Annotated in this window: 105 protein-coding genes and 2 pseudogenes (1 of these 107 only partly in view); 42 read left to right on the top strand and 65 right to left on the bottom strand. The window is 68.1% G+C overall.

Going from position 1 to position 113,782, the window contains the following annotated elements; genetic code table 11:
• Nucleotides 1-709, top strand: the 3' portion of a protein-coding gene (locus tag OG884_RS10095) for a phenylalanine 4-monooxygenase (RefSeq protein WP_326644391.1). Its footprint begins 185 nt before the window's first position; the window shows 709 of its 894 coding nt (coding positions 186-894); its start codon lies off the left edge, out of view; it ends in the stop codon at nt 707-709.
• A 128-nt stretch (nt 710-837) separates the two neighbouring features.
• On the top strand, nt 838-1,851 hold the full coding sequence (locus OG884_RS10090; protein WP_326644389.1) for a serine hydrolase: 1,014 nt from the start codon (nt 838-840) through the stop codon (nt 1,849-1,851).
• A 32-nt stretch (nt 1,852-1,883) separates the two neighbouring features.
• Here OG884_RS10090 and OG884_RS10085 read toward each other — a convergent pair whose 3' ends face one another.
• The 6 genes from OG884_RS10085 to hisN all read right to left on the bottom strand — a co-directional run bounded on the left by OG884_RS10085 (nt 1,884) and on the right by hisN (nt 7,568).
• Complete coding sequence (locus OG884_RS10085) at nt 1,884-2,603, bottom strand: response regulator transcription factor (RefSeq protein WP_326644387.1); 720 nt, start codon at nt 2,601-2,603, stop codon at nt 1,884-1,886.
• 19 nt (nt 2,604-2,622) lie between these two features.
• Nucleotides 2,623-3,441 carry a phosphate ABC transporter ATP-binding protein PstB gene (pstB, locus tag OG884_RS10080; protein WP_326646890.1) on the bottom strand — a complete coding sequence of 273 codons (819 nt, stop codon included), beginning with the start codon at nt 3,439-3,441 and terminating at the stop codon, nt 2,623-2,625.
• Between the two features lie 37 nt (nt 3,442-3,478).
• Complete coding sequence (gene pstA / locus OG884_RS10075; protein WP_326644385.1) at nt 3,479-4,369, bottom strand: phosphate ABC transporter permease PstA; 891 nt, start codon at nt 4,367-4,369, stop codon at nt 3,479-3,481.
• Nucleotides 4,369-5,310 carry a phosphate ABC transporter permease subunit PstC gene (pstC, locus tag OG884_RS10070; protein ID WP_326644384.1) on the bottom strand — a complete coding sequence of 314 codons (942 nt, stop codon included), beginning with the start codon at nt 5,308-5,310 and terminating at the stop codon, nt 4,369-4,371. The genes pstA and pstC overlap by 1 nt, the downstream gene beginning before the upstream one ends.
• Nucleotides 5,310-6,308: a PstS family phosphate ABC transporter substrate-binding protein gene (locus tag OG884_RS10065; protein ID WP_326644383.1), complete on the bottom strand. Its 999-nt coding sequence runs from the start codon at nt 6,306-6,308 to the stop codon at nt 5,310-5,312. The genes pstC and OG884_RS10065 overlap by 1 nt, the downstream gene beginning before the upstream one ends.
• Nucleotides 6,309-6,764: 456 nt before the next feature.
• On the bottom strand, nt 6,765-7,568 hold the full coding sequence (hisN, locus tag OG884_RS10060; protein ID WP_326644382.1) for a histidinol-phosphatase: 804 nt from the start codon (nt 7,566-7,568) through the stop codon (nt 6,765-6,767).
• Between the two features lie 139 nt (nt 7,569-7,707).
• On the opposite strand from hisN, the gene OG884_RS10055 reads away from it, so the two are divergent.
• Nucleotides 7,708-8,166, top strand: a complete 459-nt coding sequence (locus OG884_RS10055; RefSeq protein WP_326644379.1) for a DUF4442 domain-containing protein — start codon at nt 7,708-7,710, stop codon at nt 8,164-8,166.
• A 195-nt stretch (nt 8,167-8,361) separates the two neighbouring features.
• Here the strand turns inward: OG884_RS10055 and rsgA are convergent, their stop codons facing one another.
• Together rsgA and aroA are read right to left on the bottom strand one after the other, a co-directional pair.
• Entirely contained in the window at nt 8,362-9,414 is a 1,053-nt protein-coding gene (gene rsgA / locus OG884_RS10050; RefSeq protein WP_326646889.1) for a ribosome small subunit-dependent GTPase A, read from the bottom strand.
• Nucleotides 9,415-9,487: 73 nt separating this feature from the next.
• Nucleotides 9,488-10,765: a 3-phosphoshikimate 1-carboxyvinyltransferase gene (gene aroA, locus OG884_RS10045; RefSeq protein WP_326644377.1), complete on the bottom strand. Its 1,278-nt coding sequence runs from the start codon at nt 10,763-10,765 to the stop codon at nt 9,488-9,490.
• A 175-nt stretch (nt 10,766-10,940) separates the two neighbouring features.
• Between aroA and OG884_RS10040 the strand changes: the two genes are divergently transcribed.
• Nucleotides 10,941-11,669 (top strand): SOS response-associated peptidase, encoded by a 729-nt coding sequence (locus OG884_RS10040; RefSeq protein WP_326644375.1) that lies wholly within the window; start codon nt 10,941-10,943, stop codon nt 11,667-11,669.
• Between the two features lie 351 nt (nt 11,670-12,020).
• Nucleotides 12,021-12,353 carry a TraR/DksA C4-type zinc finger protein gene (locus OG884_RS10035; protein WP_326644373.1) on the top strand — a complete coding sequence of 111 codons (333 nt, stop codon included), beginning with the start codon at nt 12,021-12,023 and terminating at the stop codon, nt 12,351-12,353.
• Between the two features lie 6 nt (nt 12,354-12,359).
• On the opposite strand, the gene OG884_RS10030 is transcribed toward OG884_RS10035, so the two are convergent.
• A complete protein-coding gene (locus OG884_RS10030) occupies nt 12,360-13,100 on the bottom strand; it encodes a class I SAM-dependent methyltransferase (RefSeq protein ID WP_326644371.1) in 741 nt (246 codons plus the stop codon).
• A 356-nt stretch (nt 13,101-13,456) separates the two neighbouring features.
• On the opposite strand from OG884_RS10030, the gene OG884_RS10025 reads away from it, so the two are divergent.
• The 6 genes from OG884_RS10025 to OG884_RS10000 all read left to right on the top strand — a co-directional run bounded on the left by OG884_RS10025 (nt 13,457) and on the right by OG884_RS10000 (nt 19,183).
• Nucleotides 13,457-13,993, top strand: a complete 537-nt coding sequence (locus tag OG884_RS10025) for a sigma-70 family RNA polymerase sigma factor (RefSeq protein ID WP_245651911.1) — start codon at nt 13,457-13,459, stop codon at nt 13,991-13,993.
• Nucleotides 13,994-14,057: 64 nt separating this feature from the next.
• Nucleotides 14,058-14,324, top strand: a complete 267-nt coding sequence (gene rsrA / locus OG884_RS10020) for a mycothiol system anti-sigma-R factor (protein ID WP_326644368.1) — start codon at nt 14,058-14,060, stop codon at nt 14,322-14,324.
• 253 nt (nt 14,325-14,577) lie between these two features.
• On the top strand, nt 14,578-15,522 hold the full coding sequence (locus OG884_RS10015) for an NAD-dependent epimerase/dehydratase family protein (RefSeq protein ID WP_326644366.1): 945 nt from the start codon (nt 14,578-14,580) through the stop codon (nt 15,520-15,522).
• A gap of 432 nt (nt 15,523-15,954) precedes the next feature.
• Nucleotides 15,955-17,301 (top strand): HD-GYP domain-containing protein, encoded by a 1,347-nt coding sequence (locus tag OG884_RS10010; protein WP_326644364.1) that lies wholly within the window; start codon nt 15,955-15,957, stop codon nt 17,299-17,301.
• Nucleotides 17,298-18,578 (top strand): HD-GYP domain-containing protein, encoded by a 1,281-nt coding sequence (locus OG884_RS10005; protein ID WP_326644362.1) that lies wholly within the window; start codon nt 17,298-17,300, stop codon nt 18,576-18,578. The genes OG884_RS10010 and OG884_RS10005 overlap by 4 nt, the downstream gene beginning before the upstream one ends.
• A gap of 392 nt (nt 18,579-18,970) precedes the next feature.
• Complete coding sequence (locus OG884_RS10000) at nt 18,971-19,183, top strand: biotin/lipoyl-binding carrier protein (RefSeq protein ID WP_326644361.1); 213 nt, start codon at nt 18,971-18,973, stop codon at nt 19,181-19,183.
• On the opposite strand, the gene OG884_RS09995 is transcribed toward OG884_RS10000, so the two are convergent.
• Entirely contained in the window at nt 19,173-19,571 is a 399-nt protein-coding gene (locus OG884_RS09995) for a thioesterase family protein (protein WP_326644359.1), read from the bottom strand. The genes OG884_RS10000 and OG884_RS09995 overlap by 11 nt on opposite strands.
• A gap of 24 nt (nt 19,572-19,595) precedes the next feature.
• Here OG884_RS09995 and bsaP point away from each other — a divergent pair, with 24 nt between their 5' ends.
• Nucleotides 19,596-19,778 (top strand): biotin synthase auxiliary protein BsaP, encoded by a 183-nt coding sequence (gene bsaP, locus OG884_RS09990; RefSeq protein ID WP_211264308.1) that lies wholly within the window; start codon nt 19,596-19,598, stop codon nt 19,776-19,778.
• 370 nt (nt 19,779-20,148) lie between these two features.
• Nucleotides 20,149-21,810, top strand: a complete 1,662-nt coding sequence (locus OG884_RS09985) for a serine/threonine-protein kinase (RefSeq protein WP_326644354.1) — start codon at nt 20,149-20,151, stop codon at nt 21,808-21,810.
• A gap of 54 nt (nt 21,811-21,864) precedes the next feature.
• Here OG884_RS09985 and OG884_RS09980 read toward each other — a convergent pair whose 3' ends face one another.
• From OG884_RS09980 to OG884_RS09960, 5 genes are all read right to left on the bottom strand, one after another.
• The gene (locus tag OG884_RS09980) at nt 21,865-23,517 is read right to left on the bottom strand and encodes an acetolactate synthase (protein ID WP_326644353.1); all 1,653 of its coding nucleotides are present in this window, start codon (nt 23,515-23,517) and stop codon (nt 21,865-21,867) included.
• A gap of 131 nt (nt 23,518-23,648) precedes the next feature.
• On the bottom strand, nt 23,649-24,644 hold the full coding sequence (bioB, locus tag OG884_RS09975; RefSeq protein WP_326644351.1) for a biotin synthase BioB: 996 nt from the start codon (nt 24,642-24,644) through the stop codon (nt 23,649-23,651).
• A gap of 106 nt (nt 24,645-24,750) precedes the next feature.
• Nucleotides 24,751-25,473 (bottom strand): dethiobiotin synthase, encoded by a 723-nt coding sequence (bioD, locus tag OG884_RS09970; RefSeq protein ID WP_326644349.1) that lies wholly within the window; start codon nt 25,471-25,473, stop codon nt 24,751-24,753.
• A gap of 19 nt (nt 25,474-25,492) precedes the next feature.
• On the bottom strand, nt 25,493-26,212 hold the full coding sequence (locus tag OG884_RS09965; RefSeq protein WP_326644347.1) for a GntR family transcriptional regulator: 720 nt from the start codon (nt 26,210-26,212) through the stop codon (nt 25,493-25,495).
• Nucleotides 26,209-27,369 (bottom strand): 8-amino-7-oxononanoate synthase, encoded by a 1,161-nt coding sequence (locus tag OG884_RS09960; protein ID WP_326644344.1) that lies wholly within the window; start codon nt 27,367-27,369, stop codon nt 26,209-26,211. Before OG884_RS09960 ends, OG884_RS09965 begins: the two co-directional genes overlap by 4 nt.
• A 68-nt stretch (nt 27,370-27,437) precedes the next feature.
• Between OG884_RS09960 and OG884_RS09955 the strand changes: the two genes are divergently transcribed.
• Nucleotides 27,438-28,901 carry a sensor histidine kinase gene (locus OG884_RS09955; protein WP_326644342.1) on the top strand — a complete coding sequence of 488 codons (1,464 nt, stop codon included), beginning with the start codon at nt 27,438-27,440 and terminating at the stop codon, nt 28,899-28,901.
• Nucleotides 28,902-29,118: 217 nt separating this feature from the next.
• On the opposite strand, the gene OG884_RS09950 is transcribed toward OG884_RS09955, so the two are convergent.
• On the bottom strand, nt 29,119-29,373 hold the full coding sequence (locus OG884_RS09950; protein ID WP_326644341.1) for a WhiB family transcriptional regulator: 255 nt from the start codon (nt 29,371-29,373) through the stop codon (nt 29,119-29,121).
• A gap of 279 nt (nt 29,374-29,652) precedes the next feature.
• Complete coding sequence (locus tag OG884_RS09945; protein WP_326644339.1) at nt 29,653-30,612, bottom strand: diacylglycerol/lipid kinase family protein; 960 nt, start codon at nt 30,610-30,612, stop codon at nt 29,653-29,655.
• Nucleotides 30,613-30,726: 114 nt separating this feature from the next.
• Here OG884_RS09945 and OG884_RS09940 point away from each other — a divergent pair, with 114 nt between their 5' ends.
• A complete protein-coding gene (locus OG884_RS09940; protein WP_326644338.1) occupies nt 30,727-31,110 on the top strand; it encodes a hypothetical protein in 384 nt (127 codons plus the stop codon).
• A 135-nt stretch (nt 31,111-31,245) separates the two neighbouring features.
• Here the strand turns inward: OG884_RS09940 and OG884_RS09935 are convergent, their stop codons facing one another.
• The 3 genes from OG884_RS09935 to sodN form a co-directional block, all read right to left on the bottom strand.
• Complete coding sequence (locus OG884_RS09935) at nt 31,246-32,025, bottom strand: RNA polymerase sigma factor SigF (RefSeq protein ID WP_326644336.1); 780 nt, start codon at nt 32,023-32,025, stop codon at nt 31,246-31,248.
• A gap of 17 nt (nt 32,026-32,042) precedes the next feature.
• Entirely contained in the window at nt 32,043-32,468 is a 426-nt protein-coding gene (locus tag OG884_RS09930; protein WP_030924831.1) for an anti-sigma factor, read from the bottom strand.
• A 256-nt stretch (nt 32,469-32,724) separates the two neighbouring features.
• Nucleotides 32,725-33,126 (bottom strand): superoxide dismutase, Ni, encoded by a 402-nt coding sequence (gene sodN, locus OG884_RS09925; RefSeq protein ID WP_326644334.1) that lies wholly within the window; start codon nt 33,124-33,126, stop codon nt 32,725-32,727.
• A gap of 90 nt (nt 33,127-33,216) precedes the next feature.
• On the opposite strand from sodN, the gene OG884_RS09920 reads away from it, so the two are divergent.
• Nucleotides 33,217-33,519: a S24 family peptidase gene (locus OG884_RS09920; RefSeq protein WP_030924827.1), complete on the top strand. Its 303-nt coding sequence runs from the start codon at nt 33,217-33,219 to the stop codon at nt 33,517-33,519.
• Here the strand turns inward: OG884_RS09920 and OG884_RS09915 are convergent.
• Complete coding sequence (locus tag OG884_RS09915; RefSeq protein ID WP_326644332.1) at nt 33,489-34,019, bottom strand: CGNR zinc finger domain-containing protein; 531 nt, start codon at nt 34,017-34,019, stop codon at nt 33,489-33,491. The two genes, OG884_RS09920 and OG884_RS09915, sit on opposite strands and share 31 nt — an antisense overlap.
• A gap of 274 nt (nt 34,020-34,293) precedes the next feature.
• Here OG884_RS09915 and OG884_RS09910 point away from each other — a divergent pair, with 274 nt between their 5' ends.
• Complete coding sequence (locus OG884_RS09910) at nt 34,294-35,487, top strand: NAD(P)-dependent malic enzyme (protein WP_326644330.1); 1,194 nt, start codon at nt 34,294-34,296, stop codon at nt 35,485-35,487.
• Nucleotides 35,488-35,879: 392 nt separating this feature from the next.
• On the opposite strand, the gene OG884_RS09905 is transcribed toward OG884_RS09910, so the two are convergent.
• From OG884_RS09905 to OG884_RS09880, 6 genes are all read right to left on the bottom strand, one after another.
• A complete protein-coding gene (locus OG884_RS09905) occupies nt 35,880-37,394 on the bottom strand; it encodes a hypothetical protein (RefSeq protein ID WP_326644328.1) in 1,515 nt (504 codons plus the stop codon).
• Between the two features lie 810 nt (nt 37,395-38,204).
• Complete coding sequence (locus tag OG884_RS09900; RefSeq protein ID WP_326644328.1) at nt 38,205-39,719, bottom strand: hypothetical protein; 1,515 nt, start codon at nt 39,717-39,719, stop codon at nt 38,205-38,207.
• Nucleotides 39,720-40,205: 486 nt separating this feature from the next.
• Nucleotides 40,206-41,375, bottom strand: coding sequence for a trypsin-like serine peptidase (locus tag OG884_RS09895; protein ID WP_326644326.1), 1,170 nt, complete (start codon nt 41,373-41,375; stop codon nt 40,206-40,208).
• A gap of 151 nt (nt 41,376-41,526) precedes the next feature.
• Nucleotides 41,527-42,747, bottom strand: coding sequence for a trypsin-like serine peptidase (locus OG884_RS09890; RefSeq protein WP_326644324.1), 1,221 nt, complete (start codon nt 42,745-42,747; stop codon nt 41,527-41,529).
• A gap of 206 nt (nt 42,748-42,953) precedes the next feature.
• Nucleotides 42,954-44,513, bottom strand: a complete 1,560-nt coding sequence (locus OG884_RS09885) for a hypothetical protein (RefSeq protein WP_326644322.1) — start codon at nt 44,511-44,513, stop codon at nt 42,954-42,956.
• Between the two features lie 476 nt (nt 44,514-44,989).
• Nucleotides 44,990-46,105: a trypsin-like serine peptidase gene (locus OG884_RS09880; RefSeq protein ID WP_326644320.1), complete on the bottom strand. Its 1,116-nt coding sequence runs from the start codon at nt 46,103-46,105 to the stop codon at nt 44,990-44,992.
• Nucleotides 46,106-46,422: 317 nt separating this feature from the next.
• Here OG884_RS09880 and OG884_RS09875 point away from each other — a divergent pair, with 317 nt between their 5' ends.
• The 3 genes from OG884_RS09875 to OG884_RS09865 are packed head-to-tail and all read left to right on the top strand — an operon-like array spanning nt 46,423 to nt 48,184.
• Nucleotides 46,423-46,842, top strand: a complete 420-nt coding sequence (locus OG884_RS09875; RefSeq protein WP_326644318.1) for a hypothetical protein — start codon at nt 46,423-46,425, stop codon at nt 46,840-46,842.
• Nucleotides 46,843-46,879: 37 nt separating this feature from the next.
• Complete coding sequence (locus OG884_RS09870; RefSeq protein ID WP_326644316.1) at nt 46,880-47,212, top strand: hypothetical protein; 333 nt, start codon at nt 46,880-46,882, stop codon at nt 47,210-47,212.
• Between the two features lie 9 nt (nt 47,213-47,221).
• Nucleotides 47,222-48,184, top strand: a complete 963-nt coding sequence (locus OG884_RS09865; RefSeq protein ID WP_326644313.1) for a zinc-binding dehydrogenase — start codon at nt 47,222-47,224, stop codon at nt 48,182-48,184.
• A 261-nt stretch (nt 48,185-48,445) separates the two neighbouring features.
• Here OG884_RS09865 and OG884_RS09860 read toward each other — a convergent pair whose 3' ends face one another.
• The 6 genes from OG884_RS09860 to OG884_RS09835 form a co-directional block, all read right to left on the bottom strand.
• Nucleotides 48,446-49,156 (bottom strand): PadR family transcriptional regulator, encoded by a 711-nt coding sequence (locus tag OG884_RS09860; protein WP_326644312.1) that lies wholly within the window; start codon nt 49,154-49,156, stop codon nt 48,446-48,448.
• Nucleotides 49,153-49,950: a DUF4097 family beta strand repeat-containing protein gene (locus OG884_RS09855; RefSeq protein WP_326644310.1), complete on the bottom strand. Its 798-nt coding sequence runs from the start codon at nt 49,948-49,950 to the stop codon at nt 49,153-49,155. Before OG884_RS09855 ends, OG884_RS09860 begins: the two co-directional genes overlap by 4 nt.
• A gap of 70 nt (nt 49,951-50,020) precedes the next feature.
• Entirely contained in the window at nt 50,021-50,197 is a 177-nt protein-coding gene (locus tag OG884_RS09850; RefSeq protein WP_326644308.1) for a DUF6104 family protein, read from the bottom strand.
• Nucleotides 50,198-50,313: 116 nt separating this feature from the next.
• Nucleotides 50,314-54,021 (bottom strand): multifunctional oxoglutarate decarboxylase/oxoglutarate dehydrogenase thiamine pyrophosphate-binding subunit/dihydrolipoyllysine-residue succinyltransferase subunit, encoded by a 3,708-nt coding sequence (locus OG884_RS09845; protein WP_326644306.1) that lies wholly within the window; start codon nt 54,019-54,021, stop codon nt 50,314-50,316.
• A 193-nt stretch (nt 54,022-54,214) separates the two neighbouring features.
• Nucleotides 54,215-54,880, bottom strand: a complete 666-nt coding sequence (locus tag OG884_RS09840; RefSeq protein WP_326644304.1) for a B3/B4 domain-containing protein — start codon at nt 54,878-54,880, stop codon at nt 54,215-54,217.
• Nucleotides 54,881-55,054: 174 nt separating this feature from the next.
• A complete protein-coding gene (locus OG884_RS09835; RefSeq protein WP_326644302.1) occupies nt 55,055-55,693 on the bottom strand; it encodes a glutathione S-transferase C-terminal domain-containing protein in 639 nt (212 codons plus the stop codon).
• A gap of 41 nt (nt 55,694-55,734) precedes the next feature.
• On the opposite strand from OG884_RS09835, the gene OG884_RS09830 reads away from it, so the two are divergent.
• Nucleotides 55,735-55,860, top strand: coding sequence for a hypothetical protein (locus OG884_RS09830; protein ID WP_326644300.1), 126 nt, complete (start codon nt 55,735-55,737; stop codon nt 55,858-55,860).
• 119 nt (nt 55,861-55,979) lie between these two features.
• Entirely contained in the window at nt 55,980-56,486 is a 507-nt protein-coding gene (locus OG884_RS09825; RefSeq protein ID WP_326644297.1) for a flavin reductase family protein, read from the top strand.
• A 368-nt stretch (nt 56,487-56,854) separates the two neighbouring features.
• Here OG884_RS09825 and OG884_RS09820 read toward each other — a convergent pair whose 3' ends face one another.
• Entirely contained in the window at nt 56,855-57,913 is a 1,059-nt protein-coding gene (locus OG884_RS09820) for an NAD(P)H-dependent amine dehydrogenase family protein (RefSeq protein ID WP_326644295.1), read from the bottom strand.
• Nucleotides 57,914-58,210: 297 nt separating this feature from the next.
• On the opposite strand from OG884_RS09820, the gene OG884_RS09815 reads away from it, so the two are divergent.
• The 4 genes from OG884_RS09815 (at nt 58,211) to OG884_RS09800 (ending at nt 61,545) form a co-directional block, all read left to right on the top strand.
• Nucleotides 58,211-58,402: a hypothetical protein gene (locus OG884_RS09815; protein ID WP_326644293.1), complete on the top strand. Its 192-nt coding sequence runs from the start codon at nt 58,211-58,213 to the stop codon at nt 58,400-58,402.
• Nucleotides 58,403-58,548: 146 nt separating this feature from the next.
• Nucleotides 58,549-59,151: a substrate-binding domain-containing protein gene (locus OG884_RS09810; RefSeq protein ID WP_326644291.1), complete on the top strand. Its 603-nt coding sequence runs from the start codon at nt 58,549-58,551 to the stop codon at nt 59,149-59,151.
• Nucleotides 59,151-60,434: a Gfo/Idh/MocA family protein gene (locus tag OG884_RS09805; protein ID WP_326644289.1), complete on the top strand. Its 1,284-nt coding sequence runs from the start codon at nt 59,151-59,153 to the stop codon at nt 60,432-60,434. Before OG884_RS09810 ends, OG884_RS09805 begins: the two co-directional genes overlap by 1 nt.
• A gap of 103 nt (nt 60,435-60,537) precedes the next feature.
• Nucleotides 60,538-61,545, top strand: a complete 1,008-nt coding sequence (locus tag OG884_RS09800; protein ID WP_326644287.1) for a sugar phosphate isomerase/epimerase family protein — start codon at nt 60,538-60,540, stop codon at nt 61,543-61,545.
• A gap of 133 nt (nt 61,546-61,678) precedes the next feature.
• Here the strand turns inward: OG884_RS09800 and OG884_RS09795 are convergent, their stop codons facing one another.
• The 4 genes from OG884_RS09795 to OG884_RS09780 are packed head-to-tail and all read right to left on the bottom strand — an operon-like array spanning nt 61,679 to nt 63,440.
• On the bottom strand, nt 61,679-62,761 hold the full coding sequence (locus OG884_RS09795; RefSeq protein ID WP_326644285.1) for a Zn-dependent alcohol dehydrogenase: 1,083 nt from the start codon (nt 62,759-62,761) through the stop codon (nt 61,679-61,681).
• Between the two features lie 11 nt (nt 62,762-62,772).
• Complete coding sequence (locus OG884_RS09790) at nt 62,773-62,967, bottom strand: ferredoxin (RefSeq protein WP_326644283.1); 195 nt, start codon at nt 62,965-62,967, stop codon at nt 62,773-62,775.
• 9 nt (nt 62,968-62,976) lie between these two features.
• Nucleotides 62,977-63,129, bottom strand: coding sequence for a hypothetical protein (locus tag OG884_RS09785; RefSeq protein WP_326644281.1), 153 nt, complete (start codon nt 63,127-63,129; stop codon nt 62,977-62,979).
• The gene (locus OG884_RS09780; protein WP_326644280.1) at nt 63,126-63,440 is read right to left on the bottom strand and encodes a pyridoxamine 5'-phosphate oxidase family protein; all 315 of its coding nucleotides are present in this window, start codon (nt 63,438-63,440) and stop codon (nt 63,126-63,128) included. The genes OG884_RS09785 and OG884_RS09780 overlap by 4 nt, the downstream gene beginning before the upstream one ends.
• A 76-nt stretch (nt 63,441-63,516) precedes the next feature.
• Between OG884_RS09780 and OG884_RS09775 the strand changes: the two genes are divergently transcribed.
• On the top strand, nt 63,517-64,164 hold the full coding sequence (locus tag OG884_RS09775; protein WP_326644278.1) for a class I SAM-dependent methyltransferase: 648 nt from the start codon (nt 63,517-63,519) through the stop codon (nt 64,162-64,164).
• Here OG884_RS09775 and OG884_RS09770 read toward each other — a convergent pair.
• The 6 genes from OG884_RS09770 to OG884_RS09745 all read right to left on the bottom strand — a co-directional run bounded on the left by OG884_RS09770 (nt 64,100) and on the right by OG884_RS09745 (nt 71,980).
• Nucleotides 64,100-65,026, bottom strand: coding sequence for an enediyne biosynthesis protein UnbU (locus OG884_RS09770; RefSeq protein WP_326644276.1), 927 nt, complete (start codon nt 65,024-65,026; stop codon nt 64,100-64,102). The two genes, OG884_RS09775 and OG884_RS09770, sit on opposite strands and share 65 nt — an antisense overlap.
• 167 nt (nt 65,027-65,193) lie before the next feature.
• Nucleotides 65,194-67,242 (bottom strand): CRTAC1 family protein, encoded by a 2,049-nt coding sequence (locus OG884_RS09765; RefSeq protein WP_326644274.1) that lies wholly within the window; start codon nt 67,240-67,242, stop codon nt 65,194-65,196.
• A gap of 100 nt (nt 67,243-67,342) precedes the next feature.
• A complete protein-coding gene (locus OG884_RS09760) occupies nt 67,343-68,263 on the bottom strand; it encodes a DUF1702 family protein (RefSeq protein ID WP_326644272.1) in 921 nt (306 codons plus the stop codon).
• Nucleotides 68,264-68,941: 678 nt separating this feature from the next.
• Entirely contained in the window at nt 68,942-69,985 is a 1,044-nt protein-coding gene (locus tag OG884_RS09755; protein ID WP_326644270.1) for a prenyltransferase, read from the bottom strand.
• Nucleotides 69,982-70,695 carry a class I SAM-dependent methyltransferase gene (locus tag OG884_RS09750; protein WP_326644268.1) on the bottom strand — a complete coding sequence of 238 codons (714 nt, stop codon included), beginning with the start codon at nt 70,693-70,695 and terminating at the stop codon, nt 69,982-69,984. The genes OG884_RS09755 and OG884_RS09750 overlap by 4 nt, the downstream gene beginning before the upstream one ends.
• Nucleotides 70,696-70,735: 40 nt before the next feature.
• Nucleotides 70,736-71,980, bottom strand: a complete 1,245-nt coding sequence (locus tag OG884_RS09745; protein ID WP_326644265.1) for a glycosyltransferase family 4 protein — start codon at nt 71,978-71,980, stop codon at nt 70,736-70,738.
• 291 nt (nt 71,981-72,271) lie between these two features.
• On the opposite strand from OG884_RS09745, the gene OG884_RS09740 reads away from it, so the two are divergent.
• Entirely contained in the window at nt 72,272-73,300 is a 1,029-nt protein-coding gene (locus OG884_RS09740) for a GDP-mannose 4,6-dehydratase (RefSeq protein WP_326644264.1), read from the top strand.
• Nucleotides 73,301-73,443: 143 nt separating this feature from the next.
• Here the strand turns inward: OG884_RS09740 and OG884_RS09735 are convergent.
• The 7 genes and pseudogenes from OG884_RS09735 to OG884_RS09705 form a co-directional block, all read right to left on the bottom strand.
• Nucleotides 73,444-73,638 (bottom strand): annotated as a pseudogene (locus tag OG884_RS09735) (DNA-binding protein); the annotation flags it as partial.
• A 46-nt stretch (nt 73,639-73,684) separates the two neighbouring features.
• Nucleotides 73,685-74,890 (bottom strand): cytochrome P450, encoded by a 1,206-nt coding sequence (locus tag OG884_RS09730; protein WP_326644262.1) that lies wholly within the window; start codon nt 74,888-74,890, stop codon nt 73,685-73,687.
• A 421-nt stretch (nt 74,891-75,311) separates the two neighbouring features.
• Nucleotides 75,312-76,421 carry a sensor histidine kinase gene (locus OG884_RS09725; protein ID WP_326644260.1) on the bottom strand — a complete coding sequence of 370 codons (1,110 nt, stop codon included), beginning with the start codon at nt 76,419-76,421 and terminating at the stop codon, nt 75,312-75,314.
• 437 nt (nt 76,422-76,858) lie between these two features.
• The gene (locus OG884_RS09720) at nt 76,859-77,029 is read right to left on the bottom strand and encodes a FadR/GntR family transcriptional regulator (RefSeq protein WP_326644258.1); all 171 of its coding nucleotides are present in this window, start codon (nt 77,027-77,029) and stop codon (nt 76,859-76,861) included.
• A gap of 37 nt (nt 77,030-77,066) precedes the next feature.
• The gene (locus OG884_RS09715; RefSeq protein ID WP_326644256.1) at nt 77,067-78,086 is read right to left on the bottom strand and encodes an MBL fold metallo-hydrolase; all 1,020 of its coding nucleotides are present in this window, start codon (nt 78,084-78,086) and stop codon (nt 77,067-77,069) included.
• 25 nt (nt 78,087-78,111) lie between these two features.
• On the bottom strand, nt 78,112-78,666 hold the full coding sequence (locus OG884_RS09710; protein WP_326644254.1) for a hypothetical protein: 555 nt from the start codon (nt 78,664-78,666) through the stop codon (nt 78,112-78,114).
• A gap of 177 nt (nt 78,667-78,843) precedes the next feature.
• On the bottom strand, nt 78,844-79,452 hold the full coding sequence (locus tag OG884_RS09705) for a TetR family transcriptional regulator (protein ID WP_326646888.1): 609 nt from the start codon (nt 79,450-79,452) through the stop codon (nt 78,844-78,846).
• Between the two features lie 499 nt (nt 79,453-79,951).
• Between OG884_RS09705 and OG884_RS09700 the strand changes: the two genes are divergently transcribed.
• The 3 genes and pseudogenes from OG884_RS09700 to OG884_RS09690 form a co-directional block, all read left to right on the top strand.
• On the top strand, nt 79,952-80,098 hold the full coding sequence (locus OG884_RS09700) for an OB-fold domain-containing protein (RefSeq protein WP_326644253.1): 147 nt from the start codon (nt 79,952-79,954) through the stop codon (nt 80,096-80,098).
• Nucleotides 80,098-80,502: a MaoC/PaaZ C-terminal domain-containing protein gene (locus OG884_RS09695; protein WP_326644251.1), complete on the top strand. Its 405-nt coding sequence runs from the start codon at nt 80,098-80,100 to the stop codon at nt 80,500-80,502. The genes OG884_RS09700 and OG884_RS09695 overlap by 1 nt, the downstream gene beginning before the upstream one ends.
• A gap of 15 nt (nt 80,503-80,517) precedes the next feature.
• Nucleotides 80,518-80,973, top strand: a pseudogene (locus tag OG884_RS09690) (lipid-transfer protein); the annotation flags it as partial.
• Nucleotides 80,974-81,152: 179 nt separating this feature from the next.
• On the opposite strand, the gene OG884_RS09685 reads toward OG884_RS09690, so the two are convergent.
• The 3 genes from OG884_RS09685 to OG884_RS09675 are packed head-to-tail and all read right to left on the bottom strand — an operon-like array spanning nt 81,153 to nt 83,673.
• Nucleotides 81,153-82,568 (bottom strand): EF-hand domain-containing protein, encoded by a 1,416-nt coding sequence (locus OG884_RS09685; RefSeq protein WP_326644249.1) that lies wholly within the window; start codon nt 82,566-82,568, stop codon nt 81,153-81,155.
• The gene (gene uppS / locus OG884_RS09680; RefSeq protein WP_326644247.1) at nt 82,565-83,302 is read right to left on the bottom strand and encodes a polyprenyl diphosphate synthase; all 738 of its coding nucleotides are present in this window, start codon (nt 83,300-83,302) and stop codon (nt 82,565-82,567) included. Before uppS ends, OG884_RS09685 begins: the two co-directional genes overlap by 4 nt.
• A gap of 20 nt (nt 83,303-83,322) precedes the next feature.
• Entirely contained in the window at nt 83,323-83,673 is a 351-nt protein-coding gene (locus tag OG884_RS09675) for a carbohydrate-binding protein (protein WP_326644245.1), read from the bottom strand.
• Between the two features lie 375 nt (nt 83,674-84,048).
• Here OG884_RS09675 and OG884_RS09670 point away from each other — a divergent pair, with 375 nt between their 5' ends.
• Complete coding sequence (locus OG884_RS09670; protein WP_326644243.1) at nt 84,049-84,870, top strand: helix-turn-helix transcriptional regulator; 822 nt, start codon at nt 84,049-84,051, stop codon at nt 84,868-84,870.
• A 367-nt stretch (nt 84,871-85,237) separates the two neighbouring features.
• Here OG884_RS09670 and OG884_RS09665 read toward each other — a convergent pair whose 3' ends face one another.
• A complete protein-coding gene (locus OG884_RS09665; protein WP_326644241.1) occupies nt 85,238-87,346 on the bottom strand; it encodes an RNA polymerase sigma factor in 2,109 nt (702 codons plus the stop codon).
• A gap of 351 nt (nt 87,347-87,697) precedes the next feature.
• Here OG884_RS09665 and OG884_RS09660 point away from each other — a divergent pair, with 351 nt between their 5' ends.
• From OG884_RS09660 to lgt, 5 genes are all read left to right on the top strand, one after another.
• Complete coding sequence (locus tag OG884_RS09660; protein WP_326644240.1) at nt 87,698-88,900, top strand: ABC transporter ATP-binding protein; 1,203 nt, start codon at nt 87,698-87,700, stop codon at nt 88,898-88,900.
• On the top strand, nt 88,893-89,555 hold the full coding sequence (locus OG884_RS09655; RefSeq protein ID WP_326644238.1) for an ABC transporter permease: 663 nt from the start codon (nt 88,893-88,895) through the stop codon (nt 89,553-89,555). The genes OG884_RS09660 and OG884_RS09655 overlap by 8 nt, the downstream gene beginning before the upstream one ends.
• A 115-nt stretch (nt 89,556-89,670) precedes the next feature.
• Nucleotides 89,671-90,360 carry an ABC transporter permease gene (locus OG884_RS09650; protein WP_326644236.1) on the top strand — a complete coding sequence of 230 codons (690 nt, stop codon included), beginning with the start codon at nt 89,671-89,673 and terminating at the stop codon, nt 90,358-90,360.
• A gap of 36 nt (nt 90,361-90,396) precedes the next feature.
• Entirely contained in the window at nt 90,397-91,320 is a 924-nt protein-coding gene (locus OG884_RS09645) for an ABC transporter substrate-binding protein (RefSeq protein WP_326644234.1), read from the top strand.
• 367 nt (nt 91,321-91,687) lie between these two features.
• The gene (lgt, locus tag OG884_RS09640) at nt 91,688-92,584 is read left to right on the top strand and encodes a prolipoprotein diacylglyceryl transferase (protein ID WP_326644233.1); all 897 of its coding nucleotides are present in this window, start codon (nt 91,688-91,690) and stop codon (nt 92,582-92,584) included.
• Nucleotides 92,585-92,768: 184 nt separating this feature from the next.
• Here lgt and OG884_RS09635 read toward each other — a convergent pair whose 3' ends face one another.
• The 3 genes from OG884_RS09635 to OG884_RS09625 all read right to left on the bottom strand — a co-directional run bounded on the left by OG884_RS09635 (nt 92,769) and on the right by OG884_RS09625 (nt 94,422).
• The gene (locus tag OG884_RS09635; RefSeq protein ID WP_326644231.1) at nt 92,769-93,389 is read right to left on the bottom strand and encodes a hypothetical protein; all 621 of its coding nucleotides are present in this window, start codon (nt 93,387-93,389) and stop codon (nt 92,769-92,771) included.
• A gap of 66 nt (nt 93,390-93,455) precedes the next feature.
• A complete protein-coding gene (locus OG884_RS09630; protein WP_326644229.1) occupies nt 93,456-94,025 on the bottom strand; it encodes an ATP-binding protein in 570 nt (189 codons plus the stop codon).
• Nucleotides 93,982-94,422, bottom strand: a complete 441-nt coding sequence (locus OG884_RS09625; protein WP_326644227.1) for a hypothetical protein — start codon at nt 94,420-94,422, stop codon at nt 93,982-93,984. Before OG884_RS09625 ends, OG884_RS09630 begins: the two co-directional genes overlap by 44 nt.
• A 176-nt stretch (nt 94,423-94,598) precedes the next feature.
• Between OG884_RS09625 and OG884_RS09620 the strand changes: the two genes are divergently transcribed.
• From OG884_RS09620 to tnpC, 4 genes are all read left to right on the top strand, one after another.
• Nucleotides 94,599-95,948 carry a helix-turn-helix domain-containing protein gene (locus OG884_RS09620; protein WP_326644225.1) on the top strand — a complete coding sequence of 450 codons (1,350 nt, stop codon included), beginning with the start codon at nt 94,599-94,601 and terminating at the stop codon, nt 95,946-95,948.
• Nucleotides 95,949-95,984: 36 nt separating this feature from the next.
• Nucleotides 95,985-96,197, top strand: a complete 213-nt coding sequence (locus OG884_RS09615) for a DUF397 domain-containing protein (RefSeq protein WP_326644224.1) — start codon at nt 95,985-95,987, stop codon at nt 96,195-96,197.
• Nucleotides 96,198-96,239: 42 nt separating this feature from the next.
• Nucleotides 96,240-96,431 (top strand): hypothetical protein, encoded by a 192-nt coding sequence (locus OG884_RS09610; RefSeq protein ID WP_326644222.1) that lies wholly within the window; start codon nt 96,240-96,242, stop codon nt 96,429-96,431.
• A 725-nt stretch (nt 96,432-97,156) separates the two neighbouring features.
• Nucleotides 97,157-98,506, top strand: a complete 1,350-nt coding sequence (gene tnpC, locus OG884_RS09605) for an IS66 family transposase (protein WP_326646887.1) — start codon at nt 97,157-97,159, stop codon at nt 98,504-98,506.
• 334 nt (nt 98,507-98,840) lie between these two features.
• Here tnpC and OG884_RS37450 read toward each other — a convergent pair whose 3' ends face one another.
• From OG884_RS37450 to OG884_RS09595, 3 genes are read right to left on the bottom strand one after another with little or no spacing between them, the layout of a single operon-like run.
• Nucleotides 98,841-99,416: a DUF4240 domain-containing protein gene (locus tag OG884_RS37450; RefSeq protein ID WP_442811659.1), complete on the bottom strand. Its 576-nt coding sequence runs from the start codon at nt 99,414-99,416 to the stop codon at nt 98,841-98,843.
• Between the two features lie 23 nt (nt 99,417-99,439).
• Nucleotides 99,440-106,525: a polymorphic toxin-type HINT domain-containing protein gene (locus OG884_RS09600; protein WP_326644220.1), complete on the bottom strand. Its 7,086-nt coding sequence runs from the start codon at nt 106,523-106,525 to the stop codon at nt 99,440-99,442.
• Nucleotides 106,495-107,532 (bottom strand): hypothetical protein, encoded by a 1,038-nt coding sequence (locus tag OG884_RS09595; RefSeq protein WP_326644218.1) that lies wholly within the window; start codon nt 107,530-107,532, stop codon nt 106,495-106,497. The genes OG884_RS09600 and OG884_RS09595 overlap by 31 nt, the downstream gene beginning before the upstream one ends.
• Nucleotides 107,533-108,116: 584 nt before the next feature.
• Between OG884_RS09595 and OG884_RS09590 the strand changes: the two genes are divergently transcribed.
• Nucleotides 108,117-108,587 carry a flavin reductase family protein gene (locus OG884_RS09590; RefSeq protein ID WP_326644216.1) on the top strand — a complete coding sequence of 157 codons (471 nt, stop codon included), beginning with the start codon at nt 108,117-108,119 and terminating at the stop codon, nt 108,585-108,587.
• An 82-nt stretch (nt 108,588-108,669) separates the two neighbouring features.
• Here the strand turns inward: OG884_RS09590 and sppA are convergent, their stop codons facing one another.
• From sppA to OG884_RS09570, 4 genes are all read right to left on the bottom strand, one after another.
• Nucleotides 108,670-110,370 (bottom strand): signal peptide peptidase SppA, encoded by a 1,701-nt coding sequence (sppA, locus tag OG884_RS09585; protein ID WP_326644214.1) that lies wholly within the window; start codon nt 110,368-110,370, stop codon nt 108,670-108,672.
• Nucleotides 110,371-110,491: 121 nt separating this feature from the next.
• Nucleotides 110,492-112,285 carry a S8 family peptidase gene (locus OG884_RS09580; protein WP_326644212.1) on the bottom strand — a complete coding sequence of 598 codons (1,794 nt, stop codon included), beginning with the start codon at nt 112,283-112,285 and terminating at the stop codon, nt 110,492-110,494.
• A gap of 557 nt (nt 112,286-112,842) precedes the next feature.
• On the bottom strand, nt 112,843-113,121 hold the full coding sequence (locus OG884_RS09575) for a glycosyl hydrolase family 18 protein (RefSeq protein ID WP_326644210.1): 279 nt from the start codon (nt 113,119-113,121) through the stop codon (nt 112,843-112,845).
• Nucleotides 113,069-113,683 (bottom strand): cellulose binding domain-containing protein, encoded by a 615-nt coding sequence (locus tag OG884_RS09570; RefSeq protein WP_326644208.1) that lies wholly within the window; start codon nt 113,681-113,683, stop codon nt 113,069-113,071. Before OG884_RS09570 ends, OG884_RS09575 begins: the two co-directional genes overlap by 53 nt.
• Between the last annotated feature and the right edge of the window lie 99 nt (nt 113,684-113,782).

The raw sequence follows: 113,782 nt of genomic DNA, 5'->3' as shown, positions 1-113,782 counted from the left end.
ACAGGAGCACGAGGTGTGGGCGCTGGTCAGCCGGGAACTCAGCCTGAAGCACCACAAATACGCCACCGTCGAGTATCTGGCCGCGACCGAGCGGCTTGGACTGCCCGCCGAGCGCATCCCGCAGCTCCAGGAGGTCAGCGATCTGCTGGAGCCACTGACCGGATTCCGCTATGTGCCGGCCGCCGGGCTGGTGCCGCTCAGAGATTTCTACGGTGTTCTGGCGGATGGGCTATTCCACTCCACGCAGTACATCCGGCACCACTCCACGCCGCTGTACACGCCGGAGCCCGACGTGATCCACGAGGTGATCGGGCACGCCAACGCGCTGGCCTCCGACCGCTACTCGCGGCTCTACCGGCTGGCCGGGCAGGCGGCGCGGAGGGTCGAGGGCTCCGAGGCGCTGGAGTTCATCTCAAAGGTCTTCTGGTTCACGATGGAGTTCGGCGTCATGACGGACCAGGGTGAGCTGCGGGCGTACGGTGCGGGCATCCTGTCCTCCTACGGGGAGATCGAGGAGTTCCGGGGCATGGACATCCGGCCGCTGGACGTCGCCGCTATGGGCACCACGCACTACGACATCACGAAATATCAGGATGTTCTCTTCCGAGCGGAGTCGCTGAAGCACCTCGAAGACGTCGTCGGCGAGTTCTGGGCGACCTGCGACGACGAGAGCATCGCCCGGCTAATCACCAAGGTTTCCCAAGGGTAGGTGCGGGTTCAGCGCGACATTTCAAGGCGCACGTCCTGTTTCTGGCTAGATTCGGCTTCATCGTCTTCTTAGTACCTGTTGTGGGATATATCCCGATCGTCACGTAATGGGGGAGACGGTTGGGGTGGATGATGAGAGCCAGGCATCGGGTGGTCGCGGCCGCCGTCCTGCTGGTCACCGCGCAGGCCACCGCCTGCAGCACGTGCCAGGGCCTGACGCCGGTGAGCATCTCCTCCCCGACACCGTCCCCCTGGCGGCAGGCGGCACCGGCGTCGGTGCCCCCTCCTGTGGGGCCGTTCCTGGCAGCGGCTCCTGCGCCCACCTTCCCCGGCACCACGGCGCTCAGGGCTCCGGGGCGGACGGGGTCCACCGGCTCGCCGAGGATCGTCTCCGGGAAGCTCACGCACACCCTCGACGGGTTTCTCGGCAGGTACGGCGGCGGCCGGACCACCGCCTCGGTGCGCGATCTGACCACGGGCAGGAACTACCACTACCACCGCGCCCTGCGACTACCGACGGCCAGCGCCTCCAAGGTGAGCATCCTGACGGCGCTGCTGCTCGAGACGAGGTGGCGTGAGCTCGGTGATCGGGCCAGGTCCGACGCGAGGCATATGATCCGCTTCGGCGACGACGGAGCCGCCGACCGGCTGTATGAGCGGATCGGTCTGGAGCCGGGCATGACCAGTGCGAACCGCAAGCTCGGCCTCAGGCGTACCCACACCCCCGGCGGGCGGTGCGCGGACCCGAGCTGCTGGGGCGCCACGCAGAGCACAGCCGAGGACCAGGTCCGGTTGGTCAAGGCGTTGGCCACGGGCAAGAGCCCGCTGGCCCCCGCGGAACGCCGGCGGGTGCTCGGGCTGATGGAGAGGGTGACTCCCGACCAGAAGTGGGGGATCAGCGCGGGGGCGTGCGAGAGCGACCAGGTGGCGCTGAAGAACGGCTGGCTGCGGCACGCGTCGAACGGGCACTGGGCGGTCGTCAGCGCAGGACTGATCCGCGGGCACGGGCATGACTACGCGGTGGCGGTCCTCACCGAGGACAGCCCGAGCATGAGTGCGGGCATCACCAAGGTCGAGGGCGTGGCCGCGCGAGTCATGGACGCCTTCAGGGGCGAACACGGCTGCGAGACGGGCGCGAGCTGAGTGGCGGGCGCGCGTTTCGCGGTGGGTACGCGTTACGGGGTCCTGTCGACCAGCCGGTAGCCCACCCCTCGCACGGTCTGGATCAGTTGGTCGTCGGTGTCGCCCAGACGCGCGCGGAGGCGCTTGACGTGCACCGCGATGGTGTTGGTCGAGGCGGTGTCCGTGGAGTTCCAGACATGCCGCATGATCTGTTCCCGCGTCACGGTGCGGTGTGCGTTACGCATCAGATAGTGCAGCAGCTCGAACTCGCGCAGCGGCAGGTGGATGATCCGGCCGCCGACCGTGACCTGGTAGGCGTTGATGTCGAGCTCCACCTTGCCGACCACGAGTACCCTGCGGGCCCCGGGCTCGCCGGTGAACGCGGCGTGAACCAGGGGCAGTAGCTCGGGCACCCGGTAGGGCCGGGCCACGCACGCGGTGGCCCCGGCCGCCAGCGCCTGAACGGCCTGCTGGGCGTGTCCCTCGCCCACGCCCAGCAGGACGGGTATCGCCCGCGTCAGCCGTACCGCGCGGACGAACTCCACAGCCCCCAGGACCGGTAGTGAGGCGCTGACGAGAACGACGTCGGGCCGTAGCGCCCCGGCCTGCAGGAGGGCCTGGGCGCCGTCGGTGACGCCCGTGACCCGCACCCCTTCGCGTTCCAGGGCCGCGGACAGGTCATGGACCATGGCCGCCTCCGGATCGGCCACCAACAGGATGGGCGCCGTCCGTCTGTCCCCTTCCACCTCTGGTGCCGTCTGCGGCTGGAGCACCCGGATCCTCCAATGTGGGTCAGCCGAAGCGACCTGTGATGTAGTCCTCGGTCCGCTTGTCACTGGGGTTGGTGAAAATGCGGCTGGTCTCGTCGAACTCCACCAGGCGGCCGTGCCGCACGCCGGCTTCGTCCACCTCGGCGGTGAAGAAGGCAGTACGGTCGGAGACGCGGGCGGCCTGCTGCATGTTGTGGGTGACGATGACGATCGTGTAGTCGCGCGTCAGCTCCTGCATCAGGTCTTCGATCTTGGTGGTCGCGATCGGGTCCAGGGCCGAGCAGGGCTCGTCCATCAGGATGACGTCGGGCTTCACCGCGATCGCCCTGGCGATGCACAGACGCTGCTGCTGTCCGCCGGACAGGGAGAGCGCGTTCTGCTTGATCTTGTCCTTGACCTCGTCCCAGAGTGCCGCCTTGGTCAGCGCCTCCTCGACGATCTCGTCCATGTTGCCCTTGATCCCGTTGACCCGGGGACCGTAGGCGATGTTGTCGTAGATCGACTTGGGGAAGGGGTTCGGCTTCTGGAAGACCATGCCGATCCGGCGGCGGACCTCGATCGGGTCCACGTGGTCGCCGTACAGGTTCTCGTCGTGGTAGAGGATCTCGCCGACCGCGCGGGCGCCGGGGATCAGGTCGTTCATCCGGTTGAAGCAGCGGAGCACCGTGCTCTTGCCGCAGCCGGACGGGCCGATCATGGCCGTGATCTCACGGTTGCCGATGGTCAGGTCGACCCCTCGTACCGCCTCGTAGTCACCGTAGAAAACGCTGAGGTTGGAGACGGTGAAGACCGGGTCGAGGGCCTCGATGGTGCGGGGGACTTCGGGGCCGCGCACGTTCACGTTCGGCACGGAAATTCCAATCTCAGACATTCTTACCTCACCAGCGCTTCTGGTAGCGGTTACGGAGCCAGATGGCGACGGAGTTCATCAGGAGCAGGATCGCCAGCAGGATCACGATCGCCGCGGAGGCGAGGATACTGAATTCCTCCTGGGGGCGGCTGATGAAGCTGTAGATCTGTAGCGGCAGGACGGTGAAACTACTCCAGATGCCCTCGGGGTTGAACCGGACCAGCGTCGCGGCGCCGAGCATCAGGAACGGGGCGGCCTCGCCGATCGCACGGGAGAGGGCCAGGATCGAGCCCGTCGCGATGCCCGGGATCGACGCCGGGAGCACCTGGCGGTAGATGGTCTGCCACTGGGTCGCGCCCAGCGCCAGCGAGCCCTCGCGGATCGACGGGGGCACCGCACGGATGGCCTCACGGGCGGAGATGATGACGATGGGCAGTACGAGCAGCGAGATGGTGACCGCGCCGGTCATGACCGTGAAGCCGAACTGCAGCCAGCGGGCGATGATGCCCAGGCCGAGGATGCCGTAGACGATCGAGGGAACGGCCGCCAGGTTGGAGATGTTCAGCTCGATCAGCTTGTTGTACCACTTGGTCCTGTCGGCGTACTCCTCAAGATAGATCGCCGCGAGGATCCCGGTGGGCAGGGCCATGACCGCGGTCAGCGCGATGATCCACAGGGTGCCGAGAATGCCCGACTGGATGCCGGAGGTCTCCGGGCGGCGGATCGAGGGCTGGTTCTCCCAGAGCATCGAGTTGAGCCGAGGCCAGCCCTTCTCGACGACGTAGAACAGCAGCATGGCCAGGAACGCGAGAGCGATCGCGAGACTGGCCAGCAGCGCTATACGGAAGAGGTGCTCCTTGAGCGGGCGTCCCTTGCTCGCCAGTTGCACGGCCGAGCGCGGGGTGGAGAGGATGGCCATCAGTCGTAGACCTCGCGATACTTCTGGACCATGCGGGCGCTGAGGTAGTTCATCGCGAAGGTGATCACGAAGAGCAGGGAACCCACCGCGAAGATGGTCTTGTAGGCGATCGAGCCGACCGAGGCGTCGCCGGAGCCGGCCTGGGCGATGAAGGCCGCCATCGTGGACATCTCGTTGCCCGGGTAGAGCGTGAAGACGGACTTGAACCCGCCCGCGATCGCAACGATCATCGTCTCGCCCGCGGCCCGGGAGATCGCCAGGATGACGGCGGCGACGATGCCGGAGAACGCGGCGGGGACGACGACGCGCACCGAGGTGAGCATCTTGGAGGCACCGAGGGCGTACGAGCCCTCGCGCAGGCCGTTCGGCACCGCGGCCATCGAGTCCTCCGACAGCGACGCGACGATCGGGATGATCATCACGCCGACCAGGAGACCGGCGGCGAGCGCGTTCTTGGCCTCCAGGTCAAGGAAGGGGAAGAGGTCCTTGAGCAGCGGTGTGACGAAGGTGAGGGCGAAGAATCCGAAGACCACCGTCGGAACGCCCGCGAGGACCTCCAGCACCGGCTTGAAGATCTTGCGGGTCCTGCGGGAGGCGTACTCCGACAGGTAGATCGCCGCGGCCAGGCCGAGCGGCACGGCGACCACGATGGCGATGAAGGTGATCTCCACGGTCGCGACGATGAGCGGCCAGACGCCGAACGCGGGCGGGTTGAACAGCGGTCCCCAGTCGGTGGACCCGAAGAACTCGCCGATGCTCACCGAGGCGAAGAACTCGACGGTCGGTTCGAGGAGCGCGATGACGATGCCGATCGTGGTCGCCACCGACACCATCGCCGCGGTCAGCAGAACGGCCTTGACCACGAACTCGCCGTAACGCGGGCGCGACCGCGCCAGGGACCCCTGGGCCCCTGGAACGGTCGCGCGATGCTGTGCCGACATCAGCCGGCGCTCTTCAGCGACGTGATGTCAGCCTTGAGCTTGGCCTCCTGCTCGGCGTTCAGCGGGATGAACTTGGCGTCCTTGGCGATCGCGTTGATGTTGGACGCGTAGTAGTCGAGGAAGGCCGCGACCTCGGGCCGCTTCACCGCGACGGCGGAGGGGTAGATGAACAGCGGGCGGGCGAGCGGGGTGTACTTGCCGCCCTGGGCCGCCTCGACGCTCGGGGCCACGCAGCCGCTGCCCGAGTCGATCTCCACGGCCTTCAGCTTGTCGACGTTCTCCTCGAAGTAGGTGAAGCCGAAGTAGCCCAGGCCACCCTTGGCGCCCGAGACACCGGTGACGATGTCGTTGTCGTTCTCGCTCGGGCTGTAGTCCTTGCGGCTGGCACCCTCCTCACCGTTGATCTCGTCGGTGAAGTAGTCGAAGGTGCCGGAGTCGGTGCCGGGACCGTAGAGCTTGAGCTCCTCGGCCGGGAACTTGGCGTCGACGTCCTTCCAGGTCTTGACCTTGCCCTCGGACGCCGGCTCCCACATCTTCTTGAGCTGGTCGGTGGTCAGGCAGGTGACCCAGTCGTTCTCCTTGGAAACCACGACGGTCAGTGCGTCGGTCGCCACCGTGAGCTCGGTGAACGTGATGCCCTTCGCCTCGCAGGCCGCCTTCTCCTCGTCCTTGATCGCGCGGGAGGCGTTCGAGATGTCGGTCTCGCCTGCGCAGAACTTCTCAAAGCCGCCGCCGGTGCCCGAGGTGCCGACCGGCACCTTCACCTGCGGCTGCTCCTCGCCGAAGAGCTCGGAGGCGGCCTGGGTGAGGGGAGCCACGGTGCTGGAACCGTCGATCTTGACCTCGCCGCTCAGAGCCGCGCCCGCCTCGGTGGCGGGGGCGGCGGACGAGGTGCTGCCGTCGCTGCTGGGCTTGGCGTCGCCACCGCATGCGGCCGCGAGCGAAACGACGAGCGCGGCCGTCGCCACCGCGCTGAGGCGGCGCTGTCCACTGGTCACGGTTATGTTCCTTCTCCGTAGTGAGATCCGTTCTCGATGTCTTCGATGAAACTGTGGCAAGGTGAACGGAAGTGAAACGAGCAGTGACCGGCACCGGAAGAGGTAAGCCCACAGATGTGAATACCTGGGCTTTGCCGGGAGTTTCGTCTTGGCTTGCACTCCCGCGCAGCCGATAGGCCGCCCTTTGGGGCGTTTTAGCCGGAATGTGACCTGGTAGGCAGGGAGGCGTCAGCACATCATCGCTTCCGGCCGAGGCCCTCGCGGGCGTGTCGCTCCGTTCACCTTCCCGACATCCCTCCGGAAGGCGAGCGGAGCTGACCTTGGGCCGAGCACACGGGGCTGACCTCAGGCTGACCTTGGGCCGGGCGCATGGGTACGGCGAGTATCCAGGTGTCTTGGTGACGGCGACGGACGTGTGTGGAAGGCCGGACGGCCGTGCGGGGTCGTGAAGGGGGACTACACGGGGAGGGTGACCGGTCCGCTGCCGAGGCGCTCGAGGACCTTGGCGTGCAGGGGGCCGTTGCTGCACAGCAGGCTGCCACCGTCGATGTCGGGGACGCCCGACAGATCGGTCCAGATGCCGCCGGCCTCCTCGATGATCACGGTCAGCGCCGCGATGTCCCAGGGGGAGAGTTCGGGCTCCGCCGACACGTCGACCGCGCCCTCGGCGACCATCATGTGTGACCAGAAGTCACCGTAGGCACGGCTGCGCCAGACGGAACGGTTCAGGCCGAGGAACGCGTCGAGCTTCCCGGCCTCCTCCCAGCCGCCCAGGCTGGAGTAGGAGAACGACGCGTCCTCCAGGTAGGCGACGGAGGAGACCTGGCAGCGCGTGGCCTTGGTGAGGCTCTTGCCGGTCCAGGCGCCGCTGTCACGAGCGGCCCACCAGCGGCGGCCGAGCGCGGGGGCCGAGACCAGGCCCACGACGACGCGGCCCTGGTCCACCAGGGCGATGAGCGTGGCCCAGACGGGCACTCCGCGCACGTAGTTCTTGGTGCCGTCGATCGGGTCGATGATCCACGAGCGCTCGCCGTAGCCGCTCTTGCCGAACTCCTCGCCGATGATGGTGTCGCGAGGCCGGGCCCGGCCGAGGGTCGCGCGGATCGCCTGCTCGGTCGCCTGGTCGGCGTCGCTCACCGGCGTGAGATCAGGCTTGTTCTCCACCCGCAGGTCCAGAGCCTTGAACCGACGCATGGTCAGATCGTCGGCCGTGTCGGCCATGACGTGCGCGAGGCGAAGATCGTCGTTGTAACCCGTCACGGATGCCAACGTTATCGCGTCGGTGACCGAATTGAGGAGAGTAGGGGGCAAGGGGAACAATCGTGTCGCGTTCCATCGGTCGATGGAGGAACACGGGTCATCCGTTGGCACCGTGGTTACCAGTGAGTAGCATTCTGGCATGACCTTTGATGTGGGCGATTTCATGCTGCAGAGCGTGCCGTTCGCCAGGACGCTGGACATCTCCTTCGACAAGGTGGAGCCGGGTTTCGCCATCGCCCGCCTGGCGGACCGGGCCGAACTGCACAACCACATGGGCGGCCCGCACGCCGGCGTCCTGTTCAGCGTCGCCGAGACCGCCTCCGGGGCCGCCATGCTCGCGGCCTTCGGTGACCGGTTGTCGCGGGCGACCCCGCTGGCGGTGAACGCGACGATCCGCTACGTCAAGCTCGCGAGGGGCGAGGTCGTCGCGGAGGCCCGCCTCCAGGCGTCCCGAGAGGAGGTCGTGGCCAAGCTGGACGCGGGAGAACGTCCTGAGTTCGACATCACCGTCGAGATCAGGACCGCGGACGGCACTCTCGTATCCGAGATGACCGTCGCCTGGACGTTGCGTATCAATGGCGACGCCGGCGCGCGTTGATGGCGACGCCGGCGTGTGTTGTTGGCGACGCCGGCGCGTCGCGGTTCGGCCGCTGGGATCCGGCTCCTTCCCTCGTCGAGGGAGGCCGCTCGTTCCTCGCAACCTCCCTCTCCTCAGTCCAGTCCCCGGCGCGGCCTCACGGGTAGTCCTTCGGGGGGCGTCTTAGGCACGTCCTCCATGACGCTTCTGGGGGGCCTAGTCGTCGTCGGGGGCACCTTCGCGGCTGGCGAGGAGGCGGCGTAGGGAGGTCAGGCGGGCCTGGTCGGCGTGGCCGGCGGCTACCCAGGCATCCAGGGCGCACTCCTCGGAGAGGTGGTTGCAGCCCTTCGGGCACTGGACGGTGCCCTCGACCAGGTCGGGGAAGCCCGCCAGGACCGTTTCCACCGAGACATGGGCCAGACCAAAGCTGCGGACCCCGGGGGTGTCGATGATCCAGCCACTCTCCGGCAGTTCAATGGCGACGGCGGAGGTGGAGGTGTGACGGCCCCGGCCGGTCACCGCGTTCACGTGCGAGACGGCCCGGTTGGCATCCGGCACCAGGGCGTTGACCAGGGTGGACTTACCCACCCCCGAATGGCCGACGAGCACGCTGATCCGGCCCCTGAGGCGCTCCCGCACCTCTGCCAGGCCGCCGCCCTTGGAGACCACCAGGTACGGCACGCCGAGGGGGTCGTACAGCGAGACCAGCTCGTCGGGCGAGGCGAGGTCTGACTTGGTGAGGCAGAGCAGCGGCTCGATATCGGCGTCGAAGGCCGCCACCAGCATCCGATCGATCATGCGGGGCCGGGGCGGCGGATCGGCCAGGGCCGTCACGATGACGAGTTGGTCGGCGTTGGCGACCACGGGCCGCTCGATGCCGTCTGTGTTGTCGGTGTCGTCCGCGGAGCGGCGGAGCATGGAGACGCGGGGCTCCACCCGCACGACGCGAGCCAGCGTGTCGGCCATGCCGGAGACGTCGCCCACCAGGGCCACCCGGTCGCCGACCACGATTCCCTTGCGGCCCAGCTCGCGGGCCTTCATCGCGACCACGACCCGGCCGCTCATCGAGGCGCCCGCAGCCTGGTCCTTCTTGCGGCGGCGCCCCCGCTCGCCCGCCGACTCGACCAGGCACGTGTAGCGCCCGCGGTCGACGGCGACCACGAACGCCGGGATCGCGTCCTCATGGGCAGGACGGATCCGGGTCCTGGGCCGGGACCCCTTCCCCGGCCTGACCCTGACGTCGTCCTCGTCGTACTCGCGCTTTCTCAGTTTCTCCGCCTTGTCCGGCCCGGTGCGCCCCCGAGAAGGGCCGCGACTACCGGGCCTGCCGGCCGGTCGCCCCTCACCGCGCGCCGCGCAGCATGTCCGCCCACATGGAGGCGAACTCGGGGAGGGTTTTACCCGTGGTGGCGATGTCCTCCACCTCGACGCCGGGCACGGCCAGTCCGATGACCGCTCCGGCGGTGGCCATCCGGTGGTCGGCGTAGGAGTGGAACACGCCGCCGGTGAGCGGTCGGGGCCGGATCTCCAGGCCGTCCTCGGTCTCGTTCGCGTCGCCGCCGAGACCGTTGATCTCCGCGACCAGAGCGGCCAGCCGGTCGGTCTCGTGCCCGCGGATGTGGGCGACACCGCTGATCCTGCTGGGGGAGTCGGCGAGAGCGGCCAGCGCGGCGATCGTCGGGGTCAGCTCGGCCACGTCGCGCAGGTCCGCCTCGATTCCGGTGATCCGTCCGGTACCGGTGACCGCCAGCCCCTCAGCCGTGTGCTCCACCGAGGCGCCCATGTCGGCCAGCAGCGTGCGCAGCTGGTCACCCGGCTGAGTCGTCCGCGCGGGCCAGTCGGGAATGGTGACCGTGCCGCCTGTCACCATGGCGGCGGACAGGAACGGTGCCGCATTGGACAGGTCGGGCTCCACCGTGAAGTCCCTCGCCCCGATGGGGCCGGGCTCGACCCGCCAGACGTCCGGCTCGGAGTCGTCCACCACGACGCCGAACTCGCGCAGCATCTGAACGGTCATCTGGATGTGCGGCTGCGAGGGGATCGGCGGGCCGTCGTGGCGTACCGTCACGCCCTTCTCGAAGCGTGCGGCGGTCAGCAGCAGGCCGGAGAGGAACTGCGAGGAGCCCGACGCGTCGAGCCTGACCTCGCCGCCGGTCAGCGGGCCCCTGATGGTGAAAGGCAGTGCGTCACCTGTCACCTCGGCGCCAAGGGCGCGCAGCGCGCGGAGGATCGGGCCCATCGGGCGCTTGCGCGCGTGCGGGTCGCCGTCGAAGAACACTTCACCCCTGGCCAGTGCCGCCATGGGCGGCACGAAGCGCATGACCGTGCCCGCCAGTCCCACGTCGATGTGGGCGCCGCCGGTGACGGGGCCGGGCGTGATCGCCCAGTCGACGCCGGAGGCGCTCTCGTTGGAGGGGGTCATCGTCGCGCCCAGTGCCCGCAGCGCGTCCGCCATCAGGTCGGCGTCACGGCTGCGCAGCGCCAGCCGTACCGTGCCGGGTCCCTCGGCCAGTGCGGCGAGCAGTAGCGCGCGGTTGGTCACGGACTTCGACCCGGGCAGGGGAACGGTCGCGCGGACGGGTTCGGTCGCGGTCGGTGCGGGCCACAGCGGAGCGGACATGTCCAAAAGCCTAGCTGTGTTGTCGGCGACGCTGCGCGTCGCGGTTCGGCCGCTTAGACCCGGCTCTCCTCAGTCCAGTCCACGGCGCGGCCTCACAGGGCGTCCCTGAGGGGAGAGATCTTGGGTACTTCCCGGTGGGGGCTTCCGGTGTGCTGTGGCGTGGCAAAGTGGAGGTATGTGCGGGAGATACGCGTCTGCGCGGGACAAGCACGAGTTGCTGGAGGAGTTCCAGGTCGAGCTCGATGGGGCTGCCGACGAAGAACTCAGGCCCGACTACAACGTCGCGCCCACGAAACCGGTGTACGCGGTGATGAGCCGGGTGCCGAAGGCCGATCCGGACGGCCGCCCGGTCCGGCAGCTCCGCGTGGTCCGCTGGGGGCTGGTCCCCGCCTGGGCGAAGGACCCGTCCGTCGGCTCGAAGATGATCAACGCACGGGTGGAGACGGTGGCGGAGAAACCCGCCTACCGCAAGGCGTTCGCGGAGCGCAGATGCCTGCTGCCCGCCGACGGGTATTTCGAGTGGGTCGTGCTCGACGAGAAGGACGCCAAGGGCAAACCGAAGAAGCAGCCCTACTTCGTCCGCCCCGCCGACGGCGGTGTGCTGGCCATGGCGGGGCTGTACGAGTTCTGGCGGGACCGTGGCCGGGCCGAGGACGACCCGCTCTCCTGGCTGGTGACCTGTACGATCATCACGACCGATGCCGTGGACGAGGCCGGTGCGGTACACGACCGGATGCCGATGCTGATCGAGCGCGACCGGTGGAGTGAGTGGCTCGACCCGGGAGTGCCCGACGCGCGGGAGTTCCTGATCCCTGCGGGCTCCACGGGGCTGGAGGTCTATCCGGTCTCCACCGCGGTCAACTCGGTACGCAACAACAGCCCCGAGCTCATCGAGCCGATGTAGGAAGCCGATGTAGGAAGGGGAGGGCGGCGGCCGGCCGCCTCTCTGATCTCCACTGCGGTCGGCTCGGCGGGCGACAACAACAGCTCCGAGCTCGTCGAACCGGCGAGGCAGGGGGAGGGCCGCCGCCGGGCGCTCTTCTGAAAACGTTAGTTAATCCGGCGTGACGGGCGCTCTTCTGAAAACGCCGGTTAATCCGGTGTGAAACTTCTGACAAATGGGCATCCGCTGAGGAAAGCGGTGCCTCGTGACGAGTGTGCGAGATCACCGTCGCCAGAGCTCACCCCCTTGCGCCTGACGGGAGAGTCGGGGATCCCTTCACAGGCCGCCCTCGTTTCCCGGAGGTGCGGATTCGTGGATGTCGCGACCGCGCGCGAGCGTCTGAAGAGCATGCTCGCCGAACTCGACCGTTCCATCGGAGTCCTTCGCGGGGATTCACTCGCCGCGCGGGACAGATCCCCTGCGGACGCCGGTTCCGAGTTGACCGACTCCGATCGCGACAGGGCACTGCTGGAGGTGGCCACCCGGCACCGAGGCTCGGTGATCGAGGCGCTCAGGCGGATGGACGAGGGGTGCTACGGACTCTGCGCGGACTGCGCCATGCCCGTCCCGGAGAGCAGGCTGGAGGCGCGCCCCGAGGCCACCCGCTGCGTCCAGTGCCAGTCCAAACGCGACCGCAGACGCTGACCACCGCTAATAGGGCCGGCGGGCGCTGGCGACCAGGTGGATGCCCACCGTGTCGTCGTCTTCGGGGTGGGTGTCCAGTTCGGTGTTGACCAGCCAGGTGAGCGCGCGGGAGTCGGAGGCGAGCACATGGTCGACGGTCGAGGGAGACAGCACCGTGCGTGGCCGTACCCATTCGACCTCCAGGCCCGCCTCGGTGAGCAGCTCGCGGAGCTGGGCGCTGCTGAAGCAGCGGGTGATGCTGCCGTCGGGCCAGGGAACGAGCATGACCTCGCCGGTCTGGCGCAGGTGGGCCCAGTAGTTCTGCTCGGCGAGGATCGCCATCCCCAGCACCAGGGAGTCGACGCAGACCAGCGCCCGGCCGCCGGGACGCAGAACCCTGGCGACATCGTCGATCGCGGACTCGGCCATGAGCTCCACGGACATCGCCCGATCCTCGGCGAGCACGGCGTCCACGCTGCAGTCGGGCAGGAAGCGCAGGTCGTCGGCGCGTACCTGGCTGACCCTGGAGATGTCGTGCAGCGGCTGGTCGTCCGCGGGCCGACGGAAGTCGACCACCTCGATCACCCGGTGTCCCGCCTTCGCCGCCTGGACGGCCCAGCGGCCGTTGCCGCAGGACATGTCGAGGACGGTGGAGGGGGTTTCCGGCAGCCATCGGCCCAGTTGCTCGGCCGCGACCGCGTGATAGAAGGTCCAGTACGGCCCGAGCGCACCTGAGCCGTTCAGCTCTTCGGCCGGGATGGGCAGCACAAGCAGCTCCTGGCGTCGGGAGGATCCGGTGGTCTTTTGATTACCTGCCGGTACGTAACTTCTTTTCCCCGTACCGGGTTGTTCGTCACCTTCTATCTTGCGGGAACAGATGGCCGGACGAGCGTGTTGCAAGCGGACAACGCACGATCCTTTCGGAGGTTGGCAAACAGATGCTCGCCTTGATCGAACCCGTCACCCGCCCCGGTGATCGGGCCATCCCCGTTGAGCGGGTATCCTCCGCTCAGTACGGTGTCCCGCGTCAACAGGACTCCGGCGATCTTAAGGGGGTGGGTCCGGTCCCTGCGACAGACGAGGAGACTCTGGAGCAGCGGAGCACACGGTTCGAGCGGGATGTCATGCCCTATCTCGACCAGCTCTACTCTGCCGCACTTCGGATGACCCGGAACCCCGCGGACGCCGAGGACCTTCTTCAGGAGACCTTCGCCAAGGCCTTCGCGTCCTTCCACCAGTTCCAGCAAGGCACGAACCTCAAGGCGTGGCTTTACCGAATCCTGACCAACACCTTCATCAACAGTTACCGCAAGAAGCAGCGGGAGCCCAAGCAGTCAGGCGCGGAGGAGATCGAGGACTGGCAGCTGGCCAGGGCCGAGTCGCACACCTCGGCCGGGCTGAAGTCCGCGGAGGTCGAGGCGCTGGAGCACCTTCCGGACACCGACGTGAAGCGCGCGCTGGCAGCGCTTCCCGAGGAGTTCCGCATCGCGGTCTATCTCGCCGACGTCGAGGGCTTCCCGTACAAGGAGATCGCGGACATCATGGGGACCCCCATCGGGACCGTGATGTCGCGGCTGCACCGTGGCCGTCGCCAGCTGCGGACCCAACTTGAGGACTACGCCCGTGAGCGTGGCCTGGTTCCCGCGGAAGGTGCGAAGTGAGCGAGCGAGACAGGAACGGCGATCCCGCCCCGGCGGCCTCCTCACCCCTGGGCGGGGTGATCGCATGAGCTGTGGCGAGCACCACGACACCGACTGTCGTGAGGTCCTGGACAAGGTCTACACCTACCTGGACGGCGAGCTCGACGAGAGTAACTGCGCGGACATCCGCCAGCACCTGGACGAGTGCCACCCCTGCCTGGAGGAGTACGGCCTGGAGCAGGTCGTCAAGCAACTCGTCGCCAAGCACTGCGGCTGCGAGCACGTCTCGGAAGACCTGCGGGCCAAGGTGCTCAGCCGGATCGACCAGGTACGCTCCGAACTCGCCCACTGACAGTGATGGTGTAGGTGAGTGCCTCCTGGTGGGGGCCGACCCGACTACTGATCGACCTCCCGGGATTTCGGTACGGTCGTGGCCGTCGAGTCCGGCGAGGGCCGCCGGGTTCACCCGGCGGGTGAATCGCTTCCCTGTTATGGTTCCTGGGTTCGAAACGGTCATGGCTTGGCCGTCGGTTCCCTCGGCCGAGGAAACCGGGAAGCCACTCCCCTCGTGGAGCGGAGGAGTCACACGACGATGGGGGTTGCTCATGCGCATACTCGTGACCGGTGGGGCGGGGTTCATCGGATCCACCCTCGTTGACCGGCTGCTGGCCGACGGGCACGAGGTCGCGGTGGTGGACGACCTGTCCGGCGGCGACCGCGGCAACCTGGTCCGCGCCGCGGAGAGCCCCCTGTTCGCCCTGCATGTGATGGACATCCGGGACCCGGCCCTGATCGGCCTGGCTGCCGAGTGGAGACCCGAGGTCGTCTGCCACCTCGCCGCGCAGATCAGCGTGCGCAAGAGCGTGGCCGACCCGGTACACGACGCCAGGCTCAACGTCGAGGGCACCGCGTCGGTCCTGACGGCCGCCCACCACGGTGGCACCCGCAAGGTCGTCTTCGCCTCCTCGGTCGCGGTCTACGGCAGGCCGGCGGTCATTCCGGTCCCCGGCGCCGCGGCGACCGACCCGCGCTCTCCGTACGCGGCCTCCAAGCTCAGCGCGGAGACCTACCTGGCCACGTTCAAGGCGCTGCACGGCATCGACTACACCACGCTGGTGCTCTCCAACGTCTACGGTCCGCGCCAGTCGCCCGACGGCGAGGCGGGGGTGGTCGCCATCTTCACGGACGCGCTGCTCAACGGCACCCCCACGGTGGTGTACGGCGACGGTACCCAGACTCGCGACTACATCTTCGTCGACGACGTGGTCGACGGCTTCGCCCGCGCCTGTGGCACCAAGGGGGGCGGCGGCCGCTTCAACCTGGGCACCGGAGTCGAGACCACCGACCGGAGGCTGCACTCCCTGGTCGCCGCGGCGGCGGGGGCCGTCGACGAGCCGGGTGAGGCGCCGGCCCGTCTGGGAGATCTACCGGCCATGGCCGTCGATCCGGCCCCCGCCCTCGATGGGCTCGGCTGGCGCCCCCAGACAGACCTGGCCGCGGGCCTGAAGGCCACGGTCGACTGGGCGAGGACCAGGAACGCGAGCCTGTAGTACCCGGCGCCCGTTTCGTGGGCTGTCGGCGGGCTCCGCCGTGGCACACTCAGGGCTTGGGGCCGGGGTGCGAGTGGCCGACGGCCTCTCGGGTCTGTGGATTTTCCGGCGCCGGTGACTCCTTCGCTGCACGGAGACGCCGGGCCGACTCAGTAGACCTGGCGGCCTCGAACGTGGGAACCACAGCCGGGAGGCGACCCGTCTGCCGGGTGAAGTCGGCGGTCCCGGCGCCAAACGCGATGTCAATCGGTGATTGGCCGGTTACGCTTTGCTTGTGATTGGCTGTCTTGCCCTCCTGATCTGGTTCGCTTCTGTAGCCTGAGTGCGAAATCGACGTGGAGGCAGCGCATGTTGAAGGAAATGGTCGACCCGGCCCATCCTGGGATCTCCTGGACCTGAACGCGCGCCTTTCGGAACCCTAGGGTGGCCGCTTTGCGTGGACTGCCATGGTTTGCCAAGGTTTATCTGATCCTTGTCATCGGAGCCGCCTTCGTGCTGCTCGGATACAGCGTGGCGGCGGACGGTCGTCTGGATCGGCTCGACTGGTCCAACCTCATGGTGCTGGCCCTGCTGTTCCTGGTGTGCGAGTCGGTGCCCACCCTGCTGAACGTCAAGCAGGCGGCGGTGTCGGTCAGCTTCTCCGCAGTGCTCGCCGCGGTGGTGCTGCTCGGCCCCGAGGGGGCGGCGCTGGTCGGCATGACGGCCATGTTCAGCGTGCGGCCAGGCCTGCCGCTGGTGAAGCGGCTGTTCAACAGCGCCCAGTTCGCCATCTGTGGCTACGTCGCGGGCCGGGTCTACGTGGCGCTCGGCGGCAGGGCCGAGGTGCCCACCGTCGCCGGATTCGACGAGATCATCGTGCCGTTCGCGGGCGCGGCGGCCGTCTTCGTGCCCCTCAACTTCGTCCTGATCGCGTTCGTGCTGACGTTCACGGGCCAGGCCGATCAGGTGCCGCTGCGGGGCCTGGCCCAGTTCATGGTCTCCTACTTCGGTTACGCCACCTTCGGCCTGCTGATCGCGGGGCTGTGGGCCACGGTCAGCTCGATCTCCGCGGTGCTCGTGCTGCTCCCGCTCTTCGTGGCTCGCTGGGCCTTCGGTCAATACTTCGCGCAGCAGCGCTCCTACGACGCCACGATCGCCGCGCTCTGCCAGGCGGTGGAGACCAAGGACTACTACACGCGCGGCCACTGCACCCGCGTCTCCCTGGCCGCAGGAATGATCGCCGAGGAGATCGGCATGGGGTCCGAGCGGTTGCGCGCGATCCGCTACGCCGGAATGCTCCACGACGTGGGCAAGCTGGGCGTGCCGACCAAGGTGCTGCAGAAGGACGGCCCGCTCAGCGAGGAGGAGTTCGCGGCCATCCAGCTCCACCCGATGCGCGGGCTGGAGATCGTGCGCGGCATCGACTTTCTGGACGAGGCGTTCGCCGGGATCATGCACCACCACGAGCGGCAGGACGGCAAGGGCTACCCGATGGGGCTGGCGGGGGACGAGATCCCCGAGTTCGCCAGGATCATCGCGGTGGCCGACGCCTTCGACTCGATGACCTCGGACCGTTCCTACCGCAACGCCCGCCCGCGCGAGGTGGCCATGACCGAGTTGCGCAAGGGGGCCGGCACCCAGTTCGACCCGGTGATGGTCGTCGCGTTCATCAGGGCGGTCGACCGTGACGGCTGGGAGCCGCCGCGCACCGTCGTCACACCCCCGGCCGACGTGGCGGAGACCACCACGAAGGACCACGACGACCCGACCATGCCCATTCAGGTGGTGTCCGAGCGATGAACGGCTCCGGGGTCAACCGGGCTTTCCAGACGCTCGACTCGGGCCAGCTTCTGCTGATCTGCGCGGCGGGCCTCCTGGCGGTGGCCGGGGTGGCCCACACGGCCGCGACAGGGTTGCTCGATCCCCAGATCGCCGTCGCCTTCGGCGCGTTGATCGCGGCAGGGGAACTGGCCAGGCTGACCATGCCCGGCAACAGGGAGGTGGCGCCGATCGGCGCGGCGGCCGCGCTCGGTTACACGCTCCTGCTGGACATGGGCGGCGTTCCCACCCGGCACTCGGCGCTTCAGGTCGTCGCGGTGCTCTCGGTCGGCATGGTCGCCGGGGCACTGCCGCATCTCGCGGTGGGCCGCCCGCCCCGCCTGGACGCGATGGCGCGCAGGCTGCTCACCGGTGCCCTGCTCGCGCTGGCCTACCGGCCGCTGGCCGGGCCACTGTTCGACCTGGCCAGAGACGATGAGAGTGGCTGGTGGCCCGCACTCGGCGTGATGGCCCTGTTCATCCTGCTCATGGTGGTGGCCGACGTGCTGCTGGCCGCCATGCTCCGGGCCGAGCAGGTGCGTGCCGCCTTCAAGGTGGCCGTTCACGACGAGCTGTGGATGGCCGCGCCGCTGGGGGCCGCCGTCGCGGCCTCGGGCATCCTGCTCGCGCTCGCCTCACACAGCATGGACATGGCCGCGCTGCTGGTCTTCGCGGCACCGCTACTGGTCACCCAGGTCGCCTTCCGCAAGTATGCCGGGATCAGGGCCACCTACCTGCAGACCGTACGCGCGCTGTCGCGGGTCACCGAGGTCGGTGGCTACGTCGAGCCGGGGCACTCCCGCCGGGTGAGCCGCCTGGCGGTGGCGGTCGGGCGGGAGCTCGGCACGGCCGAGCCCGAGCTGCTGGAACTCGAATACGCCGCGCTCATGCACGACATCGGTCAGCTGTCGCTGCGCGACCCGATTCCCGGTGGTGCCACGGTCCTCACCGATCCCGAGCAGGCACGGCGCATCGCAGAGCTGGGTGCGGAGGTGATCAGGCAGACCGGGGTGCTGGACCGGGTGGCCGAGATCGTCCGTCGTCAGTGTGACACCTGCGCCGAGATGCCGCCCACGGCCAGCCACATCATCAAGGCGGCCAACGCCTACGACGATCTGGTAGGTGGTTCCAGCGACCGTGACCGGGCCGGTGCCGCGCTGGAGCGGCTCCGTCTCGGCGCGGGCAGGGAGTACGATCCGACGGTCGTCGAGGCGATGGCCAGAGTGATCGACAGGCTGGCCCCGATCCATCGGCTTTAGGCTTCCCCTACAGGTACACGCCGATTCCCGGAGGTTTCCGTCCGCTCACCCTTACGGGGTTCCTGCAGATCGCGTGCCGCGATCGGTGGTTTCGGGCGAACGGTTCCGCGCTCTGGAGCGCGCCCGGGAGGCTCTTGAGCTCTTGAGCGTACAGGAGGGTCTTGGAGTGTGCAGGAGGGTCTGGAGTGTGGCAGGAGGGTCTGGAGCGCGCCCGGGAGGCCGTGGCAAGCTTCTGGGGGAGGTCCGAAGAACAAACCTGTCGTTCTGCCTGGAGCCGCTGGAACGGCCGGAGTTCCTCGATGGAAAGTACGGCACAGGGCTGGTATCTCGTATGCGAGCATGATCAGCTCTGTCTGGCACAGTTGGAGAACGTTGAATGATGGGAGTTTCCGGTGGCTGAGATCCGCGCTGAGATGGTGGCGAATGTCTGGAAGATCCTCGTGGCCGAGGGTGACACCGTCGAGGACGGCGACACCCTGCTCATTCTTGAGTCGATGAAGATGGAGATCCCCGTCCTCACTGAGGACAGCGGCGTGATCGCCAAGTTGCAGGTCGCCGAGGGTGACGTCATCCAGGAGGGCGACCTGATCGCCGTCATCGAGTAGTTCCCCCTCCGGGGGTGAGGCGCGCGAGGAAGCGCTCGCGGTCGACGACGACGCGCTCGATCGTTCCGCTCGCGACGAGGGCCTCCCGGTCGCGGGCGGTGAAGCCGAAGACCAGGCGGCGGCCGTCGACCTCGGTGAGTTCGACGGCGACCTCGACGTGTGCGCCTACCGGGCTGGCCGCCAGGTGCTCCAGGGAGACCCGTGTGCCCACGGAGGTCTGGCCGGGGGCCAGAGCTCCCGCGACCGCCTGGCGGGTCGCCTGTTCCGCGAGGGCCAGCACGCGAGGGGTGGCCAGCACGGGGACGTCCCCGCTGCCGACCTTCGCCGCGGTGTCCTCTCTCTCCACCATGATGAGAAGCCGTGCCTGCAGACCGGGAGCGAGCGTCATGCGCGCCAGCATAGGGTCTGTCTTGTGACCCCGTACTGCGACCACTGTGGCCGCCCGGAGGGCGAGGCCGACCACGCCGGGTGCCGGGCCGCTCGCGTGATGGAGCCGCCCCGTTACTGTGCCCGCTGCCGCCGCCGGATGGTGGTGCAGGTGACCCCCGGTGGCTGGTCCGCGCGCTGTGCCGAGCACGGTGTGACGAGCGGCTGACGGTGAGTACGGTGCGCCGGGCTTTTCCCTCGAACGTGGTTCGGTGGATATGAGCTGCTTTCGCCCCGGCTTACGCCTTATCTGCGTAGTCTTGTAGGGTTTACACGCTTTGCTGATGTGTCGCGGGTTGCCGTCGTGACATCCGGGTTGGCTGTTTCGAGCCTGCCTCCCGGGTCGCCCCGGACGCAGAGGCCTGCAAGGTGTATAAGTACGCCAAAAGTGCCGGATTTTGTGCGATGCTACGGCACGCGTCTTTTTTGCGAGCTATACGGCATGCAGGGTTTCGTTACAGCGCCGTGATGGTGCCGCGATGCGAATCCGCTTTGTTGGAGAGCTCTGGGGTAGGAGTGGAGAGGGTTACGGGGGAGTCATGGTGGCCCAAGGCACGACGCTGGCGGGGCGGTATCGCCTAAACACCCGCATCGGCGCCGGTGGTATGGGCGAGGTGTGGAAGGGCGAGGACATGGTCCTGGCCCGCACCGTCGCCGTCAAGGTGCTGCTCCCGGGCCGTACCGACGATCCGGGCTTCCTGGTTCGCTTCCAGGGCGAGGCCAGGGCGATGGCGACGATCAACCATCCCGGGGTCGTCGACGTGTACGACTACGGGGTTCACGAGGTACCCGGCGCGGGGGCTACGGCGTACCTGGTGATGAAGTTCGTCGACGGCGAGCCGCTCGACCGCCTGCTCGGGCGGCTGCGACGCATCGCCCCCGGGGCCGCGATGGACCTCATCTCCCAGGCGGCCTCGGCGCTGCAGGCGGTCCACGACCAGGGCATCGTCCATCGGGACATCAAGCCGGGCAACCTGCTGGTGCGGTCGGACGGCACCCTGGTGCTCACCGACTTCGGCATCGCCAGATCCGACACCGCCAGCCGGCTGACGGACGCGGGCATGGTGCTCGGCACCGCCGCCTACTGCGCGCCGGAGCAGGCGGAGGGCGCACCCGTCACGCCCGCCGTGGACATCTACGCGCTGGGCGTGGTGGCGTACGAGTGCCTGGCCGGGCAGCGCCCGTTCGACGGTGACACGCCGGTCACCATCGCGCTCAAGCACATCCGAGAGGCGCCGCCGCCGCTGCCGCCGGACGTCCCGCCCGCGGTCCGGGCGCTTGTGGAGCGCTCCCTCGCCAAGGATCCGGCCCGGCGCTTCCCCAGTGCCGCCGCCATGAGCGCCGCCGCCAGGCAGGCGGCCTTCGGCTCGGAGGATGCCACCGCGCTGTCGCCGCAGGCAGGGAACGTCCCGGAGACCGGATGGCAGGTGCAGGCACCCCAGCAGGGGCCGCAGGGACAGACCGGTTGGCAGGGCCAGGGGCCGGCCATGCCGCAGACGGGCGGCTGGCAGGACGCGGTGCAGCACCCCACCACGTCGGCGCACGGGGTGGGGCCGGTCACCGAGACGGTCTCGCAGCACCGCGGTCGCCGCGCCGCGCCGAAGCAGAGGCGCAAGGGAGGGGTGATCGCGGCGTCGGTGGCGGCGGGCGCGATATGCGTCGGCCTCGTCACGGTGGCGATCAACGGGCTGGCGGCCTCAGGCTCGGTCCCTGACCCCGACCTCATGGGGGGGCAAACGGTGCCCACCGTCAGCACGTCGCCGACGCCGCAGAAGCAGGGGAACCGCAAGTCGCGGACCCCCACTCCTACGGTGACCCGCCTGACCCCGGACGAGCGGCCCACGCCGACGGAAACCCAGGGCGACAGGCCGTCGTCCCCCACCCCGACGGCCACGAAGTCGCGGACCCCCACCCCGACTCCCACCCCGACTCCCACTCCCACCCCCACTTCGCTGCCGAAGAAGAGCGTTCCGGCCACCGTCGGGATGACGCCGGGGGCCGCGAGCGCGACGCTCAAGCAGGCGGGCTTCAAGGTGAAGCTCTCCTACAGTGCCGACGTCGACCACTCCCGGTGCGTCGGGGTGGTCGAGTCACGCCCCGGCGCGGGCACGATGTGGGATCCGGCCAAGCCGGTGGAGATCATCGCCGTCAACGTCGACTGCCCGCCCACGCCGACCCCCACGCCGACCCCCAAACCCTAGGCTCGCGAGGTAGCCGCCCCGGTCCCGCACGCGGGACCGGGGCGCGGGGCGTCTCTAGATGCCCGTGGTCTGGCGGGGGTAGGCCACCGAGGGGTCGGTGGCGATGTTGACCATGTAGGGCACACCGGAGTCGAACGCGCGGCGCAGGGCCGGGCCGATCTGCGAGGGGTCGGTGACGAGCTCGCCGCCGCCGCCGAGGGCGGTCACCACCTGGTCGTAGCGGCACTGCGGCTGGAGGTCCGCGGCCACGTCATAGCCGTAGAGCATCTGCATGGGGTGCTTCTCCAGACCCCACATGCCGTTGTTGCCGCAGATCATCACGACCGGCAGGCGGTGCCGCACGAGCGTGTCGACGTCCATCAGCGAGAAGCCGGCCGCGCCGTCGCCGAGCAGCAGCACCACCTGCGAGGAGGGGCGGGCCACCCGGGCGGCGATGGCGTAACCCAGGCCCGTGCCCAGGCAGCCGTACGGACCCGGGTCGAGCCAGTTTCCCGGCTGCCTCGGCTCGACGTACTTGCCCGCGTACGAGACGAAGTCGCCGCCGTCACCGATCACCACGGCGTCGTCGGCGAGGACCTTGCCCAGCTCGCCGTAGATCCGCATCGGGTGGATCGGGTCGGCCGCGGACTCCAGCAGGGCGGTGTCGGCGGCGACGGCGGCCGAGGCCGCCTCGGAGAGCCGGGTCACCCAGGGCGCGTAGGCCTTGGGAGACACGCCCGCTTCGGCACAGGCCATGCCGAGCCCCCAGAAGAGCAGCGAGAGGTCACCGGCGGCGGCGCCGACGGGGTCCATGTGCGTGGTCAGCTGCGACGGCGTGTCGGCCAGGTGCACGACCTTGGCGAGCGGGGTGCCGTCCTTGCCACCGAACCAGCCGTAGCCGAGGCGGAAGTCGATCGGGGTGCCGGCCACGATCACCAGGTCGGCCTGGGAGAACGCCATTCCCCTGGCCCGGGTGACCAGCAGTTCGTGGCCGGCGGGCAGGACGCCGCGGCCCTGGCCGTTGGGGATGACCGGCAGGCGGTACTCCTCGGCGAAGCTCCTGGCGACCTCCTCGGCGCGGTCCATCCACACGTCGGAGCCGAGCACCAGCACCGGGCGCCGGGCCTCGGCGATCAGACGGGCGATCGCGGCCAGCGCGTCGGGGTCGGGCTCCAGCGGCGACGGGGTCAGCGTCTCGGGGGCACCTTCGAGCGGGGGTGCGGCCGAGAAGAGGTGGTCCATGTGGAAGTCGAGGAACACGGGGCCGCGGTGCGGGGCGAGGGCGGTACGGAAGGCCATCTCCACGTCCTGCGCGACGGAGTCGGGGCCCGAGCCGGTGAAGGCCAGCTTGGTGATCGGCGCGAACAGCGGTGGGTGGTCGATCTCCTGCAGCGCGCCCGACCCCCACCGAGACTGCGGGGCCCGGCCTCCCATGACCACGACGGGGGACCCGTTGAAGTGCGCGGTGGCCACCCCGCTGACGCCGTTGGTGATGCCGGGCCCCGCGGTGAGCACGGCCAGTCCGGGTTTGCGGGTAAGCCGCGCGGTCGCCTCGGCGGCGAAGACGGCACTTTGCTCGTGGCGGACGTCGAGGATGGACATCCCCTCGTGGACAGCCCCGTCGTAGAGCGGGAAGACATGCCCACCCGACAGGGTGAACATGGTCTCGATGCCGTATGCCTTGGAGACGGCGACCGCGATGTCACCTGCGTGCTTCGGAGACTCCATATCGCGCAACCTACCAGTCAGTCACTTAGCCGAACATGGATTGTTCTCCCTGCCCGGATCCCCTCGCCTGATGCGGGTGGCACATACGGCATCTGGCGGGAAACAGGCGACCGGCTTCGTCGGCGGGAGGCTCAGAGAGTGTCGGAGAGCGCCTTGATGGGCATCTTCAGGTCCGCCAGCAGGCCGAGGTCGGCCTCGGCCGTGCGGCCCAGGGTGGTCAGGTAGTTCCCCACGATGATCGCGTTGATGCCGCCGAGCATGCCGTCGCGGGTGCCCAGGTCGCCCAGAGTCAGCTCGCGGCCGCCCGCGTAACGCAGGATCGTGCGGGGTAGCGCGAGCCTGAAGGTGGCGATCGTCCGGAGTGCCTCGGCCCCCTCCAGCAGCGGGAAGGACTCGAAGGGCGTGCCGGGGCGCGGGTTGAGGAAGTTCAGCGGAACCTCGTCGGGTGCCAGCTCGCCGAGTTGCCCGGCGAACTCGGCCCGCTGCTCTCGCGTCTCGCCCATGCCCACGATGCCGCCGCAGCACAGTTCCATACCGGCCTCGCGCACCATCAGGCAGGTGTCCCAGCGCTCCTCCCAGGTGTGGGTGGTGACGACCTTCCCGAAGTGCGACCTCGCGGTCTCCAGGTTGTGGTTGTAGCGGTGCACGCCCATCTCGGCCAGCTCGTCGACCTGCGCCTGGGTGAGCATGCCCAGCGAGCACGCGACGTTGATGTCGACCGCCTCACGGATCGCCTTCACGCCCTGGCGGACCTGGTCCATCAGGCGCTGGTCGGGTCCTCTCACGGCGGCCACGATGCAGAACTCGGTGGCCCCGGTCGCGGCGGTCTCCCTGGCGGCCTCGACCAGTGAGGGGATGTCCAGCCAGACGGCGCGGACCGGTGAGGAGAACTGCCCCGATTGTGAGCAGAAGTGGCAGTCCTCGGGGCAGCCGCCGGTCTTGAGGGAGACGATCCCCTCGACCTCCACCTCGGGACCGCACCACTTCATCCGCACCTCGTGGGCCAGGGCCAGCAGCTCGGCCAGGCGGTCATCCGGCAGCTCCAGGCAGCGCAGGGCCTGTGCGGCGTCGAGACCGCGGCCCTCCTGCAGGACCTGCGTCCGGGCGATCTCAAGGATGTCGCTCATCAAATACCTCCGGTGTTGGAGATCCCGGGTGCCGACTCCGGGAAGATGGGGGATTCCCGGCTTCCACCGGGGGAGGGCGTCGAACGGTTCTGATCCGCGGCCGTGGCTACGGGGAAAGCCTAAGGGTGGTGCGGAAGGCGGCGGGGTCGAAGCCACCGCCCAGAGGCGGCCCCAGCCCCAGGTGGGCGGCGCTGGCGAAGGAGCCCCGCTCCAGCCGCCCGGCTCCCTCGGGCATGGCGCCCGCCAGCGGCCGGGCGGCCAGCATCTCCAGGTCCGCGACGTTGCTCCGCTCGGCGGGGCCGGGCTCGGCCGGCCAGGAGCCGATCACCACCCCGGCCGGCTCCAGCCCTCGGTGGGCCATCGCCTCCAGCGTCAGCGCGGTGTGGTTGAGCGTACCCAGCCCGGCTCTGGTCACCAGGAGCACCGGCGCCGAGAGCGTCCTGGCCAGATCGGCCAGGGTCGCCCCCTCCTCGTCGAAGCGGACGAGCAGCCCGCCCGCCCCCTCGACGATCACCAGCCGGTGCGAGCCGGCCAGCTCCCTGATCCGGTCCGCCACCAGCGAGAGGGAGACCGGCGGCAGGCCGGCCAGGCGCGCCGCCGCAGCGGGGGACAGCGCGGCGGGATACCTGGCCACCTCGAAGGTCGTCCGCACCCCGGACAGCCGGATGACGTCTTCCATGTCACCGGGCTCGGCACCGGAGACCCCGGTCTGCGCGGGCTTCACCACGGCCACGGAGGAGCCCCGCTCCCTGGCGAGCGAGGCCACCGCCGCGGTGACGACGGTCTTTCCCACCCCGGTGTCGGTCCCGGTGACCACGAGAATGCTCACCCGTCCCACCTTAGGTGGGTCAGGGGCGGCGCAGGCGGGTGACGAACTTGTAGCGGTCGCCCCGGTACAGGGACTGGGCCCACTCGACCGGGTTACCGTCCGCGTCGAAGGCGTGCCTGGTGAGCAGGAGCAGCGGCAGGCCCGCGTCGACGCCGAGCACCTGCGCGTCGTACGGGGTGGCCAGCACGGTCTCGATGATCTCCTCGGCGTCGGTCAGCCGCACGTTGTACGCGTTGTACAGCGTCTCGTACAGCGAGGAGTGCACCTCCAGCTCCCGCCGCAGGCGGGGGAAGCGCCGGGCCGACAGGTGGGTGGTGTCGATCGACATCGGCTCTCCGCTGGCCAGGCGCAGCCGGTGGATGCGCAGCACGCGGCCGCCGGCGTTGATGGCCAGGCGGCGGGCCAGCGGCTCATCGGCGGTGACGTAGCTGATGTCAAGGATCTTGGTGTCGGGTTCGAGGCCGACGGTCCGCAGGTCCCCGGTGTAGGAGGTCAGCTGGAGGACCTGGGCGACCTTGGGCTGTGCGACGAACGTCCCCTTGCCCTGGATGCGCACCAGGCGGCCCTCGACCACGAGCTCGGACAGGGCCTGGCGCACCGTGGTGCGCGACGTCTCGAAACGGACCGCGAGGGCTCGCTCGGGGGGCAGAGCGCTGCCCGCGGGCAGGCTCTTGGTGAGGGTGAGCAGGCTGCGCTTGACGTCGTAATATTTCGGGATTCTTGGGGAGTCGTCGCTCACATGGTCACCTTCATCTCGGCCACGGCGGTGAGTGCACCCCTGATCACCGCTAGATCGTCGGAACTCAGATTGGCCCGTGCCGTCAACCGCAGGCAAGAGCGGCCGACCGGTACCGAGGGCGGCCGGAAGCATCCGACGCGCACCCCGTGTTCCACACAGATGAGGGCGGCCCGAAGTGCGATCTCGGGTGGGCCGAGCACGACGGGGACGACCGCACCCGCTGGATCGCCGCTCTCCAGGCCGAGATCGCGGGCCACAGCGGCCAGCTCCCTCGCCATGGTTCGCACGCGTCCGGGCAGTTCGGGCTGATGGTGAAGGATATCGACAGCGGCGAGTGCCGCGGCCACGCTGCCGGGCGCCAGTCCGGTGTCGAAGATGAACGACCGGCCCGTGTCCACAAGGGTTTGGATCACCTCGGGCGCGCCCAGTACGGCTCCCCCCTGGGACCCCAGGGACTTGGACAATGTGATCGTTCTCACAATGTTCGGCTCGGCCGCCAGCCCCGCGGCGTGCACGGCGCCCTGTCCGCGGGGCCCGACGACCCCGATCGAGTGGGCCTCGTCGACGACCAGCAGCGCACCCTGCCGTACCGTCGCCGCGTGCAGCTCCGCGAGCGGGGCCAGATCGCCGTCCACGGAGAAGACCGCGTCCGTGACCACGATCGCGTGCGCCTCGTCCCGGTCGGCCAGTGCCTTCTCCACGGCCGTGACGTCCTTGTGCGGGGTGACCACGACCCGCGAGCGCGACAGCCGGCAGGCGTCCACTATCGACGCGTGGTTGCCCGTCTCGGAGACCACCAGGGCATCCCTGCCCAGGGCCGCGACGGCGGCCAGGTTGGCCAGGTAGCCGGAGGAGAACACCAGGGCGCCCTCCGCGCCGGTGAAGGCGCACAGGCGCGCCTCCAGGCGCGCGTGCAGGGCAGTGGAGCCGGTGACCAGGCGGGAACCCGTGGAGCCCGTGCCCCAGATGCGTGTCGCCGCCACGGCCGCCTCGGCCAGCCGCTCGTCCCTGGCCAGGCCGAGGTAGTCGTTGGAGGCCAGATCGATGAGGCCGTCGTCGTCCGGCGTGCGGGCGCGCAGGGTCCGCCGCAGCCCCGCGGCCTCCCTCGTGGCCGCTGCCGCACGGAACCGGATCAGCGGATCAGGAATCTGCTCCATAAGCGGCATCTTTTCAGCAGGACTCACCCGATTCGCGTTCGGGCCTGGAAAGAACGCATGATGCACGGGTGCCGACTCTAAGCGACCTGGCGGTCCGTCACACCGCGCTAGACGATGCGGACCTTGAGTGGATGCACTCGCTGGTCTCCGACTGGCAGCTCATCGCGGACCTGTCCTTTGCCGACCTGATCCTGTGGATCCCGCTGAAGGACGGCTCCGGCTGGATCGCGATCGCGCAGATGCGGCCCACCACGGGGCCGACCGTCTATCACGACGACATCGTGGGCATGACGGCGGCGAGGGGGGAACGGCCGCTTCTGGAGATCGCCTGGAACGAGCGACGTATCTGCCGTGAGGGCGATCCGGACTGGTCGAGCGGGGTGCCGGTCCGTGAGGAGACCATTCCCGTACGGCGGGCCGACCACTTCCTGGGCATCATTCAGCGCTCGACGAACCTGTCCTCCGCGCGGACTCCCTCCAGGCTGGAGCTGACGTACCTGCAGAGCGCCTCGGACCTGGCCCAGATGGTGGCCGAGGGCCGCTTCCCGTTCTCCGGCGCCGAGCCGATCCTGGTCCGCTCGCCGCGGGTGGGCGACGGGCTGCTCCGGCTTGACCGGGCGGGCCGGGTCACGTACGCCTCACCGAACGCGCTGTCCGCCTACCGGCGGCTGGGTCTCACCGCCGACCTGGTCGGCGCGGAGCTGGGCCGTACGACCGCCACGCTCTGTTACTCCGACGAGCCCATCAACGAGAACCTGATGATCGTCGCGAGCGGGCGAGAGCCCAGGGAGACGGAGGTGGAGTCGGGCGGCACCGTCGTGCAACTGCGGGCGATCCCGCTGATCGTCGGTGGCGGGAGGATCGGCGCGCTGGTGCTCATCAGGGATGTGACCGAGCTGCGCCGCCGCGAGCGAGAGCTGATGACCAAGGACGCCACCATCCGGGAGATCCACCATCGGGTGAAGAACAACCTGCAGACGGTGGCCGCGCTGCTTCGGCTCCAGGCCAGACGGCTGCAACTGCCGGAGGGCAGGGAGGCGCTGGAGGAGGCGGTGCGCAGGGTCGGGTCGATCGCGATCGTGCACGAGACGCTCTCTCATACGCCCGAGGAACAGGTCGACTTCGACGACATCGCCGATAGGGTGATCGCGATGACGGGAGAGGTCGCTGCCCCGGAGACGCAGGTCGTGCCGCGCCGAATCGGGACCTTCGGGGTGCTACGCTCGGAGATCGCGACGCCGCTGGCAATGGTCCTCACGGAGTTGCTGCAGAACGCGGTCCAGCACGGGCTGGCGCAGCGTCAGGGTAAGCTCCAGGTGATCGTGTCACGGGGGGCCGAGCGGCTGGACGTGATCGTGTCCGACAACGGCAGCGGGCTGCCAGAGGACTTCGACCTCGACCAGACCACCAGTCTGGGCCTGCAGATCGTGCGGACACTGGTGGTGAGCGAGCTGTCCGGGCGGCTGGCCATCGAACCGCGCCAGGGTGGTGGCACCGAGGTAAGCCTGAGCATTCCTCTCCCCGCGGCCTAAGCGACGGGGCAGAGGAAACGCATCACATCAAGACCTTCACTCAGGCCGCGCTGGGGACTGGACTGAGGAGAGCGGGGCGGGAGGAACGAGCGACCCCGCTCGGCGAGCGGAAGGGATTGGGGCTGAGCGGCCTCACCGCGACGCGCAGCGTCGCCGGCGGTGCGGAGTCGGGGCTGAGCGGTCTCACCGCGACGCGTGGCGTCGCAGTCGACGCAGCTCAGGCGTTCGTGCGGGCGCGAGCTCGGGCCGTACGGCGCTTGAAGGCGCGTCGCTCGTCCTCGCTCAGGCCGCCCCAGACACCGGCGTCCTGCCCGGACTCCAGCGCCCACTTCAGGCATGCTTCACTGATGGTGCACGTACGACAGACCTGCTTCGCTTCTTCGATCTGCATCAGGGCGGGGCCGGTGTTGCCGATCGGGAAGAACAGCTCGGGGTCCACGTCACGGCAGGCAGCTCGGTGGCGCCAGTCCATGCGTCCACTCCTTAGTAAAGAGGAGCCCTTACGTGCTCCAGCGGTTCACTTTGTGAAGAGTTTCACTAATCAGCGCGAACGATTCCCCGATCCGTGGTTCGGGTCGGGGCATGTCCGCTTGATCGCCGATGGCCTGGGAGCGGGGTGCCGCTCAAAGGTCCTACGTTCCGACGTCAATCTCGAGATTGTCAGCCACGCTCAGTACACGCAAGAGGTTTGGGAGAACGTTTTGCCTGAAATGGATGTCGGATGCGTCACATGATGACGGCACGTAACGGGCTAGACCACTACTCGTAACGCATTGGGGATAGAACGGAATGTTATTCGCTCAACCTCCCCCAGGTAGTCCCCGTCCAGCTGAAACGCCACGGGCCGCCTGGCACTCAGCGTGAACTCTTTCTCGTCGTGGAGCTGCACCAGGTGACGACCGGTGGGAAGAGTGTCGCGGGCACCGATGATCTGGGGTATCAGCTGGAGCATGGCCGGCAGGCCCAGGCGCTGTAGACCCAGCAGGTCAAGGCCGGTCTCGAAGCTCGCCCACGGGGTCGGTGAGACCGGCCGCGGGCCGATGTACGTCCAGGGTGAGGTGTTGGAGACGACGGCCATGTAGATGCCGCCGGTCGGCGGCACCTCCGGGCCCTCGACGGTCATCGAGGGGTGACGCTTGTCCGTCGACAGGTAGTGGTGTAACGCGGTGTTCACGTAGCGCGCGGGCGTGGCCTTGCGACCGGTGCCCCGTATCCCCTCGACCGCCCTGATCACCTCGGCGTCGTACCCCAGGCCACTACAGAACGTGAAATATCTACTCTGGTCATCCCAGATCGCCTGGCCGAGGCCAACGATCCGCTGCCGGCCGTCACGGATCGCCTCCAGGATCGCCCCCACCGACTCGACCGGGCTGCTCGGCAGGCCAAGAGCCCTGACGAAGACGTTGGCACTGCCACCGGGGATGGCCAGCAGCGCCGGCCGATCGACCGCGCTGCCCTCGTCGCCGCCCTTTCCGTCCACCGGATCGAGCAGCCCGTTCACCGCCTCGTTGATGGTGCCGTCACCGCCGAGCACGGCCAGCACGTCGTAACCGGAGGCGTGGGCCTTGCGGGAGAGCTGCGTCGCGTGCCCCCGGTAGCGGGTCTCCTCGACGGTCAGGTTCATCGTCGCGCTCAGCGCCCTGATGAGCACGTCCCTGGTCCGCTGGTTGGTCGTCGTCGCCTTCGGATTCACCAGGAGCATCGCGCGCATAATCTCAGCGTATCCGCCGGAATCCAGGATTCCGCCGAAACCTGACCTTCCGCCGAAACCTGAGCCGAGGTGGCGAAGAACGGTGCGGCACCACCCGGCGATAGGGTTGGCCCCGTGTCGAACCGTCCGATGACTCTCACCGTCGCCGCCGCCGTCATGGCGGTGGAAGGCGCCACCGCTCTGCTCCTCGGCGGTTACGTCGGCGTGGAGACGGTGATCGGCCGGCCGTCCGACCTGATGACCTCGATCGCCGTCGCGGTGTTCGGGATCATCATCGGCGCGGCTCTGCTCTGGGTCGGCTGGGGCATGATCCAGGCCGAGCGATGGGCCCGGAGCCCGGGCGTGCTGACGCAGATCTTCGCCATCCCGGTCTCGGTCACGCTGATCCAGTCCGACCAGCTGGTGATCGGCATATCGCTGATCACCCTGGTAGTGATCGGACTGGTCACGCTCCTGTCTCCGCCGACGACGCACGCCCTCTACGGGGACCAGGAATAGCCCCTTGTCGCCTACCGCGGTCGGTCAGACGGTGCCTCGTCCGCGTTGCCGCCGGTCACCGCAGTACACCGGCTCCCTCCTCAGCCTCGCGAGGCACCGTCTGACCGATCCTCGCCAGGATCCGTCGGCTGGGGCCTAGTCGTCCACGGTCAGGCCCTCGCGGAGCTGGGCCAGGGTCCTGGCGAGCAGCCGGGACACGTGCATCTGCGAGATGCCGAGCTCGGTGGCGATCTGAGACTGTGTCATGTTGCCGAAGAAACGCAGCAGCAGGATCCGCTTCTCACGCGGCGGCAGTCGCTCCAGCAGGGGCTTGAGCGACTCGCGGTATTCGACACCCTCCAGGGAGTCGTCCACGATGCCGAGGGAGTCGGCCACCGCCGGCGCGTCGTCGTCGCCGGAGTCGGGCGCGTCGAGGGAGACCGTGGAGTAGGCGTTGGCCGACTCCAGCCCTTCGAGCACCTCCTCCTCGGTCATCTTCAGGAACGTGGCCAGCTCGGCCACGGTCGGCGCGCGCCCCTCCCGCTGGGAGAGCTCGCTGATCGCCTTGGTGAGCGAGAGCTTCAGCTCCTGAAGCCGGCGCGGCACGCGGACCGCCCAGCCCTTGTCGCGGAAGTGGCGTTTGATCTCACCGACGATCGTCGGAGTGGCGTAGGTGGAGAACTCCACACCTCGGCCGAGATCGAATCGGTCGATTGACTTGATCAGCCCGATGGTCGCGACCTGTGTGAGGTCGTCCAGCCACTCGCCCCGGTTACGGAACCGTCGGGCGAGATATTCGACGAGGGGCAGGTGGAGCTCGACGAGCTCGTCACGGATGCGCTGGCGCCGGGGGTCGTCGGAGTTCAACTCCACCAGCTCCGCGAAGAGCAGGCGCGCACGCACCCGGTCGGGCACCGCGTGGTCGCTGGCGGCCATGGCACGAGTCCTTTCCGTCACGCCGGCCTCGCCGCGCCTCGGCGCTTGCGGAGGACGATCGCCATACGGTCGGGGGAGTCGGTTACGGCATCCACATCATCAGCCAGGGCGGTGAGCACCATCCACGCGAAATCGTCGCGCTTCGGGGGGGTGCTTCCCACCGTGCTGACCTCGACCCGCACCTTCATCAACTGCCCGGTGAGCTCGAACTCGGCGGTCAGATCGGTGCCGGGGACGGCCTGGGTCAGCAGCATCGCACACGCCTCGTCGACCGCGATCCGTAGATCCTCGATCTCGTCCAGCGTGAAGTCCAGCCGTACGGCAAGTGCGGCTGTCGCCGTACGCAGCACGGACAGATAAGCACTCGTTGCCGGCAGCCGGACGCTCACCACGTCACGGATCCCGCCCATGCCGACCGCGGGCGCCTCGGTGTGTTCGGTCACGTTCCTCCTCGCAGAGTCGCTGACTGCAACCTACAGCCCTGAGACGGTGGTTGGCCCATTTGGACTCGCGATCGGGGCGATTTGACTGTATTGATTGCGAAGCTAGCGCGTGTCGTTCCTATGGCGACGCTGCGCGTCGCGGTTCGGCCGCTCAGACCCGGCTCCCTCCCTCGTCGAGGGAGGTCGCTCGTTCCTCGCGACCTCCCTCTCCTCAGTCCAGTCGCCGACGCGTCCTCACGGGTTGATTGTGAGGATTTTAGGCGGCCTTGGTCTCCCAGAAAATCTTGGAGATCTCGTCGATCTTGCCGAGGAGCTCGTCGGCCTTGGCGACGTCGACGGTGCCCTTACCGCCGGCCGCGCCCGCGAGCTTGGTGGCCTCCCAGAACAGCTGGTGCAGCTGCGGGTAGGTCTCCAGGTGCGGGGGCTTGAAGTAGTCGGTCCACAGCACCCACAGGTGGTGCTTGACCAGTTCGGCCCGCTCCTCCTTGATGGTGAGCGCACGGGAGCGGAACACCGGGTCCTCGTTTCCGGCGTACTTCTCCATGATGGCCTTGACGGACTCGGCCTCGATGCGGGCCTGTGCCGGGTCGTACACGCCGCAGGGCAGGTCGCAGTGCGCCGACGCGATGTGCTTGGGGCGCATAAGTCGTGCGAGCATCGGAAATCCTTCCTTGATGCCATGTTCAGAATGGTCCGGTTAACGACCTTACTCGTCTCAGAATGTCCGTGCGGTAGGGGGTTGCGCTCGATGAGAGTACGTGTCGCGGGGGACTCGATGCTGCCCGCGCTGCGGTCCGGCGACTGGCTCTGGGTACGGCGCGGAGCGGTGGTGAGGCCCGGCGACCTGGTCGTCGCCCGGCTGCCGTCCGACCCCGCCGTGCTCATCGTCAAACGCGCGGTCTGGGAGGCGGACGGCGGCTGGTGGCTGGAGAGCGACAACCAGCGCGCTCCCGGCAGGCGCGACAGCTGGGACTTCGGCGCGCTGCCTCCGTCGTCGATCGTCGGCCGGGTGGTGCTGCGTTACTGGCCGACCTTCTGGCGGGCCCGGTAGGCGGCGACGTTGGCACGGCTGGCGCACCGCTCCGAGCAGTACCGGCGCGACCGGTTGGAGGAGGTGTCGAGGTAGGCCCTGCGGCAGGGCGGCGCCTGGCAGAGGCCGAGCCGGTCGACGCCGAGATCGGTGATCATGGTGGCGAGTCCCATCACCGCTCCCACGGCGTACTGGTCGGCCATCCGGCCGCCCTCGGTGAGGTGCAGATGCCAGCGCTCGCCGTCGTGCCCGGAGATCTGTGGCTGGACCGGGTGGTGGATCAGCAGCGAGTTGAGCCGGTCGACCACCGCCTCCTCGTCGCCCGCCTCGGCGGTCTCGAACACGACCATCAGCTCTTCGCGCAGGTCGCGCAGGGCTTCCAGGTCGCTCCTGGTGATGCGGCAGCCGGGCCGGTAGCGACCGCCCTCTTCCAGGAGCGTGCGCAGCCCTTCGAGACCGGTCAGCCGGTCGGGGCTGTTGATCAGTAGCACGGCCAGCTCAGCGTAGGAGGTCAGGTCCATCTGGGGATCCGTCAATGTAAGAGGTGGCATGGACTTCGAGTATTACACGGCGTGGCGAGGTTAACACCGGGACGACAAAAGTATGGGTACCTACCCGTGGCGCCAGTCTCAACATGTGGCACAATCGAGCAACGGGTGACCCCCGTACCCTCCAGACGACCGTACTCAGTGAGCAGGCCCCGAGCGGCTACAGAAGCCGGGGACAGGCTATCTACGGTTGTCTCAAGGAACTATCCGTCTGACTGACTGAAATACAGGGGTCGCTGTGGCCACCATGCCATCTTCCATCTCTCTCGAAGCACTCGAAGCCCTGGATCTGGATCCGGCCTTCGCCCTGCACCGTGGGGGCAAGCTGGAGGTTCGCTCCACAGTTCCGGTCCGCAACGCCGACGACCTGGCGCTCGCCTACACACCGGGTGTGGCCAGGATCTGCAGTGCGATCGCCGAGGAGCCCGAACTCGCCAAGGACTACACCTGGATCTCCAACGTGGTCGCCGTCGTCTCCGACGGCACCGCGGTGCTCGGTCTCGGAGATATCGGGCCTGCCGCCGCCATGCCGGTCATGGAGGGCAAGGCCCTGCTGTTCAAGCAGTTCGCGAATGTCGACGCGGTGCCCATCTGCCTCGACTGCACCGACGTGGACGAACTGGTCGAGACGGTCGTCCGGCTCGCCCCCTCCTTCGGGGGGATCAACCTCGAGGACATCAGTGCTCCCCGCTGTTTCGAGGTCGAGGCGCGTCTCCGTGAGATCCTCGACATCCCCGTCTTCCACGACGACCAGCACGGCACCGCGATCGTCGTGCTGGCCGCGCTGAAGAACGCTGCGCGGCTGACCGGCCGCTCGCTGGGCGATCTGCGGGCCGTGGTCGCCGGTGCCGGTGCCTCCGGGATCGCCGTCAGCCGGATCCTGCTCAACGCGGGCATCGGTGACATCGCGGTGGCCGACTCCAAGGGCATCATCCACGAGGGCCGCGACGGGCTCAACCCGGTGAAGGAGGCCCTGGCGCGCGACAGCAACAAGGCCGGCCTGCACGGTTCCACCGAGCAGGCGCTGGCCGGGGCCGACGTGTTCATCGGGCTGTCGGGCTCGACGGTCTCGGAGGGGGCCATCGCGTCGATGGCCTCAGGCTCGATCGTCTTCGCGCTGTCCAACCCGACGCCCGAGGTGCGGCCGGAGGTCGCGCGCAAGTACGCGCAGGTGGTCGCGACCGGTCGTTCCGACTTCCCCAACCAGATCAACAACGTGCTGGCCTTCCCCGGTGTCTTCCGAGGGGCGCTCGACGTCCGCGCCACCACGATCACCGAGAACATGAAGGTCGCCGCCGCCGAGGCGCTGGCCGGGGTGGTCGGGGACGACGATCTGTCGGCCGACTACGTGATCCCCAGCCCGTTCGACGAGCGTGTCGCCCCGGCGGTCATCGCCGCCGTCTCCGAGCAGGCTCGTGCCGACGGGGTCGCCCGCCTCTAGGCCGCACCCGCCACGATCATTCAGGTGCGGCGGCAGGCGAACTTTGCCACCCGGAAACCTGAGCACGACCACAACATGAGCACGACCACGCTCACCAGGCATCCAACCGTGAACGCCCCTCGCCCGACCGGCGGGGGGCGTTCACGGTTTCCGGGAACCCTGACATCCGTCGCGCGTCGTGTCGTGGGAAGAGCCCTTCGAAGGCCAGGGCGGCGTTGGACGAACGGGGTGGGTAGCCCTCCTGCCCTCGGCGCGGAAAGCCTTCACCGGTGAGAATCCGGTGGGAATGGCCGAAGGGGCCCGGCTGGTGCCGGACCCCTTCGGGTGAAGCTGGTGGAGCAGGTGAGCCTGGAGGTTTGGACGCTCAGGCTCGGGTGATCGTCGGTGAGCTACTACTTCTTGACGATCGAGCCGGACCACACGTTCGCGGCCTTGGTGTAGATGGCAGCGGTCTCACCGTCGAAGTACGGCGAGGTGATGAGGTCGTAGCGGCCGTTCTCGTCCTGGTCACCGAAGAGGCTGGTGACGCCGTTGACGTAGCCCAGACGCTTGGCGTTGCTGTACTTGGCGAGCCAGGGGCCACCGTCGGCGCCGGGGGTGAAGGAGCTCTTCAGACCGACGTGCTCTTCGGTCTTGGTCGCGGCCTGCACGTACTTCTGGGCGTTGGTCTTGCCGTAGGTCCACTTCGGCGTGACACCGGTGTAGGCCTTGTTGCCGTCGGGGTGCGCGTCGGCCGGGTAGCCGAACACGAACACCGTCTGCTGCGGCTTCTGGTTCCAGGTGAAGCCCTGGCCGCCGACGTTGTCACCCAGGCGACCGACGTCCTTGATGAAGCCGTCCACCACGTAGAAGACCGTCTTGAAGTACCCCTTGACGGAGGTCTCCTTGACGAAGTACTTCACGAAGTAGTGGGTGATGGTGTAGTTGCCCTTGTCGAGCTTGCGGTAGCCCGGGCCGGTGTAGGCGTCGTACTGCGCCTTGGTGACGTGCTCGACGGTGGTCTTCCAGGGAGCCTTGGCGCCGTTGAGCTTGCCGGTGGGGGCCTTGTCGTAGGCCTCCTTGGAAACCTCCTGGAACACCTTCACCGCGCCGGGGTAGTCCGGGCCGACCTGCTCGCTCAGCTTGTCGGTCTTGGCCCAGGCAGCAGCCGTCTCGCCACCGTGCAGGTCCACGGTCTTGTTGTACTCGGGCTCGGAGATCGGGACGTCCTTGGCGAACTTGGCGCCGTCGAAGGCCTTGTAGTCGCCCTCGCTGACTTCCTTGGCGGTGCCGCCGCCGATCTGGATGCCGCTGTACACGGTCACGAACGCGTAGTCGCGGTCGTAGTCCTCGTAGTTGGCGAAGTCGTAGTGCGTGTAGGCGGTCTTACCGACGTAGATGCCCCACGGGGTCTTGCCCTGGTAGTAGCCGGGGACGAAGACCCAGTTGTCCATGACGCTGGAGTCCTTGGCGTCGTCGTAGACGCAGTGACCGGCGGTGGAGACCAGGTTGCGGTACTTGCCCTGGATCGAGGTGGCGGAGCACCACTTCAGCTTGCTGTCCTCGTCGACGAAGAACACCTTGCCGATGGACTTCGGCAGGTTGATGTTCTTGACCTTCGCGACGGTCTTCTTCTCTTCGCCGATCGGGGCGACGATGCCGGGCTTGCCGTCGGCGACGTAGCCGCCACCGGCGTTCAGCTTCGGCGTGGCCTTGGTCTCCCAGGTGTAGGGAGTGGCCTTGGCCAGGTTGTTCGTGGTGCCGTTGACCTCGAGCCAGAACTTGGCGACGGCGACCGCGGACGGGGCGTCCTTGGCCATGGTGTCGTAGGCCCAGTCCGGGACGGCGTTGGCGGTGCCGGCCAGACCGGCGGCCAGCAGACCGGTGGCCAGAACGGCGCCACCGGCGGGGAGGAGGATGCGCTTCAAGGGAACTCCTTGGTCTGATGTGGAACGCTTCTTGCGTCCCATGCGTCAGTAAAGGGAATGCCAGAAACATACAGCGCCGATCTTGAACACCGGAAGCCGCTTTGGGATCAAAGGCAGCCTTGATCGCGTCGAGACCATTTCGTGATGTTTGAGCACCCTTGAGGTTGTTGCTGAGATCGAGGGGTGGGCGACGTGTTTGCGCAGATGGGCCTGGGTTTGGGGTGAAAGTGGCCGATGTGGCGTGAGAGGGTCGGCGCTTTCGGCAACCACCCTCATGTGATGTAGATCACATCGACTTGATGGCACCGATTTCGCCGTGGGCACGTCTAACGCCCTGTCGATTCGGGATCCGGGGCGAGGAGAGGCCGAACAGGACGCGGAGCGGGTGCCGGGAAACGGGGTGAAAGCCCTTCGGCGGCCTCTCGCGGAGGCATGATCCTTTCGCTGCCGGGCGCCGGCTGCGGGGGAGGGGACCCGGGGCGGAGATGTTCGACCTCGCCGGAGAACGCGTTGTGGCGTCGCGGAAGTGGGACGGTCACGCTCGCGGGTACGCGAGACGTCCGGTGGGGAAAGTGCACGAGATCCCCCGCGGTCGACGTCGTCGAGCTCCAGCCGGCTATGTCTCCAACACAAAGGGCCCGGCATCTGCCGGGCCCTTTGACATCTATGTGGAGCCGGTGGCCGCTTCCACGACCCCGGTGGGAATGGCCGAAGGGGCCCGGCTGGTGCCGGACCCCTTCGGGTGAAGCTGGTGGAGCAGGTGAGCCTGGAGGTTTGGACGCTCAGGCTCGGGTGATCGTCGGTGAGCTACTACTTCTTGACGATCGAGCCGGACCACACGTTCGCGGCCTTGGTGTAGATGGCAGCGGTCTCACCGTCGAAGTACGGCGAGGTGATGAGGTCGTAGCGGCCGTTCTCGTCCTGGTCACCGAAGAGGCTGGTGACGCCGTTGACGTAGCCCAGACGCTTGGCGTTGCTGTACTTGGCGAGCCAGGGGCCACCGTCGGCGCCGGGGGTGAAGGAGCTCTTCAGACCGACGTGCTCTTCGGTCTTGGTCGCGGCCTGCACGTACTTCTGGGCGTTGGTCTTGCCGTAGGTCCACTTCGGCGTGACACCGGTGTAGGCCTTGTTGCCGTCGGGGTGCGCGTCGGCCGGGTAGCCGAACACGAACACCGTCTGCTGCGGCTTCTGGTTCCAGGTGAAGCCCTGGCCGCCGACGTTGTCACCCAGGCGACCGACGTCCTTGATGAAGCCGTCCACCACGTAGAAGACCGTCTTGAAGTACCCCTTGACGGAGGTCTCCTTGACGAAGTACTTCACGAAGTAGTGGGTGATGGTGTAGTTGCCCTTGTCGAGCTTGCGGTAGCCCGGGCCGGTGTAGGCGTCGTACTGCGCCTTGGTGACGTGCTCGACGGTGGTCTTCCAGGGAGCCTTGGCGCCGTTGAGCTTGCCGGTGGGGGCCTTGTCGTAGGCCTCCTTGGAAACCTCCTGGAACACCTTCACCGCGCCGGGGTAGTCCGGGCCGACCTGCTCGCTCAGCTTGTCGGTCTTGGCCCAGGCAGCAGCCGTCTCGCCACCGTGCAGGTCCACGGTCTTGTTGTACTCGGGCTCGGAGATCGGGACGTCCTTGGCGAACTTGGCGCCGTCGAAGGCCTTGTAGTCGCCCTCGCTGACTTCCTTGGCGGTGCCGCCGCCGATCTGGATGCCGCTGTACACGGTCACGAACGCGTAGTCGCGGTCGTAGTCCTCGTAGTTGGCGAAGTCGTAGTGCGTGTAGGCGGTCTTACCGACGTAGATGCCCCACGGGGTCTTGCCCTGGTAGTAGCCGGGGACGAAGACCCAGTTGTCCATGACGCTGGAGTCCTTGGCGTCGTCGTAGACGCAGTGACCGGCGGTGGAGACCAGGTTGCGGTACTTGCCCTGGATCGAGGTGGCGGAGCACCACTTCAGCTTGCTGTCCTCGTCGACGAAGAACACCTTGCCGATGGACTTCGGCAGGTTGATGTTCTTGACCTTCGCGACGGTCTTCTTCTCTTCGCCGATCGGGGCGACGATGCCGGGCTTGCCGTCGGCGACGTAGCCGCCACCGGCGTTCAGCTTCGGCGTGGCCTTGGTCTCCCAGGTGTAGGGAGTGGCCTTGGCCAGGTTGTTCGTGGTGCCGTTGACCTCGAGCCAGAACTTGGCGACGGCGACCGCGGACGGGGCGTCCTTGGCCATGGTGTCGTAGGCCCAGTCCGGGACGGCGTTGGCGGTGCCGGCCAGACCGGCGGCCAGCAGACCGGTGGCCAGAACGGCGCCACCGGCGGGGAGGAGGATGCGCTTCAAGGGGAGCTCCTTGGTCTGATGTGGAACGCTTCTTGCGTCCCATGCGTCAGTAAAGGGAATGCCAGAAACATACAGCGCCGATCTTGAACACCGGAAGCCGCTTTGAGGGGGAAGTAGCGGGCCTGGAGTGTCGAGACCGCTTTGTGATGTTTGAGTGGCTCCAATGTCGACGCTGTAACCAAAACTTGCTCAAGGTGTTTGCGCAGCTAGACATGATGTTGGGATGAAAGTGGCAGATGTGGCGTGAGTGCCCGCTTACTGTGAGCCACCATGTCTATGTGATGTAGATCACATCAAGTTGATGGCACCGATTCCGCCGCGGGCACGTCTAACGCCCCCCTCAAGGTCCGATCCGGCTTTCGCGCCACCTCGCAGCCCGGCTTCCGCCCCCCCGAATCGGGCCATTCCCGCCCCGGAAACGGGTGCGGGACCCGGCGCGTGGCGCCGGGTCCCGCTGGTGGGTCAGGAACTTCGAAGGTGCGCGAGCTACTTGTAGAGCTCGCCGTTCGGACCGACGATCCTGCCGGACCACACGTTGGCGGCCTTGCGGTAGATATCGGCGGTCTCACCGTCGAAGTACGGCGAGGTGATCAGGTCGTAGCGGTCGTTCTGGTCCTGGTCGCCGAAGAGGCTGGTGACACCGTTGACGTAGCCCAGGCGCCTGGCGCTGCTGTACCGCGTCAACCACGGCCCGCCGTCGGCGCCGGGAGTGAAGGCGCCCTTGAGGCCGACGTGCTCCTCGACCTTCTCCGCCGCGGAGACGTACTCCTTGCCCGACGTCTTGCCGTACAGGTACTTGGGGGTCACCCCGCTGTAGGGCCTGTCGCCGTCGGGGTGCGGGGCGGCGGGGTAGCCGAAGACGTAGACGGGCTTGCCGGTCCTCTGGTTCCAGGTGAAGCCCTGGCCGCCGACGTTGTCACCGAGGCGGCCGACATCCTTGGAGAGCAGGATGTAGTAGTGCGAGCCGCGCGACCACTTGGGGCCGCTGAATCCGCTGTACTCGGCCTTGGTGACCTGCTTGACGCCGTTGAAGGCGACTCCGTTGTAGACCGTGACGAAGGCGTAGTCCTTGTCGTAGTCCTCGTAGTTGGCGAAGTCGTAGTGCGTCCACGCCGACTTGCCGACGTAGATGCCCCACGGGGTCTTGCCCTGGTAGTAGCCGGGGACGAAGACCCACTTGTCGAGGGTGTCGCTGTTGCTGCCGGGGTCGTAGACGCAGTGGCCGGCCGTGGCGACCAGGTTGCGGTACTTGCCCTGGATCGAGGTGGCCGAGCACCACCGGTACTGCCCGTTGACGACGAAGAACACCTTGCCGATGGTCTTGGGCAGGTTGACGTTCTTGGCGAGCGACGGGGTGGGCTTCTGCGAACCGGTCGGGCCGACGCTGCCGGGACTGCCGTCGGAGGAGAAACCACCACCGACCTTCATCTTCGGGGCACCGGGATCCGCGTTGTAGACGGTCGCCCTCTTGAGGGCGGCGAAGTTCGAGGCGGCCCAGAAGTTGATGACCGAGACCGCCGAGGAGTTGTTCCCGGCCATCGGATCGGTCGCCCAGTCAGGGGCCGCCTGGGCAGTGCCGACCAGGGGGCCGACCAGGGTGGTGGCCAGCAGGGCGGCGGCGGCTGCGGCGCCACCGAGGGGAAGAGAGTGCTTCAAAAGACGAGCTCCTTGCGCTGCAACGTTCCCGGACGTCCGGGAACTGCGGGACGACAAGCTACGAACCTATGCGGGGATCGCCGGACCAGACGCCGCCTAAACCTCTCTTAAACCTCTCTTAAGCCTCTCTTAAGCCTCTCTTAAGGTGGCTTTATGGTCGGGGCGCCTGCTGAGTGGCCGCCCAGTGGTAGGCGACGTAGGTCGACGCGATGAAGTACGGGGAGGAGATCCTGTCGTACCTGCGGTCGGTGTCTGTGTCCCAGGCGAAGCTGTTGACGCCGTTGAGGTAGCCGAGCGCGGTCCTGTTGTCGTAGGAGATCAGCCAGGGGCCGCCGCTCGCACCGGTGGTGAACTCGCAGGTCAGAGCGATGCCCTGCTCGACCAGGCGTGCGGGGGCCTTCACCCTGATGGTGCGCCCGTCGCACGACTTGAGCCTCTGACCGTCGTAGGGCCTGCTGCCGTCGGGGTGTGGGGCGGAGGGGTAGCCGAAGGCGAGGGTGAACAGGCCGGTGCCTCGGTTGGTCGCCAGGCCCTGCCCGCCGACGTTGTCCTCCAGGCTTCCGACACCCTCCATCTCGTAGGTGCCGGCGGTCTTGCCCGCCTTCCACCTGAAGCCGTCGTGCACGGTGACGAACGCGTAGTCGTAGTCGTAGTCACCCCTGCCGACGAAGTCCTCGTGCAGGTTGAGCGAGTGACCGACGTAGATCCCGTACGGGGTGTTGCCCTTGTCGTAGCCGGGGATGAAGATCCAGTACTCGGCCTGACTGCCCGTCTTGGCGTCGTAGGCGCAGTGCCCGGCCGTCGCGACCAGGTTGCGGTTGGCCGCCGCCACCGAGGAGGCGGAGCACCAGTAGTCCTTGTCGCCGATGCGGAAGAACACCTTGCCGACGGTCAGCGGGGAGCCGCCGGAGCCCGGAGCCCGCTTCTTCGGGAGGGTGGGCCTGACGAGCGGTGCGGTCCCCCCGGGCTTGGCGGCGCTCTTCCCGCTACTGGTCGCGGCGGTGGCCTTCTCGGTCCTGGTCGTCGCGCCGCCTGCCTCCCCGGCGGCGGCGGCCGTGGCACTTCCGGTGGTGGCGCTTCCGGCGCTGGGGGACGGCGAGGTGGTGGTGCCGGATTTTCCCCCGGGGGTCGCGGGCACCCCGGGTGTCGCCGGCCCGTTGTCCATGGCCTGCTTGAGCCTGGCCGGGCTCCAGTACTCCGCGATCCGCCGCATGTCGGCGACGCTCTTGGTCAGGGGGATCGAGGTGATGCCGCTGGGCACCCCGTTCAGTGGACCCGCCGCGGCGCTCCCGGCGAATGCCGACGTCATGGTCACGCAGGCGGCGACCAGCGCCCCAAGTGTGGCCGTGAGCCGCCGTACGCGGGAGGACATGCGGGGATTCCTTTCGGGGGTCAGGGGGCTACTACAGGCGCAAGGGGTGATTTTTCCAGATCAACTTGGTTTTGGGCAGTTCGTTGGACCGATCCGCTCCTACTCCGTTATCAGATCAGTGTGCCCAAGGGTGTATAAGCACCCTGTGAAGGTACGGGAAGGGCCCGGTGTGCACCGGGCCCTTCCTGTCTCACGGAGACCGCGTTCTAGGCCGGGAGCTTTCCGGTCCAGAGGTTGGCCGCGTGCTTGTAGATGCCGTACGTCTCACCGTTGAAGTACGGGGTGGTGACGCGGTCGTAGCGGTTGTTCTTGTCGCTGTCGACGGTCAGGCTCACGACGCCGTTGAGGTAGCCGGTCCGCTTGCTGTTCTTGTACTGCAGCAGGAAGGGGCCGCCGCTGGCGCCGGGGGTGAAGGCGCACTTGATCGCCTGGTGCTCCTCGGCCTTGTAGGCCGGGACGACGGGCGCGGCGACGGTCGTGCCGTAGCACCACTTCTGGGTGTGACCGGAGTACGGCTTGTCGCCGTCCAGGTGGGCCGAGGTCGGGTAGCCGAACGTGAAGACCTTCTTGCCCAGCTTCTGGTTCCAGCTGAAGCCCTGGCCGCCGACGTTGTCACCGAGGCGACCGGCGTCGGCCACCGCCGAGATGTAGTGGCGGAAGATCACGTACTTCACCGACGCGGTCTTCTTGATGTACTTCACCAGGTAGTAGTACGTGATGGTGTAGTTGCCCCTGTTGTCGATCTTCCGGTAGCCCGGACCCTTGTAGGCGTCGTACTCGGTCTTGGTGACGTTCTCGACACGGATCTCGAGCTTGGAGCCGGCCTTGGGCCAGTCGCCCTGCGGCAGCTCCTTGTTCTTGAGCGTGACCTTGTCGTTCTTCAGGCCGTAGACCTCGCCGGTGACCTTCTCCCAGGCCCACTTGTCCGTCTCCGCTGCGACGGCGAGGGCCCCCTTGTACTGGGGGCCGACCTCGTCCTCGGAGGAGATGTTCTCGACCTTGCCCAAGCCGCCCTTCTGGGTCCACCTGTCGTAGGTCTCGAAGTCGACGGTGCCGGCGGCCTCGCGGCCCACCCCGCCCTTGTCGACGTGCGCCTTGAAGGTCTTGTAGTCGACCTCCTTCTCCGGCTGCTGCTTGATGCCGTTGTAGACGTTGACGAAGGCGTAGTCGTAGTCGTAGTCCTCGTAGACCGTGAAGTCGTCGTGGGTGTTGACCTTGGCGCCGACGTAAATGCCCCAGGGAGCCTTGCCCTGGTAGTAGCCGGGGATGAACACGAAGTTGTCGAACGGCTTGTTCGTGTCGGTGTCGTAGACGCAGTGGCCGGCGGTGGCGACCAGGTTGCGGTACTTCGACTGCACGGAGCTGCCGGAGCACCAGCGCTCCTGCCCCTTGTTGTCGACGAAGAAGACCTTGCCGACGGTGATCGGAAGGTTCACGTTCCGCGACCGGCCGGCGGACTTGCCGCCCTCGCCGGTGGGGGCGACGACGCCGGGCTTGCCGTCGGCGGCGGCCCTGGCGGCGCCGGTCTTGGTCAGCTTCGCCGAGACGGTGGAGTCGGAGAGGTAGGTCTTCGCCGACTTCAGCTTCGAGGCGGTCCAGTAGCCCGCGATGGCCTTCGCGTTACCGGAGGGGGTGAGCGCCGCCGACTTGATGTCGGGGGCGGCGGTGCTCGCCTGGGCGGTGGCGGGGAGGGAGGCGCCGATCATCGCGGCTGCCGCAAGGGCGCCGCCGAGGGGAAGGACGAGGCGCTTGGCTCGGGGGTTCAATGAAGCTCCTTCTTTGTCATGGATCGCTCGGGACGCAATCCACGCATGCGTAAAGAGACAAGAGGTGACCGTACTCGGCAAAGATGGGGTAAAGGGCTACAAAACAGGCAAGGGCTCGGACCGATATGATTTCGTTACCAAATTCGGGGAACCAGAAATCCGTTCTGCCCGTCTGATCTCCTCTTGCTTGATCGAGAGGTCTCATGCGGGTCGTGTGAGCCTGTGAACTGCGGAAATACCGAGGTCGGTGGTTGTCCTGACGGAGGGGCCCTGCCGGTCCCGGAACGTTCCGGGACCGGGCCCGTGACCGGCGATGCGAGAAGGGGCCCGATCTCACGACCGGGCCCCTCGTCGAGCGGGGCCGCTCGTTCCTCGCGACCCCGCTCCCCTCAGTCCAGCCACCGGCGCGCCCTCACGGGCCGTCGGCGACGCTGGCGCGCCCTCACGGGTCGGTCACCGGTCACCGGTCACGTGGGTCAGTCGGTCCAGCGGTTGGCCGCGGCCTTGTAGACCTTGTAGGTGTCGCTGTTGAAGTACGGCGAGGAGATCTTGTCGTACCGGTCGTTCTTGTCGGTGTCCCAGGCGATGCTGTTGACGCCGATCAGGTAGCCGGTCCGGCTGGAGTTCTTGTACTTGTAGAGCCACGGGCCGCCGCTCGCGCCCGCGGTGAAGGCGCACTTGAAGCCGACGTGCTCCTGGACGTTGTACTTCGGCGCGGCCGGCATGGCGCCGGTCTTGCCGTAGCACCACTTCATCGTGCGGCCGGAGAAGGGCTTGTCACCGTCGGGGTGCAGGCCGGCCGGGTAGCCGAAGGCGAAGACCGCGTTCTTGATCTTCTGGTTCCAGGCGAAGCCCTGGCCGCCGACGTTGTCGCCGAGCCGCCCGACCTTCTTGATGATCGGGTGCCACTTGCCGTCCTTGTCCTTCTCCCAGTTCACCTTGAACCCGGAGTGGACGTTGACGAAGGCGTAGTCGTAGTCGTAGTCCTCCTTCACCACGAAGTCGTCGTGCGCGTTGAACCACTTGGCCGCGTAGATGCCGTAGGGGTTCTTGCCGTCCCACGCCTGGTCGCCGTCCCAGTAGGACGGGATGAAGATCCAGTTGTCGTAGAACTGGTTGGTCTTCACGTCGTAGACACAGTGCGCGGAGGTGGCGACCACGTTGCGGTACTTGCCCTGGACGGAGCTGCCGGAGCAGTACTTCCAGCTCTTCGGGTCCGCAGGGTTGGCGCCGGGCAGGGTGAAGAAGACGCGGCCGACGGTGTTGGGCAGGTTGACGTGCTTGCTCTTGGAGGACTTGGCGCCCTCCTCGCCGATCGGCGGGACCGACCCGCCGGGGCCGTCGGGGCCCGCGGCGCCGGAGGCCTTGCCGCCCTTGATGCTCAGGTCGAGGTCGCCGGTGGCGTCCGTGGCCTTGCGCATGCGCTCGGGCGACCAGAAGGAGGTGGCCTCCGTGGCCGTCTCCGAGGCCGGGGAACCGACCACGTCGTTGGGGGCTTGAGCGGCGTTGGCACCTGTGGTGGCGCCGATCACTCCGGCGATCATGAGAACGCCGGTGAGGGGGATCATGAGGCGCCGTGCTCGGGAATTCATGGAGCTCCTTTCGCGCTCGGCGTGGAGACGGGACCTCTCCTCGCCGGGAAAACGATCGGAACGTTACTGACTGAATCGAGCACTCGGCCAGGAATTGACGGGAAAAAGCATCAGATGGTTCCAGGCGATGCGATCTCGTTATTTAAATAGCAATTTGTTATAATTTAACGAATGGGCATTCTCGCAGGTCATGGCATATATTTGGGTCCCTGTGGGCACCTTTGGCATCACCGGTAACAGTGATTATCGAAGGTTTCTTGAGTAACTCCGACACCCCTAAGCCATTAACTAGAATTATGTTCTTGTTGGATGTCGGCATGAGTGCAGATCCCCGCGTTCCGCCCCCGCGTTCCGCCCCCGCGTTCCGCCCCCGCGTTCCGCCCCCGCGTTCCGCCCCCGCGTTCCGCCCCCGCGTTCCGCCCCCGCGTTCCGCCCCCGCGTTCCGCCCCCGCGTTCCGCCCCCGCGTTCCGCCCCCGCGTTCCGCCCCCGCGTTCCGCCCCCGCGTTCCGCCCCCGCGTTCCGCCCCCGCACCCCATGCCTCGTCGGCGTCGCCCGGCACACGGTCCGCGACCGGCCGGGGCCCGAGCCGTTGGATCTGTGGGAGCTCGCCGGCCGGCCCTGCACCAGGCGCACCGTCGCGGTCATGAAGGTGGGCCTGGCCGGCGAGGCGCGGGAACCTGTCGGCACCGAGGTGCGCCTGGTCACCGAGGGGCCGGTGAACGTCGCGACCTGGTGACCTCCTCCCGCCGGGCATCGAGCCCTTCGAGCAGCGCATGCTCTGGGCGCGCGGTCTGCGCGGCAGGGTGACCAAGGGCGGCTATCTCGTGCTCGACGCCAGGCCCCCGGTACGGCTGGCGGGGCCGGGGGAGACCTTCCGCGGCGAGCAGGCGGGGCCGCAACTCTGGTTCGGCGGGGCCGGGGAGACGCTGCTCGTGCTGGCGCCGGTGCCGGGCTGCGACGTCGCGTCGATCGAGCTCCCCGTCATCGAGCAGCGGCGTCGCTTCTCCGCCGAGACCTGCCAGGACGATGTGTACGTGGCGGCCTCGGGGGAGCGGGGACACGTTGAGAGGACCGTCGCCGAAATGATCGTCAGGCGGACAGCGTAAGGTGCGGCCATGTTCGCTGTAACCGCCACGCAGTTTGATCCCGACAACCCTCTCGCCGGCCTCACGCTCGGCGAGCGCCCAGAACCCGAGGTTCCCCAGGGGTGGACGACGGTCACGGTGAGAGCGGCCTCGCTCAACCACCATGACCTCTTCAGCCTGAAGGGCGTGGGCATCCGCGCCGAGCAGCTCCCGATGGTGCTCGGCACCGACGCCGCGGGGTACGACGAGGACGGCAACGAGGTCATCGTGCACTCGGTGATCGGCAGCGGTGCCGACGAGACGCTCGACCCGAAGCGCTCCCTGTTGTCGGAGAAGTATGACGGCACCTTCGCCGAGCGGGTCGTCGTGCCCAGGCGCAACCTCGTGCCCAAGCCCGCCGGACTCAGCTTCGAGGAGGCCGCCTGCCTGCCGACGGCCTGGTTGACCGCCTACCGCATGCTGTTCGACAAGGCCGGGCTGGAGCCGGGCTCGACGGTGCTGGTCCAGGGCGCGGGCGGTGGCGTGTCCACCGCGCTGATCCTGCTGGGCCGGGCCGGGGGATACCGGGTCTGGGTGACCGGCCGCTCGGAGAAGAAGCGGGCGCGAGCCCTGGAGCTGGGTGCCGACCAGGTCTTCGAGGACGGTGCCCGGCTGCCCGAGCGGGTCGACGCGGTGATGGAGACCGTCGGCCAGGCCACCTGGGGGCATTCGCTGAAGGCGCTGCGCCCCGGTGGCCGGATCGTGATCTCCGGCGCCACCAGCGGCGCGGTCCCGCCGGCCGAGCTGAACCGTATCTTCTTCCTCCAGCTCTCGGTGGTCGGCTCCACCATGGGCAGCCGTGACCAGCTGGGCAGGCTCGCCCGCTTCATGGAGCAGACGGGCACCCGCCCACTGATCGACCGGGTCCTCCCGATGGCCGAGGCTCGCGAGGGCTTCGCGGCCATGCACGAGGGCGAGCTCTTCGGGAAGGTCGTCTTCACACTGCCGGGCTGAACGCGATCCGTGGAGACGATGATCACGGCCGGGCAGCCGGTGTGTTCCGGGTCACCTGCATAAGTAATGGATTACTTTTTGGCTTCCCGGGTGATAGAACACGGATGAGCGATGTATCACCCGGGAGGCCCGGAATAGCCGACTCAACCGTGCACCATGACCCCGACGCGCCGTGCGCTCCCCTCGCCGCACCCGCCGGCCCGGGTGCGCGAGGTGCGGGTCTCGTCGGCGGCAGGGGCGGGCGCCGGCCGTACCGGAGGGTCATCGGAGCGCTTCGCGGATGCGGCGGGCCGCGTCGTACAGGGCGTCCTGCGCGGTGGCCAGGGTCTCCTCGCTGACCTGCGCGTTCGACGCGTCCCCGCGGACCTCCTCGACGAACTCGGCCAGCATCTGCCCGAGCCGGGCGTCACCGGCGCGCGAACCCTCACCGGTGAAGCCACCGGCCCAGATCCTCTTCCAGTCTTCCTTCCACTCGCCGGTCTGGCGCTGCCACTCGTGCTTCTGGCGCTGCCACTCCGTCTTCTGCTCGCGCCAGGCCCCGCGCTGGTCGTGCTTGGCCTGCTTCTCCTCGTGTCTGGCGCCCTGGCGCACGTCACGTGCCATCTGGGTGAGCTCCTCACGCAGCGACTTCACGGTGTCGCGCACGTCCTCCTTGACCTCGCGGGCGATGTCGCGGACCGAGTCGGAGATCTCCTGTTCCAGATCGGCGAGCTCGTCGAGGCGGTCGTTGAGTTCGGCGCGACCCCGGTCGCTGATCGTGAAGACCTTCTTGCCGTTCACGACCTCGTGGGTGACCAGCCCCTCCTCCTCCAGACGGGCCAGGCGTGGGTAGATCGTGCCGGGTGAGGGGGAGTAGACGCCGAGGAAGCGATCCTGGAGCAGCCGGATCACCTCGTAACCGTGGCGGGGGCTCTCCTCCAGCAGCTTCAGGAGATAGAGCCGGAGCCTTCCGTGACCGAAGACCGGGCTCATGCTTGGGCTCCCTTCAGCAGGGTGACGTCGGCGGAGACGGTGTGCGCCGTCAGGGACGCCATGCCGCCGCCGAGCCGGCCGGTCAGCGATCTCGCGCCGGCCTGGGTGGAGTTGTGGAGTTCGGGGAAGGCGGTGTCGAGCCTGCCCGAGGTGGAGCGGATCTTGACATCGGCATCCACGGCGTGCGGGAGCCTGAGCACGATGTCGCCGGTGACGCTGTTCAGCGTCACATGACCGGTCGGCGGGAGCTCCAGGTCGGCGGTGATCCGGCCGGAGACGGTGGTGACGCTGAGCCGCCGAGGGGTGCCCTGGGCCACGGTCAGCTCGCCGGAGACGCTCTTGAACGACAGGTCGCCGACCAGGTCGCGGCTCTCCACGTCGCCGGAGACGGTGTCGGCGTTGATCTCGCCGCTCACCCCGTCGAGCACGATGTCACCCGAGACGCTCCTGACCGAGGTGCGATCCTCGAATCCGGAGACGACCGCGGAGGCGGAGACCACCCCCACGTTGAGCGGGCAGTCCTTGGGAACGGTCAGCGTCAGCGTCGTCCGGCGGCGCCCCGGGCGCAGCCAGCCCAGCAGGCCGTCCCAGGTCAGGTCCTTGTAGGTGACGGTAAGCGTGCCGTCGTCGTCGTGGGTGACGAGCAGCGGCGTGGTGTCCACCTCGGTGATCTCAAGTGTGGCGGGGCCGTCGCCGGCCAGCACCGCCAGCTTGCCCGCCACGATGCGCACGTTCAGCTTTTTCACCGAGTCGAAGGTGCGCTGCTCTGGTTTCTCGATCGTCCACTGCCGCATGGTCGTGACCTCCTTGTACAAGACACGATATGTCGCGTCAGATGGGAGGTCAAGATATATCGCGTTTTTCTCAGTCGTCCTCGTCGTCCAGCCGGGCCAGCCAGGTGGCCAGTCGTTCCACCGGGGTCTCGAAGTCGGGGTTCAGGTCGACGAACTCGCGCAGCCGCTCGGCCAGCCACACGATGGTGACCTCTTCCTGGCCACGGCGCTCGACGAGCTCCTCGATGCCCCGATCGGTGAAGTACATCGTTCTCCTCGTGGTGACACTTGCGATAATGGGGAAGTCCCCCGCAGAGGTTCCTGCGGGGGACTTCCGTGGTGACGCCTGCACTGTGGACCGCCGGTGGCCGGCGGCCCGCCCTCCTAGATGAAGATCTCCCCCAGCATCTGCTGCAACTCGGCCTCGTGGGTGGAGTGCGAGCCGGTCGCCGGGGAGGAGTTGGCCTTGCGGGAGACCCGCTTGATCGAACGTCCGCCGAAGACGTCCGGGTTCTCGGCCATCTTGAGTGCCAGGAACGACCACGGACCCATGTTGAGCGGCTCGTCCTGCGCCCACACCAGCTCGATGTCGGCGGAGTAACGGCTCAGCTCGATCTCCAACGGGTTGCCGGGGAACGGGTAGAGCCGCTCAAGACGGACGATCGCCACGTCGTTGCGCCCCTGCTTGTCGCGGGCCGCCGCCAGGTCGTAGTAGAGCTTGCCGGAGACCAGCACGACCTTGCGGACGTTGCCGGGGGCGACCGTGGTGTCGCCCAGCACCGGCTGGAACGACCCCGAGGTGAAGTCGCTGACCGACGAGATCGCCGCCTTGTGCCGCAGCAGCGACTTGGGGGTGAACACCACCAGCGGGCGGTGCCGGTTCGACAGCGTCTGCCAGCGCAACAGGTGGAAGTAGTTGGCCGGCACCGTGGGCTGCGCGACGGTCATGTTGTCCTGGGCGCACATCTGCAGGAAGCGCTCGATGCGAGCCGAGGAGTGGTCGGGGCCCTGTCCCTCGTAGCCGTGCGGCAGCAGCAGGGTGACACCGGAGCGCTGGCCCCACTTCTGCTCGCCCGAGGTGAGGTACTCGTCGATGATCGACTGAGCGCCGTTGACGAAGTCGCCGAACTGCGCCTCCCAGGCGACCAGCGCCTCGGGCCGCTCCACGCTGTAGCCGTACTCGAAACCGAGCGCGGCGTACTCGCTCAGCAGGGAGTCGTAGATGTAGAACTTCGTGGTGCCCTGGTTGAACGCCTTGAGCGGGGTGTGCTCCTCGCCCGTGACACGGTCGACCAGCACGGCGTGCCGCTGGGTGAACGTGCCGCGCCGGGAGTCCTGGCCGACGAGGCGGACCGGGTGGCCGTCGATCAGCAGTGATCCGAACGCCAGGGTCTCGCCCATGCCCCAGTCGATACGCTCCTCGGTGACCATCTGCCCGCGACGCTGCAGCACCGGCAGCAGGCGCGGGTGGACGGTGAAGCCCTCGGGCATGTTGAGCTGGGTCTCCACGATCCGCTTGACGGTCTCCTCGGAGACGGCCGTCTTGACGTCCTCGTGGGACCAGGGGATGGTCTCCATGTCGACCGGCGGGCGGGGGAACTCGTCCGCCGACGCGTTGGCCGCCGCGCGGGTCTCGGTGAAGGCGTTCTCCAGCTTGGCCTGGTAGTCGCGGAGCGCGCCCTCGGCCTCCTCGACCGTGATGTCGCCCCGGCCGATCAGCGCCTCGGTGTAGAGCTTGCGGGTGGAGCGCTTGGCGTCGATCAGGTCGTACATCAGCGGCTGGGTGAAGCCCGGGTTGTCCATCTCGTTGTGGCCGCGGCGCCGGTAGCAGATCAGGTCGATCACGACGTCCTTGCGGAACGCCTGGCGGTACTCGAAGGCCAGGCGGCCGACCCGGACCACGGCCTCGGGGTCGTCGCCGTTGACGTGGAAGATCGGGGCCTGGATCATCCGGGCCACGTCGGTGGCGTACACGCTGGAACGCGAGCTGGCCGGGCTGGTGGTGAAGCCGACCTGGTTGTTGACCACGATGTGCACGGTGCCGCCGGTGCGGTAGCCGCGCAGCTGCGACAGGTTGAGGGTCTCGGCCACCACGCCCTGGCCTGCGAAGGCCGCGTCGCCGTGGACGAGCACGGGCAGGACCGTGAAGCCCTCCTCGCCGCGCTCCAGGAGGTCCTGCTTGGCGCGGACCACGCCCTCCAGGACCGGGTCGACCGTCTCCAGGTGGGAGGGGTTGGCCACGACCGAGGTCCTGATCTTGGAACCGTCGGGCGAGACGAAGTCGCCGCCGGCACCCAGGTGGTACTTCACGTCACCGGAGCCGTGGGCGCTGCGCGGGTCGATGTTGCCCTCGAACTCGCCGAAGATCTGCCCGTACGACTTGCCGACGATGTTGGCCAGCACGTTGAGGCGACCGCGGTGGGCCATACCGACCACGGCCTCGTCGAGCCGCTCCTCGGCCGCGGCGCTCAGCACCGAGTCGAGCAGCGGTATCAGTGACTCGCCGCCCTCCAGCGAGAAGCGCTTCTGCCCCACGAACTTCGTCTGCAGGAACGTCTCGAACGCCTCGGCGGTGTTCAGCCGCTCCAGGACGCGCAGTTGCTCGGTGCGGTCGGGCTTGGCGTGCGGCCGCTCGACGCGGGCCTGGATCCAGGCCCGCTCCTCGGGGTTCTGCATGTGCATGTACTCCACGCCGATGGTCCGGCAGTAGGAGTCACGCAGCACGCCGAGAATGTCGCGCAGCTTCATCAGGGGCCGGCCGCCGAAGCCGCCGGTGGCGAACTCGCGCTCCAGGTCCCAGAGGGTCAGACCGTGCGACTTGATGTCGAGGTCGGGGTGCTTGCGCTGCTTGTACTCCAGCGGGTCGGTGTCGGCCATCAGGTGGCCGCGGACCCGGAAGGCGTGGATCAGCTCTATGACCCGCGCGGACTTCGCCACGTCGTCGTCGTGCGTGGTGGAGATGTCATGGACCCAGCGGATCGGCTCGTACGGGATCCGGAGGGCCTCGAAGATCTCGTCGTAGAAGCCGTCCTCGCCCAGCAGCAGCCGGTGGACCTGCCGCAGGAAGTCGCCCGACTGGGCGCCCTGGATGATCCGGTGGTCGTAGGTGCTGGTGAGCGTCATGACCTTGCTCACCGCGAGGCGGGTGAGCGTGTCGGGGGAGGCCCCCTGGTACTCCGCGGGGTACTCCATCGCGCCGACGCCGATGATCGTGCCCTGCCCCGGCATCAGGCGCGGCACCGAGTGCACGGTGCCGATGGTGCCCGGGTTGGTCAGCGAGATCGTGGTGCCGGCGAAGTCGTCGACCCCCAGCTTGCCCGCCCTGGCCTTGCGCACCACGTCCTCGTAGGCGACCCAGAACTGGCGGAAGTCCATCTGCTCGGTCGCCTTGATCGACGGGACCAGGAGCTGGCGGGTGCCGTCGCTCTTGGCGACGTCGATGGCCAGGCCCAGGTTGACGTGCTCGGGCTTGACCAGCACCGGCTTGCCGCCGACCTCGGTGTAGGAGTGGTTCATCTCCGGCAGGACCTTGAGGGCCTTGATCACCGCGTAGCCGATGAGATGCGTGAACGACACCTTGCCGCCGCGACCGCGCGACAGGTGGTTGTTTATCACGATCCGGTTGTCGATCAGCAGTTTCGCCGGGACCGCGCGCACGCTGGTCGCCGTCGGGACCACAAGGCTGGCCTCCATGTTGGCGGCAGTCCTCGCGGCCGCGCCGCGTAGTCGAACTTCCTCGGCACCGGCGGGCAACTGCGTCTCCTGCTTGGATCGGTCCGCCGGAGCGGCCTTGGCCGCCGGCGCTGGGGTCGTCGCCACGGGGGCCGGGGTGGCCGGAGCGGCGGAGGCCGGGGCTGGGACAGCCGAGGCCGAAGGGGCGGTCGGTGTCGGAGGAGTGGACGCGGCGGTCGCCGCACCTGGGGGAGCGGCCTTACCGGCCCCCGAATCAGGGTTGTAGTCCGCGAAGAAGTTCCACCAGGCCCGGTCGACCGACTCGGGGTCCTGGAGGTATTTCTGGTACAGCTCGTCGACAAGCCATTCGTTCTGACCGAAGGCTGCCAGCGGGTTTGTCCGCGACGACTCAGACGACACGGCGGAAATCGCCCTCTTCCGCAGATCGGCGTTGATGATAAAGAACCTGTCCAAGGCTACTCGCCTTAGCCCGGACCTGCGCCACTCTGGCCGCAGCTTCCTTGTCGATCCTCTCAGAGTTGTTTAAAACGGTCACCCCTGGGTATCCGTTTCGGTCGCTGAGTCCCTGGTCGGCCGGATCCGGCGGGCTTCGTCAGTTCAATCCGACCAGTCGGAATTCTAGCTGTATCCTCGGGGTAATATCTTCGAGCAGGCCGGCCAGCTCGTCTCCGGCGGCGCGCAACTCCTCGGTGGACAGGGGCGCGAGCCGCTCCAGCAGGAACAGCGCATCCGTCGTCTCCTCGGTGATCCGGGTGCGGACGCACTGCCGCCAGTTCCACCGGCGGCAGGTGACGCCCCGGTCGTCGCGCCAGACGACCTCGCCGATCTCCGGGTGGTCGATCGCGGGCTCGCCTCTCTCGACGACCTCGAACGGCTCGTCGCCGGCCGCGCGCACCAGACGGGCCGTCCCCTCGTAGCGGGTCAGGTCCTCTCCGCCGATCGGCAGGCCGTGCCTGATGCTGATCGCGTTGTAGGCGTCGACCACCAGGTTGATCTCCGGCGGCGGCATCCGTCTGACCAGGGCGTCCACCGAGGGCCGGGTCCGCTGCGGCTTGGCGCCGAATGCCCGGTAGGCCTCCCGCCACGCCTCGACCCTCGCGTCGTCGACCGCCACCGCCTTCTCGGCCGCCTCTGCCAGCCAGGCCCGCGACCTGTCGTCCGTCGGCCCGTTGCGCAGCCCGTACACTCCCATCACCAGCACCGCGAAGTCCGGCCTGAGCGCGCTGACGGCGGGGTCCACCCAGATGTCCTCGATCACGGCCCCAGTTTAGGCGGCGTGCACGGCGATTCGAGGAAGGACGGGGTGACCGTTCAGCGGACGGCCACCCCACGCCGATAAGCCGCAGCGGGTGCAACCCCTCGGGTCGCTGGCCGTGGTTGGTGTAGGTCACCTTGCACGGGCCGGGGATGGTGGTCGAGTACGAGGGTCGTGTCAGGGAGCGGTCCAGTCGATCTCCGGCCCCCGCGGCACGATCCCGCTCGGGTTGACGTTCGTCTGCGTCACGAAGTAGTGCCGCTTGATCTGGTCGAAGTCGGTCGTGTCGCGGAACGCGGGGATGGCGTACAGCTCGCGGGCGTAGGCCCACAGGACCGGATAGTCGACGAGCCGTCGCACCGAGCACTTGAAGTGCGAGTTGTAGACCGCGTCGAACCTGGCGAGCGTGGGGTAGAGCCGCACGTCGCTCTCGGTGAGCGCGTCGCCGTGCAGCCGGCGCCGGGTGGTCAGGCGCTCCTCCAGCAGGTCGAGCGTGGCGAACACCGCGGTGATCGCCTCGTCGTACGCCTCCTGGGAGCGGGCGAACCCGGCCCGGTAGACGCCGTTGTTGAGGCCGTGAAAGATCACTTCGTTCAGCGCGTCGATCTCCTCGCGCAGTTCCTCGGGGTAGAGGTCGGGGGCGCCCTCGGCGTGCCACGGCGCGAAGGCCGTCTCCAGGGTGAGGGTGATCTGCGGGTAGTCGTTGGTGACCAGGCGCTCGGCGGCGATGTCCCAGACGCAGGGCACCGTGTAGCGGCCCTGGTAGCCGGGGTCGGTCGCGAGGTAGAGCTCGGAGAGGTGCGTGACCCCTGTCACCGGATCGCCGCCGGGTATCCGCCAGCCCTTCTCGTCCCTGAGTGGTGCCCATGCCGGGCCTCGCGCTGCTGGAATCGCAGCTCTCCGACCTCGACGCGGCACTCGGCCCCTGGGCCGACCGGGCCGGTCCGCAGGTGGCGGCCCTCGGGCAGAGGGCTCCGGTGTGACGCCGGGAAGAGATGGCGGCATCAATGGGTTCTGAGAAGTGTCTTTTATTCCTCAAAGGGGGAAAAGTGACCAAGTGGAGCATCTTGGTGGTACCCCGCCCGTCCCTGGGAGAGGCGTCATGACCGAGACCCTGTCCGGCCGAGCGGTCGACGCGGAGCGGTTCCGGCAGGCGCTGGCCGTCCACGCGGCCGGGGTCGTCGTCGTCACGGCGCAGTTCGAAGGTGTGCCGGTCGGTCTCACGGCCACCTCGTTCTCGTCCGTCAGCCTTACGCCCCCGCTGGTCTCCTTCTATGTGGACCAGTCGTCGAGCACCTGGTCCTGGCTCCGGCAGGCCGATCACTTCGCGGTGAACGTCCTGGCCAGCGACCAGGCCGAGGTGGCCGCGCGCTTCGCCAGGAAGGGGGTCGACCGCTTCGCCGCCCCCACCTCCTGGGCTCCGGGGCATCTGGGCGTCCCGCTGCTGGACGGTGTCTCGGCTCACCTGGTCTGTGCCACCCACTCCACCGTCGACATCGGTGATCACGTCCTGGTCGTCGGACTCGTCGTCGAGACGAGCCTTGAGCCCGGTGGCCGCCCGCTCCTGTACCACCAGGGCCGTTTTGGGCGTTTCACCCCGCACTCCTGATTTTGGAGGGAATTTCCGTTTAGTTGGATAAGGGGATGTTCCGCGATGGAGCGTTCCCTTCCACAGGCTCTGACGGTCGGTGCCCGCACGAATTCCACGGCCAATTTCCGGTTTCCGGATGGGTGAACGCGACGCGGAGGCGAGGGTTCACCGCGGGTGATCGATGCGCTGGCCTGAGCAGAGAATCTGCCTATTTCGGCAAAAGTGTTAAATACCGGATATCCCTAATCGGCGGATTCACGTGTGCCGGTCGCCATCGCGAACGAGGTCTCCGCCCGTCGTACGGCCGGCCTGTCGCGGGGCCGCCCGCGTGCTGTCTCGTGGTGGTGCCTCGCGGTGGTGCCTGGTAAGGGGGCCGAGGGGGATCCTCAGGCGAGGCGGACGGTGCCCCGGCCGGTGGCCAGGGGGAGATCCAGCGCGGTGCGGATGCCCGGTGGGGCGGCACAGAGGGCGGCCATGGAGTTCACCGCGTGGGCGGCGGCGCCGGCCAGTCCGTGCGAGATCTCGCTGACGCTGAGCATCAACTGGGGCACGCCCTCGATGTGGACGCTGAAACCGGGGTCGGCCCAGCGTTCCACCCGGGTGGCGTCGGCCTTGTAGACGCACTCCACGGTCATCAGGGGACGGCCGCGGACGAGCCCGCTGAACATCCAGCGGGACGCGCACACGGTGCCCGCCCTGACCAGCCCCGCGGCGATCTCGAACTCCTCTGAGGCAAGCTCGAACTCGTCGCTCTCCTCGACCTCGTCGAGGGTCACGCCGAGGTTGTCGGCCACGAACTGGACGCTCTCGGCGAACAGCGAGCGCTGGAAGGCGCGGAAGGGACGCACGCCGGCGATGTAGTCCTTGGCCGAGCGGGTGAAGCCGTACAGATCCACCACGATCTGCCGGGAGGGGTGTCCCCGGAAGTCGGACGACTCCCGGACGTAGATGTGGTCGACCCGGCTGGACAGGCCGGTCAGCGTGAGCGGCAGCACATCGCTCATGAAACCGGGGTTGATGCCCGTGCCGTGCAGGGACGCCCCTCCGGCCTGGCAGGCGGCCTCCAGGCGATCCACCACCGCCGGGCCGTAGCACTTGGGGTAGACGAACCCGGTGGTGGTGATGACGTTCTTGCCGGTGGCGAGCAGCGCGCAGATGGTCTCCACGTCGCTCGGATGGTCCCCGCCGAAGTGGAACGTCGGTAGCGGCATGTGCAGCACGCAGTCGGCCTCCAGGGCGAGGGTCTCCTCGACGTCGTCGGTGCAGATGACACCGGCCTCGGGGAGTCCCACGAGGATTCCCGCATCCCGTCCCACCTTGTCCGGGTCGTAGACCAGCACGCCGGCCAGTTCGAACTCCGGCCGGGTGATAACGCTGCGCAGGGCGTATCTGCCGACTGCGCCGGTGGCCCATTGGACCACGCGCAGGGGTGGAGATAAGGACATATGGGGCCTCCAGCCCGAATTGTTGGGCGGGGCCCTGTTGGGAAAGTGAGGGGTGTCATCATTGACCCTCGCCCGTGTGGGGCAGAAACTTTAGCAGAAATTAACACGCTCACTTACTATGCGCAATGATCTCCTATTTTTTGGTTACCGTCTGAGGTGATTTTGGTGCCTTTATCCGGGGTGCTGTGTGACCGTTTTCAGGGGTGTCGTCCGGGTTGCCGGGAGGGCGTCCCGGGCATCCTCGATGGCGTCAGGCGGGCCAAGCAAGCTATTGTTCGGTTGACCGGTGGGGCTCCGGTGAGGTCGTCCGCGGACGAGCGCGTCGAGGCGTCGGCTCGTAAACCCGCCGTGCTGAGCCCCCTGGCCCGTCTCGGGGAGACGCGCCACCTCGGACTGGTGGTCGCGCTGCTGCTGCTGGCGGTGGTGGGCCTGGTCACGGTGCCCGGCACCTTCGCGACCACCTCCAACGCGGGATCGCGGCGGTTCTGATCATGGCCAGGACCACGACGGGTTCCTCCACGCACGGAGATCTGTAGGAGCTGGACGCGATCGCGGCGGTCATCATCGGCGGCACGCTGCTGACCGGAGGACGCGGGTCGATCATCGGATCGATCCTGGGTCTGCTGATCTTCACTGTGATCACGAACCTGTTCATTGACAACTACGGCATGGGCGTCGCGGCCGGCCACTACATCGGCAAGAAGCTCAAGGACAAGGGGGTGGCCGACCCGGTGATCCTGGAGATCCAGGGCATCGCGACGCTGCCGCTGACCCAGGACCGCAGCAAGGGGTTCGAGGAGGCGCTGAAGACGTACGGGTTCGCGGTGACGGCCAAGCAGGACGCGCAGTTCACCGTGGAGTCGGGGACCAAGGTCGCGGCGAACCTGATGCAGGCGCACAAGAAGATCGACGCGATCTGGAACCACGACGACGACCAGGGCATCGGCGTGCTGGCCGCGATCAAGGAGGCCGGGCGCAGCGAGTTCTTCATGGTCGGCGGCGCCGGGTCGGCCAACGCGATGCGCGACATCCAGGCGGGGACGGGGGTACTGGAGGCGACGGTGACCTACAGTCCCACGATGGCCTCCTCGGCGATCAAGCTGGCCCGTCTGATCGCTCAGGGCAGGGGAATGAGCGACCTGGTGGAGAACCAGGTGCCCCAGTCGATCACACTGGCCTCGGAGACGATCACCAAGGAGAACGTGGACGCCTACCTGCCGCTGGGGTTCGAGTCCTGATGACCCCTACGGACGAGCCCACCTCCGCACCCGCGTCCGACCCGGCGCCGCCACAGGGGCCGGCGCCGGGGCCGATGCCGGGGCCGGGGGCGTTGGCACGGCCGGCGCTGGGAATCGGCATGGTCGGCTACGCGTTCATGGGCCGGGTGCACTCCCAGGCATGGCGTAGCGCGCCGGCGTTCTTCGACCTGCCGGTCCGGCCGGTGATGGCGGCGCTGTGCGGACGCTCGGCCGAGGGGACGGCGCGGGCGGCCGAGCAGATGGGCTGGGCGGCGGTCGAGACCGACTGGCGCGAGCAGATCGCCCGTGAGGACGTCGACGTGGTCGACATCTGCACCCCCGGTGATTCGCACGCGCGGATCGCGATCGCCGCGCTGGAGGCCGGCAAGCACGTACTGTGCGAGAAACCGCTGGCCAACACGGTCGCCGAGGCCGAGGCCATGGCGGATGCGGCACGGGCGGCCGCGGCTCGCGGGGTCTACGCGATGGTGGCGTTCAACTACCGGCGGGTGCCCGCGATCGCGCTGGCCGCCCGCTGGGTGGCCGAGGGCCGGCTGGGCGAGATCCGGCACGTGCGGGCGCAGTACCTGCAGGACTGGATCGTCGATCCGGATTTCCCGCTGGTGTGGCGGCTGAGAAGGGAGCTCGCCGGGTCGGGGGCGCTGGGCGACATCGGCGCGCACATCATCGACACCGCGCAGTTCATCACCGGTCAGCACCTGACACAGGTCTCGGCGCTGACCGAGACCTTCGTCACCCGGCGTCCGCTGGCCGAGACCTCGGCCGGGCTGTCGGCCGCAGGCGGCGGCGCCGAGACGGGGGAGGTGGACGTCGACGACGCGGCACTGTTCATCGGCAGGTTCAGCGGTGGCGCGCTGGCCTCGTTCGAGGCCACCCGGTTCGCCGCCGGGCGTAAGAACGCGCTGCGCATCGAGATCAACGGCTCGGCCGCCAGCCTGGCCTTCGACTTCGAGGCCATGAACGAGCTCTGGTTCCACGACCACGACCACGACCACGCCCTACCGGCCGAGGAGGCGGGGTTTCGCCGGGTGCTCGTCACCGAGCCGGGGCACCCGTACGCGGGGGCGTGGTGGCCGCCGGGCCACGGCCTGGGCTACGAGCACACCTTCACCCACGAGATGAAGGACTTCGTACAGGCGATCGCCTCCGGCACCGCGCCGTCCCCGTCGTTCGACGACGGGTTGCGGGTCCAGCGCGTGCTGGCCGCGGTCGAGCGCAGCGCCGCCGACCAGAGCCGGCTGACAGCGGTACGGCAGACGTGAGCGGGCCGGTCACCGGTGTGGCGCGCCCCCGAGCCGAGCGCGCGGGCGCACCACACCGGTGCACCCCCCTTGAGAACAGGTCCATCAACCGTGAGGAGGACGCATGAGCCGGCCGATCACCTTGTTCACCGGCCAGTGGGCCGATCTGCCCTTTGAGGAGGTCTGCCGGCTGGCGTCGGGCTGGGGATACGACGGATTGGAGATCGCCTGCTGGGGTGATCACTTCGAGGTCGACAGGGCGCTGTCCGAGGACGGCTACATCGATCGCAGGCGGGAGATCCTGGCCAAGCACAACCTGGCCGTGTACGCCATCTCCAACCACCTGGTCGGCCAGGCCGTCTGCGACCACCCCGTCGACGAGCGGCACAGGGCCATCCTGCCGGCCCGTATCTGGGGTGACGGCGAGGCGGAACAGGTCCGCCGCAACGCCGCCGAGGAGATCAAGAACACGGCCCGGGCCGCGGCCGGACTCGGCGTGGACACCGTGGTCGGCTTCACCGGATCGTCCATCTGGCACACCGTGGCGATGTTCCCGCCGGTGCCGCCCGCGATGATCGAGGCCGGCTACGCCGATTTCGCCGACCGGTGGAACCCGATCCTGGACGTCTTCGACGAGGTCGGGGTACGTTTCGCCCACGAGGTGCATCCCAGCGAGATCGCCTATGACTACCACAGCACCGTGCGGACCCTGGAGGCCATCGGGCACCGGCCCGCGTTCGGGCTGAACTGGGACCCCTCGCACATGGTGTGGCAGGAGATCGACCCGGTCGGCTTCATCCTGGACTTCGCCGACCGGATCTACCACGTCGACTGCAAGGACGCCAAGGTCCGCACCGGCGACGGCCGCCGTGGCCGGTTGGCCTCGCACCTGCCCTGGGGCGATCTGCGCCGGGGCTGGGACTTCGTCTCCACCGGCCGGGGCGACGTGCCGTGGGAGGACTGTTTCCGCGCGCTGAACGCGATCGGTTACAACGGGCCGATCTCCATCGAGTGGGAGGACGCGGGCATGGACCGCCTGGCCGGCGCCCTCGACGCGCTGGCCGTGATCCGCGGGCTCAACGCCATCACCCCGCCCTCGGCCGCCTTCGACGCGGCCTTCTCCTCCGACTGAGGCGGCCGGGTCACCGGTCCGCCGTGCTCAGGTGGGCGGCCCGGCGACCCGGCGCGCGGGCTCGGTCGGGACGGTGCTCAGTTCTTGACTTCCTCCCCAGAGCTGAAGCCCGGGGTCTCCACGCTGAAAAGAGTCAGATGACGACGATCTGGCGCAGGACCTCGCCGCCCCTGAGCGCCGCCACGGCGTCGTTGAGATCGGCCAGCTTGATGCGGGCGCTGATCATGCTCTCCAGATCGAGCTTGCCCGCCTTGTAGAGTCCCGCGAAGAACGGGAAGTCGCGCCGGACGTCCGAGCCGCCGTACAGCGAGCTGAGGATGTTCTTGCCCTCGAACAGCAGGCTGAAGGCGCTCAGTGGGACGTTGTCGTCCATCGCGCCCGCGCCCACCACGATCGTGTCGCCACCTCGGCGGGTCGCCTGCCAGGCCGTCATGATGGCGGCGGACTTGCCGACGGCCTCGAAACCGTAATCGAACCCGGCGCCGCCGGTCAGAGTGCCGAGCGCGTCCTTGAGCTGGTCGGGAGTGATGGCGTGGGTCGCGCCGACCTTCTTGGCGAGGGCGTGCTTGGACTCCAGGGGGTCGATCGCCAGGATCGTGGTGGCACCGGAGATGCGGGCACCCTGGATCACCGACAGGCCGATGCCGCCGGCGCCGACCACGGCGACCGTCGAACCCGCCTTCACCTTGGCCGTGTTGAGTGCCGCGCCGACGCCGGTGGTGATCCCGCAGCCGATCAGGGCCGCCGCCTCGAAGGGTACGTCGGGGTCGACCTTGATCGCGCCCTGCCAGGGCACGACGATCTCCTCGGACCAGGTGCCGCACCCGGCCATGCCGAACGCCGGGGTGTCGCCGCCGTAGCGGAAGCGGGCGTTGACGAAGCTGTCCATCACGTAGGTCATGCACAGGAACGGCTGGTTGACCAGGCAGTTCGCGCAGCTGCCGCAGGCCGGGGTCCAGTTGATGATGACGTGGTCGCCGGGCTGTACCGAGGTCACGTGGTCGCCGACCTCGACGACCTCTCCGGCGCCCTCGTGGCCGGGGATGACCGGCAGCGGCATGGGCAGCACGCCGCTGATCACCGACAGGTCGGAATGGCAGACCCCGGTGGCCCTGACCTTGACGCGGACGTCCGTCGGGCCCACCGGGGCGAGGGTGAAGTCATCGCGGATGTCGAGCCTGTCGTCGCCGACGGCATGCAGAAGCGCACCACGCATGGGGGGTCCTCCTAGTTCTCCTCAAGGGAGAGTGCGGCTTTGGGGCAGGACCGCACGGCGTGCCGGACGCGGTCCATCATCTCCGGCGGCGGCTCAGGCAGCAGCAGGTGCAGCTGGTCGTCGTCGTCGAGTTCGAAGACCTCCGGGGCGAGTCCCATGCAGATCGCATTGGCCTCGCAGACCAGATAGTCGACTTTGATTTTCATGCGGGCCTCCTAGCCGGGAATGGCGAGCTTACGGTGATCCCAGGAGATCACTCGAGTGGGCTCGACCACAAAGGCGACCCTTTTGTGGCCGGTGTAGGCCACGTACTCCGTGAGGAGTTCCTCCGCGTCGGGTATCCCGGCCATCCGCCTGGCCACGTTCATGCCGATGCCGAGGATGCCCTCGGAGTCGTCGATCCTCCGTGCCACCCCGTACACCGGTACGCCGCGCAGGTCGGAGTATTCCCCCCGGCCTCGATCAGGCGGCTCACCCGAGCGTCGCGCTGGATGTTGAGTGTCTTCTGGGCCTTGCCGTAGGTCCAGAACGAGATCTTGCCCTCGGTCAACGCATAGAACATCGTCACCATATGTGGTGTGCCGTCCGGGTTGATGGTACCGAGCTGTAGCTTCCGTGCCTCATTGATGAAAGCCGTCACCTCGTCGTCGGACATCACGATGCGGGTGCGCTGATTCACGGTGCAAAGTAGAACACGTTCCATAAGGTCGGGCAAGGGAAATCGGAATGTTGTTCGGTATGGGTAGTCTGCTGCGATGAGCATCGCCACCATGCCCGCCGACCTGTTATACGCCGCCCAGCACGCCAAGGGTTTCATGCCCCGCCAGGAGGGAGTCGCGCTGTTCGAGACCGCCGTCGAGTACGGCCCGCGCGGCCCGATCTGCGAGATCGGCAGCTACTGCGGGAAGTCGGCGGTCTACCTCGGCGCGGGTGCCCGGCAGGCCGGGTCCGTCGTCTTCACGGTGGACCACCACCGGGGCTCCGAGGAGATCCAGCCCGGGTGGGCACACCATGACCCCACGCTGATGGACCACCGCTTCGGCAAGATGGACTCGCTGCCCACCTTCCGTACCACCATCGCCTCCGCGGGGCTTGAGGAGGAGGTCATCGCGATCGTCGGCAGGTCCGAGCGCGTCGCCGGACTGTGGAACACCCCACTGGCGATGCTCTTCATCGACGGCGGCCACTCCGAGGGGCCGGTGACCAAGGACTACGAGGGGTGGGCGCCACACGTCATGCCGGGCGGCGTCCTGGCCTTCCACGACATCTACCCGGACCCGGCCAAGGGCGGGCAGGCGCCGTACCGCGTCTACCAGAGGGTGCTCGCCTCCGGCGCGTTCAGGGAGGTCCGGCAGGAGGGCTCGCTGCGGGTGCTCGAACGGGTCGGCCCCGGCATCGGCTGATCTCCCGGTACGGGGTGCCCGGCACCGTCGAGCCGCCGAAGAACAGGCGGAGGGGCCGTCCCAGCTCTCGGCCCGCGCAGACGATCACGAGGGCGAAGAACAGCCCGAAGACGACGTGGAACTGGACGAGCAGCCCGTAGACCGCCGCCGTGGCCAGGCCGAACACGACCTGGTCGCGCGCCCTGACCGGGGACGTGCCCGGATCGGTGATCACATAGCCGGTGTAGAGGGCGAAGGCGGTCCCGGTCATCGGCAGCAGAGCGCTGACCGTCGACACGTCGCTCAGGCCGCCCCTGAGACACGCCTGCAGGGCGAACCCGCCCACCCAGCCCAGGACCAGCGGCAGTCTTCCGGCTCCTCCGGCGTTCGCCGCCATGCCCCCTGCCAGCACGGCCATCGGCACGATCAGGTCGAAAGGACCCGAGACCCACGCGGTGAACTGGTAGGCGGGGGCGAGTCCGACCCATGGGAACAGCAGCAGCACGACGACGATCCCGAAGGCCACCGGGTTCAGGAACGCGGCGCCGGGCGCGTCCGGGCCGGTCCGGCTCACCCCGCTCGCCGCCTCCGGCGCCCGCACGCGGAAGACGTACGCGCTGCCGACGCCGATGCCGGCCGCCAGCGCGGTCGGCATCAGGTGCCCGTTGCCGTAAAGCAGCATCGCGCAGAGCAGGCCGCAGATGTAGGAGGGCAGGAAGAAGTCGGCGACCCGGTCGCGGGGCACCCCGAGGTAGCGGGCCGGGCGCCGCCACGCCCACGCCTCCACGGTCTCCAGCACGAACTCGGTGGTCACGCCGGTGAGCACGCCGACCAGCGGCGCCAGGTAGGGCTGCTCGAAACCGAGCACGGTGTGTCCGAGCACGGTGAGGAGGGTGAGAGACCATGCCGACCGCCGGAGCGCCCTGCCTCGGCTCCGGCCGGGTCTCCCGGGTCTCCGGGGCTCGGATCTCCCGATCCCGGGTCTCCCGGGTTTCCCGGTCTCGGGTTTCCCGGTCTCGGGTTTCTCGGTCCTGGGGGACGGGCCGGTGTTCACGGCCGGCGGATCTCCGAGGCGCGGCCTTCGGCCAGCAGCACCTGGTGCCAGCCGGGCTCCAGGGACACCGACGCGGTACGGGCGCCGCCGCAGGCGTCCCTCCAGGAGATCTCGACGGGGACGGGGGAGTCGGGCAGGTTGTCACCCAGGCCGAACAGCAGCTCGGGTGCGGAGACGCCGTTGTGGCCGTTGGCGGGGTAGAGCTGCCTGCTGCGCGCGATCCCACCGGGCAGACGTACCGTGGCGACGGCCCCGATGGCGGGCCGCGTCAGCCCGGGGCGTGTCCACTCCCGGCGCGCCGGCTGGAGCTGTGTCCGGCCCGGTTGGGCCAGGGCGGGCCGCTCCGGTCCGGGGCGTGGTGCGGAGGATGGGGGGCAGGGGCCCGCGGGGAGACGGGGCCGCAGGCCCACGAACGGTGCCGTCGGGCCGTGGTTGCCGTAGAGCACCGACTCCGACCACTGGTTGGCGACCGCGAAGTCCAGTCGCCCGTCGTCGTCGACGTCGCCCACCGAGAAGGCCCGGCTGACCGTGCCGTCGCTGTCGCCGCCGACCCCGGCCCGCCGGGCCACATCCGCGTAGCGGCCGTCCTGCCCCCTGGTGAAGAAGGTGTTGGTGTCGCGGCCCGACAGGTCGTCCCCGGCCCGGATGCTCGGCCAGAGCGCCGGGCGGGAGAGGAACAGATCGCTCGCCGACGCCGCCTCCTGCAGTTGCGCCCACCGGTCGACCTCACCCCTGACGAACCCGGTCGCGTGCATGATCTCGTCGTCGCCGTCGTTGTCGAAGTCGGCGGCCTTGACGTCCCAGGACCAGCCGCTGCGGCTCAGCCCCAGCTCCTCACCGAGGTCGTCGTAGGGCGCGTGACCTCCGTGCAGGTCGCCGGGTCGGGACACGAAGGCGAAGTTGCTCTGGTGTAGCGCGTAGTCCTCGGTGAGGTTGCTCACCAGGATGTCCGGCCTGCCGTCGGCGTTGAGGTCGGTGAAGCCGACGCCCATGCCCTTGAACGAGTCGCGGCCGACGACCCTGGAGGCGGGAGTCGTCAGGTGCCTGGTGCCCCTGGCCTCGGTGAACCGGATCCGGCCGGGCACCGACTCGTTGACCAGCAACCGGTCAGGGCCGAAGTCATTGGCCAGGTACAGCTCGGGCCGCCCGTCGCCGTCCAGGTCCTGGGTGCCCAGCGCCAGGGTCCAGCCTCCGTTCCCGATCTCGTCGAACACCCCCTTGGCCTCGGCGAACCGCGCCGGTCCGCTCGCCAGGTAGAGCCGGGCGCCGCCGCCGTTGGCGGCGGCGGACAGCGAGTCGGGCATCACCGCGCTGCCGGGGTCGCCGTCGTTGGGGTCACTCTTGTTGAGAGCACCGTCCTTGGGAGCACCGTCCTTGGGAACGCCGTCGTTGGAGGTATCGTCGCCCAGCACCCGGACGCCGTCGGGGAAGTAGTCGCCGAAGACCAGGTCGAGGCGGCCGTCCCCGTCGAAGTCACCGGTCGTGGCGGCGCTGGTGTTCCAGATCTCAGGCTCCGTGGTCAGCGCGCGGTGGCGGAAGGCGGTTCCTGAGGGGGGCACCCCGGGCACGCGCAGGAAGAGCGAGGGGGAGCGGCCCCAGTAGTAGACGACCAGGTCCTGCCAGCCGTCCTGGTCGAGGTCGGCGGGCAGGCAGCCGGTCGGCGCCTCGTACCGCCTGCGTTCCGGGGGGACCAGTGTGAACGGCCGGTAGCCCCGGGGCGTCCCCGGTGCCTGCCTGACGGTCACCGTGTCATGGCGGGGATCGACCAGGCACAGGTCGTCGGCGACGACCTCGTTGTCCACGTCGAACAGTGCCACCCCGGCGCCCAGCGACGACACCCAGCCCTGGAGCCCGGTGTAGCCCGCCGCGACCGGACGCAGGGTGCGGTCACCGGGTCCCGAGGGCGGCCCGAGCGGCCTCGCGTGGAAGGAGAAGTCGGCCGACGTCTCCGCGACCGAGGTGTCCGGCAGGCCGGTCAGCCTCCATCCGGCGGCGGCGGCGATCAGGGCGAGGGCTCCCGCCGCGTACCTGCGAACCCCTGACATCGCTTTCACCGCCCCTTCGAGCCGCAGGTGACGATTTCGGCCGAGATCGGATCGCCGTGGCGTGGTCCGGCATCGCCCGCACCGATCCTTCGAGCCGCGGTCATGAATTGCGGTCGCGTCGTGCCCAGGCCTTCCGGATTCCCGCCCGCCAGGCCTGGTAGTGGTCGCCGCTGTGCGCGTTGTGGCCCAGCGCGACGAGCGCGGTGTCGGTCCAGCCCGCGGCCTCGTCCACCTCGGCCCCGCACAGCACGGGTGCGGCGGCGACGGTGTGCTCGGGGACGACGGCCGAGATCAGCCGGGAGGCGCAGGCGAAGGCGCAACCCTGGGCGAGGTGGGCGCGGAAGCCGTCCTCGGCCGCGGCCGAGGCCAGCCGCCCCAGGTCCGCGGTGCTCGCGCCCCCGGTGTACGTGGCGGCCAGACCCACGCCGCTCCACAGGTCGGCGCGGCGTCCCGCGGGAAACTCGGCGATGCGCAGCACGACGTCGCCCGCCCCCGCGCACTCGTGGAACCAGAGCATCCGCCCCAGTCCCTGATCGAAGATCGCTCTCCGGGTCCGATCCATGAGCCCCGCCGTGCGCTGGCGTCCCACCGTACGGTCCGCGGAGAAGAAACCCTGGTGGAAGCCGAACCCGTCGTGGGCCAGCCAGCGCAGCAGCGGGTGCACGGAGCGGACGCCCCACATCGGCCGTAGCCGCATGCGGGCGTACGCCCGGCCGGTGCCCATGTGGATGAGGTGCGGATAGCGCATCCCCTGCCCGCTCAGCAACTCCCGCAGACGGCGCCCGCCGGTGAGGGTGAGAACGTCGAGGGTGGCGCAGGCCATGCCCGCGCCCTCGTACGCGAAACCGCGCAGGTCCTCCTGGAGGTCGTCGATTCGCTCGGCCTCCCCGGAGAGCACCGCGTTGAACCCGGCGGTGAACGACCGCTCCGCGCCCTCCAGCCGTTCGCGCGCCGGCCCCAGCCGGAACCGCCGCACTCCGAACCCCACCCGGGCGGGGTTCTGCCGGAGCAGCCGGGCCACGCCCTTCGGCCTGGGCGCCGGCGCCGGCGCCTCCGGAGCCGACACCCTCGGCTCGGAAAAGTCAGGCCCCGGAAAGCCGGTCCCGGAAAAGTCAGGCCCCGGAAAGCCGGTCCCGGAAAAGTCAGGCCCCGGAAAGCCGGTCCCGGAAAAGTCAGGCCCCGGAAAGTCAGGCCCCGGAAAGCCGGTCCCGGAAAAGTTCGGCAGGGGGGAGGGAGCCGATGACTCCCGCGGGCACGAGGGCTCGGGTGAGGTGGGCGATCCCGGCAGGGCCGGGTGCTCGGCGGGTTTCGGGTGGCCGGTCGAGCCCGCGGGTTTCGGGTGGCCGGTCGAGCCCGCGGGTTCCGGCGGATACGGGGGGACCGGAAGGTTCGGAGGGGGCACGAGGTCCGAGGGGGTGAGGAGCGGCGGGTCCGGGGTGCTGTCCGGGATGCCCCCGGTGCCGGGCTCCGTGTCGGTTCCTGTGCCGGTTCCAGCGCCGGCCTCCGTACGGGCCTCCGTACGGGCCTCCGTGCCGGCCGTCTCGACGTCATCGCTCTGAGCTACCGTCCGAGTGCCCTCCGCATTACTCACGGACCCGAACGTAGTGAGCCGCATTCAGCCCTTCAAGCACCGTGTTTCTGATTCCGTGCAAAGAAAACGCCGACGCCTCGGCCGATGTCGTGGCCGGAGGCCGGGAGGTCAGCTCCTGGAGTGGGTGTGGCTGCAGCCGCAGGCGGCGGTGGGGCGGTCGGTCAGGTACTTGCCCGCGTCGCGGAAGATGCCCGCGGCGGAGGTGTGCCCGCTCAGCGCGTCGGCGGCGAGCACGACCGCGGCCGCGGTGTAGGCGGAGTGCTCGTGGGGGAACCACTTCTCGTTCACGAACTGCCAGCCGGTCCAGTAGGAGCCGTCCTCGTGCCGCAGGTGCTGCATGTCCGAGAAGAGTCTCCGCGCCCGATCCCGGTCGCCCAGCGCGTCGAGGGTGAGCACCAGCTCGCACGTCTCGGCGCCGGTCACCCAGGGCTGGTCGGAGACGCAGCGGATGCCGAGGTCCGGTTCCACGAAGGTGTCCCACTCCTCGGCCAGCCGAGCCCGCGCGGCCGGGCCGCGCACCGCGCCGCCCAGGATCGGGTAGTACCAGTCCATCGAGAAGCGGCTCTTGTCGGCGAACGCCTCGGGGTGGGCGGCCAGCACGTGGCCGAGCTGGTCGGCGGCCAGTTCCCAGTCGGGTTGCGGGTCGCCCAGGTGCTCGCCGAGCAGCACGCCGCAGCGCAGGCCCTGGTGGATGGAGGCGCAGCCGGTCAGCAGCGCGTACCCGGCGGGCCTGCCGTCGGCCGCGCGCTCCCAGACGATCTCGCCCCGGGTGGTCTGCAGGCCGACCACGAAGTCCAGTGCCGTCCGGACCGTCGGCCACATCCGCCGGGCGAAGTCCTTGTCCCCGCTCACCAGCAGCTCGTGCCAGACGCCGACCGCGATGTAGGCGGCGTGGTTGGACTCCCCGCCCTGCTCGACGGCCTGGCCCCCGACCAGCTTCATCGGCCAGGAGCCGTCGGACCGCTGCGTGCGGACCAGCCAGTCGTACCCCCGGCGAACGGGATCGGTCAGCCCCGCCACGCTCATCGCCATCAGGCACTCGATGTGGTTCCAGGCGTCCACGTGTCCCTCGGGCCACGGGATGCCGCCGTCGTGCTCCTGTACCGTCGCGATGCTCTGGGCGGTCTGCACGACCTGTTCCCAGGAGATCATGCGGGCTTCCGGACGTAGAGCACCACGCTCTTGCCGATGAGCGGGTTGAGCACGGCCTCGGCGATCCTGGTGGCGGCGGGGCGCTTCATGATGTCCCAGACCAGCAGTTCGTGGTACGCCTTGGCCAGCGGGTGGTCGTTGTTGTCGACGCCGACCGCGCACTTGATCCACCAGTACGGCGCGTGCAGGCCGTGGGCGTGGTGGTGCGGGCCGATGGTGAAGCCCGTCGACTTGAGCTTCGCGCTCAGCTCGGCCAGCGTGTAGATGCGGACGTGCCCGCCGGGAGCGGTGTGGTACGCCTCGTCGAGTGCCCAGCAGATCCGTTCCGGCAGGAAGCTCGGCACCGTGACGGCGGCCTGGCCGCCCGGCTTGAGCACCCGGAAGATCTCCCGCATCGCGGCCATGTCGTCGGGGATGTGCTCCAGCACCTCGGCCGCGATCACCCGGTCGAAGCTGCCGTCCTCGAACGGCATGTCGAGCGCGTCGCCCGTCACGGTGTCCGCCGTCGCCTCGGGCGGCACCTCGCCGGCCTTGTCCATCGCGGCGAACATGTTCGCCACACCTTCCAGCTCTCCCGCGTCCATGTCGAAGGCCACCACGTCGGCACCGCGCCGCAGTACCTCGAACGCGTGGCGTCCGCCGCCGCACCCCAGGTCCAGCACCCGGGTTCCCGGACCGACGGGCAACCGGTCGAAGTCGACAGTCAGCACTGGCCGCTCCTTGTGAGAGGTGATCGTTTCAGGGTGTCGCTCACTTCGCGCGGCGGGCCTGGATGGCCTCGTGGTAGGCCTCCACGGTCCGCTTGGCGACGACGTTCCAGGTGAAGCGTTCCATGACCCGGTCGTAGCCCTTCTTGCCCACCGCGGCCCGCTCCTCGGGAGAGTCGTGCAGGCGGCGCAGCACCGCGGCCAGTTCCTCGGGGTCGCCGGGGGCCACCTGTATGGCGGCGTCGCCGACGACCTCGGGCAGCGCTCCGGTGCGGCTGGCGACCAGCGGGGTGCCGCAGGCCATGTGCTCGACGGCGGGTAGCGAGAAGCCCTCGTACAGGGAGGGGACGACCGAGATCTCCGAGGTGGCGATCAGCTCGCCCAGTTCGGTGTCGGAGATGCCGTGCACGAATCTGACCCGGTCCCGCAGGGCCAGCTCGCCGACGAGCTTCTCGGTCGGGCCACCGGGGGTGGGCCTGCTGACCACGGTCAGGTGGACGTCGCGCTCGGTGGCGAGCTTCGCCACGGCCCGCAGCAGCGTCGCGACGCCCTTCATCGGGGAGTCGGCGCTGGCCACCGCGACGATGGAGCCGGGCCGTTTGGGGAGCTCCGGGCGCGGGTGGAAGTAGCGGGTGTCGACGCCCAGCGGGATGAGCCGCATGTTCTTCTGGGGCACGTTGAAGTCGCGGTGGATGTCGGCGAGGGAGGACTCGCTGACGGTCAGGATCGGGCTGAGCCGCGGCGCGACCTTGGCCTGCATGCGTACGAAGCCGTACCAGCGCCTCATCGAGAGCTTCTTGCGCAGCGGGGCCGCCTTCAGCTCGATGCGCCGGTCCACGCTGATCGGGTGGTGGATGGTCCCGACCACGGGGAACAGCTTCTGGATGCCGAGCAGTCCGTAGCCGAGGGTCTGGTTGTCCTGCACCACGTCGAAGTCGCCGACGCGCTTCTTCAGCTCGCGGTACGCCCGCAGGGTGAAGGTCAGCGGCTCGGGAAACCCGGCGGTCCACATGGTGCCGACTTCGAGCAGGTCGATCCAGTCGCGGTACTCGCGGAGGCCGGGGGTGCGGAAGGGGTCCTCGTCGCGGTACAGGTCCAGGCTGGGGACCTTGGTGAGGATGACGCCCTCGTCGAGCTCCGGGTAGGGCTGGCCGGAGAGGACCTCCACGCTGTGCCCGAGGGCGATCAGTTCGCGGCTGAGATGACGCAGGTAGACGCCCTGCCCACCGCAGGTCGGCTTACTGCGATACGACAGCAGTGCCACCCGCAGTGATTCAGCACCCGGCACGGCAACCCCTTTCTCACCCTGCCCGAAAGGGGACAGGTACCGTGAAAGATGACCTTAGTCCTCGGACACTACCATTCGGTGGCTCTGTTGTACCTGATGTGGAATTGTTCCTAGGGTGCGCCTCACCGGGTGCGAGCTGGGAGGTTAACCTGACCGAACAGGATTCGATGGAACGTGTTCTAGGTACGCTGTGAGGGAGATAGTGCTCACACAAGGGTGTGACGGTACATTCGCCAATCGAACGGCATAAGACCAGGCATAGGTCCTGCACCCGCAAGCGAGGAGGACGCGTTGGCCAGGCGCGCGCTGATCACAGGTATCACCGGGCAGGACGGGTCCTATCTGGCCGAGTTCCTGCTCGGTCAGGGCTACGAGGTCTTCGGTCTGGCCCGGGGACAGGCCAATCCACGCGTCTCAAGGCTCCGCAAGCTCCTGCAGGGCGTTCAGCTCGTCCGGGGCGATCTGCTCGACCAGGGCTCGCTGATCTCCGCGGTCGAGAAGGTCCAGCCCGACGAGGTCTACAACCTGGGCGCCATCTCGTTCGTCCCCATGTCGTGGGAGCAGGCCGAGCTCACCGGCGAGGTGAGCGGCATGGGCGTGCTGCGCATGCTGGAGGCCATCCGGGTCTGCTCCGGGATCTCCTCCTCGCGTACGGCCGCGGGTTCCGGGCAGATCCGGTTCTACCAGGCGTCCTCCTCAGAGATGTTCGGCCAGGTCCGCGAGACCCCGCAGACCGAGACCACCCCTTTCCACCCCCGCTCGCCGTACGGCGTGGCCAAGGCGTACGGGCACTTCCTGACGCAGAACTACCGCGAGTCGTACGGCATGTACGCGGCGTCGGGGATCCTGTTCAACCACGAGTCCCCGCGCAGGGGCGCCGAGTTCGTCACCAGGAAGGTGAGCCTCGGGGTGGCCAAGATCAAGCTCGGCCTCGCCTCCGAGCTGCGCCTGGGCAACATGGAGGCGCGTCGTGACTGGGGGTTCGCCGGGGACTACGTCCGCGCGATGCACCTGATGCTTCAGGTGGACACGCCCGAGGACTACGTGATCGGCACCGGCCGCACCCAAACCGTCCGCGACCTGACCGAGGCCGCTTTCACCGCAGCCGGGCTCGACTGGGAACGGCACGTCGTCATCGACCAGACCCTGCACCGCCCCGCCGAGGTCGACCTGCTCTGCGCCGACCCGAAGAAGGCCCGTGCCCAGCTCGGCTGGGAACCGGAGGTCACCTTCGAGGAGCTGGTGGCGATGATGGTCGAGTCGGACATGAAGCTGCTCTCCGACGGCGGCGACCCCGACCAGGACTCCTCCTGGCCCTGAGAGCTTGGAGAGCCCTGAGAACCCGAGAGCCCGGAGCATCCGAGAGGAACCGCTGGAACCGCCGCGGGGGAAGGCGGAGGCGTGAGGCGAATCACGGTCCACCTCGGTAGGCCGGTGGCACGGCTGAGCCCGTCCCGGTGGTGTCAGGTCTTCCCGGCCTCCGGGTCCCCGGGTTTGGCGGCGGTGCGGCCGGCGAGTCGTTCGTAGCGTTGTTTGGCCGCCTGGGGGGTGCCGAGGCCGAGACCGAAGGCGATCTCCTGCCAGGTGAGGTCGCGGCCTCGTGCCATGAGAAGGAGCGCCGCCTCCAACTCGTCCATCTCCGCGCGGGCCCGGGGGAGACGGTGGGCGTTGCCTCCGCCCCCGCGAGGACGGAGGCGGCGGATCTCAGGTGATGGAGACCGGCAGGTCCTTGATGCCGTTGATGAAGTTGGAGCGGAGCCGTCGGGCGGGACCGGCCTGGGCCAGGTTCGGCAGTCGCTCGGCCAGCACCTCGAAGAGCACCCGCAGTTCCAGCTTGGCGAGGTGGTTGCCGAGGCAGAAGTGGGCGCCGCCGCCGCCGAAACCGATGTGCGGGTTGGGGTCGCGGCCGATGTCGAAGGTGCCGGGGTCGGCGAATACGTCCTCGTCCCGGTTGGCGGAGCCGTAGAAGACCACGATCTTGTCGTCGGCCTTGACCTCCTGGCCGCCGATCGTCGTGTCCTCGGTGGCCGTACGGCGGAAGAGGTTCACCGGGGAGACCCAGCGGACGACCTCGTCGGCCGCGGTGCGGGCGAGGGTGCGGTCGGTGACCAGGCGCCGCCACTGCTCGGGGTGTTCGAAGAAGGCGAGCATGCCGCCCGAGGCCGCGTTGCGGGTGGTCTCGTTGCCCGCGACCACGAGCAGCAGCACGAACAGGTCGAACTCCTCCTCGGTGAGGGTCTCCCCGGCGGCGTCGGGCATGATCAGCTTGGTGACGATGTCCTCGCGGGGCTGTTCCCGGCGCTCGGCGGCCAGGGTGTTGGCGTAGTCGTGGATCTCCGTGGCCGCGTCCGTGCCCTCGGCGGGGTCGGATGCGTAGTCCGGGTCGTTGGCCCCGATCAGCCGGTTGGACCAGTTGAAGATCTTGTCCCGGTCCTCGACGGGGACGCCGAGCAGCTCGCAGATCACGTACAGCGGCAGCGGGGCGGAGATGTCCCTGACGAAGTCGACCGAGTCGCGCGCCTTGGCCTCGTCCACCAGTTCGTGGCAGATGTTGCGGATGTGCTGTTCAAGGGCGCCCATCATGCGGGGGGTGAAGCCCCGGTTGACCAGGGAGCGCCGCCGGGTGTGCTCCGGCGGGTCCTGGTTGAGCATCATCAGCCGCTGCAGGGCGAGCTGGTCCTCGGGCATCTCGTCGAAGAGCGAGAGCTTCCTGCTTGAGGAGAACAGATCGGAGCGGCGCGAGACCTGCACCACGTCGGCGTGCTTGGTGACCGCCCAGAACCCCGGCCAGTCCCGCTCGGCGTCGCCCGGGTGCGCGTAGACCGGCGCGTTCGCCCGTAGCCAGGCAAACTGATCGTGGGGCGCGCCGTTCCGCCAGTAGAAGTCCTGGTCGACCAGATCGATGTCCATCGGTCCTCCTGCGCGAACCGGGTCCCCGGTCCTGTGACGCGGCTCGTTGTCGGTGCGGCCTGCGGTGCGGTCGGCGGCGTGCCCTCCCGGTCGCGAGGCGTGTTCCTCGCGGGACATCCGTCGTGGACACGGCGAGCGCGGGACCTGTCGATGTTCCCGCCTCCCGCCGGGGCGCGCTGAACCGCCAGATACTTTATCGAGCGCTTGGGCGGACTACTTTCTGAAACGTGTTCTATTACGCCAGGGGGGTCGCGTCAAGTCGCGGTCTCCCGGGGGCGGTCCTTCGCGATCTCGGGGGGCGGCCACCTCGTTGACGATCGTGTAGGATCTGTCGGCCCGGGCGTCGATGGCCAGGACGGCGCCGTCACGGCCCGGGACGAGTGTTCCGCCTCGATCGTCCAGGACCTGGTGGATTCTTCACTCACTGTCTCGTGCTCGCCGACAGCCCGACCGGCCGGGGGAAGCGTGCGACGAACCGTGCTCCGCAAGAGCTGTCTTCGATCGTGAGGGTGCCGCCGTGGGCTTCGGCGATCTGCCGGGCGATAGCCAGGCCCAGGCCGCTGCCGCCGGAGTCCTTGGCGCGGGCGTCTTGCAGGCGAGTGAAGCGCTGGAAGATGAGTTCCCGCTGCTCGGGCGACACCCCGTTCCCGTCGTCGTGGACCTCCAGCACCGCCACGTCGCCCCGGTGCTCGATGGTGACCGTGACGCTGGTGCGGGCGTGGCGTTCGGCGTTGTCCAGGAGGTTGTGCAGCAGTCGTTCCAGGCCGATCCGTTCGCCATGGACCATCACGCCGCTGCTGAACCTCCTGACCACCCTGACCTTGCTTTGCCGGCGGTCGCGCTGCCGATGGTCGAGCTCGCCGTCCACTAGGACGGCGAGGTTGAGTAAGTCGTGCTGACCGATGATGCCCGCGTCAAGTCGGGAGAGCTCCAGCAGGTTGGTCACCAACTCCTGTAGCCTCTCGACGCTTTCCAGCAGCTTGTTGCCGGTTTCCCCCCAGTCGGTCTCCTCCGGATCCATGAGCGCTTCCTCGATCTCGGTACGCATGGCCGTGAGCGGGTGGCGCAGGTCATGGGAGGTGTCCGAGGCGAACCTCAACTGCTGCTGGATCGCCGTCTGGGCCCGTTCCAACGTTTGGTTGGTGCTCTGCGCAAGCTTCTTGAACTCGTCATCATGGTTCGGCAGCGGAACCCGCTCGCTCAGATTGGAAGGCCGGATCGTGGCGAGTTTCCCGCTGATGGCGCACACCGGCTTGAGGGTCTTGCTCATCATCCAGTACGTCCCGAGCGCAGTGGTCGCGATCAACAGAAGTGAACCGCCGATGAGTCCGGCCAGGACGGCTACGTTTCCATAGAGCGGAGGCTGGGGAGCGGCTATCAGCAGCAGCAGGGTGGCGGAAGTGCAGACCAGCGCCATGACGGCGCTCGCCACGGTGGTCACACGGGTTTTGACGGAGCAGTGATGCCATGCGCTCAAGGTGATCACCCCAGCAGCGCCCTGGATGCGGCTGCGGACGAGATACTGGTCCAAACAGCGGATGAGTTCTCCTTATTCCGATATGGCCTAACCTCGCAGCGCCAAGCCGGCCGACGCAGTTGCCGAAAGAATCCGAGCCGTCCGCTCAATCTCTGCGGCGGTAGCGATCAAGGGCGGCCCCATGGCCGCGCGGCCCGCCGCGCGCCCGGCGGCCAGCCGGCCGGACATGCGGCTTAGGGGCCGGTCCCGGCCGGCGCCGCCCGGTGCGCTCCCACCGACCGACACTGCCGCCCAGTTCCTAAAGGGGGTCCAGCCAAGGTGAGCTCAAAAGCCGCAACGCAAGATCAACAACACTGCGGCCTGCACGATGAGGAGGACTTTGTCGAGCTTGGCCCAGCAGGCAAGCTTCCTGCTGGGCTTGCTGTAAGCGGCGAACCGCCGGTCATGACGGGACTGGGTGCACGGCGACGCCGGCGCCGAGCACCTCGGTGTCATCCCTGTGGGACTAGGGCCAGCGCCCTGACCGCCTCGCGCAGGGAGTTGCGCGAGAGGCCGAGCCGGTCGGCCAGGTCGGCCTCCTTGGGCAGTCTGCTGCCCGGGGAGAGCTCGCCGGACAGGATCATCTGCTTGATCCTGTCGATAGCGGCGTCGGTGACCGCCACTCCGCACCGTCCTCAGGTTTCGCCAGACATCCGATGTCTACGAGTGTATGGCGAACCGGACCGGATCCACCCCCGTCACGCGGCGGATGATCCCGCGAACCTCGAGCGTGCGCAGATGTGCCGCCGCCTCCCCGGCCGCCATCCCGCGCAGCATGGGGGGGAAGTCCTCCCACGGGCGGTTCCAGATCATCCGCCCGGCGATCTCCCAGATGGTCAGCGGCTCCTCCGCCTCGGCGAGCAGGTCTGCCAGCCATCGGAGCTTCTCCTCGTGATGGATACCGATCTCCGCCGCCCGAGCCGCCGTGTCCGGAAAAATCCATTCATGGGCGGGCATGGCTTCGAGTTCGCCCAGGCCCTTCACCTTCTCCAGCGACTCCAGGAAGTCGGTGAGCGGGTCGACGTCGGCCCGGTCGTACGGGTAGATGCCGATGTGCGGGGTGATCGCCGGCAGCACGTGGTCGCCGGTGAAGAGCCGGTCGGCGTCCTCCAGGTGCAGGCAGACGTGGCCCGGTGTGTGGCCGGGGGTCCAGATCGTACGGAGCCTGCGGCCCGGCAGGTCGATCAGGTCGCCGTCGGAGAGAACGCGGTCCGGCAGCGCGGGCGGCTTCGGCCGGTTCCCGGTCACCTCCTCCACCTCGACGGTGCCCGCCCCCGCGCGGCGCAGCATGTCGGCCTGAAAATCGCGGTGCGCCTCACCCTCAAGCTCGCGCATGAAGCCGACCAGTGCGGCGTCGGCCTCGTGCATGGCGATCCACGCGCCGGACTCCTCCCTGACCTGTCCGGCCAGCCCGGCGTGGTCGGGGTGGAAGTGGGTGACGACCACCCCGCGCACGTCGCGTACGTCCATGCCGACCGCGCCCAGCCCGTCGCGCAGGGCCAGCCACGCCTCAGGGGCGTTCCAGCCCGCGTCGATCAGCACCGGCCCGGCGGGGGACTCGATCGCGTAGACCAGGGTGTAGCCGAGCGGGTTTCCCGGAATCGGGACGGGCACGCTCCACACACCGCCACCGGTGTCGAACGGACGCTGCTCGCTGTACGGCCTGCGGCGGGATTTCAACGGTGGTGCTCCTTACCGGCGCCGCTCAAAGGCGCTCCAGGACGGTCGCGGTCGCGAGCGCCCCGCCCGCGCACATCGATACCGGCGCGGTCGAGGAGTCGGACCGCTCAAGCTCGTGCAGGGCGGTGGTGATCAGCCGGGAACCGGTCGCGCCGACGGGGTGGCCGAGTGCGATGGCGCCGCCGTTGACGTTGACCCGTTCCATGTCTGGCTTGTGCACCGATGACCAGGATGGGACCACCGATGCAAAAGCCTCATTCACCTCGTACCTATCGATATCAGACGCGCTCATCCCGGTGGCGGACAGGGCCTTGGCCGTCGCGTCCACCGGCCCGTCCAGGTGGTAGTACGGCTCGGCGCCGACGAGTGCCTGGGCGAGGACGCGGGCCCTGGGGCGCAGGCCGTGCCGGGCGGCGGCCTCCTCGCTCATCAGCAGCACCGCCGCCGCGCCGTCGGAGATCTGTGAGGAGGTGCCTGCGGTGTGCATGCCGCCCTCGCCCATCACGGGCTTGAGCCCGGCCGGCCCTTCGACCGTGCTCTCGCGCAGCCCCTGGTCCCTGCCGACGATCACTGCACCCATACGATCACTGCACCCATACGATCACTGCACCCATACGATCACTGCACCCATACGATCTCCTCGCCCGTCGGCTTGGAGCTCGCGGACACCGGGCGACCGTTCCCGTTCGCCCGCCCGCGCGTCGCTCCAGAACGTCGCTCTAGTCGCCTGTCAATGCGACTGTAACGGGTTCTAATTTCAGGCGGAAGGCGGGGGCCGGAAATCGGCGAGCAGGCGCTCGGCGGCGATCTCGATGCGCCGCTGGATCTGCTCGTAGGTGCGGCGCCCCCTGAGCATCTCCAGAAGCTCGTGCACCCAGATGCTGGACAGCGAGCCCGCGAGGGCGAACTGCTCCTCGGTGGCGGTGTCAACGGTGAGGTCGTCGCCGGCGACGCGGAGCAGCAGCCCGGTCATCCGGTCGCCGAACGGCGTCTCGACCTCGGCCATGATCAGCGAGCGGATGAGCGCGTCGGCGAGTTCGGGTTCGCGCATCAGGCCGCGGGTGGCGCGCATCAGGATGTCGACGGCCCGCCCCGAGGCCGCGGTGGCGCTGGGCGGGCGGCGCTCGATGCTGCTTTCGAGGAGATCGATCTCCTCGCCCACGACGGCGACGACAAGATCCATCTTGGAGGGGAAGTACCGATAGAGCGTTCCCAGTGCGACCCCGGCGCGCTCGGCGACGGTCCGCATCTGCATCGCCTCGACACCACCCCGCGAGGCGAGCGCGGCGGCGGCCTGGACGATGCGCTTGCGTCGCTGGTGCTGGCTCCTGGTGCGGACGCCCGTGGACGCCGGTTCGCTCTGCATGCCGGATGTCTTCTCGGTCGTGACCGGATCGAGGTCTCTCGGGACGTGCCTGTCGGCCGCGTGCCGGGTGACCGGCACGTCGGTTGACACATGCGGGGTACGCATGAGAACACGTTATCTGATTTCTGGATACTCCGGCGGGTTACTCGCTGGTCACAAAGATGCCCCGCGCTTACACGGCATATGCGGTGCTGCGGTTATGCGGTGATGTGTTGTGATCAGTCGGCTCTGGACACAGAATAGAATCTGTTCTACTTTTCGGGGCGGCTGGCCTGGGCATCCTGGCGGGAGGCGCAATGTCCGAAGAGACGCCGGCGGCATCGACGACGAGTTCATCCGGCACGGGCGAGCCGCGCCATCCGCCGGGGCCGGTCTGCCCCTCGTGCCGCTCGGTCGCGCGCACGTACGTGACGGCGAGCGGTGAGGGCGAGGTCTACAGCTACGTCGTCCACCACAACCCCCGGTCCCGGGGCGGGAGACGCCCTTCGTGGTCGCGGTGGTGGAACTGCCGGAAGGGGTGCGGATCGTGGGCAACGTGGTGGACTGCGCCCCTACGCGGGTGGGTATCGGTATGCCGGTGCGCCTGACGTATCGCCAGATGGACGACGAGCTGATCCTGCCCATGTGGGTCCCCCGGGAGGCGTGATGCGGATACTTACCGACGACGAGGTGCGGGTCGGAGCCCTCCTCCCCGAGCTCGTGATCGAGTTGACCCCCACGCTGGTCGTCTCGACCGCACTCGCGACCATGGACTTCACCCCCGTCCACCACGACGTCGAGGGTGTGAGGGCGCAGGGGTCAAAGGACATCTTTCTCAACATTCTGACCACGATGGGCCTCGTCGAGCGCTATGTCACGGACTGGGCCGGACCCGAGGCGATCATCCGCGGTATCAACGTCAAGCTCGGCGTCCCCGCGTACGCGGGCGACAGGCTGGCCTTCGGCGGCACCGTGGTCGCCTGCGAGGACGGCGAGTTCACGGTCGAGGTCCACGGCAGGGTCAGCCTCGGCGACCACGCCTCGGGCACCGTCAGGTTCGCCCTCCCGTAGAAAGGCCCTCACCAGCTGCGCAGGCACGCCGCCACCAACCCGGACGCCTGGTTCCACGGGCGCCCGATCACGCTGGAGGAGCACCAGGCGTCGAAGTGGATCGCGGAGCCGCTGCACCTGCTCGACTGCTGTCAGGAGAGCGACGGCGCGGTGGCGCTGGTGGTCACCTCCGCCGAGCGGGCCAGGGATCTGCGCAGGTCACCCGCGCTGATCACCGCCGCCGCCCAGGGCGCGGGCGCCGACCAGATGACGATGACCAGCTACTACCGGGACGACATGACGGGCCTGCCGGAGATGGGGGTGGTCGGCGGCCAGCTCGGCGAGGCGTACATCCACGGGATGAACGGTATCGCCGAGGCCGTCAGGCAGATCCGCGGCACCTCGGCCAACCAGCTCGCCTCGGTACGCAACGTGCTGGTCACCGCGGGAACGGGCGTGCCGACCAGCGGGCTTGTCCTGTCGGCGGAGTGACCCGGCGCCGCTCGCGGCGGCTTCTGGTCGCACCTCGGCCGGACCCGTATCAGCCCTCTCCGGCTTACTCGGTCTGCCCCCTGGCTAGTGGGGCGTCTCCGAACCTTGACCGGGCTTTTCCGGGCCGGAACGTCTGTTCCCCGCTGCGGGTTTCCCGGTCAACGTTCGGTGTGGGGCCACTAGGACAGGAGGGAGGTGTAGGCGACCGAGTGCTGTTGCCCGGACATGAAGGATAGGAACTGCCTGACGAAAGCGCTGCGCGAGTAGCTGTCGTCTCTGCCGGTCAGATCTCGGTGGAAGGCCGTGCGGAACAACGTCTGATACTCCTGGGCGTCGATCTTCTGGTCGTCGTCGACGTCGGTGACGTCGAACAGCACGTCGGCGATCCTGACCAGTCCGGAGCTGGGCAGAGAGGCAGCTGAGGTGGCGTATTCCTGACGCGTGACGCGTCCGTCGCCGTCGGCGTCGAGATTGGTCTGCAACTCCCGCCACCAGGCGGCGTAGGCGTTGTAAAGCCGCTCCTCGCCCTGTTCATCCAGGTCGAGCCGAGTGGCGATCTCCCTGGCCATGGCGGCCAGGTCGGGCCAGCCGAGGTAGCCGTCGCCGGTCTGGTCCAGGACCTCGGCGAAGAACTGGTCAGCCGAGCGTGTGGCCTGACTGACCTCGTCGGGAGCCGGGGTGATGAGTCTGAGCATGGCCGCGGCCTGGTCGGCCTTGCGGCGTACGTTCTCCCACGGTCCGGAACCACCGGCGTGGTCGGGATCCAGCAGGCTCATGAACGAGCCGACGTGCACCCAGCTGTTTGGAAGCAGGCGGGTGGCGAACCCGGTGGTCAGGTAGGCCGCGTGCATGAGCACCCGCGCCCCTGGAAGGTCAGGCAGGGCGGCACGTCGGCAGAAGGATTCCGGCAGCGACGCGATGGTGACCGCGGCGGCCACCGGGCCTGCCACGGCCCGGCCCGCGGCCCACACCGCGGGATGGCCGCGCAGCAGGGGCGGCGCGGGCACATTGGCGAAGAGCCGGTAGATGATGACGCGCACCGCCTCGGTGCTCTCCAGGCGATGGTCGATCATGTCGTCGTAGTAGGGCCAGAACTCCTGCAACGTCGCGGGAAGCTGGTCGCTGTTGCCCTCGAGCAGGGCCAGGAGCGTCCGGAACTCGGCGTAGAGCTGTTCCATCGCGGGCCTGTCGAGCGACTCACCGCTCAGCCGATACATCGTCACCGCCGACTCGAACAGGGTCGCCACCACCCAGGCGCGTGCTTCGGCGTCCATCGCGTCGTAGCGGCGGCCTTGCGGGTCGGTGCCCGAGATGCGGGCGTGCAGGCGGTTGAGGCGAGCCGCCTCCCGGCTGCGAACGTGCCGGTCCGGGTCGAGCATCCGCTGCGTGCTCACCATGGTGTTGCGCAGACGCCGCCACGGATGCGTCACGAACGTCGAGTTTCTGATCAACGCCGCGCCGATCTGCGGGTGTGCTGCTTCCAGAACCGTGGCGCGGGCCACCGCAAGGCCCCAGCGTGCCTCGTTGGCGAGGCGGTGCAGCATCGAGTTCGGACCGAAGGCGTCGGCGGTCTCCTCAGCGGTGGTCTGGTTCATCGGAGTCCCTCTCCCGTCGTGGCGGTCGGCTGGCGGACATCGCCGAATCGGCGCTGGCGCCGCCGGTAGGTGTCAAGGCATTCCCAGAGGTGGGTCGCGCGAAAGTCGGGCCATAGAACCTGCGGGAAGACCCATTCGGCGTAGGCCACTTGCCAGAGCATGAAGTTGGAGATCCGTTGCTCTCCCGAGGTACGAATGACCAGGTCCACATCCGGTGTGTCGGAGTATGGGAGATGCCGGGCGAAGGTGGCCTCGGTGACCTGCTCGGCGGGTACGGCGGCGTGGATCAGTGAACGGGCGGCTTCCACGATGTCGCGACGTCCCCCGTGATCGAAGGCGATCGTCAGCGTCATTCGCCTGTTGTCATTGGTGAGCGTCATCAGATCGGCGATGTCCTGAGCCAGCAGTGGCGGGATCCGCGGATCGGTCATGCCCAGGAACCTGCACCGGACACCTCGCGCGTGCAACGCCGGCGCATGCTTGCGGATGGTCCGGCGCACGAGCCTCATCAGGATGTCGACCTCGCCCGCCGGCCTCCGCCAGTTCTCGGTGGAGAAGGCGTACAGGCTCAGCCACTTGATGCCGGCCGAGCGTGCCGCCTCGATGGCGTCGATTACGGCGGCCTCTGCCGCCTCGTGGCCTGCGGTGCGCGGCAGCGATCGCTGCGCGGCCCACCGCCCGTTCCCATCCATCACGCAAGCCACGTGACGCGGCAATCCACTGATGATTTCCATAGCGAAGCGTGACTATAGCATTACCCACGGTATTGCCGGGTGTCGCAGTCCGTAACCGCCGGATGGCGGCACGGAGGAAGGGGGAACGGAGGAAAGGCGAACAAGGGAAGGGGGAGCGCGGGAAGGGCGCGGCCGGTGGGCGGCGTGCCGCCGCAGGTGCCCTTGTCGGTCCAGACGGCGGCGGTGCCCGGGGTCTCGTTCTGGGTCCACCACTGCGCGTACCAGTTGCGGCTGTTGTACGAGGCGGTCATGCCGCCGGTGTAGACGGCCGAGGAGTTCCATGCGGCCGCGCAGCTCTCGGCGGAGGCAGAGGACATCGGCAGGACGACCGCGAGCACGCCCGTGACCGCCAGGGCGGCGAGGGTTGCCATGATGCGCTGTCTCAACACTAGATCACTCCCATGGGGGAAACCGGATGGTTTGGGGTGTCCGGACGGTCGGACTTTGGTGCGGTGCCGGCCTGCGTCATCGCGTTCGCGCAGCTCACGTTTGGATCGGGTGGGTCTCCCACTAGGCGGGGGCCGCCAACCCGATATTTCTCTTAGGAAAATTTCCTAAGAGTTATCGTGATGCCAGCCTTGACGGATCGCTGTCGCAACCCGTTCGGTCGTTGAGTTCCGGCATCGCGGGCCGGGCGCGTTCCAAGTGCGGGAAACCTCATGCACCACCGGCTCACCAAAGCGCATTCCGCCCAGTTAGCTATTAGATGTAACTTTTATCGGCGTTTGGGGTGCCATCATTGCGACATGTTGCAACCCCTCGGGCTCGATCCTGTGGAGGAGCGCGTCTACCGGTTCCTGGTGACCACCGCGGAGGCGGACGTCACCGACCTCATCGGGAACCTGGGCATCGATGCCGAGACGGCGGAGACGGTGCTGGTCTCCATGCGGGTCAGGGGACTGGTCAGGACTGTCTCTCCCGGCAGGCGGCGGTTCACCGCCGTGGCACCGGACATCGTGCTGGGCTCGCAGCTTCTCCGCCACCAGCAGGCGCTTGACCGGGCGCGGCGCGAGGTGGAGCGACTGTCCGAGGAGTACAGGGACAACGCCCGCCGCCGCGACGCGGGCCTGCTGGTCGAGGTCCTGCCCAACCACGTCGCGCTCCGGGAGCAGTTCGACCACCCGTTCGAGGGCTACTGGGCGCGGGCGACGCCGCCTCGGATCACTGAGAGTGGCGACTTCACTGAGGGCGACGGCTTCATCGAGGGCGACGACTTCATCGAGGGCGACGACTTCACTGAGAGTGGCGGCTTCATCGAGGGGGGCGGCTTCACTGGCGGAGGCTTCACTGAGGGCGGAGGCTTCACTGAGGGCGGAGGCTTCACTGAGGGCGGCCACCTCATCAAGGGCGACGACTTCCCTGAGGGGACGACGCCCTGCCCGCTCGGCCCCGACGACCTCTACCTGCTCTCGCTGCTGGTCGCGGGCGTGCCGGACAAGTCGATCGCCACCCGGCTGGGAATCAGCCAGCGGACCATGCGGCGACGCGTCGCGAACATCATGGAACTCGCCGGAGCCCAGACCCGCATGCAACTGGCCTGGCGCGCCGCCACCGACCGCTGGCTTTGACCCGCTCCAGAGGGCCGCGCCGCCACCTAACGCTGGCTTTGACCCGCTCCAGAGGGCCGCGCCGCCACCTAACGCTGGCTTTGACCCGCTCCAGAGGGCCGCGCCGCCACCTAACGCTGGCTTTGACCCGCTCCAGAGGGCCGCGCCGCCACCTAACGCTGGCTTTGACCCGCTCCAGAGGGCCGCGCCGCCACCTAACGCTGCTCCAGAGGGCCGCGCCGCGACCGGACGCCCCTCGGCGATACCACCGGCTTCCCGTCCGCCTCCCGTCCGCTGTTCCGCGAAGATCAGGGGAACGGCAGCGGGATTCCCGTCCGGCCCGTCGACTACCCGCGGAGATCGGGTGCTCGAAGGGCCGGAAGAGGAACTAGGGGGTCGTGATCATCGGTACCGCGAAGAAGACGATCATGGCGATCGCCACCGCGATGATGAAGCCGATCACTTCCCAGGCCCAGTCGTGGTGGGAGACCTTCGCCGGCACCTTGTGACTGCGTGCCGCCCGGCGGCCCGCGCGCCTGCGGGATCCGGTCCGTCCGGAAAGGTCGAGTCCGCTCTCCGGCGCCCACGCCGTCCCGGCCTCGTCGGTCCCCGCCGGCTCCGCACCCGAATCGCTTCCCGGCGCGGTCGCCGGCTCGCTCCACTGCGCGTAGTGCGACGCCGGGGTGTGGTCCGGAGGAGCGGTGTAGTTCGGGGGCACGGTGTGGAGCGGGGCGTCACCCGGTTCGTCGACCCGCATGATCCAGCTGGGCAGGCGCAGCTGGGCACGGCCCGCCGAGGTGCTGAGATGGTCCGGCCGCGGAGACCAGTTGGGGAGGGCCGTCGAGGTCTCATCCGGAGTCTCATCCGGAGTCTCGTCCGGGGTCTCGTCGGTGGTCTGGGGGGCGCTTCCAGTGCCGGTCCCGGTCCCGGTCCCGGTCCCGGTGCCGGTTTCGGTGCCGGTTTCGGTGCCGGAGGGGGCGGCGTCCGCGAACCAGTTGACCGCGGGAGGCTGAACGGGGTCGGCCGCCGATGTGGCCCAGGTGGGCATCGGCGGTTGTACACGACCGGTTTCGGGGTCGGCGGTCTGTGCCTGTGTGGCCCAGGTGGGCATCGGCGGTTGCACGCGACCGGTGCCGCTGTCAGGGGTCTCCACCCGTGCGGCCCTGACGGGGAAGAGAGGCCGGTGGCGCTCGGCGTCGGAGAGGGCGTCGAGCTGGTCGGTCTGCAGGGGCCAGCCGGGGAGCGGGTGCTCGGCGGGGTGCGCGGTGGGGTGCGGGTGCGCGGCGGGCACATCGTCCAGTACATCCCCCAGCACGTCCCCGTACTGTCCGGGAACCGGGGCGCCCGCGAAGGGCGGGTGAGGGGCATCGGCGGACAGAGCCCCGGGCGTCTCGACGGGTGCGAGATCGACGGGCGAGGGATCGACGGGCGAGGGATCGACGGGCGAGGCATCGACGGGTGCGGCCTCGGGGCGGGGCGCGGCGGCAACGAGCCTGTCGGTGTGGATGCGGGTCGCCCGTTCCTCAGGGCTGAGCGGGCTGAACAGGCTCTCCCGTACGGGGGCGTCGTCCAGCACGTCCCCGGGGATGGGGGCCGACATCGGCATGGCCCGGCGCGGTTTGGGGCGCTGGAGCCGGCGGCGAGGCCGCAGGGTCGCGGTGTCCAGGGCGGTGAGCACCGAGTTGCCGAGCTTGGGCATCGGCTCGGTGCTGGCCTCGTGGGTGGAGACCGTGTCGGGGTCCCTCGGCGCGAAGGGGTCGGGGAAGCGGTCGTCCGCCATGTGGTCCGGCGCGGGAAACGCCGAGGCGCCGGTTGGGGCGCCGTTTTCCGTGGACGGCGGCGGCCATCCGGGCGACGTCGGCCACAGCTGCCTGACCAGCGGGGATGTTGACCGCCTGGCGATGGGAACGACCGGTGCCCGCGGTCCGAGCACGGCGGCGCGCAGCCCGGAGGGAGGAGTGACCCAGGGGGCGAGGATGAGCACGTCACGGACCGGGGCGACGGCGAGGGCGCCGAACACCTCCGCCAGGTGCGCGGGGATCCGGGCCGAGGCCAGGGCGGAGCCCAGCGACTGGGCGAACCTGCGGCAGGCGCTCACCGTCAGCTCGTCGGCGGTGTCGACGGCCACATCGAGCACCCAGGACAGCTCGGCGGCGTTCATCTCACACACGCCCGACAGGTACAGCACCTCACGCTGGTGGGTGCGCAGCTCGCTCAGGACGCGCTCGATGAGGGTGGGGACGGGATCCAGGCTGGTGACGGGGGGCGAGTAGATGATGTCGCGCAGGGAGATCTCGCGACGGGCGAGCGCGTACAGCGCGGCGCGCGGGGGGTGGGTGTCCGTGACGCTGGACAGAACGGTCACCAGGACGTCGAAGGCCGAGTCCGCGTCGCCCAGCTGGTCGTGGGAGTAGGCGTACAGCCCTGCTGCGTGGCGGTCGTAGAGCTCGGCGACCAGTTCGTCGCGCGAGCGTTGACCGAGGAGCGGTTGGGTCACGAGACCGGTTCCTCTGGTGGTTCGTCGAGCGTGGTGAAGAGTGGGGTGGCTGTGAAGCCTGTGAAGCCTGTGAAGCCTGTGAAGCCTGTGAAGCCTGTGAAGCCTGTGAAGCCTGTGAAGCCTGTGACGTACGGGGCCAGAGGGATTAACTCCAGCAATGTGGGTAATCATGTCAAGTCATGGGCACCTCCCGCACTACCGAATGCCCTTTTCGTGAGAAATACACATGTCGATCTACCGGACAAATCCGGGAAGACAGATCGGAGAAGTGGGGCATAGGCTGACTTGGGCCAGATTAGGGGGGCGGCTGGGGCAGGGAGGCCGTAACCCGGTGAAAACACGAGGTTGCGCATGATCACATTCAACGGTGTCACCAAGCGCTACGCCGACGGCACCGTAGCGGTGGACAACCTGAGCCTTGAGGTGCCCACCGGGGAGATCACCGTCTTCGTCGGACCCTCGGGGTGTGGCAAGACGACATCCCTCCGCATGATCAACAGAATGATCGACGCCACGGAGGGCCGGATCCTCCTGGACGGCGTCGATGTCAAGACCATAGACCCGCCGACGCTACGCCGGGGCATCGGCTACGTCATCCAGCAGGCCGGGCTCTTTCCGCACCGCAAGATCGTCGACAATGTGGCGACGGTTCCCCTGCTGCTCGGCTGGGAAAAGAAGAAGGCCCGCGACCGGGCGATGGAACTGCTGGAGCGGGTCGGACTCGACCTGAAGATGGCCGACCGCTACCCCTTCCAGCTCTCCGGCGGCCAGCAGCAGCGCGTCGGCGTGGCCCGCGCGCTCGCCGCCGACCCGCCCGTGCTGCTGATGGACGAGCCGTTCAGCGCGGTCGACCCGATCGTCCGGACCAGCCTGCAGGAGGAGCTGCTGCGGCTCCAGGCCGAGCTGAACAAGACCATCGTGTTCGTCACCCACGACATCGACGAGGCGGTCAAGCTCGGCGACCGGGTGGCCGTCCTCCGCGTCGGGGGCCGCCTGGCCCAGCTCGACGACCCCGCGACGCTGCTGGCCAGGCCCGCCGACGACTTCGTCCGCGAGTTCCTCGGCCGCGACCGGGGCATCCGGCGGCTGTCGTTCGTCTCGGCCGAGGGGATACGGCTCCGCACCGACCTGCTCGTCCCGGTCTCCACCGACGCCGCGTCGGCCTCGGCGCGTGCCGGGGGAGAGCCGTGGCTGGCCGTGCTGGACGCGGGGAACCGGCCGCTGGGCTGGATCGCGGCCAGGGACCTGCCCGAGTCCGGCGGTATCCCCGCCGACGTGGAGCTCGCGCCGTACGGGACGTTCGTCAGCGGGCGCGACTCGCTGCGCGGCGCGCTGGACGCGACGCTGCTGTCGCCCTCGGGCAACGCCATCGCGGTGGACGGCGAGGGCAGGGCCGTGGGCGTCGCCACCCGCGAGGCCCTGGACGAGGCGCTGGCCGAGGTGGCAGGAAGCGTCGGCGGGTCCGTCGGGAACGTGGGAGGTTCCGGCGGGTCCGCAGGGGGCGCGGGGAGTACCGGTGCGGGCGCGGGAGGCACGGGGGACGCGGGTGAGTGAGGAACCCCTGGTCCGCTGGGACTGGATCGGGCGCAACTGGCCCACGATCCAGGGCCTGCTGGCGGACCACATCGTGATGGCCCTGGTGCCGATCGTCGTCGGGCTGCTCATCGCGCTCCCGCTCGGGCTGGCCGGAGTCCGCTGGCGCTGGCTCTACCAGCCGACCGTCGGCGTGATGAACGTGATCTACTCGCTGCCCTCGCTGGCCGTCTTCATCGTGCTCATCCCGGTCACCGGCCTCGCGACCCGGCTGACCGTGATGGTCCCGCTCACCTTCTACGCCATGGCGGTGCTGATCCCGGCGGTCGTCGACGGGCTGGGCTCGGTCCCCGACCACGTACGGCAGTCTGCGGTGGCCATGGGCTTCACCCCGCTGCGCAGGCTGCTCCAGGTCGAGTTGCCGATCGCGGTGCCGGTCGTGCTGGCCGGGCTCAGGGTGGCCACGGTCGCCAGCGTCAGCCTGGTCAGCGTCGGCGCGCTGGTCGGCAGGGGCGGGCTCGGCTACCTGTTCATCGACGGCTGGCAGCGGCAGTTCTACACCCCGATCGTGGTCGGCATCGTGCTGGTCGTGGTGCTCGCCGGGGTCGCCGACCTGCTGCTGATCCTGGCGCAGCGCCTGCTCACCCCATGGTCGCGGGCAAGGGGGTCCGCGTGAACCGGCTGATCGACCTTTTGAGTGACCAGGTCGGTGCGGTGCGCCGGATTTCCAGGCGCCGCCTCGCCGGAAGCCGTATGTCTGCTCAGCGATCCAGCGGGACTCCCATCACCCCGTGGACGAGGGGGACCGCGTGAACTGGCTGATCGACTTCTTTGGCGACCCGGTCAACTGGTCGGGCCCGGACGGGATTCCCGTCCGGCTGCTCGAACACCTGGAGTTCGCCGGGCTCTCGCTGCTGCTGGCCATGCTGATCGCGCTCCCGCTGGGGCTGCTGATCGGCCACACCGGCCGGGGCGCCCTGCTGGTGGTCTCCATCGCCAACGCGGCCCGCGCCCTGCCGACGCTCGGCCTGCTCGTCCTCATCGTGCTGCTGATGGGGGTCGGCACCATCCTGCCGGTGCTGATCCCGTTGGTGGCGCTGGCCGTGCCGCCCATCCTGGTCAACACCTACGAAGGCATCCGCGGGGTGGACCCGGACCTGCGCGACGCCGCGTACGGGATGGGACTGCGGGGCGGGCAGGTGCTCGGCCGGGTGCTGGTGCCGGTCGCGCTGCCGCTCATTCTGCTCGGCCTGCGGCTGGCCGCCATCCAGGTGGTGGCGACCGCGACGGTGGCCGCGTACGTGGGCCTGGGCGGCCTCGGCCGTTTCATCATCGACGGTCTCGCGACCAAGAACTTCCCGAGCACGATCGGCGGAGCGGTTCTCGTAGCACTGCTGGCGCTGCTCGTTCAGCTCGGGTTCACCCTGGTACAGCGCGCAACGGTCTCCCCGGGGGTGAGCGAGCGCCAGACCATCCGATAGTCTCCATTACCCCCCGTTTTGGAAGGGAATAGCACCATGAAGCGCCTGTTCAGCACCGCGGCGATCCTCCTGTCCGCGGCGCTCACACTTACCGCATGCGGCGGCGGAGACCCCCTCACCACCGCGTCCCCGGCTCCCGCCGAATCCGGGTCCGCCTCCGAGCCGGCGGCCGCCGGGAAGGTCATCATCGGGTCGGCCAACTTCCCGGAGAACGTCCTGCTCGGCGAGATCTACTCGCAGGCCCTGGCCGCCAAGGGCGTCCAGGTCGAGGAGAAGTTCAACATCGGCAGCCGCGAGGTCCTGTACGACCAGGTCAAGAGCGGTGGCCTGACCATCCTGCCGGAGTACATCGGCTCGCTGCTCGCCTTCGTCGACAACACCGCCACGGCGAAGTCGAAGGACGACGTCGTCGCCGCGCTCAAGGAGAAGCTCCCGGCCGAGTTGGAGGTGCTGACGCCCGCCGCGGCCGAGGACAACAACTCGCTGACCGTCAGTAAGGAGACCGCCACCAAGGACGGCCTCACCACGATCGAGGACCTGGTCAAGGTCGCCAAGAACTACTCGGTGGGCGGCCCGCCGGAGTTCAAGAGCCGCCAGGAGAAGAACTTCAAGGACACCTACGGCCTGGAGTTCAAGGAGTGGAAGAAGACCGGCGACGCCACCGCCGACGCCATCAAGGACGGCACCGTCCAGGTCGGCAACGTCTTCACCACCGACCCGAAGATCATCATCAATGACCTGGTCTCCCTCCAGGACAACAAGAACGCCTTCGCCGCCGAGAACATCGCCCCTCTGGTCAACAAGGCGGGCGTGAACGACACGGTGAAGACCACCCTCGACGCGGTCTCCGCCAAGCTCGACACCGCCGGTCTGGTCGCGCTGATGAAGCGCGTCGCGATCGACAAGGACGACGCCGAAGCGGTCGCCAAGGACTGGCTCACCCAGAACGGCCTGCTCTAGCGATTCCCCAGCCGGCCCCGGACGAGATTTTCCGTCTCATCCGGGGCCGGTTCGCGTTCTCGGAGAACGGGGGAGGCCGCTTCTCGACCTACAGCCGGTCAGTATGACGAGTCCGAAGGCCGCGGGGGGAAAGAAGACGGCGAATCACAGGGCCACTCTGCCCTACGGTGAGGCGAGGTACGCCTCGACCTGAACGCCCACCTGAGCATCGGCGATCTCGCCTCGCTGGGCGGCGGCGGGGGTTGAGCAGCAACCGAACGGCCATCGGATGCCGCACCGGTTCGGCTACGCCGCGTCACGTCGCAGAAGGTTCGCGATCAGGTCACGAAGGCGGCCAAGTGGCCTCGCGTTGGCTAGCCTCACCGGCATGCCTCTCGCCTCGATTCCCAGTCCTTCCGAAGGGGTCTGGCATCTCGGATTCATCCCGATCCGGGCCTACGCATTGTGCTTCATCATCGCGATCGGCTTCGGCATCTGGCTGAGCGAGCGCCGCTGGCGCGCTCGCGGCGGCGAGAAGGGCACGATCGGCGACATCGCGGTCCCCGCAGTGATCTTCGGCCTGATCGGGGCTCGCCTCTACCATGTCATCACCGACTGGCAGACCTACTTCGGCCCGCGCGCGATCAAGGAGCCCTACCAGGCGCTGTTCGTTTGGGAAGGCGGGCTCAGCATCTGGGGTGCGGTCGCCCTGGGAGGCCTGGGCGTGTGGCTGGCCTGCCGCCGCCGGGGGCTGTCCCTGGGCGCCGTGGCCGACACGGTCGCGCCCGGCATCGCGTTCGGGCAGGCGATCGCCCGCTGGGGCAACTGGTTCAACCAGGAGCTGTACGGTAGTCCAACCACGTTGCCGTGGGGCCTGGAGATCGACCAGGCGCACGGCGGCGAGCCAGGCGTGCTCTACCATCCGACGTTCCTGTACGAGTCGCTGTGGGACGCGGCGCTCGGTTTCGGACTGATCCTGGCCGGCAGGCGATTCACGCTGCGCCACGGCCGCCTTTTCGCCCTCTACGTCGTCGGCTACACGTTCGGACGGTTCTGGATCGAGGGGTTGCGGATCGACCCGGTCGGTGGGGTGGACCACGCGGTGACGCTCCTGGGGCTGCGGATCAACCAGTGGACTTCGATCGTGCTGTTCATCGGCGCGCTGGTCTACCTCTGGGTGACTCGTAACAAGGACACCGAACAGATCGTGGTGCCGACCTCACAACATAAGGCCTCGCACGAGGAGAACGGCGGGCAGGTCTCCGATCCGATCGAGAGCACCTGACGCGACCAACATGCCGTGAGACTCACGAATACTGCTGCGGCAAATGCGCGCTTCAGGCTTTCCCAGCTGGAGCGACATCCGCGCGGACATCGTCGCGGACTCCGGCGGAGAGAAGGCCGTAGACGAAGCGCGGCACCGACACTCACACCGCGTAACCCGCTCCCCCTCGCTCAGGTGAACGGCTCTACCCGTTGGAGTCCGACCAGTAGTGCGCCGAGCGGACGGAGGCGGAGACGATGGCCGTGCCGTCGAGTTCGACGGTCGTCAGCTCGACGCCGCCCAGCGGCCACTCCACGGCGAACTCGAAGTTCTCGGCCGGGGGCAACGGCCACAGCCACAGCCCGAAGCTGTTGAATCCGAACTCGCCGCCGCGCATGCCGCTGCCCATCGGAAGCCAGGACAGCAGAGGCCCGGCCGGCGGATCGCCGGAGGCGCTCTTTGGGCTTCGTGCCCATTCGAGGGTGGTGACCTTCGTGCCGTCGGCGAACCGCACGCCCAGCCGCAACAGCGAGTCCGGTCGGCTGCCGCGCCCGAACGCCTGGGCGATCGGGGCCCCGGCCAGCTGCACGTACCACCAGTCCTCGGCGGACAGGTCACCCTGCTTGGACACGACCTCCACATCCAGCATGCAGCCGGTGCTGAAGACCCGGATCGTCGGCAGGAGCACCACGACGTTCGCACTCCGGGCCACCACCCGCTCGACCGCGAGCACCGCTCCGATCTCCTGCGAGGGCGGCGCGGACCATGGCGGGAGCTCAGGTCGGGCGATGGGTTCCTGTTCCGTCGGTACGGGATCGAAGAACATCACTTCACGCTCCTTAAAACCGCCAATGCTGACAGGCGTCTTGTCGGTCCGATCTTTTGTCACCGCTCATTCGGCCAGGCCGAATGAGCCGAGTTCGAACCAGATGACGGTTCCGGTGAAGTCGCGGTGAAATCCCCAGCGGGTGGCGAGGTCGTTGACGAGCATGAGTCCTCGGCCGCCGGTGGCGTTCAGGCCGGGCTTCCTCGTACAGGGGACCTCCGAGACGCCGGGGTCCTGGACGGTGATCAGTACGCCGTGGGGGAGGAAGGCCACTGTGACGACGAACTCCCGGGGCCGGGCGACCGGTTCCGCGTCGCGCGGTCCGGTGTCGGCCGGTCGGGCATCGAGCGGTCCGCTGGAGTGCTCGACGGCGTTGGTGGCGAGTTCGCTGGTGAGGAGTACGGCGTCGTCGCGGAGCGGGTGGTCGTCGCCGAGGAGTTCGGCGACGAAGACGCGTGCGGGTCTGACCTGGTCGGGGGTGGCCGCGAACCGTTGGGAGATGACGGGCGTGTGGCCCAGAGGCGCTGACCAGCCGGGGATTCGGCCCAGGTGCGGTGACCGCATGGCGCTGTCGGCTGGTGTACGGAAGCGGTCAGCGAGTACGCCGACGAGTGCGGACAGCAGGCGCGTTGCCATCTCGGTCACCTCCCGTGCTCGCGATCCCGTTGTGCTCGGGATTCCCGGCGACCTTGACGTCCGTGCTGCCCCCGGGGTGCGGGGCTTCTTTCGTTGAGAGGGGGCGGTTGGGCTGGTCGGGGGCGAGGTGGGGGTGGAAGTTCTCGATGTGCTGCATCTGGGCGGCCAGTTCGGCGGGGGTGTCGGCCTCGATCAGGCCGATGCGCTGCCTGCACCAGACGGGGGAGAGCGCCCACCAGTGTCCGGTGGCCTTGCCGTACCAGAGGCACCACCCGGTAAACCGCAACGCCAGCGCACGCGGCGCCCGGTCGTATCCGTCGTCCCGCGACGTGTGTTGCGGAAGCTCGGCGGCCTGGCACGGATCCATGGTGATCACCAGTGGGGGGTCGCCCGGCATATCTTCTCCCAGTGAGATTGAGTAACTCTGTGTAATTTCCTTTCAAGAGAAGCGCAGGTGAGTGACGATGAAAGGAGCCTCGTGGGGGCCTGCGCCGAGGGGCCGCCTTGAAGGCCAGATCAGTCGCGAGGGGGCCGCTTCCTGGCCTACAGATGGTGAGCGAAAGGAGCCAGGGCGTGGAGGGTCTGACGATTGAGGAACTGATCAAGCAGTCCCGGCAGGCCAAGGGCCTTACGCAGGCGAGCCTCGCCGACCGGCTCGCCCGGGTGTCCGGACAGTCCACGATCACTCGTAACGAGGTCTCCCGCTGGGAACGCGGCAGGCGGTTGCCCTTGGCCTGGCTGCCGTGGTTAAGCATCGTGCTGGACCTCCCGCTGGCCGTGCTGGACCAGGCGGTCGTGCTGTCCCGTGCCAAGCGATTGGGCGTCACCCCGCCGAGCATGAACGGCGATCGCCTGACGCTGTTCAGTGACGGCTGGACGCGAGAGAGCAACAAGGCGATGGCCGCCGGGCTGGTCGCCGAGAGCGAGGCCATGTCGGAGGAGTCCGCGCTTCGCGTCGCCCACGAGTGGCTGATCGTGGAGCCGCCGCAGCTCCATGAGATCCGGTCAGGACGTCGTATCGGTCATTCACTGATCGACAAGATCGAGACCCGGGTCGACCATTTGCGGCACCTCGATGACTACGTGGGCGGCACGGACCTGCACGCGCTCGTCTCCCAGGAGTTGGAGGCCACCGCCACGGTCGCCAGGGAGGCCGCCTACAGCGAGGACGTGGGCCGCCGACTCCTGAAGGCTGTGGGAGAGCTCTGCCAGCTCGCGGGATGGGTGACCTCTGACGCTGGACTGTACGGTCGCGCTCGGACTTACTACGTCAAAGGCATCCAAGCCGCGCATGTCGCCGGAGATGGGCCGACGGCGGCCAATCTGCTGTCCTCGTTGAGCTATCAGATGGCCAACGTGGGTGATCCCCGAGAGGCGGCCATGATGGCCCGTACGGCGGTCAAGGGCGCCGAGCGATCAAGCACCCCGCTCACCCGTGCCCTGCTGCTGGAACGAGTGGCCTGGGCGCACGCCAAGGCGGGTGACTCGGCGATCACCGAACGGGCGCTTGGCGAGGTTGATCAGGTGTTCGAGCAACACCAAGAGGGCGATGAGGACCCGAAGTGGGTCTACTGGCTGGACCGGGGCGAGGTCGACGTGATGGCCGGCCGGTGCTTCACCGAACTCGGCCGCCCGCTCAAGGCAGAACCGTTCCTCACCCAGGGCATCGACAGCTACGACGCCACGCGCGCGCGGGAAATCTCCCTCTACCTGAGCTGGCTCGCCGATGCCTACGCCCAGGCCCGCGAGATCGAGCAGGCCACAGCGGCAGCCTCGAAGTCGTTGAACCTGGCGGTCAAGGTCAACTCAGCCCGCGTCACCGACCGCATAGAGCTCATCCGCTCCCGCCTCCGCCCTTTCGCGGACACCGCAGCGGTCCGAAGATTCGAGGACCTTTACCAATCAACGATAGAAGCGGTCTGAAGCCGACAGCATGACTCCGACGTAGAGGCGACAACCGTGGATCAAATCTCCCCTGAGCTCACTTGGCACAAGAGCAGTAAAAGTGCTCAACAGGACAACTGTATAGAGGCGGCAGATCTTCCAGGTGGAGGCCGCGCCATACGAGACAGTAAGGACCCGAATGGGCCTGTGCTGTGTTTCGCGAGCAGCGAGTGGCGGTCATTCATCCGCGGTATCAAAAGCGGAGGATTCGACAACCTGGGCTGCTGACTAACGGCCTAATTAACTTCCTTCCAAACACGGCGTGCGGACGTGCTCAATGGCTACCGCGGTATCATCACCGCGACCCACCCCGACCGCTCGGTGAGCGTGCAGTGGCGCCGCCCGGGCGCAGACGGCCCGGCCCTGATCGTCGAACGGGGGTGGATCGACCGTAACGGCAGCAGCATGAAGCAGAGCGTCTGGGTGCCCTGCACCTCGTGCGCTGGGACGGGACGGCAATGACCGACCCGATCACCTGACCCGAATGCGAGGGAGAAGGAGGCCGGCGTCTGAGCCGCCTGCGTATCGCCTGTCCGTTATGCCACGGCCGGGGCTGGGTCGGCGTCGAGCACGAGCCCGCCGAATCCCCCTACGGCCCGCCAAGCCGCCACCGGCCTGGGAGCACCGCACCTGGTCGGACTCCGCGGTCGCCGCCTTCCTGGGATCGAAGACGGTGGCTCATCTGGACAAGACCACCCGCACGCTGGTGATGGCGCCCTGCCGATGCCGGACACCGGGAGACCGCTCAGGGGGTGCGTAGACCCCTTGTCGTACGTCCAGCGCTGGCAAAGAGAGATATAGCCCGAAGCTGGACGTGGATTTCACCCGACTCCGGGAGCAGGACCTGATCGCCGAGGGCTTCTGCCTGATCGCCTGAACTGCTGCTCCCTCGGGGGCCGACGGCGGCCAACCTCCCGGCCTGGCGTCGACGGTATCAGGTCAGTCACATAAGAGGCCTTGAGGTTGTACAGCGCGTGCTCCTGGTGGTAAGCATTCAACAGGTTCAAGATCGAGTACGAGGTGAAAGCGGTCTGCTGGCCGTGGGATGATCTTCGGGTGCAGGCTGGGGATGGGCGTCCGTCGTATGACGAGCTTGCCGCCCTGGTCGTGGAGCAGGCGCGGCTCATCGCCGACTTGCGAGCCGAGAACGAGCGGTTAACGGCTCGGGTGGCCGAGCTGGAACGAGGCTGGGCCGCAACTCGGGCAACTCCTCGCTGCCGCCCTCGGCCGACACGTTCACCCGGCCGGAGAAGAAGCCGGTGCCCAAGAGCGGACGGCGACGCGGCGGCCAGCCGGGATCATCCGGTGGCGGGTTGGCGCTGATCGAATGCCCGGACACGGTGGATGATCACCTGCCCGTGCGGTGCGATGGATGCGGGTCCGGGCTGAGCCTGGCCGACAGCACGGGCTTCGAACGCCGCCAGGTGTGGGACATTCCCCTGGTCACGGCGACCGTCACCGAGCACCGGGCACACAGATGCCGATGCGCGTGCGGCACGACGAGCAGGGCGGCGATGCCGGAGCAGGTGCCCGGCGCGCCCGTCTCCTACGGGCCGCACCTGCGAGCGTTGGCGGTCTACTTGCTGGTCTTCCAGCACATCCCGGTCCAACGCTGTGCTCAGCTGATCGCCGATGTAACCGGCGCGAACGTCTCGACCGGATGGGTGTCGAGCGTGCTGGGCCAGGCAGCCACCTTGGTGGCCGACAGTCTGAAACTGATCCGGGCGCTGCTGACGCTGGGGCACGTGCTGCACGCCGATGAGACCACTACCCGAATCGGCAGCGGCCGCAGGTGGCTGCATGTGGCCTGTACCGAAAGGCTGACCCTGCTCAAGCTGGGGCCACGCTCCCGGCAGGGTGCCAACGCGCTGGGCGTGCTGCCCGACTTTCGCGGTGTGGTGGTCCACGACTGCCTCGCTCTGTATGACGGATACCCCGATGCCCGGCACCAGCTCTGCGGTGCCCACCTGGTGCGGGAGTTGACGGCCGCGGCCGAGGATCACCCTGCCCAGCGCTGGCCGGTGCAAGTCCGCTGGGCCCTGGCGGAGTTGAACAAGCAGGCCAGGAAAGCGCGCGAGCAGGGCTTGAGCGACATCCCGCCGGAGCGCGCGCTGGTCTACCTGGAGTCCTTCCATCAAGGGGTCGCCGTCGGGCTGTCCCTGCACCCACGAGCACCAGGTCGTAAACAGAGCCCGACCCGCAACTTGCTGGAGCGCCTGCGCGACCGCGGCACCGACGTGCTGCGCTTCGCCGACCTGCCCGGCCTGGTGCCCTTCACCAACAACACCGGCGAACGCGCGCTCCGCCCGGTCAAGACCCAGGTGAAGATCTCCGGCTGCCACCAGTCCGAGACCGGCGCCGCCGCCTGGCTGACCGTCCGCTCCTACCTCGACTCGGCCCGCAAGCATGGATTGAGCGCCTTCGACGCCATCCGCCGGCCTTCACCGGCGACCTCTGGATGCCCCCGATCGCTCTGGCCGACTGACCAGCCAGCATCACACAACGTCACAGCCCTGATGAATGCTTACTCCTGGTGAGCTTGCGACGGGTACCTGTCCAGCTCATCGGCCACCGTAAGAGGTCTCGGTAGTAATTGGCGAAAATTTAACGGATATCGCTAATCAGCGTCGACGTGGAGCACTCGGGCAAGGTCAGCGGCATACTCACTCCGGCCGCCGTATTTACCAACTGACACATTAGAGCAGCTCGGGGGCGCATTCGTTGGATTTTACGCAATTGCTACCGGGGTCCCTAAATGAATTAATAGGTTCTCGCCGGTCGAAATCGATGAAGCTTTTCATGTTATAGTGCTGACTGAAATTTGATTCGCTATTAATTCTGCTTAACGAACGCGAGGCCGATATGGAGATTCTATTGTATCTCCATCGAGAACAGTCGTGTTAGCAGTGGAAAGCGTCGCCCTATCTCGCCTTTATTGCTAAAGTTCCATCGTTGCCCTGGGGGAACTTCATCGGGCCTCTCTTCAAGTTCCTCCGGGAACTTTATTTGAGCCGCACGCTTCGGGGGGAACTTATTCACGATATGATCAAATGCCTGTTCGGCGGCATACATAAGCTCTTCCATTTGCGGGAAGTCGCTATCGGCTCTAGAGCCGACCCTCTTTCCAGAAAGGTTGATTATTTTTGAGTGATTAGCCAGTGTGTCTGGATTATTTACGGCACGGGAGAACACTTCATTACCTTGCGCAATTATCCAGAGTCGGAAGTAGCAGAACTCGTCTTGGGAGCACGAACCTCCGTGTATCATTGTAGCCGCCCCCCACAGATCCCAGGTTAGGGCAACGCGTGCGACCCGAAGCATGGAACAATGGAACTCTACTATTCGCGGGATAGGTAGCCGAGCTAGCTCAGATGCTAGCACCTGAGCCATGCTCTCATCTGTGCTTTGACTTCGAACTCTCTTAATAAGAGCCCAGAACTTATCCATTTGCTCTTGTGTCATGATTCCATCTAATCACAGGCACCTCTACGGACGTCATCGAGGGCTCCCTCCCATGACATGTCCGTCGAAATGACACCTGCATGATCCTCGAGATTAAAAGGTCCTGGAACACGTTTCGTAAGATAACGCTCTGCGGCGAGCGCTTCCTCCTTCGTGTCGTAATTATTTATGATCTGCATGCGCATTCGATTTCGAATGTAATCCTTTGCTGGATATCTCGAATAATTTGGGTTGTTGTTTGTGTGGATTCCCCATTTTAGGATTTCGTTATTATGTGTATCCCACAGAACGTACAGTGCTGTCTGTCCCCTATCGGGGCGGGGGCCATCAACAAAATCCCAGGGGCTTGGCCGCCTATCATTGTGGACCAGGATGGCTTGGTCGCCTGCGAGGACATGATAGGTGTGCAAGCCATCGACGGTGAGGTTGTGGACGCGTTGGGGGGCGGTCCACTTCTTGATGGCGGTGAGTAGGACGTAGGTGCCGGCGCTGGTTCGTAGGAGCATGCCGGGCTGGAGTTCGCCGGCCTTGACCCACTTGCGGAGGTCGGGGACCCAGAACGGGTGGCCATCTGTGGCGATCAATGTTCCGGATTTGCCGGTCGTTCTGTCCGGAGTGACGGTGATGCGGACGAGGTGTTTTTCACCGTCGCCGGTGATCAGGTGGCTGACGCGCCTGGCGGCGGTCAGTCCTGTTGCCGCGTCGGCGGCTACCACCCAGTCGCCTACCTTGATGTCTTCGATCGGCTTGGTGGTGCCGTCGGCCATCAGGACCTTGGTGCCCGGGACGAAGCTGTTGAAGCCGGAGGGTGAGCAGGACACCGGCGGGGGTGGCGGGGCGTCGGGGTACCGGTCGGGATCGATGCCGGTATCGGGGACGGGGAAGTTACGTGGGCGAGCTGTGCCGTTACCTAGATCGTTGCCGGAACTGGGCACACATCCGGACACCGAAGTGGAGAACAAAAAGCCGATGGATTCGCTGCAAGCGTCTCTTCCGCAGTTTCCTGGATTCCAGTCCTCGCATGAAATTCCCCCGCCGGCACCGCCGCCGGTAGCGCCATTGATTTCAATGCCGACATGGCCGCCATAACTTCTGCAAGGTCCCAGAGTGCATAGGTATTGTTGCCACTCGCGCGGAGTTCGGCCTGATCCCGGACCGCGATCTTCTGTTCCGTTGTTCGGATCGTTTTTGAATTCCTTACTGTTCGGATCAAAGTCGGGTTTGTACGGCTCAGGCTTCTTAGGGGTCGGGGGTTTTTGGGAATTCGGGGGTTTTGGTGTGGAGTTGGTAGATTTGCAAGTCGTGCAGGGTCCGGAACTGCCACCGGTTGTGGTGGTTTGTTTGACTCGTGTAAGGGGAGGTCTTGTTGGCCTCGGAGGATTCCAGGGCCTAGTGTTGGGCTGGAGCTTTGTATTTGTATTGTTGAGTGTTAGCGGCTTTCCGTTTATCGAATAGTAAACTATGCCGCCGATAAACATATACTGTCCGACTCTTTTGGCAAGCCCTCGGCCTATTGCCCCCATAACTTTAGAGCCGAGGGAAGATTTGGGAGGTGACTTAGTAGCAGGCCTGGGAGGCGAGTAAGTTCCTCTCCCTCCGCTAGTATCCATAGCGTTCCAATGGCCCGAAGGGTCACTATTAACCATCGGATTACCGTTGCCATAGGTGTAACGATTGGCCTGAATTGATGGTTGAGGGTCAAGTGTCCAGTCGTCGCGGGAGGTGAAGGCGCCGGTGCCGGGCTGGTACCAGCGGGCGTGCATGTTCACCTTGCCGGTGTCCGGGTCGGTGTACTCGCCCTGGTAGCCGAGGGCGCGCTGGGTGCCGGCGCGGTGGGTGACCTCGCCGAAGGGGTCGTAGGCGGTCGAGTCGACCAGGGCGGTGCCGGAGAAGGTGGCGACCAGGTCGTCGTGCAGGTCGGTCATGGTCCCGAGAGCGGCTGTGCCCCCTTCCTGGAGGCTGAGCAGGCCGCCGAAGGGGTCGCGGCCGTACTTGGCCAGGGTGGTGTTGGCGCCGTCGGCGACGGTGGTGATGTCGTTTTCCAGGCCGGAATAGACGAAGCGTCGCTGATCGGCACCCTTGGTACGCGAGGTCATCCGCCCCAGGGCGTCGTAGCCGTAGGTGGCGTCGCCGTCGGAGATGAGGCGGTCGAAGGCGTCGAAGGTGAGGTCGCGGGTGACGCCGGCTTTGGTCTCGGTGGCGGTGGTGCCGCGCGGGGTGTAGGTGTAGTCGGTGCCGCCGCCGGAGATGAGCCGGTTGCGCTCGTCATAGGTGAAGGTCTTGGCGCCGGCTGTGGTGCGGTTGCCCGAGTCGTCCCACGTGTAGGCGGTGACGGCGCCGCCGGGGGCGGTCCAGGAGGTGAGGCGTCCGGCGTGGTCGTAGTCGTAGGTGTTGGTGCCCGCTCCCGCGGTGCCGGTGGTGGTCTTGGTGGTGAGATTGTCGTCCTTGTCCCACCCATAGACGATCTTCGACAGCTCGGTGCCGGAGCTGTTCTTCAGGCTGTGGGAGGTAAGGCGGTCGACGGTGTCGTAGACGTAGCTCTGGGTGTTGACCGGGCTCGCAGAAGTCTTGCTGGTGAGTCGGTCGGCGTTGTCGTAGCCGTAGGTCCAGGTCCGCCCGGTGACCGGGTCGCTCGCGGTCTTGAGCCGGTCGGCGTTGTCCCAGGTGTAGTTCGCCGTCCCCGCCGGGTCGACGCGCTGGGTAGGGTTGCCCACGGCGTCGTAGGTGTAGGTGGCGACCTGGTTGGTGGCCTTGGAGACCTTGGTCAGCAGGCTGCGGTCGTTGTATTCGAGGGTGTAGTCACCGATCGCGGTGATGCGGCCTGCGGCGTCGTAGGTGAAGTTTCGCGTCGGGGTGGTCACCGAGGCACCGCTGCCGCTCTGTTCGATCACCTGGCCCAGGGGGTCGAAGGTGCGGTCGATGCGTACTCCGCCGGGCTGCAGGGTGGCGACGGTGTTGCCGGAGGCGTCGTAGACGTTGGTCCAGGTCCGGTCGGCGGCATTGGGGTGGGCGGCGGTGGATGGTTCGATGATTGACTCGGCTAGGCCGAGGGTGTTGTAGCCGGTCCAGGTCGCGTTGCCTCGGCCGTCGGTGGTGCGGGTGCGCGCGCCGGTGGCGTCGTAGCCGAACGTCGTCGTGATCGACGTGCCGGTGGTGACCGGCTCGATGAGCGAGGTCATCTGGTCCGTGGCATCGAAGGTGCGACGGGTGACGTGCCCTTCGGCGGAGGTGGTACTGGTCGGGTTGCTGGCCAGGTCGTAACCGAAGCCGAAGGTGCGAATGGTGGTCCCGGTGCTGTTGAGGTCCTTGGCGGCGATCTGTCGTCCGGCCAGGTCATATTCAGCCTCGGTGGCGTTGCCCAGCGGGTCGGTCACTTTGGCGGTTCGGCCAAGGAAGTCGTAGGCGACGGTGGAGGTGTGGATGAGCGGGTCGGTCACGGCTGTGACCTGTCCGGCGGCGTTGACCGTGTAGTCAGTGGTCTTGGGGCCGGGGGCGACGCTTTTGGTGAGGTTGCCCGCGGTGTCGTAGGTCAGCCTGGTGGTATGCGCCGCAGTGGTGGGGGTGCGCTCGACCTGCGTGCTGGTGATCTTTCGGCCCAGATCGTCGTAGGTGGCCTCGACGCGCGCACCGGTGGGGTCGATGACCGCGAGCTGCTCACCCAGCAGGTCGTACTCCGCCAGCCAGACGCCACCCGGTCCGGAAGGGCCGGGGTCGGTCACCTTGGCCGGGCGTCCCAGCGCGTCGTAGACGGTGGAGGTGACGTAATTGCGTGGGTCGGTCACCGTGGTCTGGCGGCCCGCCGCGTCGTAGCCGAAGCTGACCTTGGGGATGACGGCGCTGCCACCCGGCGGGGTGTAGGACGGGGCGATCGTTGAGGTGAGGCGTCCGGCCTTGTCGAAAGTCGAGGTGATCGTACGGCCTTCGGCGTCGACCGTGTGGGTCGCCAGCCCGGCACTGTTGTAGCCGTACTTCAGCGTGGGCCGCCCGTCGGCGGCGGACCCGTTCTTTTCGATCTTCACTTGCGGGGCCTTCGACTCCACCAGTTGACCGGCGAGGTCGTAGCGCATCGTGGTGGTGAAGTCGGCGGCGGTGGCGCCGGAGGCGTTGCCGCGCGGGTCGACGGTCGCGGTCAGTAGACCGCGGTCGTCATAGGTGCTGGTGGAGACCAGGTCGTCGGCGCCGTTCTCCACGGTCTGCCGGGTCACCAGGTTCAGCGCGTTGTAGACGTAAACCGTGGACTCGGTCCGGGTGGTGCCCGCGCCGGTGAAGGTCTGCTTGGTGACGTTTCCGACCGCGTCGTACTCGAAAGCGGTCTTGCGCCCGAGGCCGGCCGGGTCGAACGTGGTGGAGGTGACACGGCCGGCGGCGTCGTAGATGTAGTCGGTGGTCGCCTTCCCGCCGCCGGTGACCTGCTTGGTGAGATTACCGGCCGCGTCGTAGGTGTTGGCCTCCAGTACCACGTCGGCCGGGGTGGTGGAGCCGTTCAACCTGACGTCGTCACCGATCACCTGCGACAGGCGGTTGTCGGTGAAGTAGGTGTAGGCCCTCTTGCGGCCCATCGCGTCGACCTGACCGGCCAGCCGCCCGGCGGGGTCGTAGGAGCGGGATTCCAGCACCACATCCTGTGGGGCCTGTGGGCTGACCGGGCTGCCGGTCCAGTTCTTGATTGTTGTAGAGGCCGGCTCGCCGCGCTTGGTGTAGGCGTAGGTGAGGACGGTGCCCAGGGGGTCGGTAGTCGAGGTCTGGGCGCCGGTGACGTCCCAGGCCGAGCGCACCACGCCGCCCTCCGGATCGGTGACCGTCTCCACCCGGCCCTTGGCGTCGTAGGTGTAGGTGGTCGTACGGGCGGGATCGCCACCGGTCAGGTCGGCCACGGTCTCGGTGAGTCTGTTGCCGTCGGCGTCGTAGGTCAGCGTGGTCTTTGCGGTGTGGGTGACGTCGGTGATCTCGTTCTTCACCCCGGGCTCGGTCCGGGTGAGCAGGCGCCCGAGGTTGTCGTAGGTGAACGTCGTGGTGACCCCGCTGGGGTGGGCCTCCGACACCTGGGTGCTGGAGGTCACCCGGCCCAGCGCGTCGTAGGCGAGCTGGGTCTTCAGCCCCGAGGGGCTGGTCTGCTCGGCCAGGTCACCGGCGGCGGTGTAGCGGTAGGTCGTCTCGTTGTCCTTGGAATCCTTGGCCGACTTGCGCAGGCCCGCCGGGGTGGTGCCGCCGCCGACGGCGGGTTCGGTGCCGTCGGTGTAGGTGAAGGTCGCCGAGCGGCCACTGGGGAAGTCCGAGGTGGCCGGGGTCGTCACCTTCGCCACGTCACCAAGAGTGGTGTACTCGGTCGTGGCGGCGTAGGTGTTGTCGGTGGCGCCGGCCGAGCGGGCGTCGCGGCTGATGGTCACCTGGTCGTTGCGCGGATCGAACTCGTCGGCGGTGTTGTGGTAGAACGTCTGGCGGCCGGTCTGGCAGCTTCCTGTTGCCCGGCAGGTCTTGACGGCGGTGACGTTGCCGCGGGCGTCGTTGACCTGCTCGGTGACGACGCCGTTGGGATCGGTGACCTTTGTGGGGAAGCCGCCGGTGTCGTACTCGTAGGCGGTGATCTTACCGAGCTGGTCGGTCCGGCTGACCAGGCGGTTACCGCGCCAGGCGTCGTAGGCGTAGCCGAGGGTGTTGTTGTTGGGGTCGGTCACGGTGACCGTCGAGGTGCCGGTGCTCCAGGTATGGGCGGGAGCGCCGAGATTCCAGGTGCCGCCGTGCTGGTCGACGTGGGTGGTGATGCGTTCGCTGCCGGTGTCGTAGGTGTTGGTCGCCCACACCCGCCCGGACGGCAGCTCGATCTTCGTCAGCTTGTGCGGGGCCTCGGCGCGCGCCGCATGGTGCAAAGCCACCTCGGCCGCGGTAAGCGGCTTACCGTAGACGGCGACCTCGTCGACCAGTCCCTTGAACGGGAACTCCTGGGAGCCGGTCCCGGTCGGCAGCCCTGGAGCCGATCCCTGAGTGACGATCCCGTTGCCGACCGCGGCGTACGGGCGCCAGGGGTTGGCCGAGCCGGTCATCGTGCCGATCTGCGTACCGTCCAGATACAGCACCTGGGCATCCCCGGCGACCGTCAGCACCACGTGGTGCCAGGCGTTGTCGTTGACCGCGGCGGTGGAGGCCATGGGGGAGCTGACCATTTTGAACGCACCGCGCAGCTTTCCGTCTGTGCCGACATACAGCATCGGACCCTGCGGCACGGAGCCGTAAGCATCTGTGGCGGCCATCAGCACGCCCGACTGGGTGGTCTTGAACCACAGCTCTATCGACACCTGATCGCCCAGATGCGCCAGAGCATACTGAGGCAGATCCACCCTGGAGGTGCTGAACTCCACCGCCGTATCCGGAGTGCCCGCCAGCGCGCCGGGCTTGGCGTAGGCCGCGATCTGGCTGTACTCGGCGCTGCCCGCGCCCGAGCCTAGGTCCTCGGCCTCCCACCCGGAGGTCTCGCCCAGCCGCCAGTACCCGTACGGTTCGGCGTCCTGGACGATGCCGCGGTACTGTGAGCCGCTGTCGTAGGTGTAGCGGGTGCAGTTGGGCGCCGCGATGGGGGCACATACCGCGGTCAGCTTGTCGCCCTCGTAGTGGTAGGTCCAAGTGATCGCGGAGCCGTCCACCGGGTCGCTGGAGACGCTGGTGACGTGCGCGCCCGTCCAGGCGAACGTCAACGACCGGCCGCCGGTCGCGGTGACCTCCTCCAGCTTGCCGCCGGTGCCGTAGACGAGGTCCTGGGTGCGTCCGCGTCCGTCGGTGACCTTGGTCAACCGGCCTTGGGCGTCGAACAGGTAGGAGGTGGAGGATTTGTCCATCAGCCGCCAGCCGCCGCCGGTCACCTCCGCCAGGGTGGCGTACATGCCCGGCGGCGGCTGGTAGCTGCCGTCGCCGTTGGCCGCGAAGCGCACCTGGCGCCCGTCGGGGTAGGTCACCAGCACCGAGACCAGCGACCCGCGCACCTCGGGGATGAGCTTCATGTCCCAGCGGGTCGACCAGCCGGCACCGAAGAGCCCGTCGGTGCGCGGGTCCATGCTGTTGTAGGAACGCGTCACCGACAGCGGCGGCCCGGCCGTGGCCACCGACAGGTCCGTGGCCGCGGTGGTGTAGTTGCCCGGCAGCTGGTGGAACTCCTGGCCGTTGACCCCCGCGCGGCCAGTTGCGAGCCGATCACAGGCTGGCGCACCCCGGTGGTGAAGGTCCTCACAGACGACGTCGTCTTCAGGCCGTTGGAGGTGTCGGTGACGGTGACGTTCCACCAGTACTGCTTGCTCCAGGCCAGCTTGCCGGCCGGGACCTTCCACGCGCCCGACCAGTAGTTGTTCACCACCGCGGAGGTGGTGCACCCGGTCGTCATCGCCGCGTTCTCACACACCTTGAAGGTGAAGCCCATCAGCGTGACCGAGGAGGTGTCGTTGCTGCGCCCCTCACCCCGCAACGTTGGCGTCCGTGACTCCATCAGCATCCCGTCGTACGGGTACACGACATTGGCCGTCGGATTCTGGTGGAAGGAACAGGTCCCCACCTTGAACCAGGAATGGGTGGCCAGTGGAGGCGGCGTGCCGACCGGTGCGCTGAACCCGATGATCTGCCACAGATCCGTGCTGTAGTCGACCACATTCTGGTAGCTGTAGCTCGCGGTCGAACTCCACGTCGGATAGTCGTCACACCAGCCGTCCGACGCCGCCAGCATGACACTGGCCGTAGCATTCGTGCTCTGCGCCTTCCGCGCCGCCGCCGCGGAAGAACCGGCCTTGTCCGCTGCTTCGGCGGCATCCCCGATGGAGCGCTCCTCGATCGGCAGTGCCCCCTTACGCTGCCGGGGATCCCGCTCGGACCCTTTGGGCGGCTTCACCTTCACCGCCGTCGCGGTCGCCGCGGAATCGACCAGCGACGCAAGCCCCGCCGCGGAGCCGGTCATTTGGTCAGGCGTATCCGGGGCGCCCTGGAATAACGCGACCGATTGTGTCGTAGCACTTACCGGAAGCGCTTGGAACAGCAGCAGGCCTGGGGCCACGACCGTGGTGACGGCCACTGCCACCCAGGTACGCACGCCTGCGGAAAACGTCCACGACAAACTCCGGCGCATACGCCGTCATCCTCCGAACACGTCAGCGCGAGAACGAGCGTCCCCGCGTTACCCCAGCCCGTCATGGAAACCGGACGAGACCGGAGCTGACGGTTCAGAGTGCATCAGGTGCAAGCAAACGATCAAAAAGTACATATAGATCACTTAAGTCCGCAAGATCTACATAAGGAACAAATAAAGAGCGCGATGGTCAGGTTTGGGGAGGTGGGATATCGAACACGTGAGTGAGATATGACGCATAGTCGTGGAGTGATGAGATAAAAACGACGATGCAGAGGAAAGGTGTGATCACCTTCGGTCGTCTCGCGCGGTTCGCCTGGGAGCGGTTTTCTTAAAAGCCCAGTTCACGCCTGGTGAGGGGCGGCGGCATACATGAGAAACAATGGCGAAAGCCATGTTTTCGGGCATCCGCTAATGATGAGGACATCGCATCACCGGCGACGGGCGTGGCGGGAAGATTGTGACCGGATACGGTCAAGATCGACATCGCCTGGTGCCGTCACGGTCCTGCCCGGCAAAAATCTGAGACGGCGGCCTTGCCGGGCGGTGGCGGAGCATCTGCCCGGCTCCGGGATGATTGCCGCATGAACGAGTTCGTCGAGTCCATGGCCCAGGTGGTGACCGGGGTGACGGTCGTCACGGTGAAGGACGAGCGGGATGACGTGGGGACGACGGTCGCCACGCTCACCTCGATCTCGCTGGATCCGCCGCTGGTGATGGTGAGCCTGGACAACGCCGGATACCTCAACGAGTTGCTGCTCCGGCACGACCGCTGGGCCGCCAGCGTGCTGTCGGCCGGGCAGAAGGCGATCGCCAGCCGGTTTGCGACCGCGGGCCGTCCCGGTGCCAGGTTGCTGCTCGCGGGCACGCCGCATCACCGGGGCGAGCTGAGCGGGGCCCTCATCGTGGACGGCGGCGTCACCGCGCTGGAGGCCGAGACGGTCAAGGTCGTCCCGGCCGGGGATCACACGCTCTTCATCGCCAGGGTCCTCGGGATCGACTACGTCGACACGTCCGTTCCGCCGCTGTCGCGTTACCGGAGCCGCTACCGCTGACCTGGTGGGTCGCCGCTCGTCCTTTTCGTACGGGCAAGAGAGCCGCCCCGTCCGAACGGGGCGGCTCTCTCGGTGAAGAAGGTCAGCGGATCGTCCACGAACCCGGCAGGATGAGCGGGCCGTACGAGGGCAGGCCCAGCTCGCCGGCGAGATGGGCGAGCGGGCCCCACGCCTCCACGCGGACTCGGGCCAGCGCGGCGGCCTTGTCCTCGCTGGACTCCGCGGGGCGCAGCCGCTCCAGTGGGTTGAGCCTGGGGTAGGCGCGCACCGGGGCGTCGACGGGCAGGCCGGCCTTCCTGCGGGCCACGGCCAGGGCGTCCTCCAGGCCGCCGAGCTCGTCGACGAGTCCGTTCTCCAGGGCGTCGGCCCCGGTCCAGACCCGGCCCTTGGCCAGCTCGTGGGCGCGCTCGCGGGTCAGGCCGCGACCCTCGGCGACCTTGTTCACGAAGTCGTCGTAGACCCGGTCGAGCCAGGCGTTGATCCGCGCCCACTGCGCCTCGGAGAAGGCGTTCGTGGGGGAGAACATCCCGGAGTTGGCACCTTCGCCGACGATCTCCGAGGTGACGCCGATCTTCTCCAGCAGGCCGCCGATGACCGCCTTGCCGCCGAACACGCCGATGGAGCCGGTGAGCGTGCCCGGCTGGGCCACGATGACGTCGGCGGCCATCGAGACCATGTATCCGCCGGAGGCGGCCAGGTCGCCCATCGAGATCACGATGGGTTTGCCGGCCTTGCGGGTGAGTACGACCTCGCGCCAGATGGCGTCGGAGGCCACGTACGAGCCGCCGGGGCTGTCGACCCGGAAGACGACCGCCTTGACGCTGTCGTCGCGGCGGGCGGCGCGCAGTGCGGCGCAGATGGTGTCGGAGCCCATCGCGCCACCACCGCCCATCGGGCTGCGGCCGCTGCGGCCGAGCCGGATCGCGCCGTTGCCGCGGACCAGCGCGACGGCCTGCTCGCCCGGGTGCGGGAGCTTCTTCGCGGTCAGCGCCTTGGCGTAGCGGCCGACGTACAGCAGCAGCGCGTTGTCGCCGACGGCCTGCTTGACCTCGTCGTAGACCTCGTCGCGGTAGGCCATCCGGTCGACGAGCCCGGCGTCGACGGCCTCGGAGCCGATGAACGGGCCCTGGTCGATCAGCTCGCGTACCCTGGCGGGCTCCAGCGCGCGCCCCTCGGCGACGCCCGCCACGACCTGCTCGGTGACCGACTCGGTGATGCGGCCCATCGACTCGCGGTGGGCGTCGGTCATGTGGTCATGGGTGAAGGCGTTGGCGGCCGTCTTGTACTCGTGCCGCTGGCCGAGCTGGTACTCGACGCCGAGCTTGCCGAGCGCGCCCCGCAGGAAGCGCTGCTCCATCGCGATGCCGGTGAGCCCGACGTCGCCGGACGGCTGGAGGTAGACCCGCTCGAAGGCGCTGGCCAGGTAGTAGGGGACGGTGCCCCCGCTGAACTCGCCGAAGCTCTCGGCGAACGCGACGGTCAGCTTGCCCGAGGCCCGGAAGAGGGCGACGGCCTGGCGGAGCTCCTGGACGACCGCGAGCCCCGGTGACTGGGTGCCGATCTTGACGATCAGGGCCTTGACCCGGTCGTCCTTCCTGGCACGCTTGAGCCCGGCCAGTACGTCGGCCAGGCTCGTCTTGCGCATCGCGAGGATGGCGCCCAGCGGATCCGACGGGGGAGCGTCGGTCAGACCTTCGGTGAGGTCGAGTTCAAGGACCAGTGGAGCGGTACGCCGCTGCTTGAACCGGTCGACGGTATCGATGATCACCTTGGTCGCGTCCATGTCCTTCACCCTAAGCGACACATACCGGGCTTATGCGGATCGGTGGAGGTTCGCCGCTTTCCGGGCAAGCGATATGGCGGCCCTTCACCGGCGGTGCCGGGCTTGTGGGGTGTGGCGAGATTCACGCGGCCCGGCGGGCGTTCACCTTCTTCTTGAGCAGCGAGGTGGACGCGGCGGGAGAGGTGCCCTTCAGGCGTTGCTTCTCCACCGAGGTGAGGACCGTCTTCAGCGTCGCCGTCTCCTTGATCTTCGCGGTGAAGTTCACCCCGCCGTTCGCCCAGTTCAGCCAGGCGGCCAGCAGTTCGCTCTCCAGCTTGGCCTTCGACGTCTTCTTGGCCGGCTTGAGCACCTTGTACGCGGTGCCCAGGGTGGAGGCGCGGGTGACCTCGGAGAAGACCTTGCTTGCCTTGCTCACCAGGCCGAGGTAGCAGCCGAGCGTCGCGTCCGGGATCGTCCCCTTGCCCCGGCTGATCTCCGTCGCCCACTGCGCGGCGGTCAGCGTCTTCGCGGACTTGCCGCGCGTGCACACCGTGGGAGCCGTCGCCGGGGGAACGGTCACCGTCACGGTGACCGTCACCGTCGGCAGCGGGATCGGCGTCGGTACCGGGTCGGTCGGCGTGGGTGTGGGTGCGGGACCCGAACTCGGTTCCGGGCTGGGCTCCGTGCCGGTTTCCGGGTCGGGGTCGTCGGTGGGATCCTCGCCCGGGTCGTCGGAGGGAATCTCAGGGGCGGGGGGAGTGACGGGAGCACCGGGGGTGCCCCCGGCGATCGCGGCGTTCAAGTCGAGGCGGGGGGTGGTCACGCCGACGTAGACGACCGGCCGGCCCGCGGTCTTCAGCGCGGCCTCCAGCGTGTCCGGGGTACCCGGGGCCTTCTGGGCCATCAGCGCCAGGGCGCCGGTGATGAACGGGGTGGACATCGAGGTGCCGCTGTAGACCTGGTGGCCGCCGCCCGGCACCGCGGAGTCGATCTCAAGGCCGGGGGCGAAGAGGTCGAGCACGGAGCCGTGGTTGGACCAGTAGGGGATGTTGTCGTCGTCGCCCGTCGCGCCCACGGTCACCGCGCCGGAGAGGCAGCCGGGGGCCCCGGCACCGACCACGCCCTCGTTCCCGGCGGCGGCCACCACGGCCACGCCCCTGGCGCGAAGGTCGTCGATCCTGCTCTTCAACAACGCCACCTCGGGCTCGGCGTCGCAGGCACTCTCGTAGAGGCCGCCGCCGAGGCTGAGGTTCACCGCGGCGACGTTCCTGCCGCCCTCCTTGAGTTTCGCGACGTGCTCCAGGGCGAGCAGGATGGTGGACTCGAACGCGCTCAGGCAGGCTCCGCCCGCGTCGTCGCAGTCGTTGAACCTGCTGAAGACCTGGATCGCCACGATGTCCGCGTCGGGGGCGACGGCGTGGGCGATGCCCGCCACGTGGGTGCCGTGGTCGCAGAGATTGACCTGCCCGTGGACGCAGGCGGGGGTCTCGGCGTCGGCGGATCCGGGGTCGCTCGTCTGCCCGTTGGGGCACAGGGACTGCGCGCCCTCGTCCGTCGCGGAGAAGCAGGCCTGCTCCACGACCTTGCCCCCGAAGTCGGGGTGGTCGGCGTCGATCCCGGTGTCAATGATCGCGATCGTCTGGCCCGCCCCCTTGGTCCCGGCGGCGTGTGCCTTGTCCGCGCCGATCACCTGCAGGCTGGAGGCCAGTGAGCCCAACGAGCCCAGCGAACCCAGCGAGGCGGGGGAGTAGGTACGGTCGCGGCGGATGGACAGGACGCGCGGGTCCTCGGCCAGTTTGGCGAGCGACTCGCCGCTGCCCTCGACCACGATGAACGAGGTACCGGAGGGTTCGAGGACGACCTGGGCGTCGGGGAGTCGCTCCGCCTCCCCGGCGACCGGCGCCGCCTCCTCGGGGGCCGCCAGCTCAACGATCACCCGGGCCCCCTCGCTTTCCGAGGCGAGCCCCGCCTCCAGCTTCGGCTGGGCCTCGCCTTCACCAGGCGGGGCGCCTTCACCAGGCGGGGCGCCTTCACCAGGCGGGGCGCCTTCACCAGGCGGGGCGCCTTCACCAGGCTGGGTCCCGCCGTCACCGGGTGGGGTCCCGCCGTCACCAGGCTGGGTCCCGCTTTCACCGGGTGGGGTCCCGCCGTCACCAGGCTGGGCCTCGCCGTCGGCGGGAGGGGCCGGTACGTCGGCGGGCGTCTCCTGACCGCCGGTTTCATCCGGGGCGGGGGACGGACTCGCGGAGGCGCTTGGGGGAGCCGGAGAGTTCTCGGCGAGGGCGGGTACCGCAGGGGCGATGCTGAAAACCAGCGCCATGGCCACGAGGGCTCGAACTCGCACACGTCCTCCGGGGGATCAAACGGGCGTTTCGGAGTCTAAACAGCCGTATGCGCCGAGTGAATACTTTGCCCCGGATTTTGAGGATCTTCTCGGAAAAATGCTCGGCCCCCCGCGGCGTGACGCACACGGAGGGCCGAGTGATCGAAATATTACTTGAGTCCGTTGGACATCGCGGTAATGAGCTCACCGTTGGCGGTGTCGCCGCTGGTCTCCCAGAAGAACGCGCCGCCCAGACCCTGGTTCTTGGCGTAGGTCATCTTGCCGGTGATGGTGGCGGGGGTGTCGTAGCCCCACCACTGGCCGTTGCAGAAGCCGTAGGCGGTGCCGGCGACGGTGCCGGTGGCCGGGCACTTGGTCTTGAGGACCTTGTAGTCCTCAGCAGGAGTTGGCGAACGCGGTCGGGTTGGCCGCGGCCTGGGTGAAGCCACCGGACCAGGTCCAGCCACCGATGGAGAAGAGCACCTTGATGTTCGGGTACGCCTTCTTCAGCTTGCGGAGCTGGTTGAAGTCGACGGTCGGGGTCGGCGTGGGGGTGGGCGTGGGGGTGGGCGTGGGGTCGACGGTCGGAGTCGGGGTGGGCGTCGGGGCGGGGCCGCCGGTGCCGTCGCAGGTGGCGCCGTTCAGCGTGCAGTTGAGCACGCCGGACACCCCGCCGGGCGCGCCGTTGAAGCCGAAGCTCACCGAGGCGCCCGCCGCCAGCGCGCCGTTCCACGACTTGTTGACGAAGGTGTAGTGGTTCCCGCTCTTGGTCATGTCCGCGTCCCAGGCCGAGCTGATCGACTTGCCGGCGGGGAGGTCGAATTCGACCCGCCAACTCGTCAGTGCGCTCGTGCCGGCCTTGACGATGACCTTGCCCTCGAAGCCGGAGCCCCAGTCGGAGGCGGTCGAGTACGTCGCGGTTGCGGGTGTGGCGGCCGTCGCGGTGCCGATCCCCAGGGGAATCAGCAGCGCCGCCGCTGCGATGAAGGAGCCGATGGCAATTCGTCGCAAGGGTCGCTCCAGGTCAGAGAGTTCCAAGCTCCCGTACTAATAGGAAAGTTTCCTATTGATTTCAGGGCGTAGGTTCTCCTTTGCCGACGGTCAATGCCT

The organism is Streptosporangium sp. NBC_01755, assembly GCF_035917995.1.
Classification (GTDB): Bacteria; Actinomycetota; Actinomycetes; order Streptosporangiales; family Streptosporangiaceae; genus Streptosporangium.
Note: the sequence above shows the minus strand (reverse complement) of the source record. Positions and strands in the feature narration are given on the sequence as shown.

Bases quoted from the DNA above. Each gene is read 5' to 3' on its own strand.
- OG884_RS09875 (WP_326644318.1), top strand. From the start codon at position 46,423: ATGAGTGCAGATCCCCGCGTTCCGCCCCCGCGTTCCGCCCCCGCGTTC.
- OG884_RS09660 (WP_326644240.1), top strand. From the start codon at position 87,698: ATGATCACATTCAACGGTGTCACCAAGCGCTACGCCGACGGCACCGTA.
- OG884_RS09590 (WP_326644216.1), top strand. From the start codon at position 108,117: ATGAACGAGTTCGTCGAGTCCATGGCCCAGGTGGTGACCGGGGTGACG.
- OG884_RS09755 (WP_326644270.1), bottom strand. From the start codon at position 69,985: ATGATCTCCTGGGAACAGGTCGTGCAGACCGCCCAGAGCATCGCGACG.
- OG884_RS09635 (WP_326644231.1), bottom strand. From the start codon at position 93,389: ATGTTCTTCGATCCCGTACCGACGGAACAGGAACCCATCGCCCGACCT.
- uppS (WP_326644247.1), bottom strand. From the start codon at position 83,302: ATGGAAATCATCAGTGGATTGCCGCGTCACGTGGCTTGCGTGATGGAT.
- OG884_RS09850 (WP_326644308.1), bottom strand. From the start codon at position 50,197: ATGTACTTCACCGATCGGGGCATCGAGGAGCTCGTCGAGCGCCGTGGC.
- OG884_RS09935 (WP_326644336.1), bottom strand. From the start codon at position 32,025: ATGGCCGCCAGCGACCACGCGGTGCCCGACCGGGTGCGTGCGCGCCTG.
- OG884_RS09820 (WP_326644295.1), bottom strand. From the start codon at position 57,913: ATGTCCTTATCTCCACCCCTGCGCGTGGTCCAATGGGCCACCGGCGCA.
- OG884_RS09625 (WP_326644227.1), bottom strand. From the start codon at position 94,422: ATGCCGGGCGACCCCCCACTGGTGATCACCATGGATCCGTGCCAGGCC.
- OG884_RS09795 (WP_326644285.1), bottom strand. From the start codon at position 62,761: ATGCGTGGTGCGCTTCTGCATGCCGTCGGCGACGACAGGCTCGACATC.
- OG884_RS10040 (WP_326644375.1), top strand. From the start codon at position 10,941: ATGTGCGGGAGATACGCGTCTGCGCGGGACAAGCACGAGTTGCTGGAG.
- OG884_RS37450 (WP_442811659.1), bottom strand. From the start codon at position 99,416: ATGGATAAGTTCTGGGCTCTTATTAAGAGAGTTCGAAGTCAAAGCACA.
- OG884_RS09710 (WP_326644254.1), bottom strand. From the start codon at position 78,666: ATGGGTGCAGTGATCGTCGGCAGGGACCAGGGGCTGCGCGAGAGCACG.
- OG884_RS09880 (WP_326644320.1), bottom strand. From the start codon at position 46,105: ATGAATTCCCGAGCACGGCGCCTCATGATCCCCCTCACCGGCGTTCTC.
- OG884_RS09595 (WP_326644218.1), bottom strand. From the start codon at position 107,532: ATGCGCCGGAGTTTGTCGTGGACGTTTTCCGCAGGCGTGCGTACCTGG.
- OG884_RS09730 (WP_326644262.1), bottom strand. From the start codon at position 74,890: ATGGACATCGATCTGGTCGACCAGGACTTCTACTGGCGGAACGGCGCG.
- OG884_RS09800 (WP_326644287.1), top strand. From the start codon at position 60,538: ATGAGCCGGCCGATCACCTTGTTCACCGGCCAGTGGGCCGATCTGCCC.
- aroA (WP_326644377.1), bottom strand. From the start codon at position 10,765: ATGTCCGCTCCGCTGTGGCCCGCACCGACCGCGACCGAACCCGTCCGC.
- OG884_RS10015 (WP_326644366.1), top strand. From the start codon at position 14,578: ATGCGCATACTCGTGACCGGTGGGGCGGGGTTCATCGGATCCACCCTC.
- OG884_RS09825 (WP_326644297.1), top strand. From the start codon at position 55,980: ATGACCGAGACCCTGTCCGGCCGAGCGGTCGACGCGGAGCGGTTCCGG.
- pstA (WP_326644385.1), bottom strand. From the start codon at position 4,369: ATGGCCATCCTCTCCACCCCGCGCTCGGCCGTGCAACTGGCGAGCAAG.
- OG884_RS09805 (WP_326644289.1), top strand. From the start codon at position 59,151: ATGACCCCTACGGACGAGCCCACCTCCGCACCCGCGTCCGACCCGGCG.
- OG884_RS09910 (WP_326644330.1), top strand. From the start codon at position 34,294: ATGCCATCTTCCATCTCTCTCGAAGCACTCGAAGCCCTGGATCTGGAT.
- OG884_RS09685 (WP_326644249.1), bottom strand. From the start codon at position 82,568: ATGAACCAGACCACCGCTGAGGAGACCGCCGACGCCTTCGGTCCGAAC.
- OG884_RS10005 (WP_326644362.1), top strand. From the start codon at position 17,298: ATGAACGGCTCCGGGGTCAACCGGGCTTTCCAGACGCTCGACTCGGGC.
- OG884_RS09855 (WP_326644310.1), bottom strand. From the start codon at position 49,950: ATGCGGCAGTGGACGATCGAGAAACCAGAGCAGCGCACCTTCGACTCG.
- OG884_RS10055 (WP_326644379.1), top strand. From the start codon at position 7,708: ATGACCTTTGATGTGGGCGATTTCATGCTGCAGAGCGTGCCGTTCGCC.
- OG884_RS10090 (WP_326644389.1), top strand. From the start codon at position 838: ATGATGAGAGCCAGGCATCGGGTGGTCGCGGCCGCCGTCCTGCTGGTC.
- OG884_RS09705 (WP_326646888.1), bottom strand. From the start codon at position 79,452: ATGCAGAGCGAACCGGCGTCCACGGGCGTCCGCACCAGGAGCCAGCAC.
- OG884_RS09775 (WP_326644278.1), top strand. From the start codon at position 63,517: ATGAGCATCGCCACCATGCCCGCCGACCTGTTATACGCCGCCCAGCAC.
- OG884_RS09860 (WP_326644312.1), bottom strand. From the start codon at position 49,156: ATGAGCCCGGTCTTCGGTCACGGAAGGCTCCGGCTCTATCTCCTGAAG.
- OG884_RS09985 (WP_326644354.1), top strand. From the start codon at position 20,149: ATGGTGGCCCAAGGCACGACGCTGGCGGGGCGGTATCGCCTAAACACC.
- OG884_RS09645 (WP_326644234.1), top strand. From the start codon at position 90,397: ATGAAGCGCCTGTTCAGCACCGCGGCGATCCTCCTGTCCGCGGCGCTC.
- OG884_RS09995 (WP_326644359.1), bottom strand. From the start codon at position 19,571: ATGACGCTCGCTCCCGGTCTGCAGGCACGGCTTCTCATCATGGTGGAG.
- rsrA (WP_326644368.1), top strand. From the start codon at position 14,058: ATGAGCTGTGGCGAGCACCACGACACCGACTGTCGTGAGGTCCTGGAC.
- OG884_RS10025 (WP_245651911.1), top strand. From the start codon at position 13,457: ATGCCCTATCTCGACCAGCTCTACTCTGCCGCACTTCGGATGACCCGG.
- OG884_RS09950 (WP_326644341.1), bottom strand. From the start codon at position 29,373: ATGGACTGGCGCCACCGAGCTGCCTGCCGTGACGTGGACCCCGAGCTG.
- OG884_RS09920 (WP_030924827.1), top strand. From the start codon at position 33,217: ATGAGAGTACGTGTCGCGGGGGACTCGATGCTGCCCGCGCTGCGGTCC.
- OG884_RS09945 (WP_326644339.1), bottom strand. From the start codon at position 30,612: ATGCGCGCGATGCTCCTGGTGAATCCGAAGGCGACGACGACCAACCAG.
- OG884_RS09670 (WP_326644243.1), top strand. From the start codon at position 84,049: ATGTTGCAACCCCTCGGGCTCGATCCTGTGGAGGAGCGCGTCTACCGG.
- OG884_RS09980 (WP_326644353.1), bottom strand. From the start codon at position 23,517: ATGGAGTCTCCGAAGCACGCAGGTGACATCGCGGTCGCCGTCTCCAAG.
- OG884_RS09865 (WP_326644313.1), top strand. From the start codon at position 47,222: ATGTTCGCTGTAACCGCCACGCAGTTTGATCCCGACAACCCTCTCGCC.
- OG884_RS09915 (WP_326644332.1), bottom strand. From the start codon at position 34,019: ATGGACCTGACCTCCTACGCTGAGCTGGCCGTGCTACTGATCAACAGC.
- pstC (WP_326644384.1), bottom strand. From the start codon at position 5,310: ATGTCGGCACAGCATCGCGCGACCGTTCCAGGGGCCCAGGGGTCCCTG.
- bioB (WP_326644351.1), bottom strand. From the start codon at position 24,644: ATGAGCGACATCCTTGAGATCGCCCGGACGCAGGTCCTGCAGGAGGGC.
- sodN (WP_326644334.1), bottom strand. From the start codon at position 33,126: ATGCTCGCACGACTTATGCGCCCCAAGCACATCGCGTCGGCGCACTGC.
- OG884_RS09870 (WP_326644316.1), top strand. From the start codon at position 46,880: ATGCTCTGGGCGCGCGGTCTGCGCGGCAGGGTGACCAAGGGCGGCTAT.
- OG884_RS09630 (WP_326644229.1), bottom strand. From the start codon at position 94,025: ATGGCAACGCGCCTGCTGTCCGCACTCGTCGGCGTACTCGCTGACCGC.
- OG884_RS09675 (WP_326644245.1), bottom strand. From the start codon at position 83,673: ATGGCAACCCTCGCCGCCCTGGCGGTCACGGGCGTGCTCGCGGTCGTC.
- OG884_RS09765 (WP_326644274.1), bottom strand. From the start codon at position 67,242: ATGTCAGGGGTTCGCAGGTACGCGGCGGGAGCCCTCGCCCTGATCGCC.
- OG884_RS09790 (WP_326644283.1), bottom strand. From the start codon at position 62,967: ATGAAAATCAAAGTCGACTATCTGGTCTGCGAGGCCAATGCGATCTGC.
- sppA (WP_326644214.1), bottom strand. From the start codon at position 110,370: ATGGACGCGACCAAGGTGATCATCGATACCGTCGACCGGTTCAAGCAG.
- OG884_RS09960 (WP_326644344.1), bottom strand. From the start codon at position 27,369: ATGGAGCAGATTCCTGATCCGCTGATCCGGTTCCGTGCGGCAGCGGCC.
- OG884_RS09890 (WP_326644324.1), bottom strand. From the start codon at position 42,747: ATGTCCTCCCGCGTACGGCGGCTCACGGCCACACTTGGGGCGCTGGTC.
- lgt (WP_326644233.1), top strand. From the start codon at position 91,688: ATGCCTCTCGCCTCGATTCCCAGTCCTTCCGAAGGGGTCTGGCATCTC.
- OG884_RS09695 (WP_326644251.1), top strand. From the start codon at position 80,098: ATGCGGATACTTACCGACGACGAGGTGCGGGTCGGAGCCCTCCTCCCC.
- OG884_RS09785 (WP_326644281.1), bottom strand. From the start codon at position 63,129: ATGAACGTGGCCAGGCGGATGGCCGGGATACCCGACGCGGAGGAACTC.